At 64.4% G+C, this 108,152-nt stretch carries 119 protein-coding genes, 4 tRNA genes, 2 pseudogenes and 1 riboswitch (2 of these 126 cut by a window edge); of the genes and pseudogenes, 81 read left to right on the top strand and 44 right to left on the bottom strand.

From position 1 onward, the window contains the following. The 8 genes from UB43_RS10410 to UB43_RS10375 all read left to right on the top strand — a co-directional run. A protein-coding gene (locus UB43_RS10410) for a DNA-3-methyladenine glycosylase I (protein WP_045210408.1) crosses the window boundary here: on the top strand, positions 1–359 show its 3' portion. 313 nt of this gene lie to the left of the window's left edge; the window shows 359 of its 672 coding nt (coding positions 314–672); the start codon falls outside the window, past its left edge; its stop codon occupies positions 357–359. Between the two features lie 29 nt (positions 360–388). Beyond that, complete coding sequence (locus tag UB43_RS10405; RefSeq protein ID WP_045210407.1) at positions 389–1,153, top strand: NAD-dependent deacylase; 765 nt, start codon at positions 389–391, stop codon at positions 1,151–1,153. Between the two features lie 69 nt (positions 1,154–1,222). Further along, positions 1,223–1,849 carry a C40 family peptidase gene (locus UB43_RS10400; RefSeq protein WP_138215336.1) on the top strand — a complete coding sequence of 209 codons (627 nt, stop codon included), beginning with the start codon at positions 1,223–1,225 and terminating at the stop codon, positions 1,847–1,849. An 80-nt stretch (positions 1,850–1,929) separates the two neighbouring features. Further along, positions 1,930–2,460 (top strand): C40 family peptidase, encoded by a 531-nt coding sequence (locus UB43_RS10395; protein ID WP_045210405.1) that lies wholly within the window; start codon positions 1,930–1,932, stop codon positions 2,458–2,460. Between the two features lie 15 nt (positions 2,461–2,475). Then, positions 2,476–3,138: an O-methyltransferase gene (locus UB43_RS10390; protein WP_045210404.1), complete on the top strand. Its 663-nt coding sequence runs from the start codon at positions 2,476–2,478 to the stop codon at positions 3,136–3,138. Positions 3,139–3,287: 149 nt separating this feature from the next. Further along, positions 3,288–4,898, top strand: coding sequence for a DUF6311 domain-containing protein (locus tag UB43_RS10385; RefSeq protein WP_082085817.1), 1,611 nt, complete (start codon positions 3,288–3,290; stop codon positions 4,896–4,898). Positions 4,899–4,912: 14 nt separating this feature from the next. After that, positions 4,913–5,842: a glycosyltransferase family 2 protein gene (locus UB43_RS10380; RefSeq protein ID WP_045210403.1), complete on the top strand. Its 930-nt coding sequence runs from the start codon at positions 4,913–4,915 to the stop codon at positions 5,840–5,842. 3 nt (positions 5,843–5,845) lie between these two features. After that, positions 5,846–6,232 carry a GtrA family protein gene (locus UB43_RS10375; protein WP_052969529.1) on the top strand — a complete coding sequence of 129 codons (387 nt, stop codon included), beginning with the start codon at positions 5,846–5,848 and terminating at the stop codon, positions 6,230–6,232. Positions 6,233–6,286: 54 nt separating this feature from the next. Here the strand turns inward: UB43_RS10375 and UB43_RS10370 are convergent, their stop codons facing one another. The 5 genes from UB43_RS10370 to UB43_RS10350 all read right to left on the bottom strand — a co-directional run bounded on the left by UB43_RS10370 (position 6,287) and on the right by UB43_RS10350 (position 10,468). Further along, positions 6,287–6,985 carry a pirin family protein gene (locus tag UB43_RS10370; protein WP_045210402.1) on the bottom strand — a complete coding sequence of 233 codons (699 nt, stop codon included), beginning with the start codon at positions 6,983–6,985 and terminating at the stop codon, positions 6,287–6,289. 126 nt (positions 6,986–7,111) lie between these two features. After that, the gene (tcyN, locus tag UB43_RS10365; RefSeq protein WP_045210401.1) at positions 7,112–7,879 is read right to left on the bottom strand and encodes an L-cystine ABC transporter ATP-binding protein TcyN; all 768 of its coding nucleotides are present in this window, start codon (positions 7,877–7,879) and stop codon (positions 7,112–7,114) included. Continuing rightward, positions 7,876–8,547, bottom strand: coding sequence for a cystine ABC transporter permease (gene tcyL, locus UB43_RS10360; RefSeq protein WP_177329794.1), 672 nt, complete (start codon positions 8,545–8,547; stop codon positions 7,876–7,878). Before tcyL ends, tcyN begins: the two co-directional genes overlap by 4 nt. After that, positions 8,547–9,347, bottom strand: a complete 801-nt coding sequence (gene tcyJ, locus UB43_RS10355) for a cystine ABC transporter substrate-binding protein (protein WP_045210399.1) — start codon at positions 9,345–9,347, stop codon at positions 8,547–8,549. The genes tcyL and tcyJ overlap by 1 nt, the downstream gene beginning before the upstream one ends. Before the next feature lie 119 nt (positions 9,348–9,466). Beyond that, positions 9,467–10,468, bottom strand: a complete 1,002-nt coding sequence (locus UB43_RS10350) for a D-cysteine desulfhydrase (RefSeq protein ID WP_045210398.1) — start codon at positions 10,466–10,468, stop codon at positions 9,467–9,469. Positions 10,469–10,706: 238 nt separating this feature from the next. Here UB43_RS10350 and UB43_RS10345 point away from each other — a divergent pair, with 238 nt between their 5' ends. The 7 genes from UB43_RS10345 to UB43_RS10315 all read left to right on the top strand — a co-directional run bounded on the left by UB43_RS10345 (position 10,707) and on the right by UB43_RS10315 (position 16,943). Beyond that, on the top strand, positions 10,707–11,672 hold the full coding sequence (locus UB43_RS10345; RefSeq protein WP_045210397.1) for a glycosyltransferase family 2 protein: 966 nt from the start codon (positions 10,707–10,709) through the stop codon (positions 11,670–11,672). 60 nt (positions 11,673–11,732) lie between these two features. Beyond that, positions 11,733–12,377: a bifunctional 2-polyprenyl-6-hydroxyphenol methylase/3-demethylubiquinol 3-O-methyltransferase UbiG gene (locus UB43_RS10340; RefSeq protein ID WP_218187694.1), complete on the top strand. Its 645-nt coding sequence runs from the start codon at positions 11,733–11,735 to the stop codon at positions 12,375–12,377. 1 nt (position 12,378) lies between these two features. After that, positions 12,379–13,251: a hypothetical protein gene (locus tag UB43_RS10335; RefSeq protein ID WP_045210396.1), complete on the top strand. Its 873-nt coding sequence runs from the start codon at positions 12,379–12,381 to the stop codon at positions 13,249–13,251. Between the two features lie 74 nt (positions 13,252–13,325). Then, complete coding sequence (locus tag UB43_RS10330; RefSeq protein ID WP_156160390.1) at positions 13,326–15,566, top strand: hypothetical protein; 2,241 nt, start codon at positions 13,326–13,328, stop codon at positions 15,564–15,566. A gap of 167 nt (positions 15,567–15,733) precedes the next feature. Then, positions 15,734–16,168, top strand: coding sequence for a hypothetical protein (locus UB43_RS10325; protein ID WP_045210394.1), 435 nt, complete (start codon positions 15,734–15,736; stop codon positions 16,166–16,168). 117 nt (positions 16,169–16,285) lie between these two features. After that, positions 16,286–16,492, top strand: coding sequence for a hypothetical protein (locus UB43_RS10320; protein ID WP_045210393.1), 207 nt, complete (start codon positions 16,286–16,288; stop codon positions 16,490–16,492). Positions 16,493–16,691: 199 nt separating this feature from the next. Next, positions 16,692–16,943, top strand: coding sequence for a hypothetical protein (locus UB43_RS10315; RefSeq protein WP_045210392.1), 252 nt, complete (start codon positions 16,692–16,694; stop codon positions 16,941–16,943). A 6-nt stretch (positions 16,944–16,949) separates the two neighbouring features. On the opposite strand, the gene UB43_RS10310 is transcribed toward UB43_RS10315, so the two are convergent. From UB43_RS10310 to UB43_RS10295, 4 genes are read right to left on the bottom strand one after another with little or no spacing between them, the layout of a single operon-like run. Continuing rightward, positions 16,950–17,579 (bottom strand): ABC-type transport auxiliary lipoprotein family protein, encoded by a 630-nt coding sequence (locus tag UB43_RS10310; protein WP_045210391.1) that lies wholly within the window; start codon positions 17,577–17,579, stop codon positions 16,950–16,952. After that, complete coding sequence (locus UB43_RS10305) at positions 17,576–18,517, bottom strand: MlaD family protein (RefSeq protein ID WP_045210390.1); 942 nt, start codon at positions 18,515–18,517, stop codon at positions 17,576–17,578. Before UB43_RS10305 ends, UB43_RS10310 begins: the two co-directional genes overlap by 4 nt. Next, entirely contained in the window at positions 18,518–19,303 is a 786-nt protein-coding gene (locus UB43_RS10300; RefSeq protein WP_045210389.1) for an ABC transporter ATP-binding protein, read from the bottom strand. Then, positions 19,300–20,445 (bottom strand): ABC transporter permease, encoded by a 1,146-nt coding sequence (locus tag UB43_RS10295; RefSeq protein WP_045210388.1) that lies wholly within the window; start codon positions 20,443–20,445, stop codon positions 19,300–19,302. Before UB43_RS10295 ends, UB43_RS10300 begins: the two co-directional genes overlap by 4 nt. 130 nt (positions 20,446–20,575) lie before the next feature. Further along, a riboswitch (cobalamin riboswitch) is annotated at positions 20,576–20,798 on the top strand. A 287-nt stretch (positions 20,799–21,085) separates the two neighbouring features. On the opposite strand from UB43_RS10295, the gene cobO reads away from it, so the two are divergent. From cobO to UB43_RS10245, 10 genes are all read left to right on the top strand, one after another. Beyond that, a complete protein-coding gene (gene cobO, locus UB43_RS10290; RefSeq protein ID WP_045210387.1) occupies positions 21,086–21,697 on the top strand; it encodes a cob(I)yrinic acid a,c-diamide adenosyltransferase in 612 nt (203 codons plus the stop codon). Positions 21,698–21,725: 28 nt separating this feature from the next. After that, entirely contained in the window at positions 21,726–23,021 is a 1,296-nt protein-coding gene (locus UB43_RS10285) for a cobyrinate a,c-diamide synthase (RefSeq protein WP_045210386.1), read from the top strand. Continuing rightward, positions 23,018–23,668 (top strand): 5,6-dimethylbenzimidazole synthase, encoded by a 651-nt coding sequence (bluB, locus tag UB43_RS10280; protein WP_045210385.1) that lies wholly within the window; start codon positions 23,018–23,020, stop codon positions 23,666–23,668. Before UB43_RS10285 ends, bluB begins: the two co-directional genes overlap by 4 nt. Then, on the top strand, positions 23,665–24,594 hold the full coding sequence (gene cbiB / locus UB43_RS10275; protein WP_045210384.1) for an adenosylcobinamide-phosphate synthase CbiB: 930 nt from the start codon (positions 23,665–23,667) through the stop codon (positions 24,592–24,594). The genes bluB and cbiB overlap by 4 nt, the downstream gene beginning before the upstream one ends. Further along, positions 24,594–25,595, top strand: a complete 1,002-nt coding sequence (gene cobD / locus UB43_RS10270; protein ID WP_045210383.1) for a threonine-phosphate decarboxylase CobD — start codon at positions 24,594–24,596, stop codon at positions 25,593–25,595. Before cbiB ends, cobD begins: the two co-directional genes overlap by 1 nt. Positions 25,596–25,618: 23 nt before the next feature. Continuing rightward, positions 25,619–27,067 (top strand): cobyric acid synthase, encoded by a 1,449-nt coding sequence (locus tag UB43_RS10265; protein ID WP_045211276.1) that lies wholly within the window; start codon positions 25,619–25,621, stop codon positions 27,065–27,067. A 172-nt stretch (positions 27,068–27,239) separates the two neighbouring features. Beyond that, positions 27,240–27,761, top strand: coding sequence for a bifunctional adenosylcobinamide kinase/adenosylcobinamide-phosphate guanylyltransferase (gene cobU / locus UB43_RS10260; RefSeq protein ID WP_045210382.1), 522 nt, complete (start codon positions 27,240–27,242; stop codon positions 27,759–27,761). Beyond that, positions 27,758–28,813, top strand: a complete 1,056-nt coding sequence (cobT, locus tag UB43_RS10255; protein ID WP_045210381.1) for a nicotinate-nucleotide--dimethylbenzimidazole phosphoribosyltransferase — start codon at positions 27,758–27,760, stop codon at positions 28,811–28,813. Before cobU ends, cobT begins: the two co-directional genes overlap by 4 nt. After that, a complete protein-coding gene (gene cobC, locus UB43_RS10250) occupies positions 28,810–29,397 on the top strand; it encodes an alpha-ribazole phosphatase family protein (RefSeq protein WP_045210380.1) in 588 nt (195 codons plus the stop codon). Before cobT ends, cobC begins: the two co-directional genes overlap by 4 nt. Positions 29,398–29,408: 11 nt before the next feature. Then, positions 29,409–30,227: an adenosylcobinamide-GDP ribazoletransferase gene (locus UB43_RS10245; protein ID WP_082085816.1), complete on the top strand. Its 819-nt coding sequence runs from the start codon at positions 29,409–29,411 to the stop codon at positions 30,225–30,227. A gap of 345 nt (positions 30,228–30,572) precedes the next feature. Here UB43_RS10245 and UB43_RS10240 read toward each other — a convergent pair whose 3' ends face one another. After that, on the bottom strand, positions 30,573–32,393 hold the full coding sequence (locus tag UB43_RS10240) for an acyl-CoA dehydrogenase C-terminal domain-containing protein (protein WP_045210379.1): 1,821 nt from the start codon (positions 32,391–32,393) through the stop codon (positions 30,573–30,575). A gap of 174 nt (positions 32,394–32,567) precedes the next feature. Here UB43_RS10240 and UB43_RS10235 point away from each other — a divergent pair, with 174 nt between their 5' ends. The 5 genes from UB43_RS10235 (at position 32,568) to UB43_RS10220 (ending at position 36,183) form a co-directional block, all read left to right on the top strand. After that, the gene (locus tag UB43_RS10235; RefSeq protein WP_045210378.1) at positions 32,568–32,984 is read left to right on the top strand and encodes a MarR family winged helix-turn-helix transcriptional regulator; all 417 of its coding nucleotides are present in this window, start codon (positions 32,568–32,570) and stop codon (positions 32,982–32,984) included. A 74-nt stretch (positions 32,985–33,058) separates the two neighbouring features. Then, complete coding sequence (locus UB43_RS10230; protein ID WP_156160403.1) at positions 33,059–34,252, top strand: MFS transporter; 1,194 nt, start codon at positions 33,059–33,061, stop codon at positions 34,250–34,252. After that, positions 34,249–34,371: a hypothetical protein gene (locus UB43_RS30070; protein ID WP_256205158.1), complete on the top strand. Its 123-nt coding sequence runs from the start codon at positions 34,249–34,251 to the stop codon at positions 34,369–34,371. The genes UB43_RS10230 and UB43_RS30070 overlap by 4 nt, the downstream gene beginning before the upstream one ends. 48 nt (positions 34,372–34,419) lie before the next feature. Then, the gene (locus UB43_RS10225) at positions 34,420–34,971 is read left to right on the top strand and encodes a glutathione peroxidase (RefSeq protein ID WP_045210376.1); all 552 of its coding nucleotides are present in this window, start codon (positions 34,420–34,422) and stop codon (positions 34,969–34,971) included. Positions 34,972–35,244: 273 nt separating this feature from the next. Then, a complete protein-coding gene (locus UB43_RS10220; protein ID WP_045210375.1) occupies positions 35,245–36,183 on the top strand; it encodes a DUF2167 domain-containing protein in 939 nt (312 codons plus the stop codon). A gap of 213 nt (positions 36,184–36,396) precedes the next feature. Here the strand turns inward: UB43_RS10220 and UB43_RS10215 are convergent, their stop codons facing one another. From UB43_RS10215 to purM, 3 genes are read right to left on the bottom strand one after another with little or no spacing between them, the layout of a single operon-like run. Next, positions 36,397–37,113, bottom strand: coding sequence for a DUF3108 domain-containing protein (locus tag UB43_RS10215; RefSeq protein WP_024764562.1), 717 nt, complete (start codon positions 37,111–37,113; stop codon positions 36,397–36,399). Between the two features lie 10 nt (positions 37,114–37,123). Continuing rightward, positions 37,124–37,774, bottom strand: a complete 651-nt coding sequence (gene purN, locus UB43_RS10210; protein ID WP_045210374.1) for a phosphoribosylglycinamide formyltransferase — start codon at positions 37,772–37,774, stop codon at positions 37,124–37,126. Continuing rightward, positions 37,774–38,835 (bottom strand): phosphoribosylformylglycinamidine cyclo-ligase, encoded by a 1,062-nt coding sequence (gene purM / locus UB43_RS10205; RefSeq protein ID WP_045210373.1) that lies wholly within the window; start codon positions 38,833–38,835, stop codon positions 37,774–37,776. Before purM ends, purN begins: the two co-directional genes overlap by 1 nt. Before the next feature lie 213 nt (positions 38,836–39,048). On the opposite strand from purM, the gene UB43_RS10200 reads away from it, so the two are divergent. Both UB43_RS10200 and hda read left to right on the top strand, forming a co-directional pair. Then, positions 39,049–40,089: a DUF2066 domain-containing protein gene (locus UB43_RS10200; RefSeq protein ID WP_045210372.1), complete on the top strand. Its 1,041-nt coding sequence runs from the start codon at positions 39,049–39,051 to the stop codon at positions 40,087–40,089. Between the two features lie 145 nt (positions 40,090–40,234). Beyond that, complete coding sequence (gene hda / locus UB43_RS10195) at positions 40,235–40,939, top strand: DnaA regulatory inactivator Hda (protein ID WP_024764559.1); 705 nt, start codon at positions 40,235–40,237, stop codon at positions 40,937–40,939. A 9-nt stretch (positions 40,940–40,948) separates the two neighbouring features. Here hda and UB43_RS29155 read toward each other — a convergent pair whose 3' ends face one another. Genes UB43_RS29155 through arsC form a run of 4 tightly spaced genes read right to left on the bottom strand, consistent with a single transcriptional unit; the run spans position 40,949 to position 42,996 of the window. Beyond that, on the bottom strand, positions 40,949–41,626 hold the full coding sequence (locus tag UB43_RS29155; protein ID WP_082085815.1) for an alpha/beta fold hydrolase: 678 nt from the start codon (positions 41,624–41,626) through the stop codon (positions 40,949–40,951). Between the two features lie 3 nt (positions 41,627–41,629). After that, positions 41,630–42,049 carry a DUF2069 domain-containing protein gene (locus UB43_RS10185; RefSeq protein WP_045210370.1) on the bottom strand — a complete coding sequence of 140 codons (420 nt, stop codon included), beginning with the start codon at positions 42,047–42,049 and terminating at the stop codon, positions 41,630–41,632. Then, on the bottom strand, positions 42,050–42,646 hold the full coding sequence (gene wrbA, locus UB43_RS10180; protein WP_045210369.1) for an NAD(P)H:quinone oxidoreductase: 597 nt from the start codon (positions 42,644–42,646) through the stop codon (positions 42,050–42,052). After that, the gene (arsC, locus tag UB43_RS10175) at positions 42,643–42,996 is read right to left on the bottom strand and encodes an arsenate reductase (glutaredoxin) (RefSeq protein WP_045210368.1); all 354 of its coding nucleotides are present in this window, start codon (positions 42,994–42,996) and stop codon (positions 42,643–42,645) included. The genes wrbA and arsC overlap by 4 nt, the downstream gene beginning before the upstream one ends. Positions 42,997–43,122: 126 nt before the next feature. Here arsC and UB43_RS10170 point away from each other — a divergent pair, with 126 nt between their 5' ends. Beyond that, positions 43,123–44,352 (top strand): YihY family inner membrane protein, encoded by a 1,230-nt coding sequence (locus UB43_RS10170; RefSeq protein WP_045210367.1) that lies wholly within the window; start codon positions 43,123–43,125, stop codon positions 44,350–44,352. Between the two features lie 157 nt (positions 44,353–44,509). Then, positions 44,510–44,707 (top strand): hypothetical protein, encoded by a 198-nt coding sequence (locus UB43_RS10165; RefSeq protein WP_045210366.1) that lies wholly within the window; start codon positions 44,510–44,512, stop codon positions 44,705–44,707. 4 nt (positions 44,708–44,711) lie between these two features. Here the strand turns inward: UB43_RS10165 and UB43_RS10160 are convergent, their stop codons facing one another. Next, the gene (locus UB43_RS10160) at positions 44,712–45,107 is read right to left on the bottom strand and encodes a hypothetical protein (protein ID WP_045210365.1); all 396 of its coding nucleotides are present in this window, start codon (positions 45,105–45,107) and stop codon (positions 44,712–44,714) included. A gap of 185 nt (positions 45,108–45,292) precedes the next feature. Next, positions 45,293–46,702: a PilZ domain-containing protein gene (locus UB43_RS10155; RefSeq protein WP_045210364.1), complete on the bottom strand. Its 1,410-nt coding sequence runs from the start codon at positions 46,700–46,702 to the stop codon at positions 45,293–45,295. A gap of 30 nt (positions 46,703–46,732) precedes the next feature. On the opposite strand from UB43_RS10155, the gene UB43_RS10150 reads away from it, so the two are divergent. Together UB43_RS10150 and UB43_RS10145 are read left to right on the top strand one after the other, a co-directional pair. Further along, positions 46,733–47,203 carry a TlpA disulfide reductase family protein gene (locus UB43_RS10150; RefSeq protein ID WP_045210363.1) on the top strand — a complete coding sequence of 157 codons (471 nt, stop codon included), beginning with the start codon at positions 46,733–46,735 and terminating at the stop codon, positions 47,201–47,203. Beyond that, the gene (locus UB43_RS10145) at positions 47,203–47,478 is read left to right on the top strand and encodes an acylphosphatase (protein ID WP_045210362.1); all 276 of its coding nucleotides are present in this window, start codon (positions 47,203–47,205) and stop codon (positions 47,476–47,478) included. The genes UB43_RS10150 and UB43_RS10145 overlap by 1 nt, the downstream gene beginning before the upstream one ends. Before the next feature lie 3 nt (positions 47,479–47,481). On the opposite strand, the gene UB43_RS10140 is transcribed toward UB43_RS10145, so the two are convergent. Together UB43_RS10140 and UB43_RS10135 are read right to left on the bottom strand one after the other, a co-directional pair. Continuing rightward, a complete protein-coding gene (locus UB43_RS10140; protein ID WP_045210361.1) occupies positions 47,482–48,438 on the bottom strand; it encodes a lipoprotein in 957 nt (318 codons plus the stop codon). Between the two features lie 8 nt (positions 48,439–48,446). Beyond that, a complete protein-coding gene (locus tag UB43_RS10135; RefSeq protein WP_045210360.1) occupies positions 48,447–50,162 on the bottom strand; it encodes a proline--tRNA ligase in 1,716 nt (571 codons plus the stop codon). Between the two features lie 111 nt (positions 50,163–50,273). On the opposite strand from UB43_RS10135, the gene UB43_RS10130 reads away from it, so the two are divergent. Then, entirely contained in the window at positions 50,274–50,681 is a 408-nt protein-coding gene (locus tag UB43_RS10130; protein WP_256205155.1) for a PaaI family thioesterase, read from the top strand. Positions 50,682–50,766: 85 nt separating this feature from the next. Here UB43_RS10130 and UB43_RS10125 read toward each other — a convergent pair whose 3' ends face one another. Further along, the gene (locus UB43_RS10125) at positions 50,767–52,089 is read right to left on the bottom strand and encodes an OprD family porin (protein ID WP_045210358.1); all 1,323 of its coding nucleotides are present in this window, start codon (positions 52,087–52,089) and stop codon (positions 50,767–50,769) included. 716 nt (positions 52,090–52,805) lie between these two features. On the opposite strand from UB43_RS10125, the gene UB43_RS10120 reads away from it, so the two are divergent. Together UB43_RS10120 and UB43_RS10115 are read left to right on the top strand one after the other, a co-directional pair. After that, positions 52,806–53,231: an HIT domain-containing protein gene (locus UB43_RS10120; RefSeq protein ID WP_045210357.1), complete on the top strand. Its 426-nt coding sequence runs from the start codon at positions 52,806–52,808 to the stop codon at positions 53,229–53,231. 3 nt (positions 53,232–53,234) lie between these two features. Continuing rightward, positions 53,235–53,441: a SlyX family protein gene (locus UB43_RS10115; RefSeq protein ID WP_045210356.1), complete on the top strand. Its 207-nt coding sequence runs from the start codon at positions 53,235–53,237 to the stop codon at positions 53,439–53,441. 45 nt (positions 53,442–53,486) lie between these two features. Here the strand turns inward: UB43_RS10115 and UB43_RS30305 are convergent, their stop codons facing one another. The 3 genes and pseudogenes from UB43_RS30305 to UB43_RS10105 all read right to left on the bottom strand — a co-directional run bounded on the left by UB43_RS30305 (position 53,487) and on the right by UB43_RS10105 (position 54,773). Next, a complete protein-coding gene (locus UB43_RS30305) occupies positions 53,487–53,726 on the bottom strand; it encodes a cold-shock protein (RefSeq protein WP_256205154.1) in 240 nt (79 codons plus the stop codon). 93 nt (positions 53,727–53,819) lie between these two features. Continuing rightward, a pseudogene (locus UB43_RS30300) lies at positions 53,820–54,083 on the bottom strand (cold shock domain-containing protein membrane protein); the annotation flags it as partial. 219 nt (positions 54,084–54,302) lie between these two features. After that, the gene (locus UB43_RS10105; protein WP_024763362.1) at positions 54,303–54,773 is read right to left on the bottom strand and encodes a Dps family protein; all 471 of its coding nucleotides are present in this window, start codon (positions 54,771–54,773) and stop codon (positions 54,303–54,305) included. A gap of 240 nt (positions 54,774–55,013) precedes the next feature. Here UB43_RS10105 and UB43_RS10100 point away from each other — a divergent pair, with 240 nt between their 5' ends. The 17 genes from UB43_RS10100 to nadA all read left to right on the top strand — a co-directional run bounded on the left by UB43_RS10100 (position 55,014) and on the right by nadA (position 68,633). After that, positions 55,014–55,283 carry an FmdB family zinc ribbon protein gene (locus UB43_RS10100; RefSeq protein ID WP_017522110.1) on the top strand — a complete coding sequence of 90 codons (270 nt, stop codon included), beginning with the start codon at positions 55,014–55,016 and terminating at the stop codon, positions 55,281–55,283. Between the two features lie 43 nt (positions 55,284–55,326). Continuing rightward, positions 55,327–57,105, top strand: a complete 1,779-nt coding sequence (gene aspS / locus UB43_RS10095; protein WP_156160389.1) for an aspartate--tRNA ligase — start codon at positions 55,327–55,329, stop codon at positions 57,103–57,105. A 74-nt stretch (positions 57,106–57,179) separates the two neighbouring features. Beyond that, positions 57,180–57,926, top strand: coding sequence for a YebC/PmpR family DNA-binding transcriptional regulator (locus tag UB43_RS10090; protein WP_045210354.1), 747 nt, complete (start codon positions 57,180–57,182; stop codon positions 57,924–57,926). A gap of 116 nt (positions 57,927–58,042) precedes the next feature. Then, complete coding sequence (ruvC, locus tag UB43_RS10085) at positions 58,043–58,567, top strand: crossover junction endodeoxyribonuclease RuvC (protein WP_024763365.1); 525 nt, start codon at positions 58,043–58,045, stop codon at positions 58,565–58,567. A gap of 34 nt (positions 58,568–58,601) precedes the next feature. Then, positions 58,602–59,207: a Holliday junction branch migration protein RuvA gene (ruvA, locus tag UB43_RS10080; protein WP_024763366.1), complete on the top strand. Its 606-nt coding sequence runs from the start codon at positions 58,602–58,604 to the stop codon at positions 59,205–59,207. Positions 59,208–59,217: 10 nt separating this feature from the next. Continuing rightward, complete coding sequence (gene ruvB / locus UB43_RS10075) at positions 59,218–60,276, top strand: Holliday junction branch migration DNA helicase RuvB (protein ID WP_017522105.1); 1,059 nt, start codon at positions 59,218–59,220, stop codon at positions 60,274–60,276. Positions 60,277–60,328: 52 nt separating this feature from the next. Continuing rightward, a complete protein-coding gene (gene ybgC, locus UB43_RS10070; protein ID WP_015478279.1) occupies positions 60,329–60,775 on the top strand; it encodes a tol-pal system-associated acyl-CoA thioesterase in 447 nt (148 codons plus the stop codon). A gap of 1 nt (position 60,776) precedes the next feature. After that, the gene (tolQ, locus tag UB43_RS10065; protein WP_045210353.1) at positions 60,777–61,472 is read left to right on the top strand and encodes a protein TolQ; all 696 of its coding nucleotides are present in this window, start codon (positions 60,777–60,779) and stop codon (positions 61,470–61,472) included. A 24-nt stretch (positions 61,473–61,496) separates the two neighbouring features. Further along, a complete protein-coding gene (tolR, locus tag UB43_RS10060) occupies positions 61,497–61,961 on the top strand; it encodes a protein TolR (protein WP_024763368.1) in 465 nt (154 codons plus the stop codon). Further along, a complete protein-coding gene (gene tolA / locus UB43_RS10055; RefSeq protein ID WP_156160388.1) occupies positions 61,958–63,013 on the top strand; it encodes a cell envelope integrity protein TolA in 1,056 nt (351 codons plus the stop codon). Before tolR ends, tolA begins: the two co-directional genes overlap by 4 nt. Continuing rightward, positions 63,010–64,308: a Tol-Pal system beta propeller repeat protein TolB gene (gene tolB, locus UB43_RS10050; protein WP_045210351.1), complete on the top strand. Its 1,299-nt coding sequence runs from the start codon at positions 63,010–63,012 to the stop codon at positions 64,306–64,308. Before tolA ends, tolB begins: the two co-directional genes overlap by 4 nt. A gap of 52 nt (positions 64,309–64,360) precedes the next feature. Further along, positions 64,361–64,867, top strand: coding sequence for a peptidoglycan-associated lipoprotein Pal (gene pal / locus UB43_RS10045; protein WP_017522099.1), 507 nt, complete (start codon positions 64,361–64,363; stop codon positions 64,865–64,867). Between the two features lie 6 nt (positions 64,868–64,873). Beyond that, positions 64,874–65,722, top strand: coding sequence for a tol-pal system protein YbgF (gene ybgF, locus UB43_RS10040; RefSeq protein ID WP_045210350.1), 849 nt, complete (start codon positions 64,874–64,876; stop codon positions 65,720–65,722). A gap of 198 nt (positions 65,723–65,920) precedes the next feature. Beyond that, positions 65,921–66,568, top strand: coding sequence for a 7-carboxy-7-deazaguanine synthase QueE (queE, locus tag UB43_RS10035; RefSeq protein ID WP_045210349.1), 648 nt, complete (start codon positions 65,921–65,923; stop codon positions 66,566–66,568). A 20-nt stretch (positions 66,569–66,588) separates the two neighbouring features. Then, complete coding sequence (gene queC, locus UB43_RS10030) at positions 66,589–67,281, top strand: 7-cyano-7-deazaguanine synthase QueC (RefSeq protein WP_045210348.1); 693 nt, start codon at positions 66,589–66,591, stop codon at positions 67,279–67,281. A 59-nt stretch (positions 67,282–67,340) separates the two neighbouring features. After that, positions 67,341–67,416, top strand: a tRNA-Lys gene (locus UB43_RS10025). A 158-nt stretch (positions 67,417–67,574) separates the two neighbouring features. Next, positions 67,575–68,633, top strand: a complete 1,059-nt coding sequence (gene nadA / locus UB43_RS10020) for a quinolinate synthase NadA (RefSeq protein WP_045210347.1) — start codon at positions 67,575–67,577, stop codon at positions 68,631–68,633. Positions 68,634–68,787: 154 nt separating this feature from the next. Here the strand turns inward: nadA and UB43_RS10015 are convergent, their stop codons facing one another. Then, on the bottom strand, positions 68,788–70,224 hold the full coding sequence (locus tag UB43_RS10015; protein WP_045210346.1) for a M48 family metalloprotease: 1,437 nt from the start codon (positions 70,222–70,224) through the stop codon (positions 68,788–68,790). A gap of 226 nt (positions 70,225–70,450) precedes the next feature. On the opposite strand from UB43_RS10015, the gene UB43_RS10010 reads away from it, so the two are divergent. Next, positions 70,451–70,702, top strand: a complete 252-nt coding sequence (locus UB43_RS10010) for a sulfurtransferase TusA family protein (protein ID WP_037016457.1) — start codon at positions 70,451–70,453, stop codon at positions 70,700–70,702. Positions 70,703–70,758: 56 nt separating this feature from the next. After that, positions 70,759–71,838: an AI-2E family transporter gene (locus tag UB43_RS10005; protein ID WP_045210345.1), complete on the top strand. Its 1,080-nt coding sequence runs from the start codon at positions 70,759–70,761 to the stop codon at positions 71,836–71,838. Between the two features lie 51 nt (positions 71,839–71,889). Here the strand turns inward: UB43_RS10005 and UB43_RS10000 are convergent, their stop codons facing one another. Both UB43_RS10000 and UB43_RS09995 read right to left on the bottom strand, forming a co-directional pair. Then, on the bottom strand, positions 71,890–72,360 hold the full coding sequence (locus tag UB43_RS10000; RefSeq protein ID WP_045210344.1) for a peroxiredoxin: 471 nt from the start codon (positions 72,358–72,360) through the stop codon (positions 71,890–71,892). Between the two features lie 25 nt (positions 72,361–72,385). Continuing rightward, positions 72,386–72,943, bottom strand: coding sequence for a glycine cleavage system protein R (locus tag UB43_RS09995; RefSeq protein ID WP_024763378.1), 558 nt, complete (start codon positions 72,941–72,943; stop codon positions 72,386–72,388). Positions 72,944–73,114: 171 nt separating this feature from the next. Here UB43_RS09995 and dapA point away from each other — a divergent pair, with 171 nt between their 5' ends. From dapA to UB43_RS09970, 5 genes are all read left to right on the top strand, one after another. Further along, entirely contained in the window at positions 73,115–73,993 is an 879-nt protein-coding gene (gene dapA, locus UB43_RS09990; RefSeq protein ID WP_045210343.1) for a 4-hydroxy-tetrahydrodipicolinate synthase, read from the top strand. 13 nt (positions 73,994–74,006) lie between these two features. Further along, on the top strand, positions 74,007–75,197 hold the full coding sequence (bamC, locus tag UB43_RS09985; RefSeq protein ID WP_045210342.1) for an outer membrane protein assembly factor BamC: 1,191 nt from the start codon (positions 74,007–74,009) through the stop codon (positions 75,195–75,197). Then, positions 75,136–75,894, top strand: coding sequence for an MBL fold metallo-hydrolase (locus UB43_RS09980; RefSeq protein WP_045210341.1), 759 nt, complete (start codon positions 75,136–75,138; stop codon positions 75,892–75,894). Before bamC ends, UB43_RS09980 begins: the two co-directional genes overlap by 62 nt. A gap of 29 nt (positions 75,895–75,923) precedes the next feature. Then, the gene (gene purC, locus UB43_RS09975; RefSeq protein ID WP_045210340.1) at positions 75,924–76,634 is read left to right on the top strand and encodes a phosphoribosylaminoimidazolesuccinocarboxamide synthase; all 711 of its coding nucleotides are present in this window, start codon (positions 75,924–75,926) and stop codon (positions 76,632–76,634) included. Positions 76,635–76,729: 95 nt separating this feature from the next. Beyond that, positions 76,730–76,819 (top strand) — tRNA-Ser (locus UB43_RS09970). An 86-nt stretch (positions 76,820–76,905) separates the two neighbouring features. Here the strand turns inward: UB43_RS09970 and UB43_RS09965 are convergent. The 3 genes from UB43_RS09965 to UB43_RS09955 all read right to left on the bottom strand — a co-directional run bounded on the left by UB43_RS09965 (position 76,906) and on the right by UB43_RS09955 (position 78,326). Next, positions 76,906–77,262, bottom strand: coding sequence for a hypothetical protein (locus tag UB43_RS09965; RefSeq protein ID WP_045210339.1), 357 nt, complete (start codon positions 77,260–77,262; stop codon positions 76,906–76,908). 97 nt (positions 77,263–77,359) lie between these two features. Further along, entirely contained in the window at positions 77,360–77,707 is a 348-nt protein-coding gene (locus UB43_RS09960) for a carboxymuconolactone decarboxylase family protein (RefSeq protein WP_017522075.1), read from the bottom strand. A gap of 136 nt (positions 77,708–77,843) precedes the next feature. Further along, positions 77,844–78,326 carry a GreA/GreB family elongation factor gene (locus UB43_RS09955; protein WP_045210338.1) on the bottom strand — a complete coding sequence of 161 codons (483 nt, stop codon included), beginning with the start codon at positions 78,324–78,326 and terminating at the stop codon, positions 77,844–77,846. A gap of 124 nt (positions 78,327–78,450) precedes the next feature. Between UB43_RS09955 and UB43_RS09950 the strand changes: the two genes are divergently transcribed. Continuing rightward, complete coding sequence (locus UB43_RS09950; protein ID WP_045210337.1) at positions 78,451–78,885, top strand: hypothetical protein; 435 nt, start codon at positions 78,451–78,453, stop codon at positions 78,883–78,885. Between the two features lie 6 nt (positions 78,886–78,891). Here the strand turns inward: UB43_RS09950 and UB43_RS09945 are convergent, their stop codons facing one another. Then, a complete protein-coding gene (locus UB43_RS09945) occupies positions 78,892–79,353 on the bottom strand; it encodes an RcnB family protein (protein WP_045210336.1) in 462 nt (153 codons plus the stop codon). Positions 79,354–79,620: 267 nt separating this feature from the next. Here UB43_RS09945 and UB43_RS09940 point away from each other — a divergent pair, with 267 nt between their 5' ends. The 4 genes from UB43_RS09940 to rmuC all read left to right on the top strand — a co-directional run bounded on the left by UB43_RS09940 (position 79,621) and on the right by rmuC (position 82,977). Beyond that, a complete protein-coding gene (locus UB43_RS09940) occupies positions 79,621–79,989 on the top strand; it encodes an antitoxin Xre/MbcA/ParS toxin-binding domain-containing protein (RefSeq protein WP_045210335.1) in 369 nt (122 codons plus the stop codon). Next, positions 79,990–80,754 carry an RES family NAD+ phosphorylase gene (locus tag UB43_RS09935; RefSeq protein ID WP_045210334.1) on the top strand — a complete coding sequence of 255 codons (765 nt, stop codon included), beginning with the start codon at positions 79,990–79,992 and terminating at the stop codon, positions 80,752–80,754. 77 nt (positions 80,755–80,831) lie between these two features. After that, entirely contained in the window at positions 80,832–81,041 is a 210-nt protein-coding gene (locus UB43_RS09930; protein WP_045210333.1) for a hypothetical protein, read from the top strand. A gap of 571 nt (positions 81,042–81,612) precedes the next feature. Then, entirely contained in the window at positions 81,613–82,977 is a 1,365-nt protein-coding gene (gene rmuC / locus UB43_RS09925; protein WP_177329792.1) for a DNA recombination protein RmuC, read from the top strand. Positions 82,978–83,128: 151 nt separating this feature from the next. Here rmuC and UB43_RS09920 read toward each other — a convergent pair whose 3' ends face one another. The 4 genes from UB43_RS09920 to UB43_RS09905 all read right to left on the bottom strand — a co-directional run bounded on the left by UB43_RS09920 (position 83,129) and on the right by UB43_RS09905 (position 88,116). After that, positions 83,129–84,475 carry an FAD-binding oxidoreductase gene (locus tag UB43_RS09920; RefSeq protein ID WP_082085814.1) on the bottom strand — a complete coding sequence of 449 codons (1,347 nt, stop codon included), beginning with the start codon at positions 84,473–84,475 and terminating at the stop codon, positions 83,129–83,131. An 88-nt stretch (positions 84,476–84,563) separates the two neighbouring features. After that, a complete protein-coding gene (locus tag UB43_RS09915; protein ID WP_045210331.1) occupies positions 84,564–85,454 on the bottom strand; it encodes a metal-dependent hydrolase in 891 nt (296 codons plus the stop codon). 8 nt (positions 85,455–85,462) lie between these two features. Beyond that, complete coding sequence (locus tag UB43_RS09910) at positions 85,463–87,235, bottom strand: SDR family oxidoreductase (protein ID WP_045210330.1); 1,773 nt, start codon at positions 87,233–87,235, stop codon at positions 85,463–85,465. Continuing rightward, positions 87,232–88,116, bottom strand: coding sequence for a M24 family metallopeptidase (locus UB43_RS09905; protein ID WP_045210329.1), 885 nt, complete (start codon positions 88,114–88,116; stop codon positions 87,232–87,234). The genes UB43_RS09910 and UB43_RS09905 overlap by 4 nt, the downstream gene beginning before the upstream one ends. A gap of 270 nt (positions 88,117–88,386) precedes the next feature. On the opposite strand from UB43_RS09905, the gene UB43_RS09900 reads away from it, so the two are divergent. Beyond that, entirely contained in the window at positions 88,387–89,205 is an 819-nt protein-coding gene (locus tag UB43_RS09900; RefSeq protein ID WP_045211267.1) for a MerR family transcriptional regulator, read from the top strand. Positions 89,206–89,209: 4 nt separating this feature from the next. On the opposite strand, the gene UB43_RS09895 is transcribed toward UB43_RS09900, so the two are convergent. Then, positions 89,210–90,118: a LysR family transcriptional regulator gene (locus UB43_RS09895; RefSeq protein WP_045210328.1), complete on the bottom strand. Its 909-nt coding sequence runs from the start codon at positions 90,116–90,118 to the stop codon at positions 89,210–89,212. Between the two features lie 83 nt (positions 90,119–90,201). Here UB43_RS09895 and UB43_RS09890 point away from each other — a divergent pair, with 83 nt between their 5' ends. Beyond that, complete coding sequence (locus UB43_RS09890; RefSeq protein WP_045210327.1) at positions 90,202–90,660, top strand: DMT family transporter; 459 nt, start codon at positions 90,202–90,204, stop codon at positions 90,658–90,660. A gap of 135 nt (positions 90,661–90,795) precedes the next feature. Here UB43_RS09890 and UB43_RS09885 read toward each other — a convergent pair whose 3' ends face one another. Beyond that, positions 90,796–94,272: a PAS domain-containing hybrid sensor histidine kinase/response regulator gene (locus tag UB43_RS09885; RefSeq protein ID WP_045210326.1), complete on the bottom strand. Its 3,477-nt coding sequence runs from the start codon at positions 94,270–94,272 to the stop codon at positions 90,796–90,798. A gap of 228 nt (positions 94,273–94,500) precedes the next feature. Between UB43_RS09885 and UB43_RS09880 the strand changes: the two are divergent. From UB43_RS09880 to UB43_RS09865, 4 genes and pseudogenes are all read left to right on the top strand, one after another. Continuing rightward, positions 94,501–95,102 (top strand): annotated as a pseudogene (locus tag UB43_RS09880) (GNAT family N-acetyltransferase). Between the two features lie 217 nt (positions 95,103–95,319). After that, positions 95,320–96,171 (top strand): AraC family transcriptional regulator, encoded by an 852-nt coding sequence (locus UB43_RS09875; protein WP_045210324.1) that lies wholly within the window; start codon positions 95,320–95,322, stop codon positions 96,169–96,171. Between the two features lie 205 nt (positions 96,172–96,376). Beyond that, a complete protein-coding gene (locus tag UB43_RS09870; protein ID WP_045210323.1) occupies positions 96,377–98,542 on the top strand; it encodes a TonB-dependent receptor family protein in 2,166 nt (721 codons plus the stop codon). 169 nt (positions 98,543–98,711) lie between these two features. After that, positions 98,712–100,586, top strand: coding sequence for an MFS transporter (locus UB43_RS09865; protein ID WP_045210322.1), 1,875 nt, complete (start codon positions 98,712–98,714; stop codon positions 100,584–100,586). A 63-nt stretch (positions 100,587–100,649) separates the two neighbouring features. Here UB43_RS09865 and UB43_RS09860 read toward each other — a convergent pair whose 3' ends face one another. The 4 genes from UB43_RS09860 to rdgC all read right to left on the bottom strand — a co-directional run bounded on the left by UB43_RS09860 (position 100,650) and on the right by rdgC (position 103,463). After that, the gene (locus UB43_RS09860; RefSeq protein WP_045210321.1) at positions 100,650–100,859 is read right to left on the bottom strand and encodes a cold-shock protein; all 210 of its coding nucleotides are present in this window, start codon (positions 100,857–100,859) and stop codon (positions 100,650–100,652) included. 205 nt (positions 100,860–101,064) lie between these two features. Then, a complete protein-coding gene (gene sugE / locus UB43_RS09855) occupies positions 101,065–101,379 on the bottom strand; it encodes a quaternary ammonium compound efflux SMR transporter SugE (protein WP_017522056.1) in 315 nt (104 codons plus the stop codon). Between the two features lie 134 nt (positions 101,380–101,513). Continuing rightward, positions 101,514–102,470: a bile acid:sodium symporter family protein gene (locus UB43_RS09850; protein ID WP_045210320.1), complete on the bottom strand. Its 957-nt coding sequence runs from the start codon at positions 102,468–102,470 to the stop codon at positions 101,514–101,516. A gap of 72 nt (positions 102,471–102,542) precedes the next feature. After that, positions 102,543–103,463 (bottom strand): recombination-associated protein RdgC, encoded by a 921-nt coding sequence (gene rdgC, locus UB43_RS09845; protein ID WP_017522054.1) that lies wholly within the window; start codon positions 103,461–103,463, stop codon positions 102,543–102,545. Positions 103,464–103,640: 177 nt separating this feature from the next. On the opposite strand from rdgC, the gene UB43_RS09840 reads away from it, so the two are divergent. The 4 genes from UB43_RS09840 (at position 103,641) to UB43_RS09825 (ending at position 105,631) form a co-directional block, all read left to right on the top strand. After that, a tRNA-Val gene (locus UB43_RS09840) sits at positions 103,641–103,716 on the top strand. Between the two features lie 13 nt (positions 103,717–103,729). Next, positions 103,730–103,806, top strand: a tRNA-Asp gene (locus UB43_RS09835). A gap of 284 nt (positions 103,807–104,090) precedes the next feature. After that, positions 104,091–104,831: an FKBP-type peptidyl-prolyl cis-trans isomerase gene (locus UB43_RS09830; protein WP_045210319.1), complete on the top strand. Its 741-nt coding sequence runs from the start codon at positions 104,091–104,093 to the stop codon at positions 104,829–104,831. Between the two features lie 374 nt (positions 104,832–105,205). Then, the gene (locus tag UB43_RS09825; RefSeq protein ID WP_045210318.1) at positions 105,206–105,631 is read left to right on the top strand and encodes a YkvA family protein; all 426 of its coding nucleotides are present in this window, start codon (positions 105,206–105,208) and stop codon (positions 105,629–105,631) included. Here UB43_RS09825 and UB43_RS09820 read toward each other — a convergent pair. Then, complete coding sequence (locus UB43_RS09820; RefSeq protein WP_082085813.1) at positions 105,619–106,377, bottom strand: transporter substrate-binding domain-containing protein; 759 nt, start codon at positions 106,375–106,377, stop codon at positions 105,619–105,621. The two genes, UB43_RS09825 and UB43_RS09820, sit on opposite strands and share 13 nt — an antisense overlap. 85 nt (positions 106,378–106,462) lie before the next feature. On the opposite strand from UB43_RS09820, the gene UB43_RS09815 reads away from it, so the two are divergent. The 3 genes from UB43_RS09815 (at position 106,463) to UB43_RS09805 (ending at position 107,629) form a co-directional block, all read left to right on the top strand. Then, positions 106,463–106,780 carry a helix-turn-helix domain-containing protein gene (locus UB43_RS09815; RefSeq protein WP_045210317.1) on the top strand — a complete coding sequence of 106 codons (318 nt, stop codon included), beginning with the start codon at positions 106,463–106,465 and terminating at the stop codon, positions 106,778–106,780. Continuing rightward, entirely contained in the window at positions 106,777–107,142 is a 366-nt protein-coding gene (locus UB43_RS09810) for a hypothetical protein (protein ID WP_045210316.1), read from the top strand. The genes UB43_RS09815 and UB43_RS09810 overlap by 4 nt, the downstream gene beginning before the upstream one ends. 70 nt (positions 107,143–107,212) lie before the next feature. Further along, positions 107,213–107,629, top strand: coding sequence for a tetratricopeptide repeat protein (locus UB43_RS09805; RefSeq protein ID WP_256205153.1), 417 nt, complete (start codon positions 107,213–107,215; stop codon positions 107,627–107,629). A gap of 1 nt (position 107,630) precedes the next feature. Here UB43_RS09805 and UB43_RS09800 read toward each other — a convergent pair whose 3' ends face one another. Next, positions 107,631–108,152 carry the end of a bifunctional diguanylate cyclase/phosphodiesterase gene (locus tag UB43_RS09800; protein ID WP_045210314.1) on the bottom strand. The gene runs 1,227 nt beyond the window's last position, so 522 of the gene's 1,749 nt are visible here — the last part of the coding sequence; its start codon lies beyond the right edge, outside the window; it ends in the stop codon at positions 107,631–107,633.

Below are 108,152 nucleotides of genomic sequence, written 5' to 3'. Positions count from 1 at the left end.
GCGTCCCGCGCAACGCGCAGTTCGTCCTCGACATCGCCCGCGAATACGGCGGCTTCGGCAAGCTGCTGGCCGACTGGCCGTCCAGCGAGATCGTTGGCCTGTGGAAGCTGCTGGCCAAGCGGGGCAATCAGTTGGGCGGCATGTCCGCGCCGCGCTTCCTGCGGATGGCCGGCAAGGACACCTTCGTCCTCAGTGATGATGTGGTCGCGGCGCTCAAGGCTCAGGAGATCGTCGACAAGACGCCGACCAGCCTGAAGGACCTGGCCCTGGTGCAAGCTGCGTTCAACACCTGGCAGGAACAAAGTGGCCGTCCGCTGTGCCATATCTCGATGATGCTGTCGTACACGGTCAACCACTGACGCGCGGCCCGGCCGCGGAGGAGGGGCGCATGGATTTGGCCATCGAACGCACCGGCGCCGCGCTGGCTCGCGCCGAACGCATCCTGGTGATCACCGGTGCCGGGCTCTCCGCCGACTCGGGCATGCCGACCTATCGCGGCCTGGGCGGCCTTTACAACGGCCGTACAGCGGAAGGGATACCCATCGAGGTGGCGATCTCCGGTCCGATGCTGCAGAAAGATCCCGCTCTGTGCTGGAAATACCTGGCCGAACTGGGCAGGGCCTGCCTGAATGCACAACCCAATGCAGGCCACGATGCCATCGCCGAACTTCAACGGCTCAAGCCCGAATGCTGGGTGCTGACGCAGAACATCGATGGCTTCCACCGTCGGGCGGGCTCTCCGCCAGAGCGGCTGATCGAGATCCATGGCGAGCTGGCGCCGCTGTACTGCCAGTCGTGCGGGCTGGAAAACACCGAACTGGCCGGACATCTGGATGGCCCGCTGCCACCCAAATGCGTGCGCTGTGCGGGCGTATTGCGACCACCGGTGGTGCTGTTCGAGGAGATGCTGCCGGAGGAGGCGATCGACACGCTCTATGCGCAATTGCGCAAGGGATTCGACGCCGTTCTGCTGGTAGGGACCACCGCGAGCTTCCCCTATATCATCGAGCCAGTGCTGCGCACGCGGGACGCGGGTGGCTTCACTGCCGAGATAAATCCGGGGCTGACCGACCTCAGTTCTGTGGTCGATGAAAGAATGGTTGGTCGAGCCTTAGACATTATGCCGCGCCTGCTGGGTCACATTCCTCGATAAAAAACTTGCATTGCCCCCATTGAGCGGGCAAATTAGCCCGCTAATAAATGGAGCTAATGAGACACGGTCGTGCCCATGCTTAAACGCTTAGCACCCCTCGTGCCCATGAGTTTCGTTCTGCTGCTGGCAGCTTGCGCCAGCCATTCGCCGGAATCGCAGCCGAACCAGGTCGCTTCAGTGCCTGCCACTCGAGCAGCGTTCCAGGTAAATCAGCACAACATAGCGCTGATGAATGAGTCGCAGGACGAGGGGGCCAAAAACGATAACGGCAGTTCGACTGCCCATGTATCCGACATTCTGGACCGCGCGTTCTCGCTGATCGGTACTCCGTACCGTTTTGGTGGGAAGTCGGAGCGGACCGGCTTCGACTGCAGCGGCTTCGTGGGCTATCTGTTCCGCGAAGAAGCAGGCATCAGCCTGCCGCGCTCCACGCGTGAGATGATCAACATGGACGTCCCGCTGGTCTCGAAAGAAGACCTGCAGCCGGGCGACCTGATCTTCTTCAACAACCGTGGTCGCGGTCGGGTCAGCCATGCCGGCATCTACATCGGTGACGGACAGTTCATCCACTCCGCCAGCCGCCGTGGCGGTGGTGTGCGGGTGGACAGCCTGGACGAGAGCTACTGGCGCCTGAGCTACATGGAAGCCAAACGCGTACTCGAGCCGGGTTACGAGCCGAAGACGGTGACACGCTAAACTTAAAGTTTTACTTTAAGTATTGCGCTCAAGTCACTGTTGGTACAAAGTGATGGCACTCCTTGACGGGATGCCATCACATGCTCGTTCCTCAGCGCATCATTCTCCTCGCTTTTCTTGCCTCGCTGGCCGCCTGCGCCAGTCGCACTCCGCCGTCGCCGCCTCCCGTGGTGAACGCGCCCGCTGCTCCCGTCTACAACACCCAGGCTGCCGACGATGTCCTGATCCGTGCCATTGGCCTGGTCGGTACTCCCTATCGCTGGGGCGGCAATACGCCCGACGGTGGGTTCGATTGCAGCGGCCTGATCGGCTACGTTTACCGCGATGCCACCGGCCTGATGCTGCCGCGTTCCACTCGCGAGATGATTTCCATGCGTGCTCCGACCGTTGGTCGCGAGTCCTTGCAGAGTGGCGACCTGGTGTTCTTTGCCACCAGCGGTGGACGTGGTGTCAGCCATGCGGGTATCTATGTCGGGGAAGGGCGCTTCGTTCATGCGCCCAGAACGGGCGGGACCGTACGCCTGGACAGCCTTGACAGCGCCTATTGGCAGAAAGCCTTCCTGGAAGCCAAGCGTGTCCTCGCCGTGCAGAGTCTCGCCCTCCACCCCTGATTCTCAGGAGGGCCCATGACCACCCGCACGCTGAACCTGGACGACTCGCTTTACCAGTACCTTCTCGACGTCTCCCTGCGCGACTCCCCGCTCAAGGCACGCCTGCGCGCGGAGACTGCCAACCTGCCGATGTCCCGCTGGCAGGTTGCCCCGGAACAGGGGCAGTTCCTGGCCTTTCTGGTCAGGCTTACCGGCGCGAAACGCATCCTCGAAATCGGTACCTTCACCGGCTACAGCGCCCTGTGCATGGCCGAGGCCTTGCCTGAGGGCGGCCATATCCTTTGTTGCGATCTTCCCGGTGAGTACAACGACATCGCTCGAGGTTACTGGCATGACGCTGGCGTCGATGCTTGCATCGAGCTGCGCCTAGGGCCGGCGCTGGTCACGCTGGAAGCCCTGGTGGCCGGCGACCAGCAAGGCAGTTTCGACCTGGTTTTCATCGATGCCGACAAGGCCAACTATCCCGTTTACCTGGAGCACGCCCTGACCCTGCTGCGCGAAGGCGGCCTGGTGGTCTTCGACAACGTGCTGTGGAGTGGGCGGGTGCTGGAAGCGAATCCGGAAAGCGCGGATACGCGGGCGATCCAGCAACTCAACCTGGCGCTGAAGACGGATGAGCGCGTGGATTACTCGCTGGTGCCGATTGGGGATGGGATGAGTCTTTGCCGCAAGCGCTGAGGCTGAAGCATTTGCTTAGCAACCCGAAAATAAATTAGATTCGCCCGCTTTGCAGTCCCGCCGGAATGCGGGATGGCAGCCCGCATCGTCCATGGGGCAGTCGTTGAGGCTTGAAGGGAATGGTCGTGATGCGAGGAGATTCGAGGGGCATGATGGGCACGGGATGGCGCGAGCGACTTCTTGGGTTTGATGGTCTGTCGTTGCTATGTGTCGTCTGTCTGTCGTTGGCGTTCGTCCTGGCTACCTATGGCATTCACTTCGTTCTGGGCGACTCCGGTTTCTGGTTGCTTGAGACCGAAGACGTCACCCAGTACGTCTCCGGCTTCAATATGTATCTGTCGGCACCGTGGAGCTATCCGCTGCTTGCATTCGATAGTTTGAACTACCCCGAAGGCACGCGGGCTACCTTCGTTGACGCCGTCCCTGCTTACGCCTTCCTGCTCAAGCTGTTTTTGCCCAAGGCTATTGGCTATTTCAATCCCTTCGGTTATTGGGTGACGCTCTGCTTCATCTTGCAAGGGGTGGCTGCGTGGTGGATTGCACGCGAGCTGCAAGTCCGATCGTGGGTTTTTTTGATCTCTCTGTGCGTGTTGCTGATTACGTTCCCGGCGCTTCTTTATCGGCTTGGGCACATCTCGCTAATGTCGCACTGGTTGTTGCTATTTGCCGTAGCCTGTTATTTGAGAAGTTGTCGCTGTAAGGTCCTGAGCCATTGTTGGATCTGGCTGGTGCCATTGGCCTTTTATATCAATATCTATATCTTCGTTATGATTAGCGGTGTCTACCTGGCCGCTATTGCACGCGTGGACGCCCATAAGCGTTTGAGATCGCTTCTCTTGGCGATTCTTCCGTTTGGGCTGCTTTTCGTCTCGCTTTTCATCTTCCTGTTTCCCATGTCCAGTGGCGCCGTAGGTACCGATACTGGTTTTGGTGTCTATTCGATGAACCTTATTTCGCCCTTTATGGGAGGGCGATTCATCGAACTTTCGTCCAAGGTTACTTCCGAGCAGATGGAAGGATTCAATTATCTCGGCCTAGGGGTGATATTGGCGTTACTCGTCAGTCTGCTGGCCGCCCCCAGAGACTGGTTAGCGACCTTGCGCCGTCACTGGCCATTGCTGGCGATTCTCTTTATCTATGCGTTCTACTCGTTGTCGAATCGTATTTACGCCGGTGAGAGTCTGATTGCTACTGTGAACTATCCCGGCTTCTTGCAGGGACTCGTGACGCAATTCCGTGTATCGGGGCGGTTTTTCTGGCTGGTCGGCTATGTACTTGCCATCTTCGCGTTGTACCGTCTTTACAAGGGGACCCGCCCGCAAGTGTTCGTCTGCCTGGCGATCATGATGGTTGCCATACAGATATTGGACCTCAAGCCGATTTATAAACAAACTCGCGAGCGTGCTGCAGTAGCGTACCACCCGGTAATCGACGTGGATTCTTGGAATAGCGCGCTTAGAGGGGCAAATGTTCTGTATTTCTATCCGAAATTCCGTTGTGGTGGAGAAGCGTACTCGAATCTTCTCCCGCTAATGGGATATGCGGCGCGTCATGAACTTAAGCTGAATACTGGATACATCTCGCGTTACAATCCTCGTTGTGATGATGTTCAGCAGGAAATTGACGAGTCAGATACCTCTCGTTCCGCTTATGTCTTCATGAAGCGGGATTACCCTGACGAGGTTGCTCTGAACGCTATGGTGTCGCGTCATGGTGTGACTTGTCGTGAAGTGCAGTTTGCGTTTGTCTGCCGGAAATGAAACAGGATCAATTCATGAAGAAAGTAATTTCCCTGGTCGTTCCCTTCTACAATGAGCAGGACGGCGTGACTGGTTTTTTCAACAGGGTCGATTTGGCACTAGAGTCCATCCGTGGGGTGTATGACCTTGAAATCATCTGCATCAATGACGGTAGCAAGGACAAAACGCTCGAGAAACTGATCCTGCAGGCCGAGTCTCGGAGTGATACCCGAGTAATCGACTTCTCGCGCAATTTCGGTAAGGAGGCGGCCATTACCGCGGGTCTGGATCATGCCACGGGTGATGCCGTTGTCCCTATCGACTCCGACCTACAGCACCCGCCGGAAAGCATTCTGGAGATGATTGCGCAGTGGGAAGCCGGTTTCGAGGTGGTTCTGGCACGTCGGGTTGATCGCGACACGGATTTGCCTATCCACAAGATGACTGCGCGGGCTTTCTACGAAGTTTCCCGATACATCTCGCACATCAATATCCCGGCCGATGTCGGCGACTTCCGCCTGATGGATCGTAAGGTGGTCGATGCGATCAAGTCCCTTCGCGAGAATTGCCGATTCATGAAGGGACTCTTCGCCTGGGTGGGCTTCCGTACTACCGTTATCGATTACCGGGTTGAGGCAAGGAGACATGGCCAGTCCAGTTTCAATACTTGGAAACTCTGGAACTTCGCCCTGGAGGGAATCACCAGCTTCAGCACCGTTCCGTTACGCATCTGGACGTATATAGGCGGCGGTATCTCGATACTGGCGTTGCTCTATGCCCTCTACCTGGTCGTCAAGACGGTCATCTGGGGAGTGGATACTCCCGGCTACGCGTCGATTATGGTGGCACTGCTGCTGCTGGCAGGCGTGCAACTGATTGGTATTGGCGTACTTGGAGAGTATGTCGGGCGAATCTTCATGGAAGTAAAAGGCCGGCCCGTCTACATTGTCAGGAAGGTTTACTGACTCGTGTCTATCGCCATCTTGGATCGTATTCCACGGTTCTTCATATTTGCCTCCATCGGTGTAATGAACACGCTGATTCATGGCTCGGTCTTGTCATGTTTGGTCGAATTGTGGGCTGTCCCTGTGGTAATGGCGAATCTGGTGGCGTTCATGGGAGCCAACCTGTTTTCCTATTTTATGAACTCCTACTTGACTTTCCGGGCGCCGATTTCGCTTGTTCTCTACGCCAAGTTTTTCAGCGCCTCCATTCTTGCACTGGGATTAACCTTGCTGATCGCCGCAGTGATGGACCATCTGGGCTTCACCTATTGGCAGGGAATGATTGCCATCGTGCTGCTGGTTCCTGCATTGAGTTACTTCGTTATGAAGACGTGGGCTTTCGCTCGCTGAGCAATGAACAAGGCACGCCGTCGGGCGTGCCTTCCCCATTTATACGGCGCGATATCAGGCAACATCCACCAGAATTACCTCGCTGTCTTCTAGTGCGGTGACCTTCACCACCGCCTCATCGGCAATGGCGGCGCCGTCACGGGCCAGCAGTTCGACGCCGTTGACCTCGACCTTGCCCACCGCCGGCACCAGGTAGGCGCGGCGATCGCTGCCCAGTTCGTACTCGGCCGTCTGACCCGCCTTCAGGGTGGCGGCGACCATACGGCCTTCGGCGCGGATGCGGAGGGCGTCGCCGTCGTCGTCGTAGCCGCTGGCCAGGGTCACGAAGCGCCCGGCGCGGTCGCCCTTCGGGAAGGGTTTGGCGCCCCAGGACGGCGTGCCGCCGCGTACCGAGGGGATGATCCAGATCTGGAAGATCTTGGTGACATCCTTCTCCAGGTTGTACTCGGAGTGCACGATGCCCGAGCCTGCGCTCATTACCTGCACGTCGCCCGCTTCGGTACGGCCCTTGTTGCCCAGGCTGTCCTGGTGGGTGATCGCACCCTGCCGGACGTAGGTGATGATTTCCATTTCGCGGTGCGGGTGCGGCGGGAAGCCGGTGCCGGCGGCGATTTCGTCATCGTTCCAGACGCGGAGGTTGCCCCAGTCCATGCGCTCGGCGTCGTAGTACTCGGCGAAGGAGAAGTGGTGCTTGGCGTTGAGCCAGCCGTGGTTGGCGCCGCCGAGTTGCTGGAAGGGTCTGCGTTCGATCATGACTTAGTCCTCGTGGGGCGCGGCTGGCCAGTGGGCCAGTCCGCGCGGTTCGTGGGACTATCTTCTCTCGCAGATGATCGATAAAAAAGCGCAAATATCGGCAGATATTAATCGATTAATTCGATTCTATTCCGCTGTACGCTTCTCGCCCTGATCGAGGAACTTGCTGAGGAACTGGCGGGTTCGTTCTTCCTTCGGATGGGCGAACAGCGCCTTGGCGTCGCCCTGTTCGACGATCACGCCCTTGTCGATGAAGATTGCCCGGTTCGCGACGTCGCGGGCGAAACTCATCTCGTGGGTGACGATGACCATGGTGCGCTTTTCCTGGGCCAGGCCGCGGATGGTCGACAGCACCTCGCCGACCAGTTCCGGGTCCAGTGCCGAGGTGGGCTCATCGAACAGGATCACGTCCGGCTGCATGGCCAGGGCGCGGGCGATGGCGACGCGCTGTTGCTGGCCGCCGGAGAGGCGCTTGGGGTACGAGTCCTCCTTGCCGGCCAGCCCGACCTTCGCCAGCAACTGGCGGGCGCGCTCGACGGCCTGGGGGCGCGGCTCCTTCTTCACGATGATCGGACCTTCCACCACGTTCTCCAGGGCGGTGCGGTGGGGGAACAGGTTGAAGTTCTGGAAGACGAAGCCCACGTGCTGGCGCAGCTTGCGGATCAGCCCCTGCTGGCCGCTGAGCGGCCTGGAGGCGTCGATGAGGATGTCACCGACCTGGATGGTCCCGCCGTTGGGCGTCTCCAGCAGGTTCAGGCAGCGCAGCAGGGTGGTCTTGCCCGAGCCGCTGGGGCCGATGATCGCGACCACTTCGCCGGCCTCGACGGTCAGGTCGATGCCCTTGAGCACCTCCTGGCCGCGGAACTGCTTGGTCAGCTGGCGTACTTCGATCATGCGTCGTGCTCCTGGTCATGACGGTTGACCCGGTCTTCCAGGCGGTTCTGCAGGTGCGACAGGATGCTCGCGAGGATCCAGTAGATCAGCGCCGCAGCGAGGTACATGGTGAAGACCTCGAAGGTGCGTGCGGTGATCAGCTGGGCCTGGCGGAACAGTTCCGGGACCTGGATGGTAGCGGCCAGGGCGGTGTCCTTGACCAGCGAGATGAAGCTGTTGCCCAGCGGCGGCAGGGCGGTGCGTGCGGCCTGCGGCAGGATCACCCGGCGCAGGGTCTCGGCGCGGGTCATGCCGATGCTGGCGGCGGCTTCCCACTGGCCCTTGTCGATGGAGCCGATGGCGGCGCGGAGGATTTCGCAGACATAGGCGGCCATGTTCAGCGAGAAGCCGATCAGCGCCGCCGGCAGCGGGTCGAGTTCGATGCCGGCCTGGGGCAGGCCGTAATAGATCATGAAGAGCTGGACCAGCAACGGCGTGCCGCGGAAGAACGACACGTAGATGCGCGCGATCCAGCGCACGGGGGTGAATCCGTACAGGCGCATCAGCGCCAGAGCGAATCCGAGCAGCAGTCCGAAGAACATGCCGCCTACGCTGAGGACTACCGTGAAGATCGCGCCCTTCAGCAGGAAGGGCGCGGAATCCAGCGCAAGCTGCAGGCTTTCTTCAATCATTGGGTGACGTCAGCCTGGAACCATTTCTCCGAGAGTTTCTTCAGCGTGCCGTCGGCGCGGAATTTCTCGATGGCCTTGTTCAGCGCCGCGAGCAGCTCCGGGTTGCCCTTGCGCAGGGCGATGCCAGCTTCCTGGCGGGCGAAGGGCGCGCCGGTCAGTGCCATGGCGCCCTTGGTCTTGTTGACCATGTCGAAGGCGGCCAGGCGGTCCACCAGGATCACGTCGATGCGACCGCTGCGCAGGTCCTGGAACTTGGTCGGGTCGTCCTCGTAGGTGCGCACGTCTGCCTGCGGTACATGTTCGCGCAGCCACTGCTCGTAGTTGGTGCCCAGGCCCACGCCGACTTTCACGCCCGCCAGTTTTTCCGGCGCGTCGTACTTGCCTTCGTCACCCTTGCGCACCAGCGCCTGGATGCCGGAAACGGTGTAGGCGTCGGAGAAGTCGTACTTCTTCTTGCGCTCTTCGGAAATGGTCACCTGGTTGATCACCAGGTCCAGGCGCTTGGATTCCAGCGCGGCGAGGATGCCGTCCCACTTGGTCGGCTGGAGCTTGGCGGTGACGCCCAGTTCCTTGGCGATCAGGTTGGAGAAGTCCACTTCGAAGCCGGCGAGTTTGCCGTTCTCGTCCTGGAAGCTGAAGGGCGGGTAGGTGCCCTCGAGTCCGACACGGACCTCGCCCTTGGACTTGATCTGGGCGAGCAGGTCGTCGGCGGCCTGGGCCTGGCCGAAGAGGCTGGCGCCGAGGGTGAGGGTCAGGCTGGCGAGCAGGAAATGACGTCGCAGTGCGGAGAAGGTCATGGTGGTCCCCGTTTTTGGTGTTTTAAGCAGGTTAGTCAACGCGTGGCGACTATAGGGTCGGAATCGTTATGCAATAAAATAATAAAAAATTACATACCTAGTTCTGATTGTTAGGTAGGTCACTTCGCTGAATGGTAGGCGAACAGCGCCGGCGAACCGCCGGTGTGCAGGAACAGGATAGGCCCGGGTTTTACGAAGCGATCACGGCGGATGCCGTCGAGCAATCCGGCCATGGCCTTGCCGGTGTACACCGGGTCCAGCAGCAGGCCTTCCTGGCTTGCCAGCAGGCGTACCGCCTCCAGCGTACCGGCATTGGGTTCTCCGTAGCGCGGGCCGAAATACTCGTCCCACAGTTGCACTATCGGCAGGGGTTGCGCGTCGTGGCCGAGCAGCTCCAGCGTGCGCTCAACCAGCCCTTCGACTTTCGGCCGCTGAGCCGCGTCGGCACGCGAGACGGTCACGCCGATGACGTCCAGTTCCGGCAGGGCTCCGGCCAGGGCGAGCGCCAGTCCCGCATGGGTGCCGGCGCTGCCGGAGGCGAGCACCACGGCGGAGAACTCATGGCCGCTGCCGTGAATCTGCTCCGCCAGTTCCAGCCCGGCGCGCACGTATCCCAGGGCGCCCAGGGCATTGGAGCCGCCAATGGGCACTATGTAGGGCTTGCGGCCTTCGCGGTGCAGGCGTTCGCCGGTCTGCGCCAGCAACTCGTCCGCGTTGTCGAGGTTGGGTACGAGTTCGACTTCGGTGCCGAACAGGTCCAGCAGCAGCCGGTTGCCGTTGCTCAGGTAGTTGTGGTCATCGGTGCCAATCGGGTTTTCCAGCAACGCCACGCAGCGCAAGCCGAGCTTCGCGGCGACGGCGGCGGTCTGGCGCACATGGTTGGACTGGATCGCCCCGGCGGTGACCAGCGTGTCGGCACCGGCCTTCAGCGCATCGGCGGCGAGGAATTCCAGCTTGCGTACCTTGTTGCCGCCCAGGGCAAAGGGCGTCGTGTCGTCGCGCTTCACGTACAGCTCGCGGCCCAGGTCTGCGGACAGCCGCTCCAGCTTGTCCAGCGGTGTCGGGCCGCCGGCCAGGTCGAGGCGGGGGAAGCGGGCTAGGGCGTTGCGAATACTGTTCATGGAACTCCTCTCGTGGAAAGTGCCGAGAATGGTCGTTTGACGCTGGGCGTATCGGGGCTGAGTCAGCGCCGTTTCGAAACGGCGCCGCGATGGGGGGGGTGGCCTTTTAGCAGCCCCGAAGTCTCTGGATTTTTCCTACACCAAATAGGATGCAGTGTGTCGGATTAAGGTGAAATTCGGTGTAGCATCAAAGGCTTCGCCCTCCATGAGGGAGGCTCGCTTTCTTCCAAGGGTATACATGGTTTCCACGACTGAGCCGCAGCGAAAGCTGATCATTCAGATTCCCTGCTTCAATGAAGCAGACTCCCTGCCGGTCTGCCTGGCCGAGCTGCCGCGGGAAGTGAGTGGGTTCACCCAGGTCGAATGGCTGATCATCGACGATGGCAGCAGCGATGCGACGATCGAGGTGGCGCGGGCTCACGGTGTCGATCATGTGGTGCGGCATGCCGGCAACAAGGGGCTGGCGCGTGCGTTCATGTCCGGACTGGACGCCTGCCTGCGTCTCGGGGCGGATGTGATCGTCAATACGGATGCCGACAATCAGTACTGCGCGGCCGATATCCCCGCCCTGACCTTGCCGATTCTCGAACATCAGGCCGATCTCGTCATCGGCGCAAGGCCAATCAGCGCGATCGAGCATTTCTCCCCGGTGAAAAAGGCACTGCAACGGTTGGGCAGCTGGGTCGTGCGGGTCGCCAGCAAGACCGATGTTCCGGATGCCCCGAGCGGTTTCCGGGCGATCAGCCGGGCCGCTGCGCAACGGATGATGGTGTTCAGCGATTACACCTACACGCTGGAAACAATCATCCAGGCAGGGCAGAAGAACCTGACGGTGGTCTCGGTGCCGATCCGGGTCAATGCGGATCTGAGACCGTCCCGGCTGGTAAAGAGTATTCCGTCGTACATTCAGCGCAGCATTGTCACCATCATCCGGATTTTCATCGTCTATCGCCCTTTCCGGTTCTTCGGCAGCATTGGCATCGCGCTCTTTTCGGTGGGCGTACTGATTGGCCTGAGGTTCCTCTGGAAGTATTTTTCCGGCGACGGAGAGGGTCATGTTCAATCGCTGATCCTGGCCGGGGCGTTGTTGGGAATGGGCTTCCAGACCCTGCTGATCGCTTTCGTGGCCGATCTGCTGTCGGCCAACAGAAAGCTCCTGGAAGATATGCGCGTCAAGGTAGCCGAGCTGAGCAAAGATGACTGACGAGACGGACTGCAAGGCGCTGCGCGGGGCACTGGCGTCAGGCCTCCAGAAGGAGACCCCATGGGCATCAAGGTAACTGGCGGCGTTCGGGAGAACGGCGTTGTCGTGGGTAATGCCTATGACAAGTACGGTTCCCGTAACTGGCTGGTCAAGCGGATCATGGCCGGTTTCGAGCTCGCACTGTCGGGTCTGGTCGAGCGGGCGGCGCCAGCGTCGATCCATGAAATCGGCTGCGGTGAGGGATACTGGGTCTTGCGCTGGCTCGAGGAGGGGCGTCGGGCCAGGGGGTGCGACTTTTCCTCCCATGCTATCGATCTTGCCAGACAGAATGCCGACGCGCGGGCGCTCGAATCCGAGAGTGTCTTCGACGTCAAAAGCATTTATGACCTGCAGTCCGCGGAGGATTCCGCAGACCTGGTCGTTTGTTGTGAAGTGCTTGAGCATCTGGAGGATCCCGACGCCGGCATGCGCGCCCTGCAGCGCGTGGCGACGGGCCACCTGATTCTGAGCGTGCCTCGGGAGCCGCTCTGGTGCGTTTTGAATCTGGCTCGTGGAAAGTACATCGCTAGCCTGGGCAATACGCCGGGCCATCTGCAGCACTGGTCTGCCCGTGGTTTCGTGCGATGGGTCGAGCAATATTTCGAGGTCATCGAGGTCCGCTCGCCGCTGCCCTGGACCATGCTGCTCTGCCGTCCGCGCCACTGAGATGGCGTTCTCCTGGCGCAAGCTGCTGCATTGGGGCGGCAGTTTCCTGGCTGTGCTCAGTCTGCTGTTCGTGGCTCTGCGCCTCAGGCAGTACGGCACGCAGTTCGATCCGGCGGCAATCCCTCTCTCGCACTGGTTGATCATCGCCGGCCTGGCGCTGATCTACGCGCTGGCCAATGGGCCTCTCGTACTGGCCTGGCACTGCCTGTTGCGGCGCTTTGATATCCGCACGTCCCGGCGCTGGGCGGTCAGGGCCTACGGGCTCTCGCAACTGGCCAAGTATCTGCCGGGGAACATCCTCCATGTTGCCGGTCGACAGGCGCTGGGGATGGCCGCGGGGTGGCCGGGCCGCGGGCTGGCCAAGTCCATCGCCTTTGAGCTTGCGCTGCTGGCGGGGGCGGGTGGGTTGTTCGTGGCCTTGCTGGTCCCGGTACTTTTCTCCGGGTTGCCCTGGCTGCTGGGGCCTGCGATCTGGTGCCTGGTCGTCGTACTGGGAATGTACGGCGTGTATCGCTTCCTGGGCCGGGACGGAGTCTCGGCGCTGGCATGGCAGATCCTGTTTTTGCTGATCTCCGCGTCGATCTTCGTGGCGTTGGTAGAGCTGACCGCTTCGCAGATGGTTGTCCCTGCCCGTGAATGGCCCGTCATCGCCGGTGCCTTCGTTGTGGCGTGGCTTGCCGGGTTGGTCACCCCCGGCGCTCCGGCTGGCGTGGGTGTGCGGGAGTTGGTCCTGCTGCTAGTGCTCAAGCCTGTGGTGGCCGAAGCGGACTTGCTCCTGGCGGTGGTGCTGGGGCGAGTGGTGACGGTCTGCGGCGATCTGCTGTTCTTCTGCGCTGCGTTGGCCGTGCGGGATCTGGATTCAGGAAAGCATTGATGATGAATGGGTTGTCCAGGCGGCACATCGGGCGGTATTTGGCGCTCTGTCTCGCAATAGCTGTCGTGTGTCTGTTGAACAACGCCGTGCCCGGCGTTCTTACGCCGACCTTGGGGCAGGCCGTCTGGGCGGCCGGCTTTGCCCAGTCGTTGGCAAATCATGGGCTGTTCAGCTTGCACGCGCAGGATATTGGTCTGCCAGCCTCTGCTGCCCTCGCATTTGGCCTGTCCGGGGCTTGGCCGATGAGTGTCCTCATACGTCTCGGCGTACCTGGAGCGGACGCTTATTCAGCGACCATTGCCATGTGGCTGCTGATCGCCTTGTTCAGCGCAAGGCGGATAGCCCTTCGGCTGGGGAGCGGAGAAGGTGCCGCGCTCCTCGGTGCCGTAATTTGGGCTAGCCAGCCAATGATCTGGGCGCATGCCGATTACAGCATGCTATCTCTCGGCATGGCGCTGCTACCGTTCTATTTTCTGATGGTGCTGCGCTTACTGGACCCTGCGGTCGCCCGATGGAAAGCTGCGCTGTCCTATCTGGCGGCCGCAATCATTGCGGTCTTCATGGATGGCTACACCTTTATCATGTTCGCGACTGGCGCGAGCGTAACGATTGCTTATCGCCTTTTGCTGCGTCTCGAGCCGCGTACCACCCTATTGCGCATCGCAGTACCGGTGCACTTTGGCAGCTTCGCGTTGGCTTACTGGCTGTATACACGGTATGTCGGTACAACGCAGTTCGCCCATGTGCCACTGGATTTCTTTCGTGGTTGGGGATTGGATCTGAGTTTCCTGGTCGTCCCAAGTAAGGGCATTCTCTGGCTACCCGACTTCCTGGGCCTGAGTGAGCATCGCACTACCAACTTGTTTTATGGTGACAATTCAACTTGGGACACTACCTTTGCACTGCCCTTGTTACTCGCGGTGGGGGGCATTGGATTAGTGGTACGTCGCCGCCGCCTACTGGTATGGGGGTTGATTGCCGGCGCTGTTCTGTCCTTCTATCTGGCGCTCGGCCCGTCGCTGAAGGTCCACTCGATAAAGCCGCAGGGTGTGCACAATCAGAATGCAGTAACGCTTGAGCCCATGATGCCGGCTGGTCAGGCGCTGGCTCCTACCGGCTCCGCGTGGGTTTCGGAAAACCTTCCGGGATTCAATGCCATGCGGGCGCCCTATCGCTGGGCGGCCCTTGGTCTGTTTGTTACATGGTGTCTGTTCATGCTGCAACTGCCTTGGCTGCGTGGCCAACTGTTTGGCTGCGGCATCCTTGTCTTACTGTTGTTGTTCAACCTACCGCACCCTCTTGCCCACCTTAGAGTGGGGGCGCAAGCGCGTGCGATGTTCTTCCAGATGGACAGGGAGTTCGCCATCCCTCTTGGACAGGCACTTCATTCGAATGAAGTAGTGGCCTTCGTCCCATGGGGAAATGATTTTCTGGCCAACTACTTGGCGCCGCGAGCAAAAGTGCGAACTTTCAATGTCGGCGGTGACAAGAATGTAGAACGAGCACAATTGGGCTGGCCTGCCGAGTTTCTGGCGGCCGGGCCAGGCTGGGTACCGGGGATAGCGACGGATCCGTTGGCGCTCATGTTGCTGAAAAAGCAGGCAGACGTGCTGGTGTTTCCTTATGTCGATCTGCTCTGGGCGGCCAACGCCTGGCCCTGCATTGGCAGCGAAAGAGTCAGTGCGTGGATTGGACAGCGAACGGACGCCGGTGTGGAGGCTGCTGCGTTGTGTCCGCCAGCAATACGGCAGCAGCGTCGAGCAGTACTGGATCGTCTGAGTAAGCTGCCGTTCCTGAAAGTTGAAGATGGTGGCTGGTTTGCCACCGTTCGACTTGTTCCTCCTGATCAAATGAGCAGCGCCTGGGACAGTTGGGCTGGAGATGTCGATTATCCGCTGCTGCCCCAAGCGGGATTATTGAGTACGCAGCGAATGCTGGCTGACGGTTGGTATCCAGTTGAGCTTGGTCATGTCTGGTCCGGGGCGCAGGCAAACCTGCAATTGCCCCGGCCCCGTGAGTGCCGGGAAAGTCATTGTGAATTTCAAATCATGATGGGGGTATTTGCTGCCAGTACGACGCGTCCTGTGCGAGTCAGTTTGAAGCGGACCTGCCATGGGGGCGAATGGAGCGAGACCCACCTGAGTACCACGGCTGACCTTCAAACCTATAGCGTGCCGGTATGCTCCGAGGACAATTGGCAAACGGTCAGTGTGGAGGTCGACAAACCTGATTCGCCTCAGCGGCTCTATGGCTCTGACGATGTTCGAGTGCTCGGCGTCTACCTGAAGCGTATCGAGTGGCGCGAAGTGAATTGATACTGCAACGTAGCGCAGAACTGGTCCCAGTCTGCCGGCACTCCGGGCTGCAAGGGCTGTGAATCAATGTGCGGACAGCGACGCGGCGAACCGCTACGCTCCACCCTCAGATCCGGAATCCTTAACCGGGCGATAACGAAATCAGGAAAACCAGGGCGGGAAATCCGATGACATCAGCAGTACCTTCACGCGCTTCGCTGCAACGCTGGACGCTCCGGTTGCTCGGCGCACTGGCCCTGATGCTGGGGCTGAGCAGCCCGGCGCTGGCGGACCGGGTGATTCCCTCGGGGATGATGGTGGGTTTCGTCGACAGCGCGGTGTATCCGGTAATTACCCTCAAGCGGCCGAAGCCGAGCCTGCTGCGCCAGGTGATCACCATCGGGCTGTACAAGAAGACCATCAGCTACCCGCTGTCGGTGTCCATCCGCATCCGTGACGAGAACAACCGCTTCATGGTCTACGGCATGCTGCCGAAGATCACCGGCAAGTTCGTCGGCATCAAGATGGGCCTGGACAGCCGGATCAGCCAGATCTGGGTGATGACCGAAGCCGAAGCGACCGAATACGTGACCCGCCCGGACACGCTGTTCCCGCCGAGCTGATGGCTTCGCTTGCGGGGTGAAGCCCCCGCCCCGGCCGCTCGTGCGGGCGGGCAGCCGGAAGAGGGCGACTTCGGCTATCATGTGCACCGATTCAAACCTTTCAGAACCGGTCTACCCATGACGTCCTCTCAGCAGCCGCCCCGCGACGAAAGCGCCGACAACGCGCAGGAACAACCCAAGCTCTCCCTGGCCGAGCTGGCCAAGGCCGCCCTTGCCGCGCAGCAGCAGGCAAAAACCGCCTACCAGCATCGCAAGCCTCACGACCAGGCCGAGTACCGCCCGCCGCACCCGCGCGGCTCGCGTCGCTCCATGGGCAAGCGTTGAGGCAACCTCTCGTCTGAAACACCGTCAGCCGGCGCTCTTGTGGGGGCGCTGGCTGAACTGCGGCGACCGGTATCGGTCGTATCCGCATCGGCCTTGCCATGCTGGCTGGCCATTCCCGCTCTCGCGAACCCGTCACGGATCGACACCCGCGCCGCCCTGTGCCCCGGCATAAGGGGCGCCTCGCGTCCAAGGAGAATCCATGAAAGTCCTCGTTCCACTCCTTTCCCTGCTGGCGCTCGCCGGCTGCATCACCATGACCGGCAACTACGAGGTCAGCGCCCACGACGAGTCCGGCAAGGCCCTGAGCAATGGCAAGTTCCTCGCCCATGGCAGCGGCATCTACACCGTGCGCAACTCACTCTGCTCGGTCTATCCGAAGGCCATCGTCACCATCAAGGACGTGGAGACAGACCAGGAGCTGGAGGGCGAAAGTCCCTACCACTGCCGCTGAGCCGCCTTACGGGGAGGGCGGTGAGAGCTTCTGCTGCTGCCCTTGCTGCAACGTCCACTCCACCACCTGTGCGGAAAGCTGGTCGGCAGCCTTGCCGAAGGCGCTGACCACTTCGGGGACCTGCTTGCCGTCCACCGGCTGGCGGACCTCGAAGCTGCGCGCGGCGACGATTCGCTGGCCGAGGGTGCGCACCAGGCGCGCGTCGTAGCGGATATGGATCACCGGTTTGCCGTTCTGGTACTCGCTCTGGAAGGCGCGCAGTTCGCCGGTCAGGTCGAGGTCGGCCTGCAGGCTGGTTTCGTCGCTGCTCAGGGCGCGGATGCTGCCGTTGGCGGTGAAGGCGTCGAGCAGGCGATCACGCAGCAGGCCCGGCGCACGGTTGCTCCAGCGCGCCCCCTGGTAGCTGCTCAGTTGGTTGCCCTGTGGGACCACGGCGATGCGGTTGCTGTCCAGCGCCAGGCTGGCGGTAGGCGCACTGACTCGTAGCGACCAGTTCACCAGCGCATTGCCGCGCGCGGGTTGCTGGGTGGCCGGCAGCAGGTAGAAGTCCGGGCTTTCCGCTTCCGGGAGGATCGAGCAGGCGCCCAGCAGGCTGACCAGGGCGGCGACGCCGAGCAGGCGGGGAAGGGCGGTCATGGCTGGAACTCCTTGTTGCGCTCGCGGCCGAGCAGGTAGCCGGTGGGGTTTTCCTGCAGGCGGCGGGTGACGCCGCGCAGGTCTTCCAGGGTGGAGCGCAGTTCGCGGATCGCCGGGCCGATCTCGCCCAGGCCGTTGAGGCCGCCGTTCACCGAGTCGTAGTTGCTGTCCAGCAACTGCTCGACGCGCTCGCTGCTGGTACGCAGGGAGGCGAGGGTCTTCTGGGTGTCGTCGAGGATGTCCTGGCCTTTCTTGCCCCCCAGCGTCTGGTTGGCGCGTTCGAGCAACTGGCTGGCGTTGGCCAGGGTGATGCGCGCCTGCTCGCTGGCGGCGGCCAGTTCCTTGAAGGTCTGGCGGATGTCGTCGCGCTGCTCGGCAACCACGCCGGTGGCCTGGTCGATATGGTCCAGGGTGCGGCTGATGCGGTCGACGTTCTCCTGGGAGAACATGCGGTTCACGTTGTTGATCAGGTTGTTGATGTTGGTGGCGATGTCCTCGCCGTTGGCCAGCAGCTTGGCGAAGGGCGACGGGATGGTCTTGATCACCGGGATTCCGCCATCCTTGGCTTCCAGTGGCGGGCTGTCCTGGCCGGCGCTGGAGAGCTGGATGATGGCCTGGCCGGTGACGCCGGTGAGGGCCAGCTTGGCGCGCGTGTCTTCGCGGATCGGCGTGCTGTCGTAGACGCGGATGCGCGCGCGGACCTTGCGCGGGTCGTTCGGGTCCAGGCGCAGCGAGACCACGTCGCCGACGCGGATGCCGCTGTACTGCACGGTGCCGCCTTCGGACAGGCCGGTCACCGCCTCGCTGAAGATCACGTCGTAGATCTTGTAGCGCTGGTCGTTGCTCGATTGTGCCAGCCAGAGCGCGAAGAGCAGCGCACCGATAGACACCACGAGGGTGAACAGGCCGATCAGCACGTGATGGGCACGGGTTTCCATTCAGCTTTCCTCCCGCAGGTGTTCGGTGGCCTGCAGCGCGGCACGGCCGCGTGGGCCGTGGAAGTAATCCTGTACCCAGGCGTCGTCGGTCTGGGCGACCTGGTCCAGTGGCCCCACCACCAGCACCCGCTTCTGCGAGAGCACGGCGACGCGGTCGCAGATGGTGTAGAGGGTGTCCAGGTCGTGGGTGACCAGGAACACCGTGAGGCCGAAGGCGTCGCGCAGGGTCAGGATGAGTTGGTCGAAAGCCGCCGCGCCGATGGGGTCGAGGCCGGCGGTGGGTTCGTCGAGGAACAGGATGTCCGGGTCCAGGGCCAGGGCACGGGCCAGGGCAGCACGCTTGACCATGCCGCCGGACAGTTCGGCCGGGTATTTGGAGCCAGCGTCCGGCGGCAGGCCCGCGAGGGAGATCTTCACCTTGGCCATGAACTCGGCATCGCTGCGCGACAGCCCGGCATGCTCGATCAGCGGCAGGCAGATGTTCTCGCTCACGGTCAGCGAGGAGAACAGCGCGCCGTTCTGGAACAGCACACCGAAGCGCCTTTCCAGCTTCGAGCGCTCCAGTGGCGGCAGCGCCGGCAGGTTCTGCCCGAAGACGTGCACGCTGCCTTCGCTGGGCTGGCGCAGGCCGATGATGCTGCGCAGCAGTACCGACTTGCCGGTGCCCGAGCCGCCGACCACGCCGAGGATCTCGCCCTTCATCACGTCGAGGTCCAGGTGCTCGTGCACGGCGTGGGTGCCGAAGCGGTTGGCCAGGTCGCGGACGACGATGATCGGTTCGCTCACCAGCCCATCTCCATGAAGAACAGCGCGAATACCGCGTCCAGCAGGATCACCACGAAGATCGACTGGACCACGCTGGAGGTCGTGTGCTCGCCCACCGACTGCGCGCTGCCGCTGACGCGGAAGCCTTCCAGGCAGCCGATCACGGCGATGATGAAGGCAAATACCGGCGCTTTGACGATGCCGACCAGGAAGTGCTGCACGGCGATGTCGTTCTGCAGCATGTAGAGGAACATGCGCGGCGAGATATCCAGCGCGAGGGCGCAGACCACGCCGCCGCCGAAGATGCCGGAGATCATCGCCAGGAAGGTCAGCATCGGCAGGGTCAGCAGCAGCGCCAGCACTCGCGGCAACACCAGCAATTCAACCGGGTCGAGGCCCAGGGCCTGGATGGCGTCGACTTCCTGGTTGGCCTTCATTGAGCCGATCTGCGCGGTGAAGGCGCTGGCGGTGCGGCCGGCAAGCAGGATTGCGGTGAGCAGCACGCCGAATTCGCGCAGGAAGGAGAAGCCCACCAGGTCGACCGTATAGATCTGCGCGCCGAATTTCTGCAGCACCGTGGCGCCGAGGAAGGCCACCACCGCGCCGACCATGAAGGTCAGCAGGGCGACGATGGGCACGGCGTCCAGCCCGGTTTCCTCCATGTGCGCGGCCAGCGAGGTAAGGCGCCAGCGTCGCGGGCGGAGCAGGTTGCGCAGCAGCGTCTGCAGGGTCAGGCCGATGAAGCCGAGCAGGCCGACCAGGTGTTCGCGGAAGGTCAGGGTGGCGATGCCGATGCGTTCCAGCACATCGACCAGTGCGTTGCCCGGCTCCGGCGCCTTTTCGTCCAGGCGGCATTGGGTGATCGCGCTGCCGACGGCGCGCAGCAGTGCCTGGCGTTCGGCGGGAAGGTTGCGGGCGATCTGCTCCAGCTGGTTCATGCGTGCGCCGCCGATGATCTCGGCGAGCAGTGCGGCGCCGGCGGTGTCCAGCGCGCCGAGGCCGGAAAAATCCAGCTCGGCGGGGGATTCGGCCTGGCGCTGGGCGGCCACCTGGGCCTCCAGCGCGGAGAAATGCGCGAGCGTCCAGTCACCGCTGACGTGCATCAGCGGTGGGCTGGCGGTGGTGTCGAGCTGAAGCTGGCCGGGCTGGGCGGTCATCGTCATGGTTCGCATTCTAGCGGAGTTACACAGTGCCATGATTGGACAGGTGTGTCGCAGTGTAGAGCGGCTGCCTGGTGCTGGGACAAGCCCGGCGACATCCTGTTCAATTGACGCCCCAGCCCGCCAGCCACTAAGCTGCGCGCCTGCTTCAGGTGCTCTCGGTGCAAGCCGCGAGTGAAACAGGGAAGCCGGTGAAATCGATGCGCAATCGACCATTCCGGCGCTGCCCCCGCAACGGTAAGCGAGCTTCGAACCGCAGACAGCCACTGTGCCACGGCATGGGAAGGCGCGGTTCATCGACAGCCTCATGGCGTCACTCGCAAGCCCGGAGACCGGCCTGTTGCATCGCATGGCATCGCGGGAGGCGCTGTCGACGTCGGCGCCGTGCGCCGCGCGTTGCCGTCCTCCGCCTGCCCCGACTGGTCAGTGCCGCGCGGGTGAGAGCGGCGGAGAATCCTTCAGGTGAAATCCCTATTCCCCAGGTCGACAGCCTTCGTGCTGGGCGATCTCTTCCGCATGGCGCCTGCGCGCGCCAGCGGTGCATCCCTGCCTGTTCCCTCCCGCGTTTGCTGCCACCCGGCCGGCAGCCTGGCGCCTGCGCAATCCCTTTTACCCGTACAAGCCGTTCTAGAAGGAACCTGCCATGACTGAATCCCCGGAAAAGGACGAGCGCCATCGCTCGCGCATGCAGCGCAAGAAGGCGGTGATCGACGACAAGATCGCCCAGGCCCAGGGTGAGCGCGGTGTGTTCCTGGTCAACAGCGGCAACGGCAAGGGCAAGAGCAGCTCGGCCTTCGGCATGGTCGCTCGCGCGCTGGGCCACGGCATGAAGGTGGGCGTGGTGCAGTTCATCAAGGGCGCCGCGACCACGGGCGAGGAGGCATTCTTCCGCCGCTTCCCCGAGGAAGTCAGCTTCCACGTGATGGGCGAAGGCTTCACCTGGGAAACCCAGGACCGCCAGCGCGATATCGCCAAGGCACAGGCGGCCTGGGGCGTGGCCCGCCAACTGCTGGGCGACCCGGAGATAGGCCTGGTGGTGCTGGACGAGGTGAACATTGCCCTCAAGCACGGCTACCTGGAGCTGGACACCGTGCTCGCCGACATTGCCGCCCGACCGCCCATGCAGCATGTGGTCGCCACCGGCCGTGGCGTGCAGCCGGCCATGGTCGAGGCCGCCGATACCGTGAGCGAGATGGGCCTGGTGAAACATGCCTTCAAGGCAGGGATCAAGGCGCAGAAAGGGGTGGAATTCTGATGCCCTTCGTTGTGGCGGAGCACGCCTGATGCTCGATGCGCGCCAATGCCCCGCCCTGCTGATCGCCGCCCCCGCTTCCGGGCAGGGCAAGACCACCGTGACCGCCGCCCTGGCGCGCCTGCACACGCGTCTCGGGCGCAAGGTGCGGGTGTTCAAGTGCGGTCCGGATTTCCTCGACCCGATGATCCTCGCCCGCGCCAGCGGCGCGCCGGTCTATCAGCTGGACCTGTGGATGGTCGGCGATAGCGAAAGCCGCCGGTTGCTCTGGGAGGCCGCCGGCGAGGCCGACCTGATTCTCATCGAAGGTGTGATGGGCCTGTTCGACGGCTCGCCCTCGGCCGCCGATCTGGCGCGGCGCTTCAATGTGCCGGTGATGGCGGTGATCAACGGCCAGTCCATGGCCCAGACCTTCGGTGCGATGGCCGTCGGCATGGCCACCTACCAGCGCGACCTGCCGTTCTCTGGCGTGCTCGCCAACCGCATCGGCAGCCAGCGCCACCGCGACCTGGTGCGCGATAGCCTGCCCGAGTGGATTCGCTGGTATGGCGCACTGCCGCGCGACACCGAAGTGGAGTTGCCCAGCCGCCACCTCGGCCTGGTACAGGCCGACGAACTGGCCGACCTCGACGCACGCCTGGACGCCGCCGCCGATGCGCTGGCTGCCAGTGCCAGCTCCGAGTTGCCGGCGCCGGTGAGCTTCGCCGTGCCCGAGCCGCGCAGCGAATCTTCCGCCCTCGACGGAGTGCGCATCGGCGTGGCGAGGGACAACGCCTTCGCCTTCCTCTATCAGGCCAACCTCGACCTGCTGCGCGAGCTGGGTGCTGAACTGGTGTTCTTCTCGCCGCTGCGTGACGAATCGCTGCCGGAGGTGGACAGCCTCTACCTGCCCGGCGGCTACCCGGAACTGCACCTGCAGGCGCTGGCCGCCAACCGCGCCATGGCCCAGGCGATTCACGCCCACCACGAGATGGGCAAGCCGATCCTCGCCGAGTGCGGCGGCATGCTCTATCTGCTCGATGCGCTGACTGACGTAGCCGGCGAACGCGGGGAGCTGCTGGGCCTGCTGCCGGGCGAGGCGCGCATGCAGAAACGCCTCGCCGCGCTGGCGCTGCAGGCCGTGACGCTGCCCGAAGGCACCCTGCGCGGGCACACCTTCCACCATTCGTTGCTCGACAGCGCCGAAATACCGCTGGCCCGTGGCGTCTGCCCGAACGACAAGCCGGTGGCCGAGGCCGTGTTCCGACGTGGCCGTCTCACGGCGTCCTACATCCACTTCTACCTGCCATCCGATCCGGATGCCGCGGCCGCACTCTTCAGACCATGACCGATCACGCCTACAGCCCCGAGGAACGCGCCGCGCTCTACCGCGCCATCGCCGAGCGCCGCGACATGCGTCATTTCAGCGGTGGCGAGGTGGCGCCCGAATTGCTCGCGCGCCTGCTGGAAGCTGCCCACCAGGCGCCCAGCGTCGGCCTGATGCAGCCGTGGCGCTTCATCCGCGTCACCGCGCGGGCGCTGCGCCAGTCGATCCATGCTCTGGTGGAAGAGGAGCGCGAGCGCACCGCCGAGGCACTGGGCGAACGCTCCGACGAGTTCATGAAGCTCAAGGTCGAGGGTGTGCTCGACTGCGCCGAAGTGCTGGTGGCCGCCTTGATGGATGGCCGCGAGGCGCATGTCTTCGGTCGTCGTACGTTGCCGAACATGGATCTGGCCTCGCTCTCCTGCGCCATCCAGAACCTCTGGCTGGCCTCGCGCGCCGAAGGCTTGGGCATGGGCTGGGTGTCGCTGTTCGATCCAGCCGCGTTGGGCGAGCTGCTGGGCCTGCCGGCGGGAGCCGAAGCCGTGGCGGTGATCTGCCTCGGCCCGGTCAGCGAGTTCTACCCGGCGCCGATGCTGGCCCTGGAAGGCTGGCGCCAGCCGCGCGCGCTCAGCGAGCTGCTTTACGAAAACCACTGGGGAGAACAGCCATGAGCCTGGCCTTGCTGAGCGTCCTCGGCATGGTGCTGGATGCACTGCTGGGCGAGCCGAAACGCTGGCATCCGCTGGTGGCTTTCGGACGCCTGGCGGATCGGCTGGAGCGGCGCTTCAACCGTTCCCGCGCCGACGCCGGCAAGGACACCCCCGGCCTCGGCTGGCGCAGCCATGGCGTCACCGCCTGGATCATCGCGGTCGTCCCGCTGACGCTCATCGCGCTGTTGCTGAGCCTGCTGCCCTACGTCGGCTGGGTCGTCCAGGCGCTCGCGCTGTACGCCGCGCTGGGCCTGCGAAGCCTGGGCGAACATGCCGAGCCGGTAGCGCTGGCCTTGCGCGCCGGTGACCTGAACGAAGCGCGCCTGCGCGTGGGCTACATGGTCAGCCGCGAAACTGCCGAACTGGACGACACCGCCGTGGCCCGAGCCGCTACCGAATCGGTGCTGGAGAACGGCAGCGACGCGGTCTACGCGGCGTTGTTCTGGTTCGCCCTGGCCGGTGCGCCGGGCGTGGTGCTCTATCGCCTGAGCAACACCCTCGACGCCATGTGGGGCTACCGCAACGCGCGTTTCGAACGCTTTGGCTGGGCCGCGGCGAAGATCGACGATGTGCTCAACTACATTCCGGCGCGCCTGGTGGCGTTCACCTACGCGCTGCTGGGCCACAACCGTCTCGCGCTGCGCTGCTGGCGCACGCAGGCACCGCAGTGGGACAGTCCCAACGCCGGTCCGGTGATGGCCGCCGGTGCGGGGGCGCTGGGCGTTTCGCTGGGCGGCTCCGCCCGCTACCACGGCGAGCTCCACGAACGCCCGCAGTTGGGTGAAGGCCCGGCGCCAACTGCCGTGGACATCTGGCGCGCGCTGGCCCTGGTACGTCAGGGCGTGTTGTTGTGGTTGCTGATCATCCTGATTCTGGGAGTGCTCTGATGCTCGAACATGGCGGCCGGTTGCGCAAAGCGGCGCAGCAGTACGGAATTCCGCTCTCCGAGTGGCTGGACTTGTCTACCGGCATCTCGCCCTGGCCCTGGGCGTTGCCCAGCGTGCCGGCGGCAGCCTGGATGCGCCTGCCCGAGGACAGCGACGGCCTGGAGGCCGCTGCGCGGCGCTACTACGGCGCCGAGAAGCTGCTGCCGCTGCCCGGCAGCCAGGCGGCGATCCAGCTGCTGCCGCGGCTGCGCCGGCCCGGCAAGGTCGGCGTGGTCTCACCCTGCTATACCGAGCACGCCGAGTCCTGGCGTGCCGCCGGGCACATCCTGCGGGAGGTCAGCGACCAGGAAGTCCCCCATCACCTGGAGCGCTTCGATGTGCTGGTGGTGGTCAACCCGAACAACCCCACCGGCCGGCGCATCGAGGCCGGCGTGCTGCTGGAATGGCATGCGCGCCTGCAGGAGCGCGGCGGCTGGCTGGTGGTGGACGAAGCCTTCATGGACTGCACGCCCGAGCACAGCCTGGCGCCCAGCTGCGCGAGCCGTCCGGGGCTGATCGTGTTGCGCTCCTTCGGCAAGTTCTTCGGCCTGGCCGGCGCACGGCTGGGCTTTGCCTTCGCCGAGCCGCGCCTGCTGGATAGCCTGGCGAAACTGCTCGGCCCCTGGGCGGTGAACGGCCCGACACGCTGGGTTGCCCAGGCGGTGCTGGGCGAGTTCCAGGAACAGATCCAGCGCCGCCGCGACCTGCATGACGCCAGCCGGCGCCTGGCCGGGCTGCTCGGCGAGCATGGCTTCGCCCCGCAGGGCGGCACGGCGTTGTTCCAGTGGGTGGTGTCGATGCGTGCCCATGCGCTGCGCGATCACCTGGCGCGCCAGGGCATCCTCGTGCGCCTGTTCGAGACGCCCGGCAGCCTGCGCTTCGGCCTGCCGCCGGACGAGAAGGGTTGGGAGCGCCTGGAGCACGGCCTGCGCACCTTCAACCAGATGGAGAGCCTGCGTTGATTACCCCGAAAAGCGCGACGCTGATGGTGCAGGGCACCACCTCGGACGCCGGCAAAAGCACGCTGGTGACTGCGCTGTGCCGCTGGCTACGCCGGCAGGGCATCGCGGTGGTGCCGTTCAAGCCGCAGAACATGGCGCTCAACAGCGCAGTGACCGCCGACGGCGGCGAGATCGGCCGCGCCCAGGCGGTGCAGGCGCAGGCCTGTAATCTGGCGCCGCATACCGACATGAACCCGGTGCTGCTCAAGCCCAACAGCGACACCGGCGCCCAGGTGATCATCCATGGCCGCGCGGTCACCAGCATGAACGCCGTGGCCTACCACGACTACAAGCGCGTGGCGATGCAGGCGGTGCTCGAGTCCCATCAGCGCCTCAGCGCGCAGTACCCGGTGGTGATGGTGGAAGGCGCGGGCTCGCCGGCGGAGATCAACCTGCGCGCCAACGACATCGCCAACATGGGCTTCGCCGAGGCGGTGGACTGCCCGGTGATCCTGATCGCCGACATCGATCGTGGCGGCGTGTTCGCCCATCTGGTCGGCACCCTGGAGCTGCTCTCCGAAAGTGAACGGGCGCGGGTAAAGGGTTTCGTCATCAACCGTTTCCGCGGCGACATCGCGCTGTTGCAGAACGGCCTCGACTGGCTGGAAGAACGCACCGGCGTGCCGGTGCTCGGCGTGCTGCCGTACCTGATGGATTTCCACCTGGAAGCCGAGGATGCCATCGACACCCGCCAGGCCGCCAAGACCGGCGAGCGCCTGCGCGTGGTGGTGCCGGTGCTGCCGCGCATCAGCAACCACACCGACTTCGACCCGCTGCGCCTGCACCCGCAGGTGGAGCTGACCTTCGTCGGCCCCGGCCAGCCGATCCCGCCGGCGGATCTGATCATCCTGCCTGGTTCCAAGAGCGTGCGTCCTGACCTCGCTTTCCTGCGCGCGCAAGGTTGGGACGCGGCGATCCAGCGCCACCTGCGCTACGGCGGCAAAGTGCTGGGCATCTGCGGCGGCTTGCAGATGCTCGGTCATACGCTTGCCGACCCGCATGGCCTGGAAGGCGCGGCGGGGGAGAGCGAAGGGCTCGGCCTGCTGGACCTGCGCACCGTGCTGGAACCGGAGAAGCAGCTGCGCAATGTCAGCGGCCAGCTGGCGCTGGAAGGGGCTGCGGTGAGTGGTTACGAGATCCACGCTGGCGTCACCGAAGGCCCGGCGCTGGCCAATCCCGCGGTGCGCCTGAGCGATGGCCGTGCCGATGGCGCGTTGAGCGACGATGGCCAGGTGATGGGCACTTACCTGCACGGGCTGTTCGAGTCCGCCGCCGCCAGTGCTGCGCTGCTGCACTGGGCGGGGCTGCGCGAGGTGCAGCACATCGATTACCACGCCCTGCGCGAGCGCGACATCGAGCTCCTGGCCGATCAGGTCGAGGCGCATCTGGATACCGAAAAACTGAGGTTGTTATGCGGACTGCAGGGCGCATGACCGTTCGCGGTTATCCGCCATCCCGCCTCGCCGTGAAGTCGACGAATAACGCCGGAGACACGCTTTCTTGTAGGAGCGAGCTTGCTCGCGAACCGCATGACTCCGGCGTGCCCGCAAACCTCTGTTCGCGAACAAGCTCGCTCCTACAGGTCCCGATCGACTGGGAGAACCCATGCTTGAACTGATCCTCGGCGGCGCCCGCTCGGGCAAGAGCCGCCTGGCCGAGCGCCTGGCGCAGGAAAGCGGCTTGCCGGTCACCTACGTCGCCACGGCCCAGGCCGGCGACGGCGAGATGTCCACGCGCATCCTCCAGCACCGCGAGCGCCGCCCGGAACACTGGGGGCTGGTGGAAGAACCGCTGGCCCTGGCCGACGCGCTGGAGCGCCTGGCGGCGCCGCAGCACTGCGTGCTGGTGGACTGCCTGACCCTGTGGGTTACCAACCTGCTGATCCATGAAGACGGCTGGCGCCTGCGCGGCGAGATCGACGCGCTGCTGGAAACGCTGCCGCAACTGCCGGGGCGAATCATCCTGGTCAGCAACGAAACCGGGCTGGGCGTGGTGCCGATGGGCGAACTCAGCCGCCGATATGTCGACGAGGCCGGCTGGCTGCACCAGTCCCTGGCCGAGGTCAGCGAGCGCGTGGTGTTCACCGTCGCCGGCCTGCCCATGGTGTTGAAGGGGGAAGCGTTATGAGTCTGCAATGGTGGCTGCAAGGTACCCAGCCGATCGACCGCGTGGCGCAGGACAAGGCCGCTGCGCGCCAGGACCAGCTGACCAAGCCGCGCGGCGCGCTGGGCCGGCTGGAGGAAGAGACCATCCGCCTCGCCGGCCTGCAGGGGCGCGAGCGGCCGACCCTGGAGCATGTCTGGATCGCCCTGTTCGCCGGTGACCACGGCGTGGTCGCCGAAGGCGTGTCGGCCTATCCGCAGGCGGTGACCGTCGAGATGCTGCGCAACTTCGTGCGCGGCGGTGCGGCGATCAGCGTGCTGGCCCGCGACCTCGACGCGCGGCTGGAGGTGATCGACCTGGGGACCGCCACGCCGCTGGAACCGCTGCCAGGTGTGCTGCATGTGATGGTCGGCGCGGGCACCGCGAATTTCACCAAGGAGCCGGCGATGACTGCCGCCCAGTGCCTGATCGCGCTGGAAGCCGGTCGCGAATCCGTGCGCCGCGCGCAGCAGGCCGGTGCGGAATTGTTCATCGGCGGCGAAATGGGCATCGGTAATACCAGCTCGGCGGCGGCACTCGCCTGCGCCCTGCTGGACGAGCCGGCGCAGGCGCTGGTTGGCCCCGGTACCGGGCTGGACTCGCAGGGCGTCGCGCGCAAGGTCGAGGTGATCGACCGCGCGCTGGCGTTGCACCGCGCTCACTGCGACGAGCCCTTCGAGGCACTGTGCCGCCTCGGTGGCTTCGAAATCGCCGCGCTGGTGGGCGCCTATCTCGCCTGTGCGCAAAAGGGCATTCCGGTCTTGGTGGACGGTTTCATCTGCACCACCGCCGCGCTGTGCGCCACGCACCTCAATCCCGGTTGCAGGGACTGGCTGCTGTTCGCCCACGCCGGCGCCGAGCCGGGACACAACCGTGTGCTGGCCGCGCTCGACGCGCAGCCGTTGCTCGACCTCGGCCTGCGTCTGGGCGAGGGTAGCGGCGCGGCGCTGGCGGTGCCGCTGCTGCGCCAGGCGTGCCGGTTGCACAGCGGCATGGCGACCTTCGCCGAGGCCGCGGTGTCGGACCGCCCTGCATGACGTTGCGCCTGGAGTTGCTGCGTCACGGCGAGACCGAACTGGGCGGTGGCTTTCGCGGGCGCCTGGACGATGCGCTGACCGAAACCGGCTGGGCCCAGATGCGCGAGGCTTTGGGGGATGAGTGCCGCTGGTCGGCGCTGGTCAGCTCGCCGTTGCAGCGATGCGCGGCCTTTGCCAGGGAGCTGGCGGCGCGCCACGGCTTGCCGCTGGGCTTTGAGCCGGGCCTGCAGGAGCTGGATTTCGGCCAGTGGGAAGGCATTTCGCCAGCTAAGCTGATGGAGACGGATGCGCAGGCGCTCGGGCGCTTCTGGGACGATCCCTACGCTTTCCCTCCACCGGGTGGCGAGGCCATGGGCGACTTCGAATCCCGTGTCTTCGCGGCGCTGGAGCGCCTCTACCAGACCCACGCTGGATCGTCCGTGCTGGTTGTCACCCATGGCGGCGTGATGCGCCTGTTCGGCGCCCTGGCCAACGGCCTGCCGGCGAAGCGTCTGCTGGAAGTGGTGGTGGCCCACGGCGAATGCATGGCGCTGGACGTGACCCGCGAGGGCAACAGCTGGCGCATCCACAAGGCGCAACCCTGAGTCGACCCCTGATGAATACTCCGCACCCGGAACGCGATCAGGAAGCACCCGAGCAGCCTGCCGAAGAGAGCGGCGATGACGTGCGCGCGGCCCAGCTCAGCGACTGGTGCCTGCCTCTCGTGGCGTTGCAGTTCCTCACCCGCCTGCCGGTGCCTCTGAGACACATGCCGACGCCGCAGCAATTTGGCCGCGCCACCTTGTATTACCCGTTGGTGGGGCTGTTGATCGGCGCTGTGCTGTTTGCGATGGGCGAGCTGCTCAGCGGCGTGCACCTGCTGCTGCAGGCGGCGCTGGTGCTGCTGGTGTGGGTGGCCTTCAGCGGCGCTCTGCACCTGGACGGCCTGGCCGATTCGGCTGACGCCTGGATCGGCGGGCTGGGTGATCGCGAGCGCACTTTGGCGATCATGAAGGACCCACGCTGCGGCCCGGCGGCAGTCGTCGTCCTGGTGCTGTTGCTGCTGCTGAAGTTCGCGGCGATCACCGCCATTCTCGGTAATCACCAGCACTGGGGTTTGCTGCTGGCGCCCTGGCTGGGGCGCTGCGCGTTGCCGCTGCTGTTCTACACCACCGAATACGCCCGCAAGGGCGGCCTGGGCCAGGCGCTGGCCGATCACCTGCCGCGCCGCGCCATGCCCTGGATGTTGGCGGCCAACGCCGCGCTGATGGTGCTGGCGGGTCTGACCGGCATGCTGGCGCTGGCGGTCGCGCTGGTGATGTTCGTCTGGCTGCGCAGCCGCTTCATCGCCCGCCTGGGCGGCACCACCGGGGATACCGCCGGCGCGATGCTGGAGATGATCGAGTGCGCGGTGCTGGTGGCGTTGGCGCTCTAGGGTCCAACGGATAGGCGCGTGGGCTGTGCGTGTAGGAGCGAGCTTGCTCGCGAACGGATTTATCAGCCGTATCGGTGCCATGCGGTTCGCGAGCANNNTCGCTCCTACAAAAGCCCTCTCCCTTCAGCCCCGTAGGGCGAATAACCTGGAACAGGTTATCCGCTGGCCCATTAGCGGCGGATAACGCTGACGCGTTATCCGCCCTACAACTGGAGCGGTATCGGTGGGGGCGTAGGATGGGTGGAGCGTAGCGATACCCATGCTGCCGGTGTGCGGGATTGATGGGTATCGCTGTGCTCCACGCCATCCTGCCGATAGCGGCAGGATCGAGTTTTCGTCTGCCGATCAATCGAACGCGAAATGCTCCGTCTTCAACCCCATGATCGACCGCACCGGCTTGGCCATCGCCGAGGCGTGCCCCTTGGCGCGGGGTAGCAGGCGGGCGAAGTAGAAGTCGCTGGTGGCGATCTTGGCCTTGTAGAAGTCGCTCGATTCGCTGCCGCCCTGGCGCAGGCGCTTGCTTGCGGCGGCTTCCTGCAGCGCCCAGGAATAGGCCAGCGCGGCGTAGCCGGAGAACATCAGGTAGTCATGGCTGGCGGTGCTCACCAGGTCGCGCTGTTTGCGCGCGGTGAGGGCGATGCGCAGCGTGAGGATGTTCCACTGCGCGCAGAGCTTGAGCAGCGTGAGCGCGCGGCCACGCATGGCCGGTTCCTGCTTGAGCAGGTCGACGGCGAACTTTGCCACCTGGCGGGTGAAGTCGCGCACGGCCTTGCCCTGGGTCATCAGCAGCACCTTGCGGCCGAGCAGGTCCAGCGCCTGGATGCCGGTGGTGCCTTCGTAGAGCGTGGCGATCCGCGCGTCGCGGACGATCTGCTCCATGCCGTGTTCCTTGATGTAGCCGTGGCCGCCGAATACCTGCATGCCCAGGTTGGCGCTCTCCAGGCCCAACTCGGTCAGGCAGCCCTTGAGGATCGGCGTCAGGAAGCCGAGCTTGTCGTCCCAGCGGTCGTACTCGGCGTTGTCGTTGGTCAGCAGCCCCTGGATCATCTTGTCGGCGTACTGGGTGGCGAGATAGATCAGCGCGCGGCCGCCCTCGGCCACGGCTTTCTGGGTCAGCAGCATGCGGCGTACATCGCCGTGGTGCATCAGGGTATCGGCGATCTCCCCCGGCTCCTTGGTGCCGGAGAGGGCGCGCATCGAGCGGCGCTCACGGGCATAGGCCAGTGCGCCCTGGTAGGCCAGTTCGGCGGTGGCGACGCCCTGGATGGCGGTGCCGATGCGCGCGCTGTTCATGAAGGTGAACATGCATTCCAGGCCCTTGTTCGGCTCGCCGATCAGGTAGCCGGTGGCGCCGTCGAAGTTCATCACGCAGGTGGCCGAGGCCTTGATGCCCATCTTCTTTTCCAGCGCACCGCAGGTCACGCCGTTGCGCGGGCCGAGGCTGCCCCCGTCGCCCGGCAGAAACTTCGGCACGATGAACAGCGAGATGCCGCGCGTGCCCTTGGGCGCGTCGGGCAGGCGGGCGAGGACGATGTGCACGATGTTCTCGGTGAGGTCATGTTCGCCCGAGGAGATGAAGATCTTGGTGCCGGTGATCGCATAGCTGCCGTCGGCGTTGGTTTCCGCGCGGGTCTTCACCTGGCCCAGGTCGGTGCCGCACTGCGGCTCGGTGAGGCACATGGTGCCGCCCCAGCGGCCTTCGGTGAGCGGGGTGAGGTAGGTGTGTTTCTGTTCCTCGGTGCCGTGCTGCATGACGGTGTTCATCGCGCCCAGCGACAGGCCCGGGTACATCGAGAACGGCCAGTTGGCGGTGCCCAGCATTTCCTGCTTGAGCGCGCCCAGGCTCATCGGCAGGCCCTGGCCGCCATATTCCACCGGGTGCGAAAGGCCCTGCCAGCCGCCAGCCACGTAGGCGTCGTAGGCTTCCTTGAAGCCCTTGGGCGTACGCACTTCGCCGTTTTCCAGGTGGCAGCCTTCCTCGTCGCCGCTGTGGTAGAGCGGGGCGATGACCTCTTCGCAGAGCCTGGCGCATTCGCCGAGGATGGCATCGACCATGTCCGGCGTGGCTTCGCCACCATTCACCAGATTCTGGTAGTGGCCGGGGAAATCGAAGACTTCGTTGAGCAGGAAACGGGTGTCGCGCAGCGGAGCTTTGTAGACGGGCATCGGGGACCTCGGACCGTGATGCGCCCCGTCGAAAGCGCGGGGCTGGATGGCCGCAGTTATACGACCGGCTCCGCACGATGCCCTTGGCTGCGTCAACGCCTCGCGCTGGCAGATGGGACAATCGGTCGCGGCGGCCATTGACCGACTTGAAGTTGCGGGTATATACACGTATCCATGCTGACGACCCAATGCCTCTGCACCAAACTGCGCCGCTCGGCCCGCGCCGTGACCCGCGTCTACGACGATGCCCTGAAGGGCGTCGGGCTGACGACTGCGCAGTTTTCTCTGCTGCGGCACCTGTCGCGGCTGGAGCAGCCCAGCATCTCCGAACTGGCCGATGCCATGGGCCTGGACCGCAGTACGCTGGGGCGCAACCTCAAGCCGCTGGAGGCCGATGGCCTGGTGAAGCTGGAAGAGGGTGAGGATCAGCGCAACCGGATCGTGGTGCTGACCCCGACCGGGCTCGAGCGCATCGTACGGGGTCGTGATGCCTGGGACGCGGCGCAGCAGGACGTGGCGTCGCATCTGGGCGATGAAAAGCGCCGTCAGCTGGAAGCCTTGCTGGATGAACTGGCCGCGCTGGAGGCCTAGCGGCGGCCTGCGTGCAACGTGGAACAATGATTAAAAGCGGGTATATACCCGTGTAGGAGCAACTGATGTCGAAGCTGTCGCGCACGGGGTTCTGGATACTGCTATCCGGCGCCCTGATCCTCGCCCTGTCCCTGGGCATTCGCCACGGCTTCGGCCTGTTCCTGGCGCCGATGAGCGCCGAATTCGGCTGGGGGCGCGAGACCTTCGCCTTCGCCATCGCCCTGCAGAACCTGATCTGGGGGATCGCCCAGCCGTTCACCGGTGCCATCGCCGACCGCTTCGGCGCCATGCGCACCGTGCTGGTGGGCGGCATCCTCTATGCCGTCGGCCTGGTGCTGATGGGCTATTCCGACTCGGCCTTCAGCCTGTCCATGAGCGCTGGCCTGCTGATCGGCATCGGCCTGTCGGGCACCTCGTTCTCGGTGATTCTCGGTGCGGTCGGCCGCGCGGTGCCGCTGGAGCGGCGCAGCATGGCGATGGGCATCTCGGCGGCGGCCGGCTCCTTCGGCCAGTTCGCCATGCTGCCGGGCACCCTCGGGCTGATCGGCTGGCTGGGCTGGTCCGCTGCGCTGCTGGCGCTGGGCCTGCTGGTGGCCTTCATCGTGCCACTGGCCGCGCTGATGAAGGACAAGCCGCTGCCCATGCAGGGCCACGAGCAGACCCTGGGCGAGGCGCTGCGCGAGGCGGCCGGGCATTCCGGGTTCTGGCTGCTGTCCCTGGGCTTCTTCGTCTGCGGCTTCCAGGTGGTGTTCATTGGCGTGCACCTGCCGGCCTACCTGGTGGACCGCCACCTCCCGGCCACCGTCGGCACCACGGTGCTGGCGCTGGTGGGGTTGTTCAACGTGTTTGGCACCTACCTCGCCGGCTGGCTCGGCGGACGGATGAGCAAGCCCCGGCTGCTCACCGGCCTGTACCTGCTGCGCGCGGTGGTGATCGTCGCCTTCATCTGGGCGCCGCTGAGCGTCTGGACGGCCTACGCCTTCGGCATCGCCATGGGCCTGCTCTGGCTGTCCACCGTGCCGCTCACCAACGGCACGGTCGCTACGCTGTTCGGCGTGCGCAACCTGTCGATGCTCGGCGGCATCACGTTCCTGTTCCATCAGATCGGCGCCTTCCTCGGTGGCTGGCTGGGTGGCTACGTGTACGACCACACCGGTAACTACGATCTGGTCTGGCAGGTTTCCATCCTCCTCAGCCTGCTCGCCGGCCTGCTCAACTGGCCGGTACGCGAGCGCCCGGTCGAACGCCCGGCACTGGGGGCGGCGTGAAGCGCCCACTGGTGATCGCCCTGGTGCTGGGCCTTGGCCTGGCGTTGGCGGGTCTCGCCTGGTGGGGCTGGCAGCGCGGCGGGCTGGCGCTGATGCAACTGGGCATGGGCAGTTGCTGATGCTCGGCGCGCGGGGTAGCGTGACGGGATAATTCGAGGATCACTGCCATGCGTCTTTCCCTGCTTGCCCTCTCGCTTCTCTTGCCGCTGGCGGCCCAGGCCGCCGATTGCCCGGCGCTGCTCAAGACCCAGGGCGAACTGCCCAAGCTGCGCTCCAAGGACGTGCTCGACCTGTGCGAGCTGTATGCCGGCAAGCCGCTGGTGATTGTGAACACCGCCAGCCACTGCGGCTTCACCCCGCAGTTCAAGGGGCTCGAAGCCGTCTACCAGAAGTACAAGGGCCAGGGCCTGGAAGTGCTCGGCGTGCCCTCCGACGACTTCAAGCAGGAAGACGCTGACGCCGCCGAGACCGCGAAGATCTGCTACGGCAACTACGGCGTTACCTTCAACATGACCTCGGTGCAGCACGTCAGCGGCGACGAGGCGATCCCGCTGTTCAAGGACCTCGCCCAGCAGGCCGACCAGGTGCCGCGCTGGAACTTCTTCAAGTACGTGGTGGACCGCCAGGGCAAGGTGGTGGCGGAGTTTTCCAGCCTGACCAAACCGGATGACCCGGAGCTGCAGGCCGCCATCGAGAAGGCCATCGCGAGCCAGCCGTAAAGGTGCGGATGAGCTCTTCGTAGGAGCGAGCTTGCTCGCGAACCACTTGGCACAGGCGCTGCCGGCTGATTTGTTCGCGAGCAAGCTCGCTCCTACAAGAGCCTCGCTTGTGTGCGGATCGAAGCCGGACTGATGCCCGGCTTTTTTGTGCGTGCGCCCGAAGGTTGCAGAAATTTCCTGTTACAGACCGGCTGGGTCAGTGAGACAATCCGTGCCCGGCGCCACCACCGGTGGCCGCCGATGTCATGGATTCGATTCAGGAGATTCACCCCTATGGATGGCAAAGCCCTCTTCCTGGCTGCCTTGCTCGCCCAGGCCGTCGCCGCCCCGGCGTTCGCCGCACCCGCCACTTCCAATCAGAGCGAAGCCCCCGCGGCTGCCGCTGCTCCCACCCCCGCCGCCGAGTCGGACGAGGAGATGTCGCCCGAAACCTTCGTCGCCAGCCTGCACTTCCAGAAGGGCAAGGTGGTGGTCGGCGACAACCTCGCGACCTTCGATCTGCCGGATAACTTCGTCTTCCTCGACGGCAAGGATGCCGAGCGCGTTCTCGAAGCCTGGGGCAACCCGCCGAACGCTGAACCGCCGCTGGGCATGCTGATGCCGGCCGGCGTGTCGCCCTTTGCTGCCGAGTCCTGGGCGGTGACCGTGCAGTACGAGGAGAGCGGCTACGTCTCCGACGAGGATGCGGCGAAGATCGACTATGCCGAGATGCTCAAGGACATGCAGGATGACCTCAAGGAGGCCAACCCGCAGCGCGAGCAGCAGGGCTTCGAGGCGATCCAGCTGATCGGCTGGGCCGCGCCGCCGCGCTACGACGCCGCCGAGAAGAAGCTCTACTGGGCCAAGGAGCTGCAGTTCGGCGACGCCAAGGAGCACACGCTGAACTACAACATCCGCGCGCTGGGCCGCAAAGGCGTGCTGGTGCTGAACTTCGTCGCGGGCATGGAGCAGCTGCCGGAAATCGAGAAGAACGTCAGCAAGGTGCTGGCGATGACCGAGTTCAATCCGGGCAACCGCTACGTCGATTTCAACCCCAGCGTCGACAAGGTCGCCGCCTATGGCCTGGGCGCGCTGATCGCCGGCAAGGTTGCCGCCAAGGTCGGCCTGTTCGCGACCCTGCTGGTCCTGCTGAAGAAGCTGTGGATCGTCCCGGCCCTGGCCATCGGCTGGATCGCCCGCCGCTTCAAGCGCAAGCCGTCGAACGAAGGCTGATACGCCGCCTGATTCTCCAGGCAAGGAAAAGCCGGGCAATTGCCCGGCTTTTTGGGCTCTTTGTAGGAGCGAGCNNNCTCGCGAACCGCTTGATGCCGGAGCCGCCTGGAACTCTGTTCGCGAGCAAGCTCGCTCCTACAGGGTCATGGCAACAGCGCAAGCGGACAAGAAAAAGCCGGGCATTTGCCCGGCTTTTTCTATTGCGCTGAAGGATCAGCCTTTCTCGCCCTGAACGGCCTTGCCGTTCACGGTGCCTTCCTTGAGCATGATCTGGTACTCCTTGCCGTCGGACTCCTGCTGGTACAGGCGCACGAGGAGGAAGTCCCAATCCTTGGCGAACCAGAGGATGGTCTTGCGGTTGCTCTTGGTGGGGTCGCGCACGCGCTCCACCTTGATCGCAGTGATCAGGCCGGCCTGGGTACGCACCTTCTCCTCGCCGAGTACACGGAAGTCGTAGGTATCGACGTCGGTCCCCTCGATGACCTGGTAGCTCATGGCCTTCTTGCCAACGGCCACGTCATGCTGCAGCGCGAGCTGGTAGGTGGATTTGTCCAGCTGGCCCTTGTTCAGCGGCTGGCGTACCTGGTCGCCACGGTCGCTGCCCAGCACCTGCTTCTCGGCCCAGTCGAAATCGAGCTCGGTCTGCTTGTTCTTGCCCAGGCCTTCGCGGGCCCAGCGGTAGGTCAGCGGCAGGTAGGTGTCGTTCTCGACCTTGAACGTGCTGTTCTCGGTCAGGCTGGCCAGCAGCATGGAGGCCTTGAAATTCAGCTCCCAGCGGCCGCCGTCGCCTTGCTTGAGGCTGCGGGAGGCGGTGCCGCTGATGGGCATCTGCTTCCAGTCGGCGGTGTAGCTGGCGTCGAACGGTTCCAGCTCATAAGCCTGGGCCGGCAGGGTCAGCACGGCCATCAGGAATAACAGAGCTCTACGCATCGCGAATCTCCTAGGTTCGGTACGAATGGCCGGATGCGGGCAGAAGCTCCCCATCCAGCATGGCGCCATGTTCGCCCAGCCTGACTCGGCCTTCGGCGAACCAGCGCATGGCCAGCGGATAGATCACATGTTCCTGCACGTGCACGCGCTGCGCCAGCGTTTCCGGCGTGTCGTCAGACTCTACCGGGATTGCCGCCTGTACGACCAGAGGACCACCATCAAGTTCCTCGGTGACGAAGTGTACGCTGCAGCCGTGCTCGGCATCGCCAGCCTCCAGCGCCCGCTGGTGGGTGTGCAGGCCCTTGTACTTGGGCAACAGGGACGGATGGATGTTCAGCAGGCGGCCCTGGTAGTGACGCACGAAGTCCGCGCTGAGGATGCGCATGAAGCCGGCGAGCAGCACGAGATCGGCGTCGAAGCCGTCAATCGCCTGGATCAGCGCGGCGTCGAAGCTTTCGCGGTCGGGGTAGGCCTTGTGGTCGAGGAAACGGGTCTCGATGCCGGCCTGGCGCGCACGCTCCAGGCCGTAGGCGTCCGCGCGGTTGGAGATCACCGCGCGGATCACCGCCGGCGTTTCAGCGCCGGCGAGACTGTCGATCAGGGCTTGCAGGTTGCTGCCGGAGCCGGAAATCAGCACCACGACATTGCAAGGTGTGGACATCAGTGGCCTTTCAGGTTGTTCAGGACCACGCGCTCGGCGTCGGCGGCGCAAGCCTCGATGCGGCCGATGACCCACGGCTGCTCGCCGGCGTCACGCAGGGCCTTCAGGGATGCCTCGACCTGGTCCTGGGCGACACAGATGACCATGCCCACGCCGCAGTTCAGTACGCGGTGCATCTCGGTCTCGTCGACGTTGCCTTTTTCCTGCAGCCAGTCGAACACCGCCGGGCGCTGCCAGCTGGCCACGTCGACCACCGCCTGGGCGTTGTCCGGCAGTACGCGCGGAATGTTGTCCAGCAGGCCGCCGCCGGTGATGTGGGCCATGGCCTTGACCGCGCCGGTCTGCTTGATCAGCTGCAGCAGCGGCTTCACGTAGATGCGGGTCGGGGCCATCAGCAGGTCGGCCAGGGGCTGGCCGTTCAGCTGGGTGGCTTCGATGTCGGCACCGGAGACTTCGATGATCTTGCGGATCAGCGAGTAGCCGTTGGAGTGCGGGCCGGAGGAGGGCAGGGCGATCAGGGCGTCGCCGGCGACCACTTTCGAGCCGTCGATGATCTCGGACTTTTCCACCACGCCGACGCAGAAGCCGGCCAGGTCGTAGTCTTCGCCTTCGTACATGCCCGGCATCTCGGCGGTTTCACCACCGACCAGGGAGCAGCCGGCCAGCTCGCAGCCGGCGCCGATGCCGGTGATCACGGTGGCAGCCACGTCGACATTGAGCTTGCCGGTGGCGTAGTAGTCGAGGAAGAACAGCGGCTCGGCGCCGCACACGACCAGGTCGTTCACGCACATGGCGACCAGGTCCTGGCCGATGCTGTCGTGCTTGTTCAGGTTCAGCGCCAGGCGCAGCTTGGTGCCGACGCCATCGGTGCCGGAGACCAGTACGGGTTGCTTGTAGCCGGCCGGGATTTCGCACAGAGCGCCAAAGCCACCCAGGCCTCCCATCACTTCAGGACGTGCGGTGCGCTTGGCGACGCCTTTGATGCGTTCGACCAGGGCTTCGCCGGCGTCGATGTCCACACCGGCGTCCTTGTAGCTCAACGAGGGTTGCTTGTTGCTCATAAATCCAGGCCTATAGAAGGGATGATTCGTCTTGCCGCCGGGTGCGCCGTTCGCGCTTCCCGGCCTGCGCGGGAGGCGCGGGATTTTATCAGGCTTGCCCGGCAGCGGCCATCTCGCGCTGTTGCCGCTGGCCGGACGGCTGTTTAAGGTATAGGCCTTCCTTGCCGTCGCGTTTGTCGACGGCGCCTTCGTTTTCCTGCGCGAGAACCCGCCATGCGCCTGACCGCCCGCCTGTTGATCCTCTGCCTGACGCTGTTCAGCCTGCCGTCCTTCGCTGAAACGCTGGGCAACCTGTACCAGGTGCACGAACCGGTCGCTTCCCAGCAGCCGGACGAGCGCAATGCCGGCCTGACCCGCGCCCTGCAGACCCTGGTGCTGCGCCTGACCGGCAACGCCAGCGCCGCGCAGAGCCCGGCGCTGGCCGGTTACTTCAAGGATCCGCAGCAACTGATCAGCCAGTACGGCTTCGAGAACGGCCCGCCCATGGCGCTGGTGGTGGACTTCGACCCGACCGCCACCGACAACGCCCTGCGCCAGGCCGGCCTGCCGGTCTGGGGCGCCAGCCGCCCGAGCGTGCTGGCCTGGTGGCTGAACGAAAGCGCCAACGGCAGCAGCCTGGTGGGTGATAGCCAGGAAGCCTCTGCCCCGCTGAACCGTGCCGCCCAGCGCCGTGGCCTGCCGCTGCGTCTGCCGATGGCCGATCTCAGCGAGCAGCAGGTCGGTACTCCGGAGAACCTCAACGCCGCGCAGCCTGACGCTCTGAAGGCCGCCTCCGAACGCTATGGCGCCGATGCCCTGCTGGCGGTGGACGCCAAGGAAGCCGACGGCAAGTGGACCGCCACCTGGCGCGTGTGGATGGGCGACAGCCGTGAACAGGGCCAGGCCCAGGGCGATACCCCGGACGCGCTGGCCGATGCGGTGATGCTCGGCGTGTCCCAGCGCCTGTCGCAGCGTTTCGTCGGTTCGGCCGGCTCGGCTTCGGCCCAGGTCCTGCAGATCGAGGGCGCCGACCTGGCCCGTTACGCCGAAGTCTCGCGCCTGCTGGAGCCGATGGGTGCCAAGCTGGTGGAGGTCCAGGGTAACAAGCTCGTCTACCGCGTGACTGCCAGCACCGAGCAACTGCGTGCGCAATTGGCACTGGCCCGCCTGCAGGAGGCCCCGGCCGAGCCTGCGCAACCGGCGGTCGACGCCAATGGCCAAGCGGTGCCGAACGCGGCCGTGCCGGCGCAGAACACCCTGCGCTTCCACTGGTAATGAGCCCTGCGGAAGCGGGCAAAGTCCCGCTTCCTGGCGCCGGTGGCTCTGAGTCGCACGTGGTAGCTGCGTTATCCTTCTGATTTGGATAAACTTTCAGTCACCAAGGCCCACCCCAAGCGATTGAAGAAACGCCCGGCCCGGCATGACTCCTATGCAGCTCCCACTCAGCGTACGTCTGCGCGATGACGCAACGTTCGCCAACTACTACCCCGGTGCCAACGCCGCGGCGCTCGGCTATGTCGAGCGTCTGTGCGAGCCCGAGGCAGGGTGGACGGAAAGCCTGATCTATCTCTGGGGCGCCGAGGGCGTGGGCCGCAGCCACTTGCTGCAGGCTGCGTGCATTCGCTCCGAGCAGTTGGGCGAACCGTCGGTCTACCTGCCGATGGCCGATCTGGTGGCCTACGGCCCGGAAATCTTCGACAACCTCGAACAGCGCGAGCTGGTGTGCCTGGACGATCTCGACGCCCTGGCCGGCAAGCGCGAATGGGAAGAGGCGCTGTTCCACCTGTTCAACCGCCTGCGCGATTCCGGTCGCAAGCTGCTGCTGTCGGCCTCGGTGTCGCCGCGCGAGCTGGGGGTGAAGCTGCCGGACCTGAAGTCCCGCCTGACGCTCTCGCTGATCTTCCAGCTGCACCCGCTGACCGACGACGAGAAGCTGCGCGCCCTTCAGTTGCGCGCGTCGCGCCGTGGCCTGCACCTGACCGACGAAGTGGGGCGCTTCATCCTCACCCGCGGCGCGCGCAGCATGCAGTTCCTCTTCGACCTGCTGGACGAGCTGGACAAGGCCTCGCTGCAGGCCCAGCGCAAGCTGACCATTCCTTTCCTCAAGGAAACCATGGGCTGGTAGGCCCCGGTTTCAGCTCAGCTCATTCAGAAACGCCGCGATGGCGGCCGCACAGGGTTCAGGTCTGCTTTGCAGCAGAAAGTGCGGGCCGGTAATTTCCTTCGTCCTGATGTTTTCGCAGCCGGCGGCAACGCTGGCTCGTGCGCGCATGCTCACCAGTTGGTCGTTCAGCGGCACCAGGCTCAGGCAGGGAGTTCTCAGTGGCGAGGTCGATTTGCGAAGTTGGGCCAGCACCTTCAGACGCGCCTGAATCTGTGCTGCTGGCAGTCGGCGGACTTCATCAGCGACCAAATTCACCAGCGCTTCCGAAGCACTCCGCCCCACACAGAACTGACGAATCAATCTGCGCTGGGCTAGCAGAGCGGCTGGCGGCAGAGGAAGGAACTGGAGCAGGCGAAGCAGCGGGCTCGGCCGTTCGGCGAAGGTGGCGGCGAAAACGATTCCTCGCAACCCTGCTGGAGAGCGTTGGGCGAGCATTCTGGCCAGGGGGCCGGAGAATGATTCGCCCAGCAGCACGAAGGGAGTACTTCCCAACTTGGGTTGTAGTGCGTCCGCCAGGCTCGGGTAGTCCTGGGCACCCTCTTCAGGCAGTTCAAGACATTCCACGGTCAGGTTGGCTGGCAGATGAGGCAGTAGAGGGGTGAATAGACGGTTGCTGCCATTAAGCCCAGGTAGAAGCAGCAACCGCACCGGTCAACTCTCGCCAGCGAGCTTGCGGTCGTACTGGAAGCGCCAGCGCGTGTACATCAGCGCCGAACAGAACAGCGACACGCTGAGGATGATCTCCGCCCAGCCGAAGATGGCGTGGTTGGGATCGAAGGCGTTGAGCACGCCGAGGATGAAGTACAGGTTGATCACGTAGCACGCCCAGGCATGGCCGCGCGCGCTGCCGATCAGGATGCCCGGTGCCACCACCAGCAGCGGCAGCAGCTTGAAGCCCAGGAAGGCCCAAGGCACCCAGTGCGCGCCACCGTGGGCATCGGCGAACAGCAGGTCCCAGATGACGATGAGCAGGATCAGCCCGATGAAGCTGCCGAGTGCGACCGCGCGGCTGGCGGCCAGCCGGGGTTTGAGCCATTCCATGGGCGGCAGCGGTTTGTTCTTGCGGGCCATTCAGCTCTCCAGTTTGCGGGCGACTTCGGCCAGGCGCTTGCCCAGCGCGCGGCACAGGGTGATTTCGTGTTCGTCCAGGCTGCGCTTGCCGTCGGCAGTGGCGAAGTGGCTGGCGCCGTAGGGCGTGCCGCCGCCGCGGGTTTCCAGCAGGGCGGGCTCGCTGTAGGGGATGCCGGTAATGATCATGCCGTGGTGCAGCAGCGGCAGCATCATCGACAGCTGGGTGGTCTCCTGGCCGCCGTGCAGGCTGGCGGTGGAGGTGAAGACCGCCGCTGGCTTGCCCACCAGGCCTCCGGTCAGCCACAGGCTGCTGGTGCCGTCGAGGAAATACTTGAGCGGTGCTGCCATGTTGCCGAAGCGGGTCGGGCTGCCGAGGACCAGGCCGGAGCAGCCCTTCAGGTCATCCAGGGTGGCGTAGAGCGCGCCTTCTGCCGGGATGTCCGGGGCGACGGCTTCGCACTCGGTGGACACCGCCGGTACCGTGCGCACGCGCGCTTCCAGTCCGCCCTGCTCGACGCCGCGGGCGATCTGCCGCGCCATTTCGGCGGTGGCGCCGTGGCGGCTGTAGTACAGGACCAGGATATAGGGAGTGCTCAAGGCAGAATCTCCAGCACCTTCTCCGGCGGACGGCCGATCACCGCCTTGTCGCCGACGATGAAGATCGGGCGCTCGATCAGCTTGGGATGGCTGGCCATCGCCGCTATCAGCTGGTCATCGCCCAGTGCCGGGTTGGCCAGGTCCAGCTCCTTGTATTCGTCCTCGCCGGTGCGCAGTAGCTGGCGCGCGCCGATGCCCAGCTTGCCGAGCAGTGCCTTGAGTTCGGCAGCGCTGGGCGGAGTTTCCAGGTAGCGGATGATCTCGGGCTGGATGCCGCGTTCCTCGAGCAGTTCGAGGGCGCCACGGGATTTGGAGCAGCGCGGATTATGGAAAAGTGAAATCTGGCTCATGTGCCGGGACTCGCAAGGCCGATGAAGTGGCGGCTATTCTAACCGCCTCCTCGGACTGGACTGAACCGCTGTCGTTCGCCGCGATCTACGAGGACGGTTTTTTTCAGTGCAGCCAAAGGACACTTCATGCACGAACGCTTGCAGGGCCTGGTCGAATTCGGCCGTTATCTGGTCCAGCGCTTCCTGGCCGACAAAGCGCCCAACAGCGCCGCGGCCCTGACCTACACCACGCTGTTCGCGGTCGTCCCGATGATGACGGTGACCTTCGCCATGCTCTCGGCCGTGCCGGCCTTCGAGGGCATGGGCGAGCGCATCCAGCTGTTCGTGTTCCGCAACTTCGTGCCGTCCACCGGCGAGGCGGTGGAAGCCTACCTGCGCAACTTCACAGTGCAGGCGCGGCATCTGACCTGGCTGGGCGTGGCTTTCCTGGCGGTCACCGCCTTCACCATGCTGGTGACCATCGAGAAGGCCTTCAATGCCATCTGGCGCGTGCGCCAGCCGCGCCGGGGGGTGACTCGATTCCTGCTGTACTGGGCGATCCTCAGCCTTGGCCCGCTGCTGCTGGGCACCGGTTTCGCCGTGTCCACCTACATCACTTCGCTATCGCTGCTCTCCGGGCCCCATGCGTTGCCGGGGGCGGCGATGCTGCTGAAGTTCATGCCGCTGCTGGCCAGCGTGGCGGCCTTCACCCTGATCTATGCGGCGGTGCCCAATGCGCGGGTGCCGTTCCTGCACGCGCTGGCGGGTGGTGTCTTCACGTCGATCCTGTTCGAAGCGGCGAAGTCGCTGTTCGGCTTCTATGTGAGCTTCTTCCCCGGCTACAAGCTGATCTACGGTGCCTTTGCCACCGTGCCGCTGTTCCTGCTCTGGGTGTATCTGTCCTGGCTGATCGTGCTGTTCGGTGCCGAGCTGGTCTGCAACCTGTCCTCGACCCGGCTCTGGCGCCGCCGCGCCCTGCCGCGTCTGCTGGTGATCCTCGGCGTGCTGCGGGTGTTCTTCGACCGTCAGCGCCACGGCCTGCCGACGCGCCTGGTGCATCTGCACCGCGCCGGTTGGTTGCTGCCGGAAGACGAGTGGGAAGAAGTGCTGGATTTTCTCGAGGGCGAGCAACTGGTCTGCCGTGCCGGCTCGACCACCGCCGCCTGGGTGCTGTGCCGCGACCTGGGCAGCTACAGCCTGCATCACCTGCTCAACCGCAGCCCCTGGCCGTTGCCTTGCCTGGAAGCCTTGCCGGCCGAGCTGGACGAGCCCTGGTACCCTGAATTGCGTGAAACGCTGGCGCGCTATCAGGCCGATCGGCAAGAGCTGTTCGGGGACAGTCTGGCGAAATGGTTGAAGCCGTCACATTCCGAGTGACGGAAAACGTCAGTTTGCGGCGAATCTGATTCTTTGACGACTTTGTACCACTTCAGAAATGCGCCATTTCTGGCTATTTCAGAATTGGCACAGTTCTGGCTATGGAGGATTCAGGACACAGGAGTCCTTTAGAAGTTCCTCCAGGGCCAGCGAATCCATGAAAAAAGACCAGAACAACGTAGTACATCTGCACCAGCGCGATCTGACGAGCGCCCTGGAGCGGTTGAATAGAATCACTGGTCTGCAGTTCAGCAGCTGGCCCGAATCGCTCCTGCCGTCCGTTGCTCAGGAAGCTGCCGAACCCGCCGCTGTCGAGTCGTCGGACGACGATACGCTGGTGCGTCAGCTGGGCTGAGCCTTCAGAGGCTGGTGGCTACCGGACGCGTTGCGCCGGCCTGCTGTTCCACCGCCTGCATGAAGACTTCCTCGGCGATTACCCGCGACAGGGGAATGGCTGCGCGCAGCTTGATCTGCGCATCCTCGATCCGCTGTGAAAACGGCAGCCGGGCTACGGCAGACAGCAGGATGCGGCTCTGCTTGTTGACCGTGCCATGGTCGATCACCACTTCCCGGCTGCGCTCGCCATCACGGTAGCTGAGCAGCAGCGTCACCGGCAGTTCCGCCACGCCGGGCAAATGTAGCCAGACCGCGACATTGAAGTCGACCAGTCGTCCCCCGTTGGCCGCATTGGCCGGCCGTGCGCTGGCGACAATATGGCTGGGAACCTTGCTGACAAGCTGGTCTGTAGGCTGCATCGGGCTGTCCTGTCGATGGAGGCTGGCGTGCATGGCGCCAGTCGCATTCTGAAGGCCGCTGAATAATCGGCGAGCGAGAGTCGTCCCGAGAATCAGGACGAACGTTCGAATTATAGGGAGGTGGCGTCCAGGCATTCCGGGCTTACTGCCGATCTTGCCTGTGATATCTCTCCCAAATTCGACAATCAGGCCAGGCGCAGCGGGTGGCGAGCTACCAATGGCGTGCTGAGGTTGGCTACGGGCAGCGGCAATATGGTCTGGTTGTCGAAGCTGGCCAGTTGCAGCCACAGGTTCTCGCCTTCGACGAACTGCCCCTGGGCTACCCAGAGACCGTGATACCAGCCGTTGCCCGGCTCCGGCGTACTCTGCAGGACGCCCGGGTGACGCTGCGCGTCAGGTGCGCGGCGCAGCCAGACCGGACGGGGAAGGCCTTTAAGGTAGCGCAGGCCGAGGTGCAGTCCTTCGTTGTTGAGGTGCCGCCAGCGCACCACGGCGAGGGTCGGCGTGCCGCCATTGCCGGGGATCAGCAGCAACTGGCCAACCGGCAACTGCCCGGCGTGCTGGCCGGTGCAGAGAATACGGGCGCCGCCTGCGCTGGCGTCCATCAGGGCCGCTTCCCGGCAGGGGCTGGCCGAACTGTCCAGCAGGTGCTGCTGAATGGCCGGCAGGCCGACGACGACACGGCAGGTACCCTGCTGTTCGGCACGCTCATGACGGCGCGTCTGGTGTCCAAGCCAATGGTGTCGTACGCGCTCCAGCAGCACGCCCTGGTCCAGGCGGCGCAGTGGCGCCGGGTCGTGCAGGGCAATCAGCAGGGCGCCCAGTTCCAGCCGGCGCAGTTGATCGGCCGGTGCATCAGCGGCCTGTTCAACTGCAAGGCAGGGCTCGTCCGAACCCAGGTCGACGACGAAGCCTTCCTGTTCCTCGTCGTCCCAGGGCAGCAGGCGGCTCAGCGCGGCCAGGGGCGCCAGGGCCGAGAACAGCTGGGGGGCTTCGCCCTCGGTCAGGTGGAACGGGTTGCTCAGGGCCAGCAGCAGGATCTGCTGGTACAGCCCGCGCAAGGTGCCGGCCGGGATCGGGTCGAATGCCGCCGCCACCGGTTCGTCCAGGCACTCCTGGTGCTCGCCGATCCAGTACAGCAGGTGGCTATCGCGCCATAAACTGCCCGGTGGCTGCTGGTACTGCTGGTAGTGACGCAGCAGGGCCTGGGCGAGGAAGTGCTGGGCCATGTACAGGCACCAGGCCATGTGCGGCCGCGACGGTTTGCGGCCGTGCAGGATCTGCAGCAGCAGGCGCTTGAAGCCGGCGGCGAGTTCGCTGCAGAAGTGCACGAAGAGCGCCGGCGGGGCCTTTTCCTGGCGGATCAGCCGTTCGTAATGCCGGTATTCTTCGCTGAGGCTTTGCAGGGCGCGTTGTCTTTCCAGTAAGGTCAGCGCGCATCGGTTGAGGCGAAACAGCGTGCCCAACGCCTTCTGCAGGCCTTCCTGCAGGGGCTGTTGCCGCGATTCCTGGAGCCTGACCGCCAGGTTGCTCATTGCCTCGGCGTCTTCTTCGAGGATGTCCGGCACCTCCAGGCGCAGGGCATCGAGCATCATGACCACCCCGCATACACGAGGATTGAAGGCATGGGAGTGCGGCTCCGTATTGTGATGGGCTTGATGGCCGGCCTGATCCTGGCCGGGTGCTCGGCGGACTATGGCACCGATCAGCATGGACAGAAAGTACCCGCTAAGAGTGTGGATGGCCAGTGGCTAGTTATTAATTACTGGGCGGAGTGGTGCGCACCCTGCCGCAAGGAAATTCCCGAGCTGAATCATCTGGCTGAGGAGGGCAAGGCGAAGGGTTTCCGGGTGCTGGGGGTGAACTTCGATGGACTGCGCAACGCGGACCTGGCGAAGGCCTCGCAGGCCCTGGGCGTGCAGTACACCGTGCTGGCCGACGACCCTGCGCCGCGCTACAGCCTGCCGCGCAGCGAAGCGCTGCCTGTAACCTACATCGTCGACCCTGAGGGCAAGATGCGTGAGCAGTTGCTCGGTGAGCAGACCGCCGCCGGCCTGCAGGCGCGCCTGAGTGCATTGCGCGAGGAGAAGCAGTGATGGCGAGGATCTGTCTGCATGGCTACATCAGCGGCAAGGTGCAGGGTGTTTACTACCGCCAGAGCACCCAGGAGCAGGCCGAGCGCCTGGACATCGACGGCTGGATTCGCAACCTCGAGGATGAGCGCGTCGAGCTGTTGATTGAAGGTGAGGAAGACGCGGTGCGCGAACTGGAGAAGTGGCTGGCGCGCGGCCCGGTGAAGGCCAGGGTGACGGCGGTGGAGTTGCAGCCGATGACGCCCCAGGGCATCACCGGCTTCATCGTTCGCCGCTAGGCGTCAGTTGCTGACGCCGGGGTCTGCTACCAGGCGACCGGCGTCGGTCATCAGGCTGTGGAGGAATTCCTTCTGCAGCTCCGGATCGTTGCGGGTCAGCTCGATCAGGCTCTGTTCCAGTTCACTCGCTTCCTCTTCCAGGCCGAGGTCGGAGAGGCGCTTCACCCGGTGTACCCAGTGGTGCACGTCATCACCTTCCAGGTCGTCGTAGATCAGCGCGTGGGCCTCCTGCAGCTTGCCGCGCAGGGAGCGGCTGACCAGCAGGCTGGCGTCGGCGCGGGTGTCGTCCGAAGGGTCCTGGACGCTGAACTGCAGGCGGCCAATACGGCTCACTTCGTCGTCGCTGAAGGGGCCTTCCAGCAGGTTCAGGCGCAGCACGCCGTGGCGGTCGGTGAGCAGCTCCTGGGAGTTCTTGCCGGCGGTGACGGTTACCGGGCGCTCCGACCAGGGCAGGCTGGAGTACTCGGTACGCTTGTCGCGCTGCTTCTCGTCGATCGAGGCCAGGTTCTGCTCGGCGCGGCCGTTGGACTCGACGTTCATGAACGGGTTCATGCCGTCTACGCCATAGCGAATCCAGCCGCGGGTGACGCTCTCGGGCAGGTTGCCGAGGGCGAACACGTTGACCACGTTGGCGCCGATGCCGCCGACGAAGGCGACGATGCCCAGCGGCATTTCGTACACCTTGCGCCAGCCTTGGTAGGGCGTGTAGCGGTCATAGCGACGGGTGACCTCGAACTCGGTGACTTCGAAGGTCTTCTGTTCCTGCACGCGAATGCGGCGTTGCGGCAGTTCCAGGGTGCCCGGTGTGCCCACGTCGATCTGCAGACTGTGGTCGAGCAGCTTGCGCTCGACTCGCTCTTCATGCTCGCTGCGTTGCGACAGCTGGTTGGCGCAGCCGCTCAGCAGGAGGCTGCCGCACAGGGCGGCAGCCGCGAGGCTTGTGGTACTTCCGGTGGACATCGCTCTGCTCAGTTGCGGATCTTGGCCGTGATGAAGGCTTGCAGGTCGGACAGGGCGACAGGCTGCGACTCGGCGTCACGGCGGCCCTTGTACTCCAGGGTGCCTTCGTCCAGGCCGCGCTCGCTGACGACGATGCGGTGCGGGATACCGATCAGCTCCATGTCGGCGAACTTCACGCCGGGGCTGGTCTTCTTGTCGCGGTCGTCCAGCAGCACTTCGAAGCCAGCGGCGGTGAGGTCCGCGTAGAGCTTGTCAGTGGCGGCGCGCACGGCCTCGTTCTCGTACTTCATCGGTACGATGGCGATCTGGAAGGGCGCCAGTGCGGCCGGCCAGAGGATGCCGCGGTCGTCGTAGTTCTGCTCGATGGCGGCGGCGACCACGCGGGATACGCCGATGCCGTAGCAGCCCATGATCAGGGTGACCGGCTTGCCGCTCTCACCCAGTACGGAGAGCTTCATGGCTTCGCTGTACTTGGTGCCGAGCTGGAAGATGTGGCCGACTTCGATGCCGCGACGGATGATCAGGGTGCCGTTGCCGTCCGGGCTCGGGTCGCCTTCGACGACGTTGCGCAGGTCGGCGACTTCCGGTACCGGCAGGTCGCGTTCCCAGTTCACGCCGAAGTAGTGCTTGTCGTCGACGTTGGCGCCGGCAGCGAAGTCGCTCATCAGGGCGACGGAACGGTCAATGATGCAGGGCAGCGGCAGGTTCAGCGGGCCGAGGGAGCCGGGGGCGGCGCCGATGGCGGCCTTGATGTCCGCTTCGCTGGCCATCTGCAGGGGGCTGGCCACCAGCGGGTGGTTGCCGGCCTTGATCTCGTTGAGCTCGTGGTCGCCACGGACGATCAGGGCGATCAGCTTGCCTTCCTCGGCGGCGTGCACCACCAGGGTCTTGATGGTCTTCTCGATCGGCAGGCCGAACTTCTCCACCAGGGCGGCGATGGTCTTGGTCTCGGGGGTGTCGACCAGGCGCAGCTCTTCGCTGGCCGCACCACGAGCGGTTTCGCGGGGCAGGGCCTCGGCCTTCTCGATGTTGGCGGCGTAGTCGGTGGACTCGCCGAAGACGATATCGTCCTCGCCAGAACCGGCCAGCACGTGGAACTCATGGGAGCCGCTGCCGCCGATGGAGCCGTTGTCGGCCTGCACGGCGCGGAAGTCGAGGCCCAGGCGGGTGAAGATCTTGCTGTACGCGCCGTACATGACGTCGTAGGTCGCCTGCAGCGAGTCCTGGCTGGCGTGGAAGGAGTAGGCATCCTTCATGATGAACTCGCGACCGCGCATCAGGCCGAAGCGCGGACGGATCTCGTCACGGAACTTGGTCTGGATCTGGTACATGTTGATCGGCAGCTGCTTGTAGCTGTTCAGCTCGTTGCGCGCCAGATCGGTGATCACTTCCTCGTGGGTCGGGCCGACGCAGAAGTCGCGATCATGGCGATCCTTCAGGCGCAGCAGCTCGGGGCCGTACTGCTGCCAGCGGCCGGATTCCTGCCACAGTTCGGCGGGCTGGATGGCGGGCATCAGCACTTCCAGGGCGCCGGCGGCGTTCATCTCTTCGCGAACGATGGTCTCCACCTTGCGCAGTACCCGCAGACCCATTGGCAGCCAGGTGTACAGACCGGACGCCAGTTTGCGGATCATGCCGGCGCGCAGCATCAGCTGATGGCTGATGACGACCGCATCGGAAGGGGTTTCTTTCAAGGTGGACAGCAGGTACTGACTGGTACGCATCTTTGGCCGTTTTGTCGGTTGCGAAGGGGAATATAGGCTGGGCATTGTACGGTGCAGGTCTGGCCGCGTACAGGGCGCGGCGGGCGGAGACGGAGGAGTGGCGTGAGTCGTTTGAATGCAGCCCAGGTACAGGCGTTCATCCGTGCGGGATTACCCATGGCGGACGAAATGGATTTACGCATCGATGCACTGGAAGGGCGCAGTGCCTTCGTGCGGGTTCCTTTCCACGACCGGATGGTTCGCCCGGGCGGAACGGTGTCCGGCCCCACCATCATGTCGCTGGCGGATGCGGCGATGTACGCGGTAATCCTGGCGCAGCTGGATAACGTCGAGATGGCCGTTACTTCCAATCTCAATATCAACTTTCTCAGCAAGCCGAAGCCGGAGGACCTGTTGGCGGAAGCGAAGATATTGAAGCAGGGGCGTCGGCAGGTGGTTTGCGAAGTAGCTGTCTACTCGGTCAGCAATCCCCAGGAGTTGGTTGCCCATGTAACCGGCACCTATGTATTGCCGATGTAACAGATACGTTCGAAGTTGTAGGTAAGTTGCAATAAAAAAGCCCGGCAGAAGCCGGGCTTTTCAGTTACCTGCAGTGCGTTCTGGATTACAGAACGGACAGCGGGTAGTCGATGATCAGGCGGAACTCATCGACGTTGCCTTCAGCCTGGTCGGCGTTGGCGCGGTGCCAAGCCTGACGAGCACGGAAGGACAGGTCTTTTGCCGGGCCGCTCTGGATAACGTATTTGGCTTCCAGGTTGGTTTCGCGGTGTTTGCCGTCCGGACCGTAGCCGTAGTTGGCGTAGGGGCTGTTCGGATCGATCTTGTCGCCGTCGATGTCCTTACCGTAGATGTAGCGGCCCATGAAGGTCAGGCCCGGAACACCGTACTCGGCCATGTTCAGGTCGTAACGGCCTTGGATGGATTTTTCACCCGGGCCGTTGAAGTCGGAGTACTGAACGGAGTTGGCGAGGAAGATCGAGTCGCCGCCGGCGTTGTTGTCGCCAATACCGATGTAGTCGAACGGAGTGTTGCCGTTCACTTTCTGGAAGGCGAGGGTCAGGGTGTGCGCGCTGATGGTGTAAGCGGCAGCCAGCGAGAAGGTGTTGTTGCTGATGTCGCCGAGCTTGGCGGAACCTTCGTCGCGGGTGTTGTAGTAGTTGAAGTCCAGGCCGAGGGACTGATTGTCAGCGATCGGCAGGGTGTAGTTCAGGTTCACGTAGTACTGGTCCCACAGGTCTTCGACCTTGGCGCCGTACAGCGAAGCGGAGAACTGGTCGTTGATGGCGTACTTGCCGCCCAGGAAGTCAGCGCTGTTGGCGGTAACGCCACCGTACTGGGACCAGATCTCACCGTCACGGTTGGTGGTGTCCTGGCCGGTACCGGAGTAGAAGTGACCGCCTTCCAGATCCAGGCCGTCGATTTCGCTGCTCATCAGGCTGAAGCCGCTGGCGGTTTGCGGCAGCAGGCGGGTGCCGCCTACAGCGAACACCGGAGCGGTGGGCTGCATGTCGCCGAATTTCAGCTCGGTCTTGGAGATGCGGATCTTGACAGCTGCGCCGGCTTTGCCGAAGTCGTCAGCCTTGTCGCCGTCATCGTGAACCGGCAGGTTGCCGGTGCCGCCGTAGCCGCTGCCACCGTCGAGTTTCAGACCCAGGTAGCCGAAAGCGTCAACGCCGAAGCCAACGGTGCCTTGGGTGAAGCCGGAGTTGTAATTGGCCCAGAAGCCTTGGGTCCAGTCACGGGCATCGGTGGCGCCGTCTTTCTTGTTGCGATTGAAGTAGTAGTTGCGAACCAGGAAGTTCAGGCTGCTGTCTTCGACAAAGCCTTTAGCGTCAGCCTGATTGCCTACGAAGGGCTCGGCCATTGCCAGTTGTGTGCTGCCTGCAGAAACGGCCAGGGCGATGGCGCTCCACTTCATCACTTTCATTGTGATTGCTCCTTTGGTTTTGAAATTATTCGCCATCACTAATGCCGCGGTGACGGCTCTTTCTTTTTTTGTCGGCGCTAACTTATAGCACGCGTGTTCAGTTGGCGATAGTTGCCCAAATGAACACACAAAATCTTTACGGGACTGTCGCAAAGCTGCATGACGCATGTCGCATTCAAGCAGTTTTCATGTTGCAAAAAGAGATTGCCCCCTGATTGCTTCATTGATGCTTCAGTCCTTGTGGTTCTCTATTCCATTGACCACTTCTTAAGTTCTCCCGCTTCCGCGTCCACTTCTCCAATAGGGGTGGCCGTCGGTGCGTTGTCCTTGCCTCTAGCAACAACCGTGCACAAATGCCCGGAGCCGCCTTCACAGTGTTCGTCTTGCGACGCGTTGACGCATTTCACGGCTTCCGTTGGGGATTTGCAACATCCACGAGCACGCATGTCGTTTTCTGGCATCCGGTAGTTGTGGCTGTTTAAACGATTTTTCGCTACTGATTGCCGTGTTTGCCGTGCAGATTCCTGCACGCGCCTGTTGTCGGGATATGCCAATCCGCGCCATGCGCGATCCTGGTGCAGCACGGCAAAGGGCGTGCTCCGGCGCGATGCGTCGGTCGGGCATGTTCGCCGGAAGGGCTCTCTAGTATTCTTCGCGCCCTTCGGCTCCCCTGTGGAGCTAGGCTTAAACAAGGCTCGTCGAACAGGAGAGGTCTTATGTTCGCCCTGGATTCCCGTCTCCAGCAGGACACCATTGCGCTGGGTGATTTCCCGCTGAGCAGCCTGCTGTTGATGAACGACTCACAGTACCCGTGGTTCATCCTGGTTCCGCGTCGCGAAGACGTCAGTGAAATCTTCCAGCTGGACTCCGCCGATCAGCAGCAGTTGTGGCGTGAAGCGACTCAGCTGGCGGAAGTGCTCAAGGACACTTTCGACGCGGACAAGATGAACGTGGCCAATCTCGGCAACGTCGTCAGCCAGTTGCACGTGCATGTGATCGTGCGCAAGCGGGACGATGTCGCGTGGCCGGGGCCGGTCTGGGGCAAGCACCCGGCGGTTCCCTATAAAGAAGAAGAGCTGGCGCGGGTGCGCGAGAAGCTGCGCATGGTGCTGGGCGATGGCTTTCGCTTCAGTCAGGAGTGAGTGATGGATCTGGAGACTCGAGTGATGGACCTGGAGAGCCGGTTGGCTTTTCAGGATGACGCACTGCAGACCCTGAGCGACGTGGTCTACGAGCAGGAGCGGGTGATCGAGCGCACCCGTCTGCAGATGCAGGCGCTGCTCAAGCGCCTGGAAGACCTGCAGGGCCAGGTTGGCGTCGCGGAAGATGACGCTCCGCCGCCGCACTATTAATAGAAAAAGCCCGCCGATTGGCGGGCTTTTTCATGGGGGTGTGGATCAGCGGCGGTTGGGCAGGGCGGCAATCACGTCCTCCGCCTGCAGGCCCTTGTCGCGCTGCACCACCGAGAACTCCACCCGCTGCCCTTCGATCAGGATGCGGTGGCCTTCGCCGCGGATGGCGCGGAAGTGGACGAAGATGTCTTCGCCCGAGTCGCGGGAGATGAAGCCGAAGCCCTTGGAGGTGTTGAACCACTTCACGGTGCCGGTTTCGCGGTCGACGCCGGAGAAGGCTTCGATAGTGGCGCTGGCGCTCGGGTTGTGGAGGCTGGCGATCCACTGCAGGACAACGGCGCCGGCCAGGCTCAGCAGTGGCAGCACGATTGCCGGCTGGTCGCCGATGAAGGGCAGCGGGGCGAGCAGGATCAGGATCTGCAGGACCACGGCCAGCACGACCAGGGCCGTGGCGAGGCTCTGCAGGGCGGAGGGATGTTTCAGTTGGCTGCTCGGGGCGAGCAGGAGGCTGGTCAGACCGAGCAGTGCCAGGTAGATGGCATCGCTCTGTTGCAGGTAGGGCAGGGCATCACTACGCAGACTCGGGATCAAGGACAGCAAGAGTGCGGCGACGCCCGTCACGAGATGGACGATCTTCAACATGGCTACGGATTCACCTTGAGCGGGTAACGAAATAAAGAAGCAGCCAGCCCCGGGTGCGACGCCAGAAAGGAAAAATGAAAGCGTGCCGGGCGGCCTATGCAAGAAGTGCACGGCGGGTATTTAACAGCAAACCACTTGCCTTCTCAAATCAACCGCTTAGGCCATTCGTAGGGGGAGGGAAGCCCGCCGGGGCGGCGAGCTTCCTTATATAAGGAAGGATCACTCGGCGAGCAGGCTGCGCAGCATCCAGGCGGTCTTCTCATGTACCTGCATGCGCTGGGTCAACAGGTCGGCGGTGGGCTCATCCGCCACCTTGTCGGCCAGCGGGAAGATGCTGCGGGCGGTCCGCACCACGGCTTCCTGGCCCTGAACCAGCAGACGGATCATTTCCTGGGCGTCCGGTACGCCTTCTTCTTCCTTGATCGAGGACAGGCGGGCGTAGGCGGCATAGGTGCCCGGCGCCGGGAAGCCCAGGGCGCGGATGCGTTCGGCGATGCTGTCCACGGCCAGTGCCAGTTCGTTGTACTGCCCCTCGAACATCAGGTGCAGGGTATTGAACATCGGCCCGGTGACGTTCCAGTGGAAGTTGTGGGTTTTCAGGTACAGCGTGTAGGTGTCGGCCAGCAGGCGAGACAGGCCGTCGGCGATGGCGGCGCGATCTTCTTTGGCGATTCCGATATCGATGTCCATGGCGATCTCCTCATCGTGCATGAATGATTTAAAACGCTGGATTCGAGGCTATCACCGGCGCAGGTGCGAAGCTCTTGGTCTATATCAAGGCAATCGATTGAGCATTTCTATTAAAAGGCTGTGCGCCCGGCAGGCTTTTCCGCCACCGGAGCCCGGCTGCAACCTGCGGATTTTTCAGGCTATAATCGGCCTCTTTGCCGCGGGACGCGGACCCGTGGCGTTACACAGCCAAGGTGTTCCATGCCGATTTACGAGTACCAGTGCCAGTCCTGCGCGCATCAGCTGGAATCGCTGCAGAAGATCAGCGATGCGCCGTTGGTCGATTGTCCGGCCTGCAAGGCTCCCGAATTGAAGAAGATGTTGTCGGCTCCGGGCTTCCGCCTGGGCGGCAGCGGTTGGTACGAGACCGACTTCAAGACCGGAGCGAAGAAGAACCTGGCCTCCGGCGATGCCCCAGCGGCCTGTCCGGCCACCGGTTGCGGTGCCGGCGCCTGCTCCGCCAGCGAATGAGCGGTTCCCTAGAATTCAAGACTTTCGAGAAGCGAAACACACCATGATGCGCAGCCACTATTGCGGCCAGTTGAACGAGAGCCTGGACGGCCAGGTAGTCACTCTTTGCGGTTGGGTACACCGTCGCCGCGACCACGGCGGGGTGATCTTCCTCGACGTGCGTGATCGTGAAGGTCTGGCCCAGGTGGTGTTCGACCCGGATCGCGTCGAGACCTTCGCCAAGGCCGACCGCGTGCGCAGCGAGTACGTGGTGAAGATCACCGGCAAGGTGCGTCTGCGTCCCGAAGGTGCGCGCAACTCGAGCATGGCTTCGGGCGCCATCGAAGTGCTGGGCCACGAGCTGGAAGTGCTGAACCAGGCGGAAACCCCGCCGTTCCCGCTGGACGAATACTCCGACGTGGGCGAGGAAACCCGCCTGCGCTACCGCTTCATCGACCTGCGTCGCCCGGAAATGGCCGCCAAGCTGAAGCTGCGCGCGCGCATCACCAGCAGCATCCGCCGCTACCTGGACGAGAACGGCTTCCTCGACGTGGAAACCCCGATCCTCGGTCGCCCGACGCCGGAAGGCGCGCGTGACTACCTGGTGCCGAGCCGTACCTACCCGGGCCACTTCTTCGCCCTGCCGCAGTCGCCCCAGCTGTTCAAGCAACTGCTGATGGTGGCCGGCTTCGACCGTTACTACCAGATCGCCAAGTGCTTCCGCGACGAAGACCTGCGTGCCGACCGCCAGCCGGAATTCACCCAGATCGACATCGAGACCAGTTTCCTGGAAGAAAGCGACATCATCGAGATCACCGAGAAGATGGTGCGCCAGCTGTTCAAGGAAGTGCTGAACGTCGAGTTCGACGAGTTCCCGCACATGCCGTTCGAAGAGGCCATGCGCCGTTACGGTTCGGACAAGCCTGACCTGCGTATCCCGCTGGAACTGGTCGATGTGGCCGATCAACTGAAGGACGTCGAGTTCAAGGTCTTCTCCGGCCCGGCCAATGATCCGAAGGGCCGCGTTGCCGCGCTGCGCGTTCCGGGCGGTGCGAGCATGCCGCGCAAGCAGATCGACGACTACACCAAGTTCGTCGGCATCTACGGCGCCAAGGGCCTGGCCTACATCAAGGTCAATGAACGCGCCAAGGGCGTGGAAGGCCTGCAGTCGCCGATCGTGAAGAACATCGCCGAGCCGAACCTGAACGAGATCCTCGATCGCGTCGGTGCGGTCGATGGCGACATCGTGTTCTTCGGCGCCGACAAGGCCAAGATCGTCTGCGACGCCCTGGGCGCGCTGCGTATCAAGGTCGGCCATGACCTCAACCTGCTCACCAAGGAGTGGGCGCCGATGTGGGTCGTGGACTTCCCGATGTTCGAAGAGAACGACGACGGCAGCCTGACTTCCCTGCACCACCCGTTCACCGCACCCAAGTGCACCCCGGAAGAGCTGGAGGCCAACCCGGCCGGCAAGCTGTCCCGTGCCTACGACATGGTGCTCAACGGCACCGAGCTGGGCGGCGGTTCCATCCGTATCCACGACAAGGCCATGCAGCAGGCAGTGTTCCGCGTGCTGGGCATCGACGATGCAGAGCAGGAAGAGAAGTTCGGCTTCCTGCTGGACGCCCTGAAGTACGGCGCACCGCCGCACGGTGGCCTGGCCTTCGGCCTGGACCGTCTGGTGATGCTGATGACCGGCGCAGCGTCGATCCGCGAAGTCATCGCCTTCCCGAAAACCCAGAGCGCCGGCGACGTGATGACCCAGGCGCCGGGCACCGTGGATGCCAAGGCTCTGCGCGAGCTGAACATCCGCCTGCGCGAGCAGCAGAAGGCCGCCGAGTAAGTCGATTCGAATAGCTGGCGGCGCCCGCGCAACGGACGCTGCCAGCGAAGCAAACAAGCGATACGGAGTGAGTTATGGCTGGTCATTCCAAATGGGCCAACATCAAGCACCGCAAGGAACGTCAGGACGCCAAGAAGGGCAAGATCTTCACCAAGCTCATTCGTGAGCTGACCGTCGCTGCCAAGCAGGGCGGCGGGATCCCGGCGGACAACCCGCGTCTGCGCCTGGCCGTGGACAAGGCGCTGACCGCCAACATGACCCGCGACACCATCGACCGTGCCATCCAGCGCGGCGTGGGCTCCAGCGAAGCGGACAACATGGCCGAGCTGACCTATGAAGGCTACGCACCCAGCGGCGTGGCGATCATCGTCGAGGCCATGACCGACAACCGCAACCGCACCGCGGCCGAAGTGCGCCATGCCTTCAGCAAGTGCGGCGGCAACCTGGGTACCGATGGTTCGGTGGCCTACATGTTCGAGCGCAAGGGCCAGATCAGCTATGCGCCGGGCGTGAACGAAGAGGCCCTGATGGATGCCGCGCTGGAAGCCGGCGCCGACGATGTAGTGGTCAACGACGACGGTTCCATCGACGTCTTCACCACCTTCGCCGATTTCATCTCGGTCAACGAAGCACTGACCGAAGCGGGCTTCAAGGGCGAGGACGCGGAGATCACCATGATCCCGTCGACCGTGGCGACCCTGGACCTGGACACCGCGCAGAAGGTCCTCAAGCTGATCGACATGCTCGAAGACCTGGACGACGTGCAGAACGTCTACTCCAATGCGGACATCCCGGACGAGGTAATGGCCCAGCTGGGCTGATCCCACCACCGGCGATGTGCTGAAGCCGGAAGCGGGAGTGGTCGTCAGCGGCGCCTCCCGCTTCCGGTTTTTGTTATCTGAAATGCGCGTTGCAGACTAGGTGTGATCGAACGGACATGACCCTGATTCTCGGTATCGACCCAGGCTCACGGATTACCGGATTCGGCGTGGTGCGCGACACCGGCCGTGGTTGTGAATACGTGGCTTCGGGCTGCATCCGCACCGGCAATGGCGAGCTGTTCGAGCGCCTGCAGATCGTCTTCCGTGGTGTGCGCGAGGTCATCCAGACCTACCAGCCGACCATGATGGGCATCGAGCAGGTGTTCATGGCGCGCAATGCCGACTCGGCGCTGAAGCTGGGGCAGGCGCGCGGCGCGGCCATAGTCGCGGCGGCGGAGGAAGGCCTGCAGATCGCCGAGTACACCGCCAGCCAGGTCAAGCAGGCGATTGCCGGCACCGGCGGCGCGGACAAGCAGCAGGTGCAGATGATGGTCATGCACCTGCTCAAGCTGGTACAGAAGCCGCAGATCGACGCCTCCGACGCCCTGGCCATCGCCCTGTGCCACGCGCACACCCGGCAAAGCCTGGTGCCGCATGGCCTGATGGGGGCCCGCCGTCGCGGCGGACGCCTGCGCCTGTGATATCCGGAAAAACATTGAGCAAGGACAAACACCCGTGATTGGACGCCTGCGTGGCACCCTGGCGGAGAAGCAGCCGCCGCACCTGATCGTCGACGTGAACGGCGTGGGCTACGAGCTGGAAGTGCCGATGACCACCCTGTACCGCTTGCCGAGCCTGGGCGAGCCGGTGACCCTGCACACCCACCTGGTGGTGCGCGAGGATGCCCACCTGCTCTACGGCTTCGCCGAGAAGCGCGAGCGCGAGCTGTTCCGCGAGCTGATCCGCCTCAATGGCGTGGGGCCGAAGCTGGCGCTGGCGCTGATGTCGGGGCTGGAGGTCGATGAACTGGTGCGCTGCGTGCAGGCGCAGGATACTTCGACCCTGGTGAAGATTCCGGGTGTCGGCAAGAAAACTGCCGAGCGCCTGCTGGTAGAGCTGAAAGACCGCTTCAAGGCGTGGGAGAATATTCCTTCCATCGCCCCGCTGGTGGTGGAACCCATGCGGGTTGCCGCAGTCTCAAGCGCCGAGTCCGATGCGGTCAGCGCGCTGATCGCCCTGGGCTTCAAACCCCAGGAGGCGAGCCGCGCCGTGGCCGCCGTGCAGGAGGAAGGCTTGTCCAGCGAAGAACTCATCCGCCGTTCCCTCAAGGGCATGGTCTAGGTAGATAGTGATGATCGAAGCCGATCGCCTGATTTCCTCAGCCTCCAGTCGCGACCGCGAAGAGCAGTTCGACCGCGCCATCCGCCCGCTCAAGCTGGCGGACTATGTCGGTCAGCCGGTGGTGCGCGAGCAGATGGAGCTGTTCATCCAGGCGGCCCGCGGGCGTCAGGAAGCGCTGGATCACACGCTGATCTTCGGCCCGCCCGGCCTGGGCAAGACCACCCTGGCGAACATCATCGCCCAGGAAATGGGGGTTTCGATCAAGAGCACGTCCGGCCCGGTGCTGGAACGCCCTGGCGACCTGGCGGCGATCCTGACCAACCTCGAGCCTAACGACGTGCTGTTCGTGGACGAGATCCATCGCCTGTCGCCCATCGTCGAGGAAGTGCTGTACCCGGCCATGGAAGACTTCCAGCTGGATATCATGATCGGCGAAGGCCCGGCCGCGCGCTCGATCAAGCTCGACCTGCCGCCCTTCACCCTGGTCGGTGCGACGACTCGCGCCGGCATGCTGACCAATCCGCTGCGTGACCGCTTCGGCATCGTGCAGCGTCTTGAGTTCTACGGTGTGGACGACCTGTCCAGCATCGTCGCCCGCTCGGCGGGGATCCTCGGCCTGGAGATCGAGCCGGCGGGCGCCTTCGAGATCGCCCGGCGCGCCCGTGGCACGCCGCGTATCGCCAACCGCCTGCTGCGCCGGGTGCGGGATTTCGCCGAGGTGCGTGGCACCGGGCACATCAGCCGCGACATCGCCGACAAGGCGCTGAACCTGCTGGACGTGGACGAAAGGGGCTTCGATCACCAGGATCGCCGTCTGCTGCTGACCATGATCGACAAGTTCGACGGTGGACCGGTGGGCGTCGACAACCTGGCGGCCGCCATCAGCGAAGAAAGACACACGATTGAAGATGTGCTGGAGCCCTATCTGATCCAGCAAGGCTATATCATGCGCACACCGCGCGGCCGTGTGGTGACCCGGCACGCGTACCTGCATTTCGGCCTGAATGTGCCGAAGCGGATGGGGGAGGGGGCGACGCCGGATCTGTTCGCCCCTGAAGATGGTAATTAATTGCATTTGTAGGCGATTGCCGATTGGCAAAGCCAGGACTTGGTTTTAGAGTATGCGCGCGCAACACGGGGGTCAGCCGTTCCAGCAGCGGTATCGGGTCTATTACGAGGACACCGATGCCGGCGGCATCGTCTACTACGTCAACTACCTCAAGTTCATGGAGCGGGCTCGTACCGAGCGGCTGCGTGATCTGGGCTTCGCCCAGTCACAGCTGGCGGGGGAGAACCTGCTTTTCGTCGTTCATTCGGCCGAGGCGCGCTATCACGCGCCGGCCCGCCTGGATGACGAGCTGCTCGTCAGCGCCGAAGTGGAGGAGTTGAACCGCGCGAGCCTGAAGTTTCGTCAACAGGTTCGACGGGCGTCGGATTCGACCTTGCTCTGCGAGGGGCGATTCCTGGTGGCGTGCGTGCGGGCGGACACCCTGAAACCCCGCGCTATCCCAGATGTGTTGCGTGCGGCATTTGCCGGCAGTCCGGACACCCTTTCAGCAGGAGATTAACGTGGAACCGAACGTCGTCGACCATACTTCCATGTGGAGCTTGATCAGTAACGCCAGCGTCGTGGTACAGCTGGTGATGCTGACCCTGGTGGCCGCATCGGTCACTTCCTGGATCATGATTTTCCAGCGCAGCAACATGATGCGCTCGGCGAAGAAGGCCCTGGAAACTTTCGAAGAGCGCTTCTGGTCGGGCATCGACCTGTCCAAGCTCTATCGTCAGGCGGGCAGCAACCCCGATCCGGATTCGGGGGTCGAGCAGATCTTCCGTGCCGGCTTCAAGGAATTCTCCCGTCTGCGCCAGCAGGCTGGCGTTGACCCGGATGCGGTGATGGAAGGCGTTTCCCGCGCCATGCGCGTCGCCATTTCCCGTGAGGAAGAAAAGCTGGAAACCAGCCTGCCGTTCCTCGCCACTGTCGGCTCCACCAGCCCGTACATCGGTCTGTTCGGCACCGTGTGGGGCATCATGAACTCCTTCCGTGGCCTGGCCACCGTGCAGCAGGCCACCCTCGCCACCGTGGCGCCGGGTATCGCCGAAGCGCTGATCGCCACCGCCATCGGCCTGTTCGCGGCCATCCCCGCGGTCATCGCCTACAACCGTTTCGCCGCCCGCTCGGAAATGCTCATCGGCCGCTACTACACCTTCGCCGACGAGTTCCAGGCGATCCTGCACCGCAAAGTGCACACCAGCGACGATTGATCGACGACCAAGAGGTAAGCCGTCATGGCAAGAGTTCGTCACAAGCGCAAGCCGGTCGCGGAAATGAACGTGGTGCCCTACATCGACGTGATGTTGGTACTGCTGGTCATTTTCATGGTGACCGCGCCCATGCTCAACCAGGGGGTCAAGGTCGACCTGCCCAAGGTTTCCAGCGAAGCGCTGCCGCAGGATAACGATTCCCGCGTGCTCACCATCTCCATCAAGGCCGACAAGACCTACTACTGGAACATGGGCTCCGAAGTGGACCCGGATCAGGGCAAGGGCAGCCAGACTGCCGTAGACCTCGATCAACTGGTCAACGCTGCCACCGGCATCATGGCCGAGAACAGCCGCCAGGGTAAGAAAGTCCAGGTCTTCGTCCGTGGGGACAAGGCAGTCGACTATGGCTCGGTCATGGCCGTCATGGGCGGTCTGCAGAAAGCCGGAGTCGGCAACGTCGGTCTGATTACCGAGGCACCAGGTAGTTGATGCACCAGCTCGAGCGCTCTCAATCGGAAGGCTACTTCTGGCCAACGGTCCTGGCCGTGGCCCTGCATGTCCTGATCTTCGCCATGCTGTTCGTCAGCTGGGCCAGTACGCCTGAACTGCCGCCTTCGCGGCCGATCGTCCAGGCTACCCTGTACCAGCTGAAGTCCAAGAGCCAGGCGACCCAGCAGACCAACCAGAAGATAGCCGGCGAGGCGAAGAAGACTTCGGCCAAGCAATACGAGCAGGAGCAGCTCGAGCAGAAGAAGGCTGAGCAGCAGGCATTGGCTGCTGCGAAAGCCGAGGAACAAAAGAAGGCTGATGCGGCTCAAAAGGCTGCAGATGCCGCTGAGAAGGCCGCTGAAGCCAAGAAGGCTGACGACGCCAAGAGGGTGGCTGATGCCGCTGCGGCGGCCAAGAAAGCGGCTGAGGCCAAGGCTGCCGAGCAGAAACAGCAGGCGGATATCGCCAAGAAGAAAGCCGAGGAAGAGGCCAAGAAAGAGGCCGCTGAAGAGGCGAAGAAGAAAGCTGCCGAGGAGGCCAAGAAGAAGGCCGCCGAGGACGCGAAGAAAAAAGCCGCCGCGGATGATGCCAAGAAGAAGGCTGCCGCGGTCGAAGCTGCGAAGAAGAAGGCTGCCGCTGCAGCCGCCGCCGCAGCCCGCAAGGCAACGGAAGACAAGAAGGCCCAGGCGCTGGCCGAACTGCTGTCGGATGACACGCAACGGCAACAGGCCCTGGCCGACGAGCAGGGTAACGAGGTGGCGGGCAACTTCGACGATCTGATCGTCAGCCTGGTGAGCCAGCAGTGGAGCCGTCCTCCTTCAGCTCGTAACGGAATGAGCGTAGAAGTGCTGATTCAGATGCTGCCGAGCGGCGCCATCACCAACGTGAGCGTGACCCGCTCCAGTGGTGACAAGCCGTTCGACGATTCGGCGGTGGCCGCGGTCCGAAATGTGGGCCGTATTCCCGAACTGCAAAAACTGGATCGCGCCACTTTCGATAGCCTGTATCGTCAGCGCCGAATGGTCTTCAAACCGGAGGATTTAGATCTGTGAGTACCCTGATTCGCTTTGCGCTCTTCGCCCTGGCCCTGGTGGCCGGCGCAGCGCAGGCCGCCGACCCGCTGGTGATCTCCAGTGGTCGTGACTCGGCCGTCCCGATCGCCGTGGTTCCGTTCGGCTGGCAGGGCGGCAACGTCCTGCCCGAAGACATGTCGAACATCATCGGCAACGACCTGCGCAACTCCGGTTACTTCGAACCGATTCCGCGCCAGAACATGATCAGTCAGCCGGCCCAGGCCAGCGAAGTGATCTACCGCGACTGGCAGGCACTCGGCGCGCAGTACGTGCTGGTCGGCAGCATCGTGCCCAGCGGTGGCCGTCTGCAGATCCAGTACGCCCTGCTCAACGTGGCGACCCAGGAGCAGGTCCTGACCGGCAGCGTGGGCGGCACCACCGACCAACTGCGCGACATGTCGCACTACATCGCCGACCAGTCGTTCGAGAAGCTCACCGGCATCAAGGGTGCGTTCTCCACCAAGATGCTCTACGTGACCGCAGAGCGCTTCTCGGTGGATAACACCCGCTACACCCTGCAGCGCTCCGATTATGATGGCGCTCGCCCGGTGACCCTGCTGCAATCGCGCGAGCCGATCCTTTCGCCGCGCTTCTCGCCCGATGGTCGTCGTATCGCCTACGTGTCCTTCGAGCAGAAGCGTCCGCGCATCTTCATGCAGTACGTCGACACTGGCCGCCGCGAGCAGATCTCCAACTTCGAAGGCCTCAACGGCGCCCCGGCCTTCTCGCCGGACGGCAACCGCCTGGCCTTCGTGCTGTCGCGCGACGGCAACCCGGAGATCTATGTGATGGACCTGGGCAGCCGCCAGCTGCGTCGCCTGACCAACAACTCGGCGATCGACACCGAACCTTTCTGGGGCGCGGACGGCTCGACCCTGTACTTCACCTCGGATCGTGGCGGCAAACCGCAGATCTACAAGATGAACGTGAACTCGGGCGCTACCGACCGCGTGACCTTCATCGGCAACTACAACGCCAACCCGAAACTGTCGGCTGACGAGAAGACCCTGGTCATGGTTCATCGCCAGGACGGTTTCACCAACTTCCAGATTGCAGCCCAGGACCTTCAGCGCGGTAATCTCCGGGTACTTTCCAACACCAACCTGGATGATTCGCCCACTGTTGCGCCAAATGGCACGATGCTAATATATGCCACCCGCCAGCAGGACCGGGGCGTGTTGATGCTCGTGAGCATCAACGGACGTGTTCGGTTACCGCTACCCACCGCTCAAGGCGACGTGCGCGAGCCTTCCTGGTCCCCTTACCTGAACTGACGGTTGCCAACTGTTTCAAATTTATACACTGGGGTTCATTAGGAGTTACATGATGGAAATGCTGAAATTCGGCAAATTTGCCGTTATCGCCCTCGCCATGGCCGTTGCCGTAGGCTGCTCGTCCAAGAAAGGCGATGCTACTGGTGAAGGCGCCAATGGCGGCGTTGATCCGAACGCTGGCTACGGCGCCAACAGCGGTGCCGTTGACGGCTCCCTGAGCGACGAAGCCGCTCTGCGCGCTATCACCACCTTCTACTTCGAGTACGACAGCTCCGACCTGAAGCCGGAAGCCATGCGTGCCCTGGACGTACACGCCAAGGACCTGAAAGGTTCCGGCCAGCGCGTAGTCCTGGAAGGTCACACTGACGAGCGCGGCACCCGCGAGTACAACATGGCTCTGGGCGAGCGTCGCGCCAAGGCCGTTCAGCGCTACCTGGTACTGCAGGGCGTTTCCCCGGCTCAGCTGGAACTGGTTTCCTACGGCAAAGAGCGTCCGGTTGCCACTGGCCACGACGAGCAGTCCTGGGCCCAGAACCGTCGCGTTGAGCTGAAGAAGTAAGACCTGATGCCGATGCGCCTGCGTTTTCTGACCTTGATCGCATGCGGACTGCCCCTCATGGCGGCAGCCGCGGTTCCGGTACAGGACGGTAATGGTGGCTATGCCAGCACACCGCCCTCGGGTTATGGCACCGCAGGCGCTGATGGCGCCTACGCCGGAGGCGGGATGACAACTCCCGTCTCCGGTCAGGCTCAGCTGTTCATGCAGCTGCAGCAGATGCAGGACGAAATGTCCCGTCTGCGCGGCATGCTCGAAGAGCAGCAGAACCAGATCCAGCAAATGAAGCAGGAAAACCAGGAACGCTTCCAGGACATCGACAGCCGCCTTTCCAGCGGTGCAGGTGCAGGAGCGGCCGGTGCTGCTGTTCAATCCAATTCCCCCGCTGCCGCTGCCGGCGCCAGTGCCGGAGCTGCCGCCGGAGCAGGCGTTGCCGCCGCCCAGCAACAGCAGCCCGCTGCCAGCAGCGAGCCGGGTGACCCGGCAAAAGAGAAGCTGTACTACGACGCCGCCTTCGACCTGATCAAGGCCAAGGACTTTGACAAGGCCAGCCAGGCCTTTGGCGCTTTCCTGCGCAAGTACCCGAACAGCCAGTACGCGGGTAACGCGCAGTACTGGCTCGGTGAAGTGAACCTCGCGAAAGGTGACTTGCAGGGAGCCGGCCAGGCCTTCGCCCGCGTCAGCCAGGCCTACCCGAGCAGCGCCAAGGTGCCGGACTCGCTGTACAAGCTCGCCGACGTCGAGCGCCGCCTGGGCAACAACGACAAGGCTCGCGGCATCCTGCAGCAGGTGGTCGCGCAGTATCCGGGCACTTCCGCTGCCCAGCTGTCCCAGCGTGATCTGAAGAACCTCAAGTAAGCTTCCTATCTCGCAGTCTGAAAACCCGCGCCCGTCGCGGGTTTTTTCGTTAGAATTCCCGCCCCCGGAAAAAGCCAGTGGTTTCAGCCGCGCTGATGTCTGCTGTGTACCGGGATTGCCGAGCGCCTCTCCAGTGCGCTCACGACTCCAACGCAACGGAGGCGGATGGCCTGTATAGCCGTCACGCCCGTGGCTGATATGCAACAGACCCTGCGCATTACCGAGATTTTCTACTCGCTGCAGGGGGAAACGCGCACCGCCGGCTTGCCGACCGTGTTCGTACGCCTGACCGGCTGTCCCCTGCGCTGCAATTACTGCGATACCGCCTATGCCTTCAGTGGCGGCGAAATCCAGAGCCTCGACGCTATCCTCGATCAGGTCGCCCGGTATCGCCCGCGCTACGTCTGCGTGACCGGCGGCGAGCCGCTGGCGCAGCCAAACTGCATTCCGCTGCTCGAGCGCCTGTGCGATGCCGGCTACGACGTCTCGCTGGAAACCAGTGGCGCGCTGGACATTTCCGTCACCGACCGCCGCGTCAGCCGCATTCTTGACCTGAAGACCCCCGGCTCCGGGGAAGTGGCGCGCAATCGCTACGAGAATGTTGGCGAGCTGACCTCCAACGATCAGGTCAAGTTCGTCATCTGCTCCCGCGAGGACTACGACTGGGCGGTCTCCAAGCTGATCGAGTATCGCCTGGAGGAGCGCGCCGGCGAGGTGCTGTTCTCGCCCAGCCACCGCCAGGTGGACGCGCGCGCGCTGGCCGACTGGATTGTCAGCGACAACCTGCCGGTCCGCCTGCAGCTGCAATTGCACAAGATTCTCTGGAACGATGAGCCGGGCCACTGAGCGCGGAGGAGACCCTGTTGATGTCCGACAAGAACGCTACGAACGACAAGAAGGCCGTGATCCTGCTCTCCGGTGGCCTGGATTCCGCGACCGTGGTCGCCATGGCCAAGGCCGAGGGTTACGACTGCTACACCATGAGCTTCGACTACGGCCAGCGTCACCGCGCCGAGTTGCAGGCCGCTGAGCGCGTCGCCCGCCAGCTGGGCGTGGTCGAGCACAAGGTGATCGGCCTCGATCTGAATGGCATCGGTGGTTCCGCGCTGACCGACAGCAGCATCGATGTTCCCCAAGCCCCCAGTGAAGGCATTCCGGTGACCTATGTGCCGGCGCGCAATACCGTGTTCCTTTCGCTGGCCCTGGGCTGGGCGGAAGTGCTGGGCGCACGGGACATCTTCATCGGCGTGAATGCCGTGGATTACTCCGGCTACCCGGACTGCCGCCCGGAGTTCGTCGAGGCGTTCGAGCGCATGGCGAACCTGGCGACCAAGGCAGGAGTGGAGGGCGACGGCTTCCGTATCCAGGCGCCGCTACAGTTCCTTTCCAAGGCGCAGATCATCGAGGCAGGCGTCGCTCGCGGCGTCGATTATGGCCTCACCGTTTCCTGCTATCAGGCCGACGATGAGGGGCGTGCTTGCCGCAAATGTGACAGCTGCCGACTGCGCTCCGAAGGCTTTTCCGCCGCCGGAATTTCCGACCCCACGCGATATTTCTGAAAAAAGTTTTCTCGGGGTGTTGTTTTTACGTTAGAAATCAGTATTATACGCACCACGTCGGGTCGTTAGCTCAGTCGGTAGAGCAGTTGGCTTTTAACCAATTGGTCGTAGGTTCGAATCCTACACGACCCACCATCAAATCCTGTGAAAGCCCCGTGATCGAAAGGTCACGGGGCTTTTGCCATGTGCCGGAAAAAGTCCGCCGCGCGGCAGTCCTCGGCCCGCCGCGACGAGGGATGGTGGTGATAAAATCGCCGGCATAATCAGACCGTGCCTGTTGAGGTTTACACACGATGTCCCAGATTTCCGAACGCCTTCTGGTTCAGGCCCATCTGGCGGCGAAACAGCCGCGGGTGTTGAGCGCACAGGAAGAGGCCGACTACCGTGCGGCCATCGCTGCCGAGTTGAAGGCGCAGAACGCTGTGCTCGTCGCGCACTATTACTGCGATCCGGTGATCCAGGCGCTGGCTGAAGAGACCGGCGGCTGCGTTTCCGATTCGCTGGAAATGGCCCGCTTCGGCAACCAGCACTCGGCGCAGACCGTGGTGGTGGCCGGTGTTCGCTTCATGGGCGAGACCGCGAAGATTCTCAACCCGGAAAAGCGTGTGCTGATGCCCACGCTGGAGGCGACCTGCTCGCTGGACCTGGGGTGCCCGGTGGAGGAGTTCTCGGCGTTCTGCGACCAGCATCCGGAGCGCACCGTGGTCGTTTACGCGAACACCTCGGCGGCCGTGAAAGCGCGTGCGGACTGGGTGGTGACCTCCAGCTGCGCCGTGGAGATCGTCGAGCACCTGATGGACAACGGCGAGCCGATCCTCTGGGCGCCGGACCAGCACCTGGGCCGCTACATCCAGCGCGAAACCGGTGCGGACATGCTGCTCTGGGACGGTGCCTGCATCGTTCACGAGGAGTTCAAGGCCAAGCAGCTGGAAGACCTCAAGGCCGTCTATCCGGACGCCGCGATCCTGGTGCACCCGGAATCACCGGAAGCGGTGGTTGAGTTGGCCGATGCGGTGGGCTCCACCAGCCAGTTGATCAAGGCCGCGCAGACGATGCCGAACAAGCGCTTCATCGTCGCCACCGACCGCGGCATCTTCTACAAGATGCAGCAGCTGTGCCCGGACAAGGAGTTCATCGAGGCGCCCACCGCCGGTAACGGCGCGGCTTGCCGCAGCTGCGCGCACTGCCCGTGGATGGCCATGAACACCCTGGAGCGTACCCTGGCGTGCCTGAAGGAAGGCTCGGGGGAAATCCTCGTCGACCCGGCGCTGATTCCCAAGGCGATCAAGCCGCTCAAGCGCATGCTCGACTTCACCCAGGCGGCGAAGCTGAAACTGGCGGGCAACGCCTGACGCGCGCGGCGCCATGAAAAAGCCCGGCAGATGCCGGGCTTTTTCTTTGGGGCTTTTGTAGGAGCGAGCTTGCTCGCGAACCGCTTGATACCACTGACTGCCGTAATGGGTTCGCGAGCAAGCTCGCTCCTACAGGCAGGGCCTGCGTGATTGCTCAGCGCCCCATCATTTCCTTGAGGATGCGTTCCTGATCGCGGAACTCCTGCTGGCGTGCATCCAGGCGCGCCGCCAGGGTGAAGTTGCCGCCGGCGCGACGCTTGGCGAAGTCCAGTTGCTCGATCGCCTGCTTGTAGTCGCCGGTCAGCGCGTAGTACTCAGCGCGGGCCTGGTACACGCCAATGGCGTTGCCACTCAGGGTGCAGGCGTCGGCGAGGCGGTTCCACACGTCCGGGTCCAGCGGGCGGCGCTGGGAGAGCTTGAACAGCGTCTTCTCGGCGTCGGCGGCGCGGTTGGTCTTCATCATCAGGTCGGCATTGGCCTGGATCAGCGGGTAGCTGTCCGGGTACTGGCCGAGCATCTTCTGCACCCGCGCCTGGGCGTCGGGCAGCTTGTTGGCGGTGATGTCGAGATCGGACATGGCCAGGTTGTAGCTGATGTCGTTGGGTGCCTTGGCCAGCAGTTGCTGGAGGTTGCTGCGGGCGTCGTTGAGCTGGCCGATCTTGGTCTGCGACAGCGCGAGTCCGTAGCGCGCGGCGTCGTTCTTCGGGTCATCGTCGAGTTGCGCGCGGAACTGCTTGCTGGCCATGCCGGGGGTGTCTTCGAACATCTGCTGGACGCGGGCGCGCATCAGCTCGTAGCGCAGCGAGTCTTCCTTGCCGCCCTTGGGATACTGCTCGGCGCGGTTGCGGGTGTCGGCGATACGCGACTCGGTGACCGGGTGGGTCAGCAGGAATTCCGGCGGCTTGCCCTCGTAGCGATACTGGCGGGCCAGGCGCTCGAACATGTTGGGCATGGAGCGCGGGTCATAGCCGGCGCGGACCATGGTGGCGACGCCGACGCGGTCGGCCTCCTGCTCGTTCTGCCGGGAGAAGCGCAGCTGGTTCTGGATCGCCGCGGCCTGGGTGCCGGCAATGGCGGCAATGCCGGCGTCACCGGCGCCCGCGGCAGCGGCGACGATGCCGGCCAGCATGGCGGCCATCACCGGGATCTGCATGCGCTGCTGCGCCTCGATGCCGCGGGCGAAGTGGCGTTGGCTCAGGTGGCCGAGTTCGTGCGCCAGTACCGCGATGTATTCGCCTTCGGTCTGGGCGTAGATGAACAGGCCGCCGTTGACGCCGACCACGCCGCCAGGGGCGGCGAAGGCGTTGATCTGCTTGTCGCGGATCAGGATGAAGGCCAGGCGGTGGTCCTGCAGTTCGCTGGACTCGGCCAGGCGGTAGACGCTGGACTCGACATAGTCCTTGAGTTGCGGATCGTTGAGCGTGTCGACCTGGTTGCGCAGCATGCTCAGCCAGGCGCGGCCGAGCTGGAATTCCTGCTCCGGGGAAACGATGGACGAGCTGGCGTCCCCCAGGGAAGGAAGGTCGTCCGCCAGGGCTGGCATGGCAAAGGCGATAGCGAGCGACAGCAGGGCAGGGCGGAGTACTTTCATGTACACGAGGCTCGTTCCGAGAAAGGCTCTACTTTAGCTGCACGCAAACGCCTATGCCTAGTTTGCAGGGCGGAAGTACGGCGCAATTCGAAACGGGTATTTCCGCTCCGCTGCCGTTTTAACCCGCGAGGCTGACGGCTTGATTAATGGTCTGTGTCTCGGCCGGGCCTGGTTACTTTTCCAACGCTTTCGGTATTCTTGGGCGCCCTGACCGGAGTTCGTTTCGATGTCCGATTCCACGCCGTCCGTTCCCGCCTGTGACGCGGAGCTGGACGCCAGCGGTCTCAATTGTCCGTTGCCGCTGCTCAAGGCCAAGCTCGAGCTGAACAAGCTGCCCAGCGGGGCGGTGCTCAAGGTGATCGCCACCGATGCTGGCTCCCAGCGCGACTTCCGCGTTTTCGCCGATCTTGCCGGGCACTCACTGCTGCATGAAGAGGTCGAAGGCGGCGTCTATCGCTACTGGCTTCGCAAGAAGTAGCCCTGAAGTTTCCGGGTAACCGGGACGTTACCCTTTGTCGTTTCGTAGGCCCTTACATGCTCAAGGTTTTGCAGGACTGGATGCAGCGCTATTTCTCCGACGAGGAGGCGATAGTGCTGGCGGTCATTCTCGGGCTCGGGTTCACCGTCATCCTGGCCTTTGGCGGGATGCTCGCTCCGGTGCTGGCAGCGATGGTCATCGCCTTCCTGATCCAGGGCATGGTCGGTGTGCTGGAGCGCCTGCGCGTGCCGCACCTGTTCGCGGTGTGGCTGGTGTATTCGCTGTTCCTTGGCCTGCTGGCGGTGTTCCTGCTGGTGCTGGTGCCGCTGCTGTGGAAGCAGCTGTTCACCCTGTTCAACGAGCTGCCCGGCATGCTCGGCGAGTGGCAGGCGACGTTGCTGATGCTGCCCGAGCGCTACCCGGACATGGTGACCGAGGAACAGGTGCTGCGTACCGTCGAGGCGGCGCGCAACGAGCTGGGGCAGCTTGGCCAGTGGGCGCTGACCTTCTCCCTGTCTGGGCTGCCGGTGGTGGTCAACATCATGATCTACCTGGTGCTGGTGCCGATCCTGGTGTTCTTCTTCCTCAAGGATCGCCGGCGCTTCTACCACTGGTTCCGCCGCTACCTGCCCCGCGAGCGCGGGCTGATGAAGCAGGTGTGGAACGAGATGAACCAGCAGATTGCCAACTACATCCGCGGCAAGGTCATCGAGATCTTCATCACCGGCGTGGCGACCTACATCGCCTTCGCCGTGCTGGGGCTCAACTACGCGGCGCTGCTCGCGCTGCTGGTCGGTCTTTCGGTGGTGGTGCCGTACATCGGCGCGGTGGTGGTCACCGTGCCGGTGGCGATGATCGCGCTGTTCCAGTGGGGCTGGAGCGACCAGTTCATCTACCTGATGGCTGCGCACGCGATCATCCAGGCGCTGGATGGCAACGTGCTGGTGCCGCTGCTGTTCTCCGAAGCGGTGAACCTGCACCCGGTAGCGATTATCTGTGCGGTGCTGCTGTTCGGCGGGTTGTGGGGTTTCTGGGGCGTGTTCTTCGCCATCCCGCTGGCGACCCTGGTGAAGGCCGTGCTGGATGCCTGGCCGCGGCAGCCGCCGTTGGAGCCGCAAGTCAGTCCGATGATGTAAAGGAAAAAGGCCGCTGATCAGCGGCCTTTTTCATGGAGCTGGCTCCGCGGCTTACTGGTTCAGCGCCTGGGCGGCAGCGAGCACGGCATCCACATGCCCGGGCACTTTCACGCCGCGCCATTCCTGGCGCAGCACGCCCTTGGCGTCGATCAGGAAGGTGCTGCGGTCGACCCCCATGTATTCCTTGCCGTAGAGCTTCTTCAGCTTGATCACGTCGAACAGCTGGCAGACGGCTTCGTCCTTGTCACTGATCAGCTCGAAGGGGAAGCACTGCTTGGCCTTGAAGTTCTCGTGGGACTTGATGCCGTCTCGGGAGACACCGAATACCAGGGTGTTGGCCTTGGCGAAGTCCTCGATCTTGTCGCGGAAGCCCTGGCCCTCGGTGGTGCAGCCCGGGGTGCTGTCCTTGGGGTAGAAGTACAGGACGACCTGTTTGCCCTTGAGCTCGGACAGGCGGAATTCGACGCCGCTGGTGGCCGGGGCCTGGAAATCGGCGACGGGCTTGTTCAGTTCGACTGCCATTGGAATGTTCTCCTTGGGAGCATCCTTACGGATGCTGCGGACGCCAGGGTTCGATCAGCGCATCCAGGTTCAGCGCATCGGCGAAGTCGAGGAACTGATCGCGCAGCCAGCTGATCTGGGTGCCGGCCGGCAGCGTCACGGTGAGCGTGGCGTTGAGCATGCTGGTGTTGGTGTGCGGCGCCTGGTAGGTGTCGCAGGTGAGGTTCTCCAGTTCGATATTGTGATCGATGAAGAACTGGCACAGCTCGTTGAGGATGTCCGGGCGATAGACGGCGCTGACATAAGCCACGTAGGGCAAGGCCTGGGCGCGGGTTACGTGGACATTGCTGCGGGTGACGCTGAGGGTGAAGCCGTGGCGCTTGGCCAGGGGAGGCAGGCCGCCCTCCAGGCGGGCCAGGGCATCCCAGCTGCCGGAGATCTGCAGGATCAGCGCGCTGAACTCGCCATGGCGGGTCAGGCGGCTGCTGACCACCGAGCAGCGGTTGTCGACGCAGGTGCGACACAGCACGCTGGTCAACTCCATCGGGTTCGGGCCCAGAGCACTGATCAGAAGGAATTGTTCACGAGGGTGAGAGGCGGACATGCAGCTTTCCTGGGAGTGGCGGCCAAGCGGGCCGCATCGACAAAGGAGAAAGGGTAGCGAAAAGCGCCGATGAGGGGAATGTCTGGCCGCTCGCGGGTCGCTGCGTCACCTTGTGCGTGGCCGGTGGCGACAGTACCATTACGGCTTTCTTTTTCCGGCAGGAGCGGTTGCATGATTGCGGGCAGTATGGTGGCGCTGGTCACCCCCTTCGATGCTCAGGGTCGACTGGATTGGGACAGCCTCGCCAAGCTGGTGGACTTCCACCTGCAGGAAGGCACCAATGCCATCGTAGCGGTCGGCACCACGGGTGAGTCGGCCACTCTGGACGTGAACGAACACCTGGACGTCATCCGTCGCGTCGTCGACCAGGTCAACGGCCGTATCCCGGTCATCGCCGGCACCGGCGCCAACTCCACCCGCGAGGCGGTCGAGCTGACCGAGGCTGCCAAGTCCGGTGGCGCCGACGCCTGCCTGCTGGTGACCCCGTACTACAACAAGCCGACCCAGGAAGGCCTTTACCAGCACTTCCGCCACATCGCCGAAGCCGTGGCCATCCCGCAGATCCTCTACAACGTGCCGGGCCGTACCGCCTGCGACATGCTGCCCGAGACCGTCGAGCGCCTGTCCAAGGTGCCGAACATCGTCGGCATCAAGGAAGCCACCGGCGACCTGCAGCGCGGCAAGGAAGTACTGGACCGCGTCGGCAAGGATTTCCTCGTCTACTCCGGTGACGACGCCACCGCTGTCGAGCTGATGCTGATGGGGGGCAAGGGCAACATCTCGGTGACCGCCAACGTCGCCCCGCGCGCCATGAGTGACCTCTGCGCCGCCGCCATGCGTGGCGATGCCGCCGCTGCCCGTGCCATCAACGATCGCCTGATGCCGCTGCACAAGTCCCTGTTCATCGAATCCAACCCCATCCCGGTCAAGTTTGCCCTGCACGAAATGGGGCTGATTCCAGAGGGCATCCGCCTGCCTCTGACCTGGCTCAGCCCGCGCTGCCACGAACCGCTGCGTCAGGCCATGCGCCAGACCGGCGTCCTGGCCTAAGGAGCTCCCTCGCATGAAGCGACTGGCAGGACTGACTGCGCTCGCCCTGGTTATCGGCAACACCTCCGGCTGCGGCTGGCTGTGGGGCCCGGAAGGCTACTTCCGTGACCGTGGCGACGACTACCTCAACGCCCGTGAAACCGCACCGATGAAGGTGCCCGAGGGCATGCAGAGCAAACAGCTCGACCCGCTGCTGCCCATCCCGATGAACGTCGCCACCAGCACCGAGAAGGAAGGCGAGTTCGAAGTGCCGCGTCCGCAGCCGCTGTCCGGCGCCGGCGAAGTCAGCGACTTCAGCCTGCAGAAGAGCGGCGACTCGCGCTGGCTGGTTGCCCAGCGCCCGCCGGCCGAAGTCTGGCCGGTCGCCCACCAGTTCTTCCAGGACAACGGCTTCTCCATTGCCAACGAACGTCCGCAGACTGGCGAATTCAGCACCAACTGGCAGCCGCTGTCGCAGCTCTCCGCGCCCCTGGCGCGTCGCCTGAGCAGTCGTGTGTCGGGCGTCGAGCCTGACAGCGAAGCGCGCGTTCGCGTGCGCATCGAGCCAGGTGTGCAGACCAACACCAGTGAAGTCTACGTGCTGAGCGAAACCCGCCCGGCCGGCAGCACCGCCAGCGGTGACTGGCCGACCAAGCCGGCCGTACCGAGCCTGGACGCCGCGCTGCTCGACGAGATGATCGCCAGCATGGCCACCAGCGCCGAGAAGGGCGGCTCCGTCTCCCTGCTCGCCGCGCATTCGGACTACGACACCCCCGGCGCCGTCCAGTTGAACAAGGACGGCAGCGGCAACCCGGTACTGACCGTCGACTCCGACTTCGACCGTGCCTGGGTCAGCGTCGGCCGTGCACTGGATCGCGCCGACATCCGTGTCGACGACCTCAACCGCAGCCTGGGCGTGTACTACGTCAACATCGCCGAAGGCGCGAAGAAGAAGGACGAAGACAAGCCTGGCTTCTTCAGCCGCCTGTTCGGCGGTGGCGAGAAGACCAAGGAAGAGGAAGACGCCAAGGCCCAGCGCTACCAGGTTCGCCTGACCAGCGTGAGCAACACCGTCCAGATCACCGTCGACAAAGACATCAACACCTCCGCACCGGCTGACGTGGCGCAGGGTGTGTTGGAAAAACTCCAGGAGAGTATGCGGAATGCACTTCGCGGTCCTGGGGAGCGGAAGCCGGGGCAATTCGGCCTTGGTGAGCAGTTCTGACACCCGGATACTGATCGATTGCGGCTTCCCGCTGCGTGAAACCATCCGCCGTCTGGCGCGCCTGGGTGTAGAGCCCGGGCAGTTGGACGCGGTACTGGTCACGCACGAGCACTCCGATCACATCAACGGCGTCGAACTGCTGGCCCGGCACCATCGAATACCCGTGTACCTCAGCGCCGGCACCCTGCAGGGAATGCGCAAGCCGGTGACGCCGGCGGGGCTGCTCAAGTGCGGCGACCGCCTGGTACTGAAAGACCTGGAAGTCACTGCAGTGAGCGTCTCCCACGATGCGTGGGAGCCCCTGCAGTACGTGTTTTCCGATGGCCGGAAGCGCTTTGGGCAGCTCACCGATCTGGGTGCTGCCACGGCGCAGGTGCTGGAATGCTATCGTGGCCTCGATGCGTTGATCATCGAGGCGAATCACGATACCGACATGCTGGCCCGCGGTCCGTATCCCTACCCACTCAAGGTTCGTGTAGGCGGCCAGTGGGGACATTTGAACAACCGGCAGGCCGCCGAACTCGTGGCTCAGCTGGGCTGGGAAAGCTTGCAGCACCTGGTGCTGGCGCATCTCAGCGAAAAGAACAACTCGCCGCAGCTGGCCCGGCAAAGCTTCGTCGACACCCTCGGGTGCGACCCGGACTGGCTGCAGGTAGCCGATCAGCATTCTGGACTCGACTGGCGCACCATCGCCTGAGCCCACCCCCTAAGCAAGCGGAGCCCATCATGGAAAAACGCGAAGAACTCTATCGCGGCAAGGCCAAGTCGGTTTACACCACCGATGACGCCGACCGCCTCGTCCTGCTGTTCCGCAACGACACCTCGGCGTTCGACGGCAAGCGCATCGAGCAGCTCGATCGCAAAGGCATGGTGAACAACAAGTTCAACGCCTTCATCATGCAGAAGCTCGAAGCCGCCGGCATCCCGACCCAGTTCGACGCCCTGCTGTCGGACAACGAAGTACTGGTCAAGAAGCTCGCCATGATCCCGGTCGAGTGCGTGGTGCGTAACTACGCCGCCGGCAGCCTGGTACGCCGCCTGGGCGTGGAAGAGGGCTTGCAGCTCACTCCGCCGACTTTCGAACTGTTCCTGAAGAACGACGCCCTGGGTGACCCGTTCATCAACGAATCCCACGTCCAGGCCTTTGGCTGGGCGACCCTGGAGCAACTGGCCGAAATGAAGGCCTACTCCTTCAAGGTCAATGAAGTGCTGAACAAGCTGTTCGACGACGCCGGCCTGCTGCTGGTGGACTTCAAGCTCGAGTTCGGCCTGTTCCACGGCAAGATTGTCCTGGGCGACGAGTTCAGCCCGGACGGCTGCCGCCTGTGGGACAAGGAAACCCGCAAGAAGATGGACAAGGACCGCTTCCGCCAGGGTCTGGGCGACGTCATCGAGGCCTACGAAGAAGTGGCTCACCGCCTCGGCGTGCCGCTCTGATCCGACCAGTGCACGCAAGCGTCTGATACCACGCGAAAAAATCCTGAATAAGGGCTTCGCCTTCAGGCTTCAAGCTGGTATCATGCGCGCCGCACGGAGAGATGCCGGAGTGGCCGAACGGGACGGATTCGAAATCCGTTGAACTGGCAACAGTTCCTAGGGTTCAAATCCCTATCTCTCCGCCATTACAGATGGCCAAAACCCCTGAAATGCCTAGCGTTTCAGGGGTTTTGTCTTTTCTGCGTCCTGAAAGTCCCCGCCCTACGCTCCATCACCCGCAATACCCATCCATCTTCTCTCGATTCTTCTGCGTCGGATCCGCTTGATACTGCTGCAGCCAGAACTGACATGGCGCGCTGTTGAAGCGTTTGTCACGTTCCGCTTTTTCGATCTCATGATTCTGCTGCTCCTGCGTAGCCTGCTGGCGTTGCAGGTATTGCTGGAACATTTCTTCGTTGCTGCGGGCCGGCGGGGGCGCCGTTGGTGACGGAGCGAGAGGGTGGGTGAGGGCGAGCGGAGCGTCGCGCCAGATCAGCCACGCGGTGGCGGCAACGGCCAGGCAACCGAGCCAGATGCCGGCGGCGATGGCGAGGGTGAGTTTCCAGAAGCTGAGGGTAGGCTGGGGCATGGGCAGTGGTTTTGGTTGGCTGAGCAACACAGATAACCCATCGCACCCCGCAAGGGAAAGAGGCAGGCCGCGGCGCCGAGGCGCCGCGGGTGCAGGCTCATTTCGGAGCGGCGGCGGACTCGTAGGCTTCGAGGGCGCGCAGGGAGTAGATGTAGGCGGCGCCAGCATTGAGCGAGATGGCGGTGGCCAGGGTCTGGGCGATCTCGGCTTCGGTGGCGCCAGCCTTGCGGGCGGCCTCGGCGTGAACGCCGATGCAGCCGTCGCAGCGGGTAGTGATGGCCACGGCGATGGCAATCAGTTCGCGGGTCTTGGCATCCAGGGCGTCGCCGTCGGCGGCGGCCGCTTCCAGAGCCTGGTAGGCGGCGATCATTTTCGGGTGTTTCTTGCCCAGGGCGCCGAAGGCTTTTTTCACGGCGGGGACGTACTCGGACCAATTGAACAGCATGATGCTTCTCCTTGAGGCCGGGAGTGGGTGTGGCCTTGAAGCTTAGTCTGCGTCAGTCCGCGTGCCGGGTATTGTCTGTTCCGCTCAGATTTTTCATCGATGCGCTCGACTGTTGCTGCTTTGCAGGGCGCAAGCGTCAACAGACGTCGAGGATTTCATAGCGCTGGCGTGCGCTGCCGGTACCCACTTCGACTTCATCGCCGGGGTGACGCTGGAGCAGGGCGCTGCCCAGTGGGGCGCGGGTGGTGATGACCAGGATCTCGGTGCCTTCGTGCTGCACCTTGAGGCCGGCTCCGTCCGGGCCGAGGAAGACCCAGCGCTGTTGGTCGCGCTCGTTGGTCAGTTGTACCAGGGCGCTGGTCTGGATGCCCTGTTCCTCGTCGAAATCGCGTAATTGAAGGTTCTCGAACAGCGACAGGGCCTGGCGGATTTCTTCCACGCGACGCGATTGGCCGGCGGCGAGGTAGGCTGCTTCCAGGCCGAGGGTGTCGTACTTGTTCTCGGCGATGTTTTCCTCGTGGGTCGCGGTCTCGTGGGCCGTCTGGGCGGCGCGCACGGCGACCTCCAAGTCTTCGGCGAGGCGGGCGAGGATCAGTTGGTAGGCGCGTTTCTTGTCCATGGCGGCGGGCTGGAAATAAAGCCGCCTATCCTAGGGACTTTGCCCTGTCCTGCGAAGGCGCTTTCAAGATTTTCCGGCGGCAGCCGATAGAGCGGCTGAACTCCCGGTACAAAGGACATCCGGCATGAGCCTTTCGATTACCTCGGCGAACCAGGCTTTCGCCAGTCAGCTACGCGTCGCCACCTCGACCACCACTGGTACGCAGGCTGACAGCGCCAATGAAAGCTCCGGCAGCCCGCGTCTGCAGGCAGGCGGAACGACGGAAAGCGAAAAGAGCAGCAGCTCCGCCAGTTCCGGCAAAGCCAGCACCACCGTTGAGCAATTGCAGAAACGCCTGAAGGAATTGCAGAAGCAGTTGCAGCAGGAGCAGCGGGAGCTGGCCGAAGCACAGAAGCGCCACTATTCCTCGGATGCCGAGCGCACCGCGGCGCTGATGGCCCTGCAGAGCCGCATCGCCAGTACCAGTGCGGCCATGCAGCAGACCGCCGCGGCGTTGGCCGAGGCGATCCGCAGGGCCGGTGGCAGTGGTGCCGGCTCGATGCTCAGCGCCAGCGCCTGAAGTGGATCAATAACCGGCTAGGATGTTGACGATCAACCCGCTGGCGATGGCCACCAGGATGTAGTCGCCATTGACGTACAGCCAGCGATGGTCGTGCGGCGGTGCGTACAGGTGGCGTGCTTGCCAGTCGGTGACCCAATAGCGGTCGCCGCGATAGTTCGGCTCCACGATCACGCCACGGCGCCAGTCGCGGTGGGGTACGGGCATGCCGGCCTGAGGGCGGTAGTCCGGGTTCCTGTAGTAGCGCGGATCCGCGTGGCCATTGCGCCCCTGGTTGTAGTTGCCGTGAGGCTGTTGTTGCTGGGGCCGTTGTTGATTGTGCTGCTGGTCCGGCCGTTGCTGCTGTTGCGGCGGTCGACTATCCGGATGGTTCGGACCATTGTCCGGGCCGCCCCCCGGCTGGGCGAAACTCGCCAGCGGGCTGCCGAGCATCAGGGCGGCACAGAACAGGGCGACAGACTTCTTCATGGTATTTCTCCTGGCGCAGCCGGCGTTGCCGGTGCGTGATTCCTGCTTTCATCTCCCGGACGATCCGGGTGCTTCATGAGACCGCGCGGTCAGGTCAACGAACGCCAAGCGTAAGTAAATGTTCGGTAAAGAAATTCTCTGCTTTGTCAGTTCGTTGATACAGAGCGGGCGAAAGCGGAGTTCGGCGTATTTCCCGTGCCGCGATCTTTGTGCGGTTACAGCATTTGGTGATATGTTTGTAGCAAATGCACTGACAGGGGATTCGCCATGAGCGCTCTGCTGAAGGAAAACCCGGTTGCCGATGCCGTCCTGGCCAAGGCCGTGCTGACGGCGCGCGAGCACCTGGCGATGACCCAGCAGGAACTGGCCGCCATCGTCGGAGTGGACCGCAGCGCGGTGAGTCGCTGGAAGCAGAACGGCCTGCGCGTGGACAGCAAGACTGGCGAGCTGGCGTTGCTGCTGGTGCGTATCTACCGCGCGCTGTTCGCCCTGTTCGGCGGCAATCATGAAGACATGCGCCACTTCCTGCGCACCGAGAACCGCCACCTGGGCGGCGTGCCATTGCAGTTGATGGAGCAGGTGCAGGGCCTGGTCGCGGTGGTCGAATACCTGGATGCCATCCGGGGCAAGGTCTGAATGTCCTTCACAGCCGGCGCCCGTCTCTGGGCCAAGTATGAGGATTCGGTCATCGCCCCCATTCGTGGGCGCCTGGTGCGACTGGTGGAAAGCCAGGGTCAGGTGGCGACGCTGCAGCTGGTGGACACCCTGGAAGAGCAGGCGCTGCTCGAGGAGTTGCTGGAAACCAGCAAGCCGCGCATGCCGCCACCTGCGGAGCCGCTGCACTATCTATTGAAGACACCGTTCCGCTATCCGCCGCTGCGCTGGGGCTCGCGTTTCGGTCGGCGGCATGAGCCGAGCCTGTTCTACGGCGCGCTCAAGCTGGAAACGGCCATGGCGGAGTCGGCTTTTTACCGCTTCGTACTGTGGGAAGGCATGGCGACACCGCCGCCCAGTGGGCGAATCCTTTCCGAGCATGCTTCGTTCGAGGCGCGTTTCCAGGTACAGAAAGGTGTGCGCCTTCACCTGCCGCCCTTCCGTGAACACGAAGCGCTGCTCGATCCCCAGGATTACAGCGTGACCCAGGGCCTGGGCAGCGCGATGCGCGAGGCGGGTGTGGAGGCCTTTGAATACCGTTCGGCACGCTGCCCGCAGGGCGGCGTGAACGTAGCGCTGTTCGCTCCTTCGGCGTTTACCGAAAAGCGCCCGCGTAACCTGATGCCGTGGCTGTGCGAGACGACTTCCGAGTACGTCGCCTTCAAGCATGCCCAGGTGCCCGACAGCCCGCGGCTCTACCGGCGCGAGCAGTACCTGGTGGAGGGCAGGTTGCCGCATCCGGCCTGACCGTTCATCGTTTTGCCACTGTCGTGTCATGGTGAGCGGTGTAAGTTACCGGATGGCCAAGCAGGGAGCGCCAGACCATGGATATACGGATAGCTGTCCATCCCAGCGACGATCGTCGCTGGCGCGTCTACCTCAACCAGTTCTTCTACGACTGCAACAGCCGCAGTGCTGCCGAGCGCATTTATGCGCGGGTCAGCGCCGCCGAGCGGCAGTCGATTCAGCTTCCCGAACCACCCCGCATCGTCCGGCCGCAGCGTGTGCCGCGCCGGCAGGTTCAGATCGCATGAAATTCTCCGGGTATCGGCGTCGGAAGACGGAGCTTCCGGCGCGCGCGTCGCCCGTGTTGAATGCACTGTCTGCCTGAGAATACTTCCTATCCACTGCCCTGAAACGGGGCGGTCGGCTGCTGCGTGGCGCGCACTTGTGCACAATGCTGACGCACTCTGTCAAGTCCCCGAAACATTGCAGTTGGCCACCTCCTGAATTTCCTTGCGTTTTTTAACTTATTGAAAAATAAAGGAAATTTTGATTGGTGAAAAAATCACCAATCTGTCACACGGCCCCAGTTCACTGGGGGTATGGGCTGTTTTCAGCAAGTTCTCCACTGAGTTATCCACAGCTTCTGTGGATTGTCCCGAGCGCTTGCTCAGGAGCCTTGTTCCAGGGCCTTTACGGCGGACGAGGCCGCTCCTGGCGAGCGGCTGGTAGACTGGCGCGATCCTTTGCCACACCTCGGAGACCTGCATGCCCCTCGATCTGTCCGCCCTGTTGATCGGAGCGCTCGCCGGATTGCTGCCCATGGCCGCGCTTGCCTGGCGCCTGCAAGCGCGAAGGGTCGAGGTGGAGCAGGAGGCGACCTTGCTGCGCGAGCGGCTGGCGACGGCGCAACTGGCGCAGGACGGGCTGTCCGCGCGGGCTGAGGCGGATCGCGATGCTTTCCAGCGCCTGAGTGGCCGGCATGGCGAACTCTCCGCCGAGGCGGCGGCGTTGCGCCGCGAAGTTGAACTGGGCAAGGAAGAGCGGGCCCGCCTGGGTAACGCCGAGCAGGACTGGCAGGCCGAGCGCGCCGACAAGGAAACCGAGCTGCGCCGTCTTTCCGCCGAGCATGCGGCGCTATCGGCCGAGCTGCGCGAGCAGCAGGACAATCACCAGCAGCGCCTGGGCGACCTGCAAGCCGCGAAGGACGACCTGCGTGCCCAGTTCGCCGAGTTGGCCGGGAAAATCTTCGACGAGCGCGAACAGCGCTTTGCCGAGTCCAGCCAGCAGCGACTCGGGCAACTGCTCGACCCGCTCAAGGAGCGTATCCAATCCTTCGAGAAGCGCGTGGAAGAGAGTTACCAGGCCGAGGCCCGTGAGCGCTTCTCGCTGACCAGGGAGCTGGAGCGCCTGCAGCAGTTGAACCTGCGCCTGGGCGAGGAAGCCACCAACCTGACCCGCGCCCTGAAGGGCCAGAAGACCCAGGGCAACTGGGGCGAACTGGTGCTCGAGCGCGTGCTGGAGTATGCCGGCCTGGAGAAGGGCCGCGAGTACGAAACCCAGGTCAGCCTGCGCGCGCCGGATGGCGAGCGCTTCCAGCCTGACGTGCTGATCCGTCTGCCTGGCGACAAGCAGGTGGTGGTGGATGCCAAGGTCAGCCTGACGGCTTACCAGCAGTTCATTGCCGCGGACGACGAGGTCATACGCCAGCAAGCGCTGAAGGCCCATGTGTTGTCGTTGCGCAGCCATGTGAAGGGCCTTTCCGACAAGGATTATCGCCGCCTCGAAGGCTTGCACAGCCTCGACTTCGTGCTGTTGTTCATGCCGATCGAAGCCGCTTTTTCAGCGGCGCTGCAGGCTGAGCCGAACCTGTTCCAGGAGGCCTTCGAGCGCAACATCGTGATCGTCAGCCCGACCACCCTGCTGGCCACGCTGCGGGTGATCGACAGCCTGTGGCGCCAGGAGCGGCAGAACCAGAACGCCCGCGAGATCGCCGAGCGCGCCGGGGCGCTGTACGACAAGTTCGTGCTCTTCGTGCAGGACCTGGACGAGATGGGCACTCGCCTGCAGCAGTTGGACAAGACCTACGCCGCTGCGCGCAACAAGCTCTGCGAAGGGCGCGGCAACCTGATCAGCCGCGCCGAGCAGGTGAAGCTGCTGGGTGCGCGGGCCAGCAAGAACCTGCCGACGGAGTGGCTGGAGCGGGCGTTGAGTGATGATGCGCCGGTGGTGGAAGAGGGCGAGTAGGCACGGCTTGCAAACGGACCTGTAGGAGCGAGCTTGCTCGCGAACCCCTATCTCTCGTACACATCCATGTGGCCGACGGGTCCTGTTCGCGAGCAAGCTCGCTCCTACGAAGAGCCCGGCGTTGTTTCCGCGGTGGGGCGTATGCGCTCTGTCAGAACAGCGAGTAAGGCTTGCCCGCCGTGCCATCGGCGAAGCGCCGCAGCCGGAAGGCGTGCAGGTCCATTCCGGGATCGCCCCTGTGTATCCACTGGCTCATCAGTTGGCCGACGATCGGCCCCATGGCGAAGCCGTGGCCGCAGAAGCCCGTGGCGATCAGCAGTCCGGGCACTTGCGCGGGTGCATCGAGCACGGGAATGCCGTCGGGCAGCACGTCGATCAGTCCCGCCCAGCTTTCCACGACTTTCACATCGCGTAGTGCCGGGAAGGCCTTCGCCAGATTCTGCTGTGCCGTGAAGACGCGCGCGGTGTTCGCCTTTACCTGCGGATCGCGCTCGCCCAGCACCGGGCCGTTAATGCTCCTTTCCGAACCGGGCAGGCGCTGGCGCAGGTCGTGGAACAACGCGCCGTTGAGCTTGAACGAGAATCCCGCGCGGTGCTCCGGCAGGTGCGGCAGGTAGTGCCGGGCGCCGCGCAGGTAGTCGAGGTTCAGGTCGATGTCGGCCTGGGTTTCGTCGGCGAGGTTGATGCTCCCGTCGGCACGCTGGCGGAAGCCGATGCCGTGGCCGATGAAGCTTTGCGCGCCAACGTCCGGGCCGGGGCTGGTGCGCGAAACGGTACAGCGCACGGCCTGTTGCGGCAGTTCCAGGCCGAGGCTCTGCACCAGGCGCCAACTGCTGGCGCCCGCGCAGATCAACAGGTGTCGGGTTTTCACATAGCCGCGCTCGGTCTGCACGCCGCAGACGGCGCCGGCGGCGCGGTCGATGCCGGTGACGCCGCAGCCTTCGACGAACACGGCGCCACGCTCAATGGCACGCAGCGCATAGCCGGGCGCCACGCGACGCGGCTCGGCCTGGCCATCATTCGCGGTATACAGGGCGCCCAGCGCGGGATCGCTCAACGCCGGCATCATCTGTGCGACTTCTGCGCGGCCCAGCAGTCGGGTGCCGAGGCCGAAGTTGGCGGCGACCTTCAGCCAGTCTTCGTACTTGCGCTGCTGCTCCGGCGTTTCGGCCAGGTACAGGCAGCCGCCCTGGCGCCATTCCAGCGGCAGTTGCAGCTCTTCTTCCAGGCGTTCCCACAGCGGAATCGCCGCCATCATCAACGGTACTTCCGCCGGATCGCGCGCCTGCTGGCGGACGAAGCCCCAGGCGCGGGTGGATTGCTGGCTGGCGATCCCGGCCTTGTCCAGCACCAGCACGCTCAGGCCCTGGCCGGCGAGTTGCCAGGCGGTGGCACAGCCCATGATGCCGCTGCCGGCGATGACCACGTCCACCTGCTCCGGCAGGCGCTCCACGCGGGAGGGAAGGGCGGGGTGAAGCGGGTAGGTTCCCATCGGCATACGGCGGCATCCCTGAGTCGAATAACGGATGCCGCAGTATGCGATCGGCGTGCGCCGCGCATCCACTGCGCGGGCGCGCCGACAGGCCTTACGAGGCGCGCGCGGCCCGGCTGGCGGCCGGCGAACGGGCCAGGTAGTCCAGCGCTTCCTGGGTGTTGGCCTCGTGGTCCGGGTGGTACCAGGGCTTGAAGTAGCGCAGGAAGCTGGTGGCCAGCGAGCTGATCTTCGGCAGCACGCCGGACTTCGAGCCATCGCGCCAGATTGCGGCGAAGGAGCGTGGTTTGGCGATGGTGGGGTCCTGTCGCGACAGGGTGCGGGTGCCGAAGGCGAACAGATAGATGATCAGCGGCCACACCACGAACATCCACAGCTGCCGGCTGACGAAGGTGCCGCCCAGGTGCACGTGCAGGTCATGGGCGACGTTGCGGTGCTCCACTTCCTCGGCGCCGTGCCAGCGGAACAGGTCGAGCAGCACCGGATCGGCCTTGGCGCGGTCCAGCGCATCGGCTTCGAGAATCCATTTGCCGAGGATGCAGGTGAAGTGCTCCACCGCAGCGACGATGGCGCAGCGCTGGCCGATCCACCAGCGCTTGAGCCAGGGGGTGCGATTGAACAGTTCGATACCCAGCGGCGTGTCGCTGAGCAGTTGCTCGAACAGGTAGTCCATGACCTTCAGATAGCGCGTGGAGTCGATGCCGTGGTGACTCAGGTAGCGCTCCAGGGCACCCGAGTGGGCGCGGGCGTGCATGGCTTCCTGGCGGATGAAGCCCTGCACGTCCTCGCGCAGCCGGCCTTCCTTCACGAAGGGCAGCGCCTTGTTGTACAGCCGGCAGAACCACAACTCGCCCGCCGGCAGCATCATGTGGATGACGTTGATCGCGTGGGACGCCTCGGGCTCGCCGGGAATCCAGTGCAGCGGCGAGTCGGTGTAGTCGAACTGCACCTTGCGTTGCACCAGCTTGTGATGATGATCGTTCATGGCAGTTCTCAGGCAGTGAGATTGAGGCGGGCGAACAGGCGCGACAGCCAGGGCATGAAGCGCCATTGCAGGGCGCCCAGGTGCACTTCGCTGCCGACTTTCACCACCGGCTGGTTGCGTTCCACCGCGCGGGTGATGCGTTCGCCGACGGTGTCCGGGCTGAGCCGGCGCCGACGGTAGAAGCGCTGCACCTTGGCGCGGTGTTTCGCCTGTTGTTCGTCATCCAGGCCGGCGAAGCGCGTGGCCTGGACGATGCCGGTGTCGACGAAGCCCGGGCACGCCGCGCTGACGCCGATGCCATGGCCCGCCAGTTCGGCGCGCAGGCACTCGCTGAGCATCAGCACCGCAGCCTTGCTGGTGGCGTAGGCCGGGTAGTTGCGTGACGGCGCAAAGGCCACGCCGGAGGCGACGTTGACCAGGTGCCCCGGCTTGCCGGCCTCGACCATCTGCTTGCCGAACAACCGGCAACCGTCGATCACGCTCCACAGGTTGATGCGCAGCAGGCGTTCCCATTCCTCCGGGGTGGTCTTGAGCATCGGCCCGGCCATGCCGATGCCGGCATTGCTGACCACCACGTCGGGTACGCCGAGGCTGCTCTTCACCCACTGCGCGAAGCGCTCCATGGCGGCGCTGTCGCCCACATCCACGCAATAGCTGTGAGCCGTGGCGCCGACCGCACGGGCCAGCTCGGCACTACGTTCGGCGGCGGCCGGGTCGATGTCCGCGGCCAGCACGCTGGCGCCGCGTTCGGCGAAGCTGAGCAGGGTTGAGCGACCGATGCCGCCGCCCGCGCCGGTGACCACCACCAGCTTGCCGGCGAAGGGGCCGGCGCCGGGTTTCAGCGCCGCGCGCTGCAGTTCCGGGGTGGCTTCGCCGCCCTCGATGTGGCTGACGAATTCGTCGATCCACTTGCCCAGCCGGGCCGGTTCGGCGAGCAGTTGCCAGTGTCCGGCAGTGACATCGCGGCGCCACAGGCGCGGCGCCCACAGCGAAAGCTGCTGGAACAGTTGCTGGCCGACGTAGCGGTCGCGGGTCGGCACGATAAGTTGCACCGGCACCTCGGTGTGGCGCTTGCGCGGCTTGAAGATCGAGGTGATGAAGTTGGCCCGGTAGAGCTTCACGCCGTGCTCGCCATCGCTGGCCTGGTGCGGGTTGCGCACCGGGTTGCGGATGCCTTCGACCTTGCGCAGGTACTGCGGCCAGGCCTTGGCTGCGCCGAAGCGCCAGGACAGCGACGGCAGCAGCGGCAGGTGGAAGTAGTAGATGTACCAGGAGTGCAGCAGCTGGCTGGCCATCTGCAGCAGCGCGCGCGGGGTCTTGCGGCGCAGGCGGTCGCGCATCCAGAAACCGACGTGGTCCAGGCAGGGGCCGGAGACGCTGGTGTAGGAGGCGATGCGGGCGCGCAATTGCGGGTCGGTGACGCTTTCCCAGGTCTGGATCGAGCCCCAGTCATGCGCCACCAGGTGCACCGCGCGCTGCGGGCTGACGGCGTCGAGCACGGCCTTGAGGTCCTGGCTGAGCAGTTCCAGGCGGTAGTCGCGGGTCTTGCGCGGCTTGTCCGATTCGCCGGCGCCGCGCACGTCGTAGGCCACCAGCTGGAAGCGCCCCGAGAGGTGGCGGATCAGCGGCAGCCAGGTTTCGTGGTTGTCCGGGTAGCCGTGGACGAACAGCACCATCGGCAGGTGCGCCTCGCCCCAGCGCCAGACGGCCAGGCGTACGTTGCCGGACTGCACGTCCAGCCGTTCCGGCGCCGGCAGGCTCTTCTCCAGCATGGCGTTCATGCCACCTCCCGCCGCGCCGGGGCGCTGATCAGGCCGCGTTCGGTCCAGCGGCGTACGTGGGGCAGGTCGTCGTCCAGCCAGTAGGCGTCGTCCTCGGTGACCACCAGCAGCTCTTCGAACTTGGCGCCCACGCCGCGCAGGCCCAGGTGCGGCTCGACAGCCCAGAGGCCCGGCGTCGGTGCGTGCTGCGAACGATCATTGCTCGACCACAGCGGCGACCAGCCCTCGCGGCGGCCGGTGATCAGGGCGTTCTTCATCAGGGTGGCGATGTTGCGCACGCCAAAGCGCGCCACCGACGGGCCGGTGTTGCGCGCGCCGAGTTTTTCCACGCGGTGCGCCAGCACTTCGAAGGGGTAGGCCTTGTGCCGCGGCAGGGTGCCCTGGCGCTGGCAGAGGCGGTCCACCGACTGGCTGACCTGGGCCAGCGGCAGGCGCTGGCGCACTTGTTCGACGATCAGGTTGCGGTGTGCCAGCAGGTCGTCCATCAGGCGCTCCACCAGCAGGTTGTGGCCCAGTGCGCCGGAGTAGCCGACGTCGGCCGTGTAGGCGCCCAGGGTCGGCGCGCAATCGAGGATGAAGGGCATGCCTTCCTCCAGGCGCTGCTTGCCGGGGTAGAAGGCCAGGTTGAAGCCGCCCAGGTGGCGCAGGCCGTCGAAGCCCTTGAACGAGGTGCGGCTGCCGAACCAGGCGAAGGGCTGGTGGAACCAGTCGCGCACGCCGTGATCGAGCAGCCAGGTCTTCATCAGCGCGGCGGTCTCGCGCTCGCTGATGCCCGGGCGCAGTTCGCCGGCAATGGTTTCGCAGCAGCGGTAGGCCAGTTGCTGAATCTCGCGGAAGTGCCGCAGGTCTTCGGGGGTGGGCACCCAGGCGCCTTGGGACATGACTTTCTCCAGGCTGGTTGTTGTTATCGTTACATCGGGCGATGTCACGATCGATGCTGACCCATCGGATGCCGTTGCGCCATGCGTGCGTCGCGGGCCTGGAGTGTTACCGGAGCGGGGAGCCGCTGGCGGCGCGGGTTGCGGCCGGCAGGGCGAAATCGGGCGGGTGCAGTTCCCGTCTTTGGTTGGGCCTCGGGGATGAGAAGGAGATCACCGAAGGATTAATCCTTCCGATTGTTCCGGGGGCATGTCGATGGCTATCATCCGGCCATGAGCACACCCCTGAACCTCCTGCAGCGCCTGCTGCAACGCCCGGATGACGCGCCTTCCGCGCTGGAAGACGAGCGCGAGTACTCGGTGGATGAACTGGCCCGCGAGGGCGGCACCACGGTGCGCAACCTGCGCGCCTACCAGGATCGCGGCCTGCTGCCGCCGCCCGAGCGCCGTGGCCGCGCCGGGGTGTATTTCGCCAGCCACCTGCGCCGCCTGCGGCTGATCAACCGCTTGCTGGAACGCGGCTACAACATCGCCAATATCAAGGAGCTGCTGCACAGCTGGGAAAGCGGCCATGACCTGGACCATGTGCTGGGCCTCGACGAAGCCATCGTCGGGCCGTGGAACCTGGAGTCCCCCGGCAGCATCGAGTTCAGCGACCTGCAGGCGCTGTTTGGCGATGAGCTGGACGACGCCGTGATCGACCAGGCGCTGGCGCAAGGGCTGCTGGCGTTCGATGGCGAGCGCATCAGCATTCCCAGCCCGCGCCTGTTCAATGCCGGTGTCGAGCTCTACCGCGCGGGTATTCCGCTGGCGTCGCTGCTGGATCACCTGGCTGTATTGCGCCGTGATACGGAACACCTGGCCGCCGGCATCGTGCGCCTGGTGGTCACCCATCTGGTGGACAAGCCGGGCGCTGACCTGCTGCCCGGCGCGGCCGATCTGGAGCGCCTTGCCGAAGTCTTCCAGCGCCTGCGCCCGGTGGCCGAGCAGGTGGTGCTGGTGGAGCTGGCGCGAGGCCTGAAGCGCTCGGCCAACGAGATGCTCGGCGAGCGCGTCGGGGAAATCCTCCGTCGCCTGGAAACCCCGGAATAGGCAGTCAGCTGGCTGCCTGGGCCAGCTTGCCGCGCAGCCAGCGCCGCGCCGGGTCGTCCTCGCTGGCCTCCGACCAGATCTGCACGAAATCGAACGGCGCCAGTTTCAGCGGCGGCTCGAAGCTGGCCAGGCCATGGCTTTCGAGATCATCCGGGAGCATCCGCGCAGCAATCGTCAGCACCAGGTCGGTGCCCGCCAACAGGCTGGGCGCCACGCTGAAATGCGGCACGGTAGAGGCCACCTGACGGCGCCGGCCGAGCTTTTCCAGATGACTGTCGATCTCTTCCGCCGGGCTTTGTTGCAGGGCGACCCGCAGGTGCGGCGCGGCGAGGTAGTCGTCCAGGTCCAGGCGCTTGCGGCCGCCCAGGGTGTCGCGCGAGCACAGGCAGACGAAGCGCTCCTCGAACAGGCGCTGCACGCGCAGCCCCTCGGGCAGCATCGGGAAGACCCCGAGGGCGCCATCCAGTTCGCCGCTCGCCACCTGCTCGGCCATGCCCCCGCGCGAAGCCTGGCGGACGTCCAGGTGGATGCCCGGCGCCTCGCGGCGCAGGACCGGCAGCAGCGTTGGCAACACCACCCAGGCGCCATAGTCGGACATGCCCAGGCGCAGCTCCAGCTCGGCACTGGCCGGGTCGAAATCATCGCCCAGCACCAGCCGGCGTACGCCGCCGAGGATTTCCCGCAGCGGGCCGGCCAGCTCGAAGGCGCGGCGAGTCAGCTGCATCTGGTTGCCGGCGCGCACCAGCAGCGGGTCGTCCAGCAGGTCGCGTAGGCGATTGAGCGCGTGGCTCACCGCCGGCTGGGTCATCGCCAGCCGCTCGGCGGCGCGGGAGACGTGGCGCTCTTCCAGCAGGGCATCGAGGATCACCAGCAGGTTGAGGTCGATGCGGCGCAAGTCATGAATCGAGTGCATTCAGGATGTACCAATCATTCATTTCCATGAGCTGGATGGATAGCAGAAGCTGAGCTCCATCGACAAGCCAGGGAGAATCTTCGATGTCAAAACTGCTTCTGCTATTGCCTGCCATCGCTGTGGGCGCAATGGTTGCCCTGCAGGCGGGCAGCAACTCGCTGCTGGGGCGCCAATTGGGGCATCCGCTGAGTGCCAGCCTGACTTCGCTGGGTGTCAGCCTGGCGGCGGTGATCATTGCGCTGCTGGCGTTCCGCGTACCGCTCCCGGCCGCCGCCGGAATCGCCACCACGCCCTGGTGGGGCTGGCTGGGTGGGCTGTTCGGCGCGGCGTATCTGACGGTGGCCGTGATGCTGGCGCCGCAGCTGGGCGCGGCGACTTTCCTGGCCTGCGTGGTGGCGGGGCAGATGCTGATGTCGGCGCTGTGCGACCAGTTCGGCTGGGCCGGTTTTTCGGTGCGGCGGTTGTCGCCCGAAGGTTATCTGGCCATCGGGCTGATCATTGCCGGGGTGGTGTTGTTGCAGTGGCGCGGGAGGGTGGCGTGAGCTGCCTTCTGCCATGGGGGCTGGGCGGGTTCGCGAGCAAGCTCGCTCCTACAAAAAGCCACTTGAAGTTACGGCTGACTGTAGGAGCGAGCTTGCTCGCGAACCGCCGCCGCTGCGAACGAACGGCGGGCGGACTTATCTCAAACTCAGATGCCGACTCAACAACGCCCGCAACGCCGCCGGCTTCACCGGCTTGGGCAGGAAGTCCAGCCCCGCCGCATGGATCTGCGCCACCAGTTCGGGGCGGGCGTCCGCGCTGATCACCACGCCCGGCACCGGCTCGCCCAGGCGGGTGCGCAGCCAGGCCATGAGGTCGGTGCCCAGCTCGCCGTCGTCCAGGTGGTAGTCGATCAGGGCCAGTTGCGGGCGCGCGTCGCCGTCCAGCAGGGCCTGGCACTCCTCGCGGCTGCGTGCGGTTAGCACGCGGCAGCCCCAGCGGGTCAGCAGGCTGTTCATGCCGGTGAGGATGCTGTCTTCGTTGTCCACGCAGAGCACCTGCGCGCCGTTGAGCTGTTCCGGGGTTTCCACCTTGTGCCCGTTGAGCGGCGCCGGAGCGGGTTGGCGAGCCAGCGGCACGCTGACGCTGAACACGCTGCCCTTGCCCGGCCACGAGCGCACTTCCAGGCGATGGTCGAGCACCTTGCAGAGTCGGTCGGCGATGGCCAGGCCCAGGCCCAGGCCTTTTTCGGCGCGGGTCTGGTGGCTGTCCAGGCGTTTGAATTCCTCGAAGATCACCTGCAACTTGTCCGGCGGGATGCCGGGGCCGTGGTCCCAGACTTCCAGGCGCAGATGGCCAGCCTCGCGGCGTACACCGAGCAGCACATGGCCCTTGGCGTAGCGGAAGGCATTGGTGAGGAAGTTCTGCAGCACACGGCGCAGCAGCTTGATGTCGCTCTCCACGCGCAGCTTGCTGCCGCGCACGTGGAAGTCGATGCCGTGCTCCTGGGCCAGCACGCGGAATTCCACGCCGAGGGTGTCGTACAGGTTGCTCAGCGGGAAGGCCGCGACGTCGGCGCTGACGCGGCCGCCTTCCAGTCGCGAGATGTCCAGCAGGTCGGTGATCAGGTCTTCCGCCGAGCGCAGCGACGAATCCAGATGGCGCACCAGTTCGGTGGCCTCCTCGGGCAGTTTTTCCTGGTGGGCGAGGGCGGCGGAGAACAGCCGCGCGGCGTTCAGCGGTTGCATCAGGTCGTGACTGACCGCGGCGAGGAAGCGCGATTTCGACTGGTTCGCCGCCTCGGCCGTGCCCTTGGCCTCGGTGAGCGCCTGGTTCAGTTGCGACAGCTCGAACGTGCGCTCCTGGACGCGTTGCTCCAGGCCTTCGTTGGCGTCCTTCAGGCCCTGTTCGGCATCGCGGTAGTTGGTGATGTCGGTGAAGCTCATGACGAAGCCGCCGCCGGGCATCGGGTTGCCGATCAGCTCGATCACCCGGCCGTTGGGGAACAGCCGCTCGGAGGTGTGCGGCGTGCCCTGGCGCATCCAGTACAGGCGCTTGGCGACGTGCAGGTCCGGGTCGCCCGGGCCGCAGAGGTTTCGCTCGGCGTTGTAGCGGATGATGTCGGCGATCGGGCGGCCGACGTAGATCAGCCCGTCCGGGTACTCGAACAGCTCGATGTAGCGGTGGTTCCAGGCCACCAGGCGCAGCGACTGGTCGACCACGCTGATGCCCTGGGTGATGTTCTCGATGGCGCCCTGCAGCAGTGCGCGGTTGAACTGCAGCACCTCGGAGGCTTCGTCGGCGATCTTCACCACGTCCTCCACCTGCATCTCGCGGCCTTCGATGGCGGCCTTCACCACGGCGCGCGCGGAGGAGGCGCCGAGCACGCCGGCGAGCAGGCGTTCGGTGTGGGCGATCCACTCGTCGTTGGCGTTCTGGCTGGGGGTGAAGCCCTTGCCCTGGCGGTAGGCGAAGCGGATGAAACTCTGTCGCGCGCGCTCCTCGCCGACGAAGCGTGCGGCGAGCATCAGCAGGTCTTCCAGCTGTACGGCGAGCATCGAGCGCGAGCTGAGCTTCTGGGAGATTTCCTGGCCGATGAAGCGGCTGGCCTGCCAGTGCTCGGAAACTCGGGTGCGGGAGAACACCGAGACCAGCCCGAACAGCGCGAAGTTGCCGATCAGCGAAAGCAGCACGCCGAGGGTCAGTGGCTCGATGGACAGGCCGAACGGGCGGCCGGCGAGCCAGGCCAGGCCGGGGAAGGTTTCCAGCGGCCAGCCCAGGCCCTTGGCGACCACCGGCAGCACCAGGGTATAGGCCCAGAGGAAAGAGCCGGCGGCCAGGCCGGCGAACACACCACGGCGGTTGGCCTGCTTCCAGTACAGCGCGCCGATCATCGCCGGGCCCAGTTGGGCGATGGCGGCGAAGGCGATCTGGCCGATGGTGGCGAGGCTCGCGGTGGAGCCCAGCAGGCGGTAGCTGACGTAGGCCAGCAGGAGGATCAGCGCGATGCTCACCCGGCGCACGGTCAGCAGCCAGTGGCGGAACACCTCGAAGGGTTGCTCGGCCTCGCCTTTGCGGCGCAGCAGCCAGGGCAGCAGCATGTCGTTGGAGACCATGGTGGACAGCGCCACGCTGGCGACGATCACCATGCCGGTGGCCGCCGAAGCGCCGCCGATGAAGGCCAGCAGCGCCAACGCGGGATGGGCCTCGGCCAGTGGCAGGCTGATCACGAAGGAGTCCGGCATCACGCCCGCCGGCAGGTGCATCTGCCCGGCCAGGGCGATGGGCACCACGAACAGCGCGGCCAGCACCAGGTAGATCGGGAACACCCAGCGCGCCAGGTTGAGGTCGCGCGGCTCGATGTTTTCCACCACCAGCACGTGGAACTGCCGCGGCAGGCACATGATCGCGGTCATCGCCACGCCGGTCTGCAGCAGCATGGCCGGCCAGTGCACGGTTTCCTTCCAGTATTCATTGAGCTGCGGCGCGACGCGGGCCTTGTCCACCAGGTCGCCGAAGCCGTCGTAGAGGCCGTAGGTGACGAAGATGCCGACGGCGAGGAAGGCGGTCAGCTTGACCAGCGACTCGAAGGCAATGGCCAGCACCATGCCGCGGTGGTGCTCGGTGACGTCCAGGTTGCGGGTGCCGAAGACGATGGTGAACAGCGCCAGGATCAGCGACACGATCAGCGCCGTGTCCTGGGCGCGAATGCCGGTGGAGTCGGGGCCGGCGCCGATCAGCAGGTTCACCCCGAGAACGATACCCTTGAGCTGCAGGGCGATGTAGGGCAGCACGCAGACCACGCAGATCAGCGCCACCACGACCGCCAGCGCCTGGGACTTGCCGTAGCGCGCGGCGATGAAGTCGGCGATGGAGGTGATGTTCTCCTGCTTGCTGATCATGATCATCTTCTGCAGCACCCAGGGCGCGAAGAGCATCAGCAGCACGGGGCCGACGTAGATCGGCAGGAACGACCAGAGCTGGTCGGCGGCCTGGCCGACGGCGCCGAAGAAGGTCCAGCTGGTGCAATAGACGGCCAGCGAGAGGCTGTAGACCCAGGCGCGGACACGCGGCGAAAGTGGGGCGCGACGGCGGTCGCCATAGAACGCGATGGCGAACAGGACCGCCATGTAGAGCAGGGCGACCGTTGCGATCAACCCACTGGACAACGACATGCTGACTCCGGAAATGACTGGCTCCCCCGCAGGAGCGCTGGCAGCAGTTTCGCACCAAAGTCCGGAACTGTCAGACGCCTGCTACCAATGTCTCAGTGGCGCTGTGTCGCGCCTCACACTTGAGGGGAGGGCGCGGTACTGATAGCTTGCCGGGCTTTTCGCGGTCCGTCTGTCGCGCCCGGCTGGGTACGCGGCACTTCGCCGGGCCGCTACGCTCTGATGTGAGCGATGATTTCGCGTCGTGTTTCGAGGAGGGCGCCATGTTCAGACCGTTACCCATCACCTTGCAGCGCGGGGCCCTGCGCCTGGAGCCGATGGTGGAGGCCGACGTGCCGGACCTGGTGACGCTGGCGGAGCAGAACCGCGATGTCCTGCAGTTCATGAGCGCTCCGGGGCGCCCGGACTGGTACCGCCAGGGCCTGGCCGACCAGCGCGAGGGCCGGGCGCTGCCACTGGTGGTGCGCCTGGGCAACCAGATCGTCGGCACCACGCGCTTCATGGATTTCCTCCCGGCGCTGCCGGCCTGCGAGATCGGCGCCACCTGGCTGGACCAGAACCAGCACGGCAGCGGCCTCAACGCCACCATGAAGTACCTGATGCTGCGCCACGCCTTCGACAGCTGGAAGATGGTCCGCGTGCAGTTCAAGACCGCCGCCAGCAACGAACGCTCCCAGCGCGCCATCGAGAAGCTCGGCGCCGTGCGCGAGGGCGTGCTGCGCAACCACCGGCGCCTGGCCGGCGGGCGGCTGGACGACACCATTCTCTACAGCATCACCGACCAGGAATGGCCGCAGGTGAAGGCCGCGCTGGAAGCCGGTTTCGTCGGCTGAGTGGTACTCTGGTCGCGGCTTCAGAACCCCTAACCCTCTCCCCCAGAGGAGAGGGGACTGATCGGCGCAGGATGAAGCCGTTGTGTCAGCCAGCACGGACGGCCTCCTCTCCCTCTGAGCGGGGCGCGTAGCCAGGGCTGGGGTGAGGGGAAAGCGCTGGCACCGTAGTAGCTCCCGAATGGCGCAGCGCCCAGAGAATCGATTGGCGGAATGACCCATGGCAGAACACGACGCGAGCGGCGAACGCACCCGCTTCTGGCGCGCCCAGGAACTGGGTGGCGTCGAGTTGCTGCATGCGCGCTACATCGAGCAGGTGTTCTCGCCCCACGTCCATGAAGGCTTCGCCTTCGTCATGATCGAGCAGGGCGCGCAGCGCTTTCACCATCGCGGTGCCGAGCACTTCGCCCCGGCCGGCAGCGTGGTGCTGATCAACCCCGACGAGGTCCACACCGGCTCCAAGGCCGACGAAGCCGGCTGGCGCTACCGCGGCTTCTACCCGGAGCTGGCGCAGGTTTCCGGCGTGCTGGAGGAACTGGAGCTGGGCGGAGGCGGCACGCCGTCGTTCGACGCCAGCGTGGTATTCGACCCGGAACTGGTGCAGGCGCTGTTCGCCGCACACCGGCTGGTGGATTCCGACGCCACCGTGCTGCAGCGCCAGACCTGCTGGCGCGAGGCGCTGCTGTTGCTGTTCCAGCGCCACGCGAGGATTCCCGAGGCGCCGCCTGCGGGCAATGAACCGGTGGCCGTGGCCCGCGCCCGCGAGCTGCTCGGGTCGCGGCTGATGGAGCCGCCGTCACTGGAAGAACTGGCCGCCGCCGTCGGCCTGTCGCCCTTCCACTTCGCCCGCGTGTTCCGCAAGGCTACTGGCCTGCCGCCCCACGCCTGGCTCAAGCAGCGCCGGCTGGAGCAGGCGCGTGCCCTGCTCAAGCAGGGCTGCATGCCGGTGAATGTGGCCATGCAGCTGGGCTTCGCCGACCAGAGTCACCTCAGCCGGCAGTTCAAGCAGGCCTATGGCGTCGGCCCCGGCGAGTACCGCCAGGCTTGTGCACGGTCTTTCCGCCCCGCCTGAATTTCCCCGCGCCGTAATCAGCCAGATCTCGCCACCGACGGGCGACTGGCCCGTTGCCGCGGCTGATGAACAGTCGTTCGAGATGCCGAAAAGAGAATCTGAGTCAACCGGAATATTTTTTCATTTGCGATACATTTGCATTTACAAAATTTACATTCGGTTTTAATTTGCCGCCCCTTCACGAAGTACCCGGGGAGGGGGAAGCATGTCGCACGTTCGTTCGTGGTCGCGCCTGGCGATCGCCGTTGCCCTGGCCACGCCGCTGCTGCCGGTGCAGGCCGAAGAAGACACCAAGGAACTGGAGACCGTCACCGTCGTCGGTGACTGGCTCGGCGAGGCCGAGCAGCAGGTGGTGCAGAACCACCCCGGCGCGCGCACCGTGGTACGCCGCGAGCAGATGATCGAAGAGGGCGCGCAGAACGTACGCGACGTGCTGCGCGGTATTCCCGGCGTGCAGGTGCAGGACAACAACGGCACCGGCGGCAGCGATGTCTCCCTCAACGTCGGCGTACGCGGCCTGACCTCGCGCCTGTCGCCGCGCTCCACCGTGCTCATCGATGGCGTCCCGGCCGCCGTGGCGCCCTACGGCCAGCCGCAGCTGTCGATGTTCCCGCTGTCGGTGGGCAACCTCGACAGTGTCGATGTCGTGCGTGGCGCCGGTTCCGTGCGCTATGGACCGCAGAACGTCGGCGGAGTGATCAACTTCGTCACCCGTGCGATTCCCAAGGAGTTCTCCGGCGACGTCGGCAGCACCGTGGAAACCGCTTCCCACGGCGGCTGGAAGAAGCTCTACAACGCCTTCCTCGGCGGCACCGCCGACAACGGCATGGGCGCTGCGCTGCTGTATTCGGGCGTGAAGGGCGCGGGCTATCGCGACAGCAACGACGCCACCGACATCGACGACGTGATGTTCAAGACCCACTGGGCGCCCACCGACGTCGACGAGTTCTCCGCCAACTTCCACTACTACGACGGCAGCGCCGACATGCCCGGCGGCCTGACCCAGGCGCAGTTCGACAAGGACCCGTACCAGTCGGTGCGCGACTACGACAACTTCACCGGCCGGCGCAAGGACGTCTCGCTCAAGTACAAGCGGCAGATCGACGACCTCACCCAGGTCGAAGTACTGACCTACTACAGCGACAGCTTCCGTGGCAGCAACATCGCCAACCGCGACCTCAAGACCCTGGCGTCCTACCCGCGCGATTACCACACCTTCGGCATCGAGCCGCGCGTGTCGAAGATCTTCATGGTCGGCCCGACCACCCAGGAAGCCAGCATCGGCTATCGCTACCTGAAGGAGGCGATGCACGAGCGCGCCAGCCAGGTCGCCCTGGTGAACAACATCCCGACGCCGATGCCCGGCGCCGACGGCCACACCTACCAGGACCGCACCGGCGGCACCGAGGCGAACTCCCTCTACCTCGACGACAAGATCGACGTGGGCAACTGGACCGTCACCCCAGGCATCCGCTTCGAGCGCATCTCCACCGACTGGCACGAACGCCCCGTGCTCGACAACAAGGGCAAGCCGGTCCAGGAGAAGAACCGCAGCAAGGACTACAACGAGCCACTGCCGGCGCTGGCGGTGATGTATCACCTGTCGGACGAGTGGAAGCTGTTCGCCAACTACGAGACCTCCTTCGGCAGCCTGCAGTACTTCCAGCTCGGCCAGGGCGGCAGCGGCAACGACACCGCCAGCGGCCTGCAGCCGGAAAAGGCGAAGACCTACGAAGTGGGCACCCGCTACGACAACGGCACCTGGGGTGGCGAAGTCACGCTGTTCTACATCGACTTCGACGACGAGCTGCAGTACATCAGCAACGACGTGGGCTGGACCAACCTGGGCGCCACCAAGCACCAGGGCATCGAGACCTCGGCGCACTACGACATGGCCGCGCTCGACCCGGTTCTCGCCGGCCTGACTGCCTACGGCACCTTCACCTATACCCGCGCTACCTACGAAGGCGAGATCCCGTCGTTCAAGGGCCGCGACCTGCCGCTGTACTCGCGCCAGGTGGCCACCATCGGCCTGCGCTACGAGCACGACCGCTGGACCTACAACTTCGACGGTTTCGCCCAGTCGGGACAGCGCGCGCCCGGTCCGACCACCAACTCCAACGGCAGCTTCACCGGCAACTACATCACCGAGCCAAGCGCCGATGGCCAGTACGGCGACATTCCCGGTTATGTGCTGTGGAACGCCCGCGTGGGTTACGACTTCGGGCCGCAGGCGTCGAACCTGAAGGTCGCCGCCGGGGTGAAGAACCTCTTCGACCAGATGAACTACACCCGCTCCAGCGACAACAACGCCGGTATCTACCTGGGCGAGCCACGCACCTTCTACGTGCAGGGCAGTGTCGGCTTCTGATCGTCTTGCGCTGTAGCGAAAAAGCCCGTCCTGCGTGACGGGCTTTTTCTTTCCGGGATTTCGTCACTGGAATGGATTTGTGCGGGAAATGTGGCTTTTCTTCACGCTGTTGCCGTCATATCCGTGCTGTCATTCCGGCTCAAGGCCGCTACGCAGGTAAACAAGGACGATGTCTCAACACTCGCAATTCGCCCTGCTGGGCACCAAGCGATTCCTGCCCTTCTTCATCACCCAGCTGCTGGGTGCCTTCAACGACAACATCTTCAAGCAGTCGCTGATCCTGGCGATCCTCTACCACCTCACCGTCGGCGGTGATCGCAACCTGCTGGTCAACCTCTGCGCGCTGTTGTTCATCCTGCCGTTCTTCCTGTTCTCCGCCCTGGGCGGGCAGTTCGGCGAGAAGTTCAACAAGGACGCGCTGATGCGCGCGCTGAAGCTGGCCGAGATCGTGATCATGGCGGTGGGCGCCGCGGGCTTCGTGTTCGGCAGCCTGCCGCTGCTGTTCCTCGCGCTGTTCGCCATGGGCACGCACTCGGCGCTGTTCGGCCCGGTGAAGTACTCGATCCTGCCGCAGCACCTGCGCGAGGACGAACTGGTCGGTGGCAACGCCCTGGTGGAAATGGGCACCTTCCTCGCCATCCTCTGCGGCACCATCGGCGCCGGCGTGCTGATGTCGCGGCAGGACTATGCGGCCGGCGTCGGCATTGCCGTGGTGCTGGTGGCCGTCTGCGGTTTCCTCGCCAGCCGCAACATTCCCCGCGCGGCTGCTGCGTTGCCGGACCTGAAGGTCGACTGGAACATCTTCCGCCAGTCCTGGAGCATCCTCCTGCTCGGCCTGCGCCAGCGCCCGGCGGTGTCGCGTTCGCTGGTGGGCAACTCCTGGTTCTGGTTCCTCGGCGCGGTCTACCTGACGCAGATCCCGACCTACGCCAAGGAACTGCTGCACGGCGACGAGAGCGTGGTGACGCTGATCCTCACGGTATTCTCGGTGGGTATCGCGCTGGGCTCGATGCTTTGCGAAAAGCTCTCCGGCAAGAAGGTGGAGATCGGCCTGGTGCCCTTCGGCTCCATCGGCCTGAGCCTGTTCGGCATCCTCCTGTGGTGGCATTCGGGCGGCTTCCCGCAGGGTGAGCAGCCCTACAACTGGCTGGCGGTGCTGGAGCACTCGCAGTCCTGGGCAGTGCTGGCCGACATCCTTGGCATCGGTATCTTCGGCGGCTTCTACATCGTGCCGCTGTATGCGCTGATCCAGGCTCGCACCGAGGAAGACAAGCGCGCGCGGGTGATCGCGGCGAACAACATCCTCAACGCGCTGTTCATGGTGGTCGCGGCGATCGTTTCGATCCTGCTGCTGTCGGTGGCGAAGCTGTCGATCCCCGAGCTGTTCCTCGTGCTCTCGCTGATGAACGTCGCGGTGAACGTGTACATCTTCAAGATCGTGCCCGAGTTCACCATGCGCTTCCTGGTCTGGCTGCTGACCCACTCGATGTACCGGGTGGATCATCGCAATCTCGAAGCCATTCCCGACGAAGGCCCGGCGGTGCTGGTGTGCAACCACGTGTCCTTCGTCGACGCGCTGCTGATTGCGGGTTCGGTGCGGCGTCCGGTGCGCTTCGTCATGTACTACAAGATCTTCCGCATCCCGGTGCTCAATTTCATCTTCCGCACTGCGGGCGCGGTGCCCATCGCCGGTCGCAACGAGGATGCGCAGACTTACGAGAAGGCATTCGCCAAAGTCGCCGAGTACCTGCGTGAAGGGGAGCTGGTATGCATCTTCCCCGAGGGCATGCTGACCCTGGATGGCGAGATGAACGAGTTCCGCGGCGGCGTGGAGCGCATCATCGAGGAAACCCCGGTGCCGGTGATCCCGATGGCGCTGCAGGGGCTGTGGGGCAGCTTCTTCAGCCGCGACCCGCAGAAGGGCTTCCTTCGCCGCCTGTGGTCGCGGGTCTGTCTGGTGGCTGGTCAGCCGGTGGCACCAGAGGCGGCCAAGCGCCTGGTGCTGCAGGAGCAGGTCGCTGCGCTGCGCGGCGCGGCCCGCTGACTTTATTGGCGGCAAAGAAAAAGCCCCGGCAATGCCGGGGCTTTTTCATGGGCGTGTCGCGGTTCAGATAACCTGAACTTCGTCAGCCTGCAGGCCCTTCTGGCCTTCAACCACAACGAAGGAGACCTTCTGGCCTTCCTGCAGCGATTTGAAGCCGGTGCCCTGGATGGAGCGGAAGTGCACGAAGACATCGTTGCCGCTTTCCGGAGTGATGAAGCCGAAGCCCTTGGCGTCATTGAACCACTTGACGGTGCCGGTCTGACGATTCGACATGGAAATACACCTTGAACAATTGAATATTGTTTTGCGGAAAAGTCCGCGCTCGTCCTGAGTTGCAAGGTGCAGTCGAAGCCGGGTGGTGGGGAATGGCCCCACCTGGTCACGAGCCACAGTGACCCAAGCAAACACAGTGGCCCGCAGCATACCGACAAATTTTCGGGAAAGCGACAGCCCGCCGGTATCGAGAACCGATACAGCGTCAGTGGCTCAATTTCAGGCCGACCAGTCCGCACAGGATCAGCGCAACGCTGAGCAGGCGTACCGGCGCCATGGACTCGCCGAACAGCACGATGCCGACGATGACGGTGCCCACGGCGCCAACGCCGGTCCAGATGGCGTAGGCGGTGCCCAGCGGCAGATTTCTCATGGCCAGGCCAAGCAGGCCCATGCTGGTGATGATCGCCAGCACGGTCAGAGCGGTCGGTATCGGACGGGTGAAGCCTTCGGTGTATTTCAGTCCGACGGCCCAGGCGACTTCGAACAGGCCGGCGACGAACAGAATGATCCAGGACATGGAGCTCTCCAGACGGTGGGTGGTATGGAGGGCCGTCCCCGCTGGAGCACCGGAAGGTGGTGAGGTCGTCCTCACAATGTGCATTATTTTGCACAAATGTGGGGCGCCGGGCAACCCGGCGCCGGCCTTCTGCCCTATTGCGGGGCGGCCTTCTGGACGGGTGGCTCGTCGGTCATGCGGCGGAACCAGGTGGAAAGCGTGGCGCCGGAGATGTTGTGCCAGACGCTGAACAGCGCGCTGGGCACTGCCGCCAGCGGCGAGAAATGCGCGCTGGCCAGGGCCGCGCCGAGGCCTGAGTTCTGCATGCCGACTTCCAGCGCCAGGGACTTGCGCTGCGCCAGCGGCAGGCCGAAGACCTTGGCGGTGAAGTAGCCGAGCAGGAAGCCGAAGCCGTTGTGCAGGATCACCACGGCCATGATCAGCAGGCCGGATTCGGCGATTTTCGCCTGGCTGGCGGCGACCACGGCGGCGACGATGATCACGATGGAAATCACCGAGATCAGCGGCAGCACATCCACCACATGGCGTACCCGTGCGCCGAGCAGGCGCTGGGCGGCGAGACCGAGGACGATGGGCACCACGACGACCTGCAGGATCGACCAGAACAGCGCGCCGAACGACACCGGCAGCCAGGCCGAAGCCAGCAGCCAGATCAGCGCCGGGGTGAGCAGCGGGGCGAGGAGGGTAGTCACGCCGGCGATGGCCACGGAAAGCGCCAGGTCGCCGCGCGAGAGCCAGGTCATTACGTTGGAGGCGGTACCGCTGGGGCAGCAGCCGACGAGGATCACGCCCACGGCGATTTCCGGCGGCAGGTGCATCAACTGGCAGAGCAGCCAGGCCATGCCGGGCATGATCACGAAGTGGGCGATCACGCCAAGGGTGACGCGCCAGGGATGCCGGGCGACTTCGGCAAAGTCCTCGACCTTGAGCGTCAGGCCCATGCCGAACATCACCACGCCCAGCATGGGGACGATGGCGACGGTGAGCGGTGTGAAGAGAGAGGGGATGAAGAACGCCAGGATGGCGAAGAGCAGCACCCAGAGGGCGAAGGTATTGCCCATGAAGCGGCTGAGCAGGATGAGAGCACGCATGGGCCGTCCTTCTTTTTATGTGGGCCTTGTTGTGTTGTCAGGCGCCGCGCGGACGCGGCGCCTGCCGGGGCATCAGATGCCTTCGGGCATCGCCTCGCCACCGAGTGCTTCGATCAGCGCCGGGATGAACTCGGCGAAGGTCAGCATCATCAGGGTGAAGCTGGCGTCGAGCTGGCCGAGGGCGTCTTCGCCGCCGTCCTGCTCTGCCTTCTCCTGCAACATGTCTTCGAAACGCAGGCGCTTGATCGCGACCTTGTCGTCGAGGACGAAGGACAGCTTGTCCGACCAGGCCAGGGACAGCTGGGTGACCAGCTTGCCGGAGGTCAGGTGCAGCTGGATTTCCTCGCTGGTCAGGTCCTGGCGCTTGCAGCGCACCACGCCGCCGTCTTCGTGGGTATCGCGCAGCTCGCATTCGTCGAGGACGAAGAAGTCGCCGGCGGCTTCCTGGGTCTTCACCCAGTCGGTCAGGGTGGCGGTCGGTGCGGTCTTCACGGTCAGCGGGCGAACCGGCAGCGAGCCCAGGGCTTCGCGCAGGGTCGACAGCAGGTCTTCGGCCTTCTTCGCGCTGGAGGTATCGACCAGGATCAGGCCGAGGCTCGGGGCGATGGCGGCGAAGGTCACCGAGCGGCGGATGAAAGCGCGCGGCAGCAGAGTCTGGACGATCTCGTCCTTGAGCTGGTCGCGCTCCTTCTTGTAGACCTTGCGCATCTGTGCAGCTTCGATCTCGTCGACCTTCTCCTTGAGCGCGTCACGCACCACGCTGCCGGGGAGGATGCGCTCTTCCTTGCGGGCGCTGACCAGGAAGAAGCCTTCGCTGGCGTGCACCAGCGGGGCGTCCGGGCCCTTGCCGAAAGGTGCGGAGAAACCGTAGGTGGTCAGTTCCTGGCTGGCGCAGGAGCGCGCCGGCTTGCTGGCCAGGGCCTTCTCCAGGGCATCGGCGTCGATCTGCAGATCCTGGGTGAGGCGGTATACGAGCAGGTTGCGGAACCACATGAGGGGCTAACTCCTGGACACAAAGGATGCATTATTCCGTTCGGCGCGGTTCAGGCCAACCCCGTTTCGTCATTCGCGCTCTTCATCTAAGCCTTTGGAACATCTGAAAATTTTTTTTATCCGGGGGCTTGCCAGGTGCAAATGTCCTCCGTAGAATGCGCCCCACTTCGAGACGAAGGGTGATTAGCTCAGCCGGGAGAGCATCTGCCTTACAAGCAGAGGGTCGGCGGTTCGATCCCGTCATCACCCACCACTCGAGGTCCGACGCAGCGGTAGTTCAGTCGGTTAGAATACCGGCCTGTCACGCCGGGGGTCGCGGGTTCGAGTCCCGTCCGCTGCGCCACAATTCGAAAGCCCTCAGGCAGCAATGCCTGGGGGCTTTTTCTTTGCCTGCCGTTCTGTCTGCGAACGTCTTCCCCGCAAAAGCTCCCGCCGAAAGTTGCCCGTTTCGATCACACCGATTCCGTGCTGGCCGTCTGACTTATCCTGTTAATTTTCTTATAAGTTTGCTGTGGGAACTTCTCCCCCGGCAGTGGTTCCTATTGCCCATAGCCACTGGCCACGAGCGCCTGATAAGCTCGCGGCTTCATTACTTCAGCCATGACGGCGCAAAGACAAGGATTCAGCATGAAACAACATCGGTTGGCGGCAGCGATCGCGCTGGTCGGCCTGGTTCTCGCGGGCTGCGACAAACAGGCCGCCGAAGTGGAACTCAAGACTCCTGCGCAGAAGGCCTCCTACGGCATCGGCCTGAACATGGGCAAGAGCCTCGCCCAGGAAGGCATGAATGACCTGGACTCGAAAGCCGTCGCCCTGGGTATCGAAGACGCTGTCGGCAAGCAGAAGCAGAAGCTGACCGACGAAGAGCTGACCGAGGCCTTCACCGCCCTGCAGAAGCGCGCTGAAGAGCAGGTCGCCAAGAAGAATTCCGAGGCGCTGGAAGCCGGCAAGAAATTCCTCGAGGAAAACGGCAAGCGCGAGGGCGTGGTCACCACCAAGTCCGGCCTGCAGTATGAAGTCGTGAAGAAAGCCGACGGCGCCCAGCCCAAGGCGACCGACGTCGTCACCGTTCACTACGAAGGCAAGCTGGTCGATGGTACGGTCTTCGACAGCTCCATCCAGCGTGGCAGCCCGATCGACCTGCCGGTTGGCGGCGTGATTCCGGGTTGGGTCGAAGCCCTGCAACTGATGCACGTCGGCGAGAAGATCAAGCTCTTCATCCCGAGCGAGCTGGCCTACGGCGCCCAGAGCCCGAGCCCGACCATCCCGGCCAACTCGGTCCTGGTGTTCGACCTGGAACTGCTGGCCATCAAGGACCCGAACCAGCCCGAAGCAGCAGAAGCTCCGGCGGAACAGCCGAAGAAGTAACTGAGTACCTTCGTACCAGAGAAAACGCCCCGTTACCCACGGGGCGTTTTCATTTGTGCCGGGAGCGCTCTGGAACGCTGCGCTGACCGCCGGGTCTGAAAGGGAGTAACCTTGGGGCCGGTGTTACCCTTATGCACATATTTGACGCAGATGAAACAATGTCCTCCCCTTGACATTGACCAGCCCATCGCTTAGCCGCAACTGCATGATTTTTAACGCATTTACAGGGCTGAACAAAAAATCGCCGATCTGTCTGCAGCCCTCGTGGCTCGGGCGTTTGGGCGCTGCGAGGGGGGGCTTTCAACAGAGTTATCCACAGGAAAGGTGGATAACCTGAACCTGTTCTGTACGAATCTTCCTATCGAGGTGAGTCGATGAAAAAGCCTCCGGGATTTGACCGTTTCCTGAAGCTCGCCAGCCGTTTCATTGCGGGTGGGAGATTGCCGGCGCTGCTGTTCGCGGTGTCGCGCAAGAGTGGCCGGGTCAAGCTGGCCAAGACCGATCTGAAGCTGCTGCAGGAGTTGCTGGTGGCCTGGGTGCGTGGCGATTACCGCGGCATCAGTTCCCAGGCACTGGTCTCGGTGGTGGCGGCGCTGTTGTACTTCCTCTCGCCGGTGGACCTGGTGCCCGACTGGCTGCTGGGCGTCGGTTTCCTCGACGACCTGGCCGTGCTGGCCTGGGTGATCCGTCGCTGGCAGTCGGAGATCGATGCCTTCAAGGTCTGGCGCGATGCGCAGGGCGTGGAAACCCGTGAAGCCCTGAAGCAACTCCCGCCGCCGGAAGCGATTCAGCGTCTCTGACGCAGTCGCGCCGTCTGTTCGCCAAGCAGGCGCTGGATCGAGCCGTCACTGACCATCGCCTGCAGTACGGCATCCAGTCGCTCGGCCGGTAGCGGTAACGCCGGGCCGTACGAGCAGTAGATCGAGTAGTGCTGCACGTTGTTGCTGTGGATGGCCACTGGCAATGCGTGGTGCTGGGCAAGGAGATACTCCAGCGGCCGGCGCATCTCGATCAATGCATCCAGGCGGCCGGCCTCGAGCATGTGCAGGCGTGTATCCAGGTCCCGCACGTCGGCGCGCTTCACCCGACCTTCGGCAAAGGCCTGCATCAGTGGAGCGGGATAGACGTAGCCCAGGCTGGTTCCGATGCGGATATCGTGCAGCTGCGCGAGGTTCTCCATCCGCGGTGCGTCCGCACGCTGGGCCAGGGCGTCCTCTTCCTCGAACAGGCTGGGCGACCAGTGCAGCTTCTCTGGCGCCTTCATCCACTGCGGGTTGTTGATGCACAGCAGATGGATCGCGCCCTGGGCGAGGGCCGGTTCGGCGCGCTTGTCCGGCGTTTCCACGAAGCGAACCTCAAGCCCCAGGCGCTGTCCGACGCTTTCGCCCAGATCGCGAATGAAGCCAGGTGCCAATTCATGGTCGATACTTTCTGCGTAGGGCATGCCGTTGCTTGGCGAATAGCCCCAGCGCAGTTCCTCGGCGCCACACAGGGCGCTGGCCAGGCATAGGCAGAACGGAAGGAAACGCTGCAAGTCGGTCCCCATGTCTGGTGGCGAGAGGCGGTCCGCAGTATAGCCGGCACAGGCACGCATCAGGCTGTTAAGATGGCCGTCTGCAAGGAGTGTTGTCATGAACGTTCAAGTCATCATGCGTGACGGCGAAGCGGAATACGCCGTGGTTCCCTGGGCCGAATACCAGGCCCTGCTGGCGGCCGCCGGCCGTGGTGCCGCACAGATCGTCAAACCGGCTGCCGCGCCGGCCCTCGACGAATCGCCGGACTGGAAAACACTGCGTGAAGCCCGTGGCTTATCCCTCGAAACGCTGGCGCGTTCGGTGGGTATCAGCCCGTCCTACCTGGAGCTGATCGAGAACGGCGAGCGCGAGGCCAGCGACGCCATCCAGCATGGCCTGCGTCGTGCCCTGGGCACTGGGGAGTCCGCTTCTTGAGCGTGCAGATCAGTCGCAAGCATTGGGAAGGCCTGCTCGGCGAGCTGGAAGACGCTCGCCGGCAGCGCCATCTGCTCACCTACCGCGCGCTGATAGAGCGCCTGCAACTGCCGACCCCGGCAATGACCGTGCTGACCGCCGCGCTGGAACATCTGGCCGCGCTGGATGCCCGCAGCGGTCGTCCGCTGCGCAGCTCGCTGGTGATCAGCCAGGGCGCAAGCCGCCTGCCGCGAACCGGCTTCTTCGAATACGTCGAGCGCCTGGGCCGCTTCTCCGGCGCACCGGATGGCCCCGCTGCCGCCGGCTGGCATGCTGCGGAAGTCGCGCGCGTCTTCGAGTTCGAGTATCCCGAGGAACTCTGACGTGGCGACACCCCGCGAGCTGTTCTGGCGGCTGCGTGCGCGGTTGAGTTACGCCGTGGCGCGACGCCTGATGGGCTGGCCGTGGATGGTTCGCCAGCCGCGTTCCTGGGCCTGGATGCAGGGCCAGTTTTCGCGCATGGCAGCTCTTGGGGACGTTGCTGCACAGAGCTTCTACGGCCACCTGCTGCTGTTCCGCGGCCAGGGCTTCGGCGCCCGCGAGGAAGGCCTGCGCCTGTTGCGCCTGGCCGCCACCGCTGGCGACCACAAGGCGGCGTACCAGCTGGGCGTGCAAGCGCTCAAGGGCGATACCCGCCATGCCGGTGATGCGCAGGAAGCCGCGCGCTACTGGGGCCAGGCAGCCGAGGCGGGCCACCCGCTGGCGGCGCGCAAGCTCGGCGAGCTGTATCGCAGCGGCGGCCCCGGCCTGGAACCCGATGAAGCCCAGGCCGAGCGCTACGAAGCGCGCGCTCGCCAGCTGGGCCTCTGATTCATTCGGCCGTGAGGATGTGCACGCTGTAGCCAGGCATGTTCTTCGCGTGACGCTTGGCCTCCGAGGCCAGCCCAGCCAACTGGCTGGCATCCAGGCGCTGCCCGGCGCCACTCTTCACGTGCACCACGCCAATCGACAGTGACAGCAGTGGATATTCCTCGCGCCGCCCCTGGCGGTTGTGCGCGACGAAGCAGCCCGCGTCCAGGTGCTCGCGGCTGTAGAAACGCCGGCACTGTCCCTGGAAATCCTCCAGCAGGTGGTTGAGGCGCTCGCGCCAGTCCTGCGTCCCCAGCACCAGCATGAAGTCGTCGCCGCCGATGTGGCCGACGAAGTCCCGCGTCGGGTCCACGCGCTCGCCCAGGCACTGCGCGAGGCAGAGCAGCACTTCATCGCCGCGCGCATAGCCGTAGAGATCGTTGAAGGGTTTGAAGCTATCGATGTCGACGTAGCACACCACGGCCTCGCGGCCTTGTTGCAGCAGTCGCGACAGGCACTGCTGGATGGGCACGTTGCCCGGCAG

Origin of the sequence: Pseudomonas sp. 21 (genome assembly GCF_000955805.1) — a bacterium.
In the GTDB taxonomy this organism is placed as follows: Bacteria; Pseudomonadota; Gammaproteobacteria; order Pseudomonadales; family Pseudomonadaceae; genus Pseudomonas.
The sequence above is the reverse complement of the archived record's forward strand: the minus strand, read 5'-3'. Positions and strand labels throughout refer to the sequence as shown.

Excerpts from the sequence above, each read along its gene's own strand:
- UB43_RS09890 (WP_045210327.1), top strand. The coding sequence starts at position 90,202 with ATGTCAAAACTGCTTCTGCTATTGCCTGCCATCGCTGTGGGCGCAATG.
- queE (WP_045210349.1), top strand. The coding sequence starts at position 65,921 with ATGCAACAGACCCTGCGCATTACCGAGATTTTCTACTCGCTGCAGGGG.
- UB43_RS10220 (WP_045210375.1), top strand. The coding sequence starts at position 35,245 with ATGGATGGCAAAGCCCTCTTCCTGGCTGCCTTGCTCGCCCAGGCCGTC.
- ruvC (WP_024763365.1), top strand. The coding sequence starts at position 58,043 with ATGACCCTGATTCTCGGTATCGACCCAGGCTCACGGATTACCGGATTC.
- UB43_RS10345 (WP_045210397.1), top strand. The coding sequence starts at position 10,707 with ATGGTTTCCACGACTGAGCCGCAGCGAAAGCTGATCATTCAGATTCCC.
- UB43_RS10115 (WP_045210356.1), top strand. The coding sequence starts at position 53,235 with ATGGATCTGGAGACTCGAGTGATGGACCTGGAGAGCCGGTTGGCTTTT.
- UB43_RS09850 (WP_045210320.1), bottom strand. The coding sequence starts at position 102,470 with ATGCGTGCTCTCATCCTGCTCAGCCGCTTCATGGGCAATACCTTCGCC.
- UB43_RS09960 (WP_017522075.1), bottom strand. The coding sequence starts at position 77,707 with ATGCTGTTCAATTGGTCCGAGTACGTCCCCGCCGTGAAAAAAGCCTTC.
- UB43_RS10015 (WP_045210346.1), bottom strand. The coding sequence starts at position 70,224 with ATGAAAGTACTCCGCCCTGCCCTGCTGTCGCTCGCTATCGCCTTTGCC.
- UB43_RS09995 (WP_024763378.1), bottom strand. The coding sequence starts at position 72,943 with ATGTCCGCCTCTCACCCTCGTGAACAATTCCTTCTGATCAGTGCTCTG.
- UB43_RS09825 (WP_045210318.1), top strand. The coding sequence starts at position 105,206 with ATGAAAAAGCCTCCGGGATTTGACCGTTTCCTGAAGCTCGCCAGCCGT.
- tcyJ (WP_045210399.1), bottom strand. The coding sequence starts at position 9,347 with ATGACCTTCTCCGCACTGCGACGTCATTTCCTGCTCGCCAGCCTGACC.
- UB43_RS10305 (WP_045210390.1), bottom strand. The coding sequence starts at position 18,517 with ATGGAAACCCGTGCCCATCACGTGCTGATCGGCCTGTTCACCCTCGTG.
- UB43_RS09865 (WP_045210322.1), top strand. The coding sequence starts at position 98,712 with ATGTCTCAACACTCGCAATTCGCCCTGCTGGGCACCAAGCGATTCCTG.
- rdgC (WP_017522054.1), bottom strand. The coding sequence starts at position 103,463 with ATGTGGTTCCGCAACCTGCTCGTATACCGCCTCACCCAGGATCTGCAG.
- UB43_RS09945 (WP_045210336.1), bottom strand. The coding sequence starts at position 79,353 with ATGAAGAAGTCTGTCGCCCTGTTCTGTGCCGCCCTGATGCTCGGCAGC.
- UB43_RS10320 (WP_045210393.1), top strand. The coding sequence starts at position 16,286 with ATGACGTCCTCTCAGCAGCCGCCCCGCGACGAAAGCGCCGACAACGCG.
- UB43_RS10160 (WP_045210365.1), bottom strand. The coding sequence starts at position 45,107 with ATGCAGCCTACAGACCAGCTTGTCAGCAAGGTTCCCAGCCATATTGTC.
- UB43_RS10325 (WP_045210394.1), top strand. The coding sequence starts at position 15,734 with ATGACATCAGCAGTACCTTCACGCGCTTCGCTGCAACGCTGGACGCTC.
- UB43_RS09930 (WP_045210333.1), top strand. The coding sequence starts at position 80,832 with ATGGATATACGGATAGCTGTCCATCCCAGCGACGATCGTCGCTGGCGC.
- UB43_RS10145 (WP_045210362.1), top strand. The coding sequence starts at position 47,203 with ATGGCGAGGATCTGTCTGCATGGCTACATCAGCGGCAAGGTGCAGGGT.
- ybgF (WP_045210350.1), top strand. The coding sequence starts at position 64,874 with ATGCCGATGCGCCTGCGTTTTCTGACCTTGATCGCATGCGGACTGCCC.
- tcyN (WP_045210401.1), bottom strand. The coding sequence starts at position 7,879 with ATGATCGAAGTACGCCAGCTGACCAAGCAGTTCCGCGGCCAGGAGGTG.
- UB43_RS09875 (WP_045210324.1), top strand. The coding sequence starts at position 95,320 with ATGGCAGAACACGACGCGAGCGGCGAACGCACCCGCTTCTGGCGCGCC.
- bamC (WP_045210342.1), top strand. The coding sequence starts at position 74,007 with ATGAAGCGACTGGCAGGACTGACTGCGCTCGCCCTGGTTATCGGCAAC.
- UB43_RS10380 (WP_045210403.1), top strand. The coding sequence starts at position 4,913 with ATGAAGAAAGTAATTTCCCTGGTCGTTCCCTTCTACAATGAGCAGGAC.
- UB43_RS09905 (WP_045210329.1), bottom strand. The coding sequence starts at position 88,116 with ATGTCCCAAGGCGCCTGGGTGCCCACCCCCGAAGACCTGCGGCACTTC.
- UB43_RS09910 (WP_045210330.1), bottom strand. The coding sequence starts at position 87,235 with ATGAACGCCATGCTGGAGAAGAGCCTGCCGGCGCCGGAACGGCTGGAC.
- pal (WP_017522099.1), top strand. The coding sequence starts at position 64,361 with ATGGAAATGCTGAAATTCGGCAAATTTGCCGTTATCGCCCTCGCCATG.
- UB43_RS10335 (WP_045210396.1), top strand. The coding sequence starts at position 12,379 with ATGGCGTTCTCCTGGCGCAAGCTGCTGCATTGGGGCGGCAGTTTCCTG.
- UB43_RS10125 (WP_045210358.1), bottom strand. The coding sequence starts at position 52,089 with ATGAAAGTGATGAAGTGGAGCGCCATCGCCCTGGCCGTTTCTGCAGGC.
- UB43_RS10295 (WP_045210388.1), bottom strand. The coding sequence starts at position 20,445 with ATGACGATGACCGCCCAGCCCGGCCAGCTTCAGCTCGACACCACCGCC.
- sugE (WP_017522056.1), bottom strand. The coding sequence starts at position 101,379 with ATGTCCTGGATCATTCTGTTCGTCGCCGGCCTGTTCGAAGTCGCCTGG.
- UB43_RS10105 (WP_024763362.1), bottom strand. The coding sequence starts at position 54,773 with ATGGACATCGATATCGGAATCGCCAAAGAAGATCGCGCCGCCATCGCC.
- cobO (WP_045210387.1), top strand. The coding sequence starts at position 21,086 with ATGACTGAATCCCCGGAAAAGGACGAGCGCCATCGCTCGCGCATGCAG.
- cobC (WP_045210380.1), top strand. The coding sequence starts at position 28,810 with ATGACGTTGCGCCTGGAGTTGCTGCGTCACGGCGAGACCGAACTGGGC.
- purN (WP_045210374.1), bottom strand. The coding sequence starts at position 37,774 with ATGTCCACACCTTGCAATGTCGTGGTGCTGATTTCCGGCTCCGGCAGC.
- cobU (WP_045210382.1), top strand. The coding sequence starts at position 27,240 with ATGCTTGAACTGATCCTCGGCGGCGCCCGCTCGGGCAAGAGCCGCCTG.
- nadA (WP_045210347.1), top strand. The coding sequence starts at position 67,575 with ATGTCCCAGATTTCCGAACGCCTTCTGGTTCAGGCCCATCTGGCGGCG.
- UB43_RS10315 (WP_045210392.1), top strand. The coding sequence starts at position 16,692 with ATGAAAGTCCTCGTTCCACTCCTTTCCCTGCTGGCGCTCGCCGGCTGC.
- UB43_RS09900 (WP_045211267.1), top strand. The coding sequence starts at position 88,387 with ATGAGCACACCCCTGAACCTCCTGCAGCGCCTGCTGCAACGCCCGGAT.
- UB43_RS09830 (WP_045210319.1), top strand. The coding sequence starts at position 104,091 with ATGAAACAACATCGGTTGGCGGCAGCGATCGCGCTGGTCGGCCTGGTT.
- purM (WP_045210373.1), bottom strand. The coding sequence starts at position 38,835 with ATGAGCAACAAGCAACCCTCGTTGAGCTACAAGGACGCCGGTGTGGAC.
- UB43_RS10385 (WP_082085817.1), top strand. The coding sequence starts at position 3,288 with ATGATGGGCACGGGATGGCGCGAGCGACTTCTTGGGTTTGATGGTCTG.
- UB43_RS09895 (WP_045210328.1), bottom strand. The coding sequence starts at position 90,118 with ATGCACTCGATTCATGACTTGCGCCGCATCGACCTCAACCTGCTGGTG.
- UB43_RS10165 (WP_045210366.1), top strand. The coding sequence starts at position 44,510 with ATGAAAAAAGACCAGAACAACGTAGTACATCTGCACCAGCGCGATCTG.
- UB43_RS10285 (WP_045210386.1), top strand. The coding sequence starts at position 21,726 with ATGCTCGATGCGCGCCAATGCCCCGCCCTGCTGATCGCCGCCCCCGCT.
- UB43_RS10215 (WP_024764562.1), bottom strand. The coding sequence starts at position 37,113 with ATGCGTAGAGCTCTGTTATTCCTGATGGCCGTGCTGACCCTGCCGGCC.
- aspS (WP_156160389.1), top strand. The coding sequence starts at position 55,327 with ATGATGCGCAGCCACTATTGCGGCCAGTTGAACGAGAGCCTGGACGGC.
- UB43_RS10200 (WP_045210372.1), top strand. The coding sequence starts at position 39,049 with ATGCGCCTGACCGCCCGCCTGTTGATCCTCTGCCTGACGCTGTTCAGC.
- ybgC (WP_015478279.1), top strand. The coding sequence starts at position 60,329 with ATGCGCGCGCAACACGGGGGTCAGCCGTTCCAGCAGCGGTATCGGGTC.
- queC (WP_045210348.1), top strand. The coding sequence starts at position 66,589 with ATGTCCGACAAGAACGCTACGAACGACAAGAAGGCCGTGATCCTGCTC.
- UB43_RS10340 (WP_218187694.1), top strand. The coding sequence starts at position 11,733 with ATGGGCATCAAGGTAACTGGCGGCGTTCGGGAGAACGGCGTTGTCGTG.
- UB43_RS09935 (WP_045210334.1), top strand. The coding sequence starts at position 79,990 with ATGTCCTTCACAGCCGGCGCCCGTCTCTGGGCCAAGTATGAGGATTCG.
- UB43_RS10350 (WP_045210398.1), bottom strand. The coding sequence starts at position 10,468 with ATGAACAGTATTCGCAACGCCCTAGCCCGCTTCCCCCGCCTCGACCTG.
- cobD (WP_045210383.1), top strand. The coding sequence starts at position 24,594 with ATGCTCGAACATGGCGGCCGGTTGCGCAAAGCGGCGCAGCAGTACGGA.
- UB43_RS09980 (WP_045210341.1), top strand. The coding sequence starts at position 75,136 with ATGCACTTCGCGGTCCTGGGGAGCGGAAGCCGGGGCAATTCGGCCTTG.
- ruvB (WP_017522105.1), top strand. The coding sequence starts at position 59,218 with ATGATCGAAGCCGATCGCCTGATTTCCTCAGCCTCCAGTCGCGACCGC.
- arsC (WP_045210368.1), bottom strand. The coding sequence starts at position 42,996 with ATGAGCCAGATTTCACTTTTCCATAATCCGCGCTGCTCCAAATCCCGT.
- UB43_RS10170 (WP_045210367.1), top strand. The coding sequence starts at position 43,123 with ATGCACGAACGCTTGCAGGGCCTGGTCGAATTCGGCCGTTATCTGGTC.
- UB43_RS10140 (WP_045210361.1), bottom strand. The coding sequence starts at position 48,438 with ATGTCCACCGGAAGTACCACAAGCCTCGCGGCTGCCGCCCTGTGCGGC.
- UB43_RS10150 (WP_045210363.1), top strand. The coding sequence starts at position 46,733 with ATGGGAGTGCGGCTCCGTATTGTGATGGGCTTGATGGCCGGCCTGATC.
- UB43_RS10390 (WP_045210404.1), top strand. The coding sequence starts at position 2,476 with ATGACCACCCGCACGCTGAACCTGGACGACTCGCTTTACCAGTACCTT.
- UB43_RS09815 (WP_045210317.1), top strand. The coding sequence starts at position 106,463 with ATGAACGTTCAAGTCATCATGCGTGACGGCGAAGCGGAATACGCCGTG.
- UB43_RS10310 (WP_045210391.1), bottom strand. The coding sequence starts at position 17,579 with ATGACCGCCCTTCCCCGCCTGCTCGGCGTCGCCGCCCTGGTCAGCCTG.
- cbiB (WP_045210384.1), top strand. The coding sequence starts at position 23,665 with ATGAGCCTGGCCTTGCTGAGCGTCCTCGGCATGGTGCTGGATGCACTG.
- UB43_RS10100 (WP_017522110.1), top strand. The coding sequence starts at position 55,014 with ATGCCGATTTACGAGTACCAGTGCCAGTCCTGCGCGCATCAGCTGGAA.
- UB43_RS09915 (WP_045210331.1), bottom strand. The coding sequence starts at position 85,454 with ATGAACGATCATCATCACAAGCTGGTGCAACGCAAGGTGCAGTTCGAC.
- UB43_RS10010 (WP_037016457.1), top strand. The coding sequence starts at position 70,451 with ATGTCCGATTCCACGCCGTCCGTTCCCGCCTGTGACGCGGAGCTGGAC.
- UB43_RS10245 (WP_082085816.1), top strand. The coding sequence starts at position 29,409 with ATGAATACTCCGCACCCGGAACGCGATCAGGAAGCACCCGAGCAGCCT.
- bluB (WP_045210385.1), top strand. The coding sequence starts at position 23,018 with ATGACCGATCACGCCTACAGCCCCGAGGAACGCGCCGCGCTCTACCGC.
- hda (WP_024764559.1), top strand. The coding sequence starts at position 40,235 with ATGACTCCTATGCAGCTCCCACTCAGCGTACGTCTGCGCGATGACGCA.
- cobT (WP_045210381.1), top strand. The coding sequence starts at position 27,758 with ATGAGTCTGCAATGGTGGCTGCAAGGTACCCAGCCGATCGACCGCGTG.
- UB43_RS09955 (WP_045210338.1), bottom strand. The coding sequence starts at position 78,326 with ATGGACAAGAAACGCGCCTACCAACTGATCCTCGCCCGCCTCGCCGAA.
- UB43_RS09920 (WP_082085814.1), bottom strand. The coding sequence starts at position 84,475 with ATGCCGATGGGAACCTACCCGCTTCACCCCGCCCTTCCCTCCCGCGTG.
- UB43_RS09965 (WP_045210339.1), bottom strand. The coding sequence starts at position 77,262 with ATGCCCCAGCCTACCCTCAGCTTCTGGAAACTCACCCTCGCCATCGCC.
- UB43_RS10155 (WP_045210364.1), bottom strand. The coding sequence starts at position 46,702 with ATGATGCTCGATGCCCTGCGCCTGGAGGTGCCGGACATCCTCGAAGAA.
- UB43_RS10090 (WP_045210354.1), top strand. The coding sequence starts at position 57,180 with ATGGCTGGTCATTCCAAATGGGCCAACATCAAGCACCGCAAGGAACGT.
- UB43_RS09805 (WP_256205153.1), top strand. The coding sequence starts at position 107,213 with ATGGGCTGGCCGTGGATGGTTCGCCAGCCGCGTTCCTGGGCCTGGATG.
- UB43_RS10185 (WP_045210370.1), bottom strand. The coding sequence starts at position 42,049 with ATGGCCCGCAAGAACAAACCGCTGCCGCCCATGGAATGGCTCAAACCC.
- UB43_RS09860 (WP_045210321.1), bottom strand. The coding sequence starts at position 100,859 with ATGTCGAATCGTCAGACCGGCACCGTCAAGTGGTTCAATGACGCCAAG.
- UB43_RS10120 (WP_045210357.1), top strand. The coding sequence starts at position 52,806 with ATGTTCGCCCTGGATTCCCGTCTCCAGCAGGACACCATTGCGCTGGGT.
- UB43_RS09820 (WP_082085813.1), bottom strand. The coding sequence starts at position 106,377 with ATGGGGACCGACTTGCAGCGTTTCCTTCCGTTCTGCCTATGCCTGGCC.
- dapA (WP_045210343.1), top strand. The coding sequence starts at position 73,115 with ATGATTGCGGGCAGTATGGTGGCGCTGGTCACCCCCTTCGATGCTCAG.
- UB43_RS09950 (WP_045210337.1), top strand. The coding sequence starts at position 78,451 with ATGAGCCTTTCGATTACCTCGGCGAACCAGGCTTTCGCCAGTCAGCTA.
- UB43_RS10005 (WP_045210345.1), top strand. The coding sequence starts at position 70,759 with ATGCTCAAGGTTTTGCAGGACTGGATGCAGCGCTATTTCTCCGACGAG.
- UB43_RS10000 (WP_045210344.1), bottom strand. The coding sequence starts at position 72,360 with ATGGCAGTCGAACTGAACAAGCCCGTCGCCGATTTCCAGGCCCCGGCC.
- UB43_RS09885 (WP_045210326.1), bottom strand. The coding sequence starts at position 94,272 with ATGTCGTTGTCCAGTGGGTTGATCGCAACGGTCGCCCTGCTCTACATG.
- UB43_RS10370 (WP_045210402.1), bottom strand. The coding sequence starts at position 6,985 with ATGATCGAACGCAGACCCTTCCAGCAACTCGGCGGCGCCAACCACGGC.
- purC (WP_045210340.1), top strand. The coding sequence starts at position 75,924 with ATGGAAAAACGCGAAGAACTCTATCGCGGCAAGGCCAAGTCGGTTTAC.
- UB43_RS10135 (WP_045210360.1), bottom strand. The coding sequence starts at position 50,162 with ATGCGTACCAGTCAGTACCTGCTGTCCACCTTGAAAGAAACCCCTTCC.
- UB43_RS09870 (WP_045210323.1), top strand. The coding sequence starts at position 96,377 with ATGTCGCACGTTCGTTCGTGGTCGCGCCTGGCGATCGCCGTTGCCCTG.
- UB43_RS10395 (WP_045210405.1), top strand. The coding sequence starts at position 1,930 with ATGCTCGTTCCTCAGCGCATCATTCTCCTCGCTTTTCTTGCCTCGCTG.
- tolR (WP_024763368.1), top strand. The coding sequence starts at position 61,497 with ATGGCAAGAGTTCGTCACAAGCGCAAGCCGGTCGCGGAAATGAACGTG.
- UB43_RS09940 (WP_045210335.1), top strand. The coding sequence starts at position 79,621 with ATGAGCGCTCTGCTGAAGGAAAACCCGGTTGCCGATGCCGTCCTGGCC.
- UB43_RS10240 (WP_045210379.1), bottom strand. The coding sequence starts at position 32,393 with ATGCCCGTCTACAAAGCTCCGCTGCGCGACACCCGTTTCCTGCTCAAC.
- UB43_RS10405 (WP_045210407.1), top strand. The coding sequence starts at position 389 with ATGGATTTGGCCATCGAACGCACCGGCGCCGCGCTGGCTCGCGCCGAA.
- UB43_RS10265 (WP_045211276.1), top strand. The coding sequence starts at position 25,619 with ATGGTGCAGGGCACCACCTCGGACGCCGGCAAAAGCACGCTGGTGACT.
- UB43_RS10235 (WP_045210378.1), top strand. The coding sequence starts at position 32,568 with ATGCTGACGACCCAATGCCTCTGCACCAAACTGCGCCGCTCGGCCCGC.
- UB43_RS10225 (WP_045210376.1), top strand. The coding sequence starts at position 34,420 with ATGCGTCTTTCCCTGCTTGCCCTCTCGCTTCTCTTGCCGCTGGCGGCC.